Raw genomic sequence first — 113,916 nt, forward strand, 5'->3', positions numbered from 1 at the left:
ACGGGTACTGGTGCGGATCGGCACTGATAATGCGAATGCGGCCCCGGCTGTGGGGACGCAGCTGGCACACCGAGGCGGTGAAGGCGGAAAAGGGATGAACACCTTCACCGGGCTTGTCGGCACTCAGTGGCTGCATGTGGAACTGAATATCCGGTCGTTCCAGATCTTCCCGGGAGCGGGTAAACACACACACCTGGCTGGCGGCCAGGGTCAAAGGGCCAGTGCGGGAAAACGCATACTGCATGCCTACGCCGAGCTTTTTCACCGGATGATTAACTTCATCGTTCAGGGTTTTGCAGCTGGTCCTGAAGACCAGACGGATCTGCAGGTGATCCTGCAGGTTTTCTCCCACGCCGGGCAGGGCATGACGGCATTCCACCCCAACTGAGGCCAGATGTGCGGGATCCCCGATGCCAGAACATTGCAGGATCTGCGGCGAGCCGATAGCGCCGGCGCTCAATATTACCTCTCGGGTTGCACGGGCCAGCAGCCGTTTGCCCTTATGCTCAAACTCAATGCCGGTCGCCTGTTTTCCTTCCAGCAGTATGCGGCGGGTATGGGCATGAGTGAGCAGGGTTAGATTGGGGCGTTTGAGCGCCGGACGCAGAAAGGCCTTGGCACTGCTGCAACGCAACCCCTTGTAGGCGGTCTGCTGAAAATAGCCGACACCTTCCTGTTCAGCACCGTTGAAATCCGGATTGGCCGGAATGCCGGTTTGCCTGGCCGCGGTGACAAAGCGGTCGGCAATTTCCCGGCGCAGGCGTAAATCGGACACCTTAAGCGGGCCATCCACACCGTGATAGTCATTTTTTCCTCTGGACTGACATTCAGATTTTTTGAAATAGGGCAGTACTTCCCGATAACTCCAGCCTTCGTTGCCGAGGGCGGCCCAGTGGTCGTAGTCCTGGTGCTGACCGCGGATATAGAGCAGTCCGTTGAGTGAGCTGGATCCGCCCAGCACCTTGCCTCTGGGCCACTGCAATCGTCGGCCGTCAATGCCTTCATCCGGATCGGTCTGGTAACACCAGTCAGTGGCCGGGTTGTGCATGGTTTTGAAGTAGCCGACCGGAATATGGATCCAGGGGTTGCTGTCCCGGCCACCGGCTTCCAGCAGCAGTACCCGGATACGGGGATCTTCACTGAGCCGGTTGGCCAGCACGCACCCGGCCGAGCCGGCACCCACCACGATATAGTCGAATTCGCCGAACACCTGGTTTTGATACAGAGACATGACTTATCACCTGGCAAGTTGCAGTAGGCACGGTCTCCAACACCTGGTTGAAGGGCCTTTTTACAAGCAATCAGAAAACGTACTGAACCCATGGTAGTTACTTATTTTTAACTTGGTAGTTATTTTTTCGATATTTTTTGTATCGTTTTTATTGGTTTTGTCGTTGACACAAATGTTGATTGGTTAATATAGTCTCAGTTGTTAATTTTTTGTAATGGTGGTTCTAACCAAGGACGAGGTTATCTTATGAAAGCAGTTTCGTTTGTTTTGTCTTCCGTCGTACTGGCCATGTCGGTCAGCTCAGCAGCCATGGCCGATTACTCAGGACCCAAGCTCAAGATGAAGCTGGCGCATACCGCGCCCCCGGGTAATCACATTACTCAGGCCTATGAGAAGTTTGCCGATCTGGTGAAGGAAAAATCGGATGGTAAAATCCGGGTTCAGTTGTTCCCGGGAGCCATTCTTGGCAGCGACCGGGTGCTGGTAGAAGGAGCGCAGCGGGGCACGCTGGAAATTGGCGTAAGCTCGACCCCCAACCTGGCGAGCTTTTCCCCGTTATTTCAGGTGTTCGACCTGCCTTATATCACCAGCCCCGAGCATCAGGAGAAACTCTATCAGTCCCTGGATAAGGGCGGTCCCTTGAATACTTACTTTGAGCAGGTATCTAATGACATTGGCCTGCAGCCGATCATGTATGCCGAGTATGGCTATCGTAATTTTGTGTCCAGCAGCAAGCCGCTTTCAGGACCCGATTCCTTGTCTGGGCTGAAAATGAGGACGACTGACTCACCAGTAGAAGTTGCGGTAGCAAAAGCCTTGGGTGCGAACCCGGCCCCTATTGCCTGGGGTGAGGTGTATACCGCCTTGCAACAGGGCACCATTGATGCGGAGGGCAATACTTTCCCTCACATGTTTGGTGCCAAACATCATGAAAATCTGAAATATGCCGTCACCTCTGCGCACAACTATGGCATGCAAGTGGCCATGGCCAACAAGAAGTGGTGGGACTCCCTGCCGGTGGAGGCCCAGGAGGTCATTGAAGCAGCTGCTCAGGAAGCGGTGACCTATCAACGTACGCAAGCCTATCCTGAAAATGAGGAAAAAGCGCGCCAGGGTATGATTGATGCCGGGATTGCGATTCACCAGACCACGAAGGAAGAGCAGGCAAGGTTCCGCGAGTTGACCAAGCCGGTATTTGAAGAATTTGCAGCCAACCTGCCGGACGATTTGCTTGAACTGGTTCAGGAAACCCAGCAGTAAACGCAGCGTTTCTGCATAAAAGTGCCGGCGTCACGATCACTGACGCCGGCGTTGAGCCTGGGGGGGATGATAAGGTCCGCCCGTTTTATTGGCTGAAGGACTGTGCCGGAGCGGCCTTATGGAACTGTTAAAACCTCGCGTCAGCCAGGCGGAAATAAAAAGCGCATATCCACTGGCAAATATATTTAATAACGTTGAAAAGCCTTTCCTGTTTATTGGTTTGATAGTGATGATTTTCATCATTAATTATCAGACTTTTTTCAGGTATGGCATATCTACCTTACTGGAATTGATTGCTACACCGGGCTTTGAACGTATGTTCGGTCACTGGCTGGATACCGAGGCCTTGCGTGTCCGGGTAAAAAGTGCCGTCGGTTGGGGTGTATGGACCGAAGAGCTGGCCCGCTACATTTTTATCTGGATTTCCTATCTTGCCGTGTCTCTCTCCATCCTGAACCGGGGAGGTATCCGGGTGGATGTATTGCACAACCGGCTATCAGCACACTGGCAAAATATCCTCTGGGTCATGATTGATTTCTGTACTCTGATATTGGTTTGCCTGTTTGCATATATGGGGCTTGACTACGTCAGGATGCAATTAGAAATGCCTCAGACCACGCCGGCGTTGCAAATCGGATACTACATTCCTTATCTGATATTGCCTGTTGGTTTTGGCTTGATGGGCATACGTACCCTGCAGACATTGTGGCGACAAAGCAGGGGCATGACGTTGCCGAGTGTAGCCATGGGGATGGCACTGTCGGTGTTACTGTTTTTACCCGTCATGCTCTCCGATGACTGGAGCGCTTCCCTGTTGTTATTTGGCTACTTTACCCTTTTTCTCGTATTGGGAGTGCCCATTGCCTTTGCTCTGGGACTGGCGGGGCTGACCACGGTATTGGGGGCTGGAACCCTGCCGGTAGATTATCTGGCGCAGGTTGCTTTCTCGTCTATCGACTCCTTTCCTATCATGGCCATTCCCTTCTTTATTGCCGCCGGCGTCTTTATGGGAGCGGGTGGTCTGTCACGGCGATTGCTGGCGTTGGGAGATGAACTGGTGGGGGCGTTGCCCGGGGGTATGGCTCTGGCCAGTATCATGACCTGTATTTTCTTTGCCTCTATCAGCGGTTCGGGTCCGGCTACCGTCGCAGCCATCGGCTCTATCACCATTCCGGCCATGATTGCCCGGGGTTATGACAAGTATTTTGCCGCGACAATTGTGGCCTGTGCCGGTGCCATCGGGGTGATTATTCCCCCCAGCAACCCCTTTGTGGTGTATGGCGTGTCGGCTCAGGTATCCATTGGCAAGCTGTTTATCGCCGGTATTATCCCCGGGTTGATCATGGGGGCAGCATTGATGCTGGTTGCCTATCTGATTTCCAGAAAAAATGGCTGGCATGGTGAAATCCGTGAGCGCTCTCTGAAAACCTTTATGTGCGCAGCCTGGCAGGCCAAGTGGGCACTGATGGTGCCGGTGATTGTGCTGGGCGGGATCTATGGCGGCATCATGACACCGACAGAGGCCGCAGCGGTAGCCGCACTCTACGGGCTGGTTGTGGGACTTTTTGTTCACCGGGAGCTGTCATTGAGCAGCTTGTGGGGGGCGAGTCAGGAAGCGGCGAATATTTCATCCATTATTATTGTGCTGATGGCCATGGCGACTATCTTCGGCAATATCATGACCATAGAGCAGATCCCTGAAATCATTGCCGAGGCTATCCTGGCGCTGACGTCCAGCAAGCTGATCATCCTGATTATGATTAACATCTTCCTGCTGTGGATCGGCATTTTTATGGAAGCGTTGGCCGCCATTGTGATCCTGACTCCCATATTACTGCCGTTGGTGACCGCCGTGGGAGTAAACCCGGTGCACTTCGGGGTCATCATGGTGATGAATCTGGCCATTGGTTTTATTACGCCACCGGTGGGCGTCAACTTGTTTGTGGCCAGTGGCATTGCCAACGTCAGCATTGGTGGCTTGGCCAAAGCCGTCTGGGTATATCTGTTGGTAATGATTGCCGTGTTGCTGATGATTACCTATTTACCGGAAATTTCGCTGTTGCTGCTGTGATTTTTCATTATGCCCAAGCGACGCCTTCTGGCTCCGCTTGGGCTTTGCTGCACACTAAAGAATCAGGATGTATTTTGAATATCAACTTCATGACATGGGCAGGTGTGACTCTGTCTATGGCCGAGCATATTGCCGAAGACGGCGGGCGGCCACTTTGTTTCGCGATTGTGGACAGCAGCGGTTCTCTGGTTCATCTATACCGTATGAATGATGCGCCTCAGCGGCTTGTTACAATTGCCATGGGCAAGGCCTATAGCTCATCAAGGATGGAAATGCCGACGGCTTTATTCCGGCAGCGACTGTTGGAAGAGCAGCTTTCATTGGGTGATTTCAAGGATGATGGTCTGACCTCGCTTCCCGGCGGCCAACCCTTGTTTGATGACGGCAAACTGATTGGTGCCGTGGGAGTCAGTGGCAGGACGTTGGAGGAGGATGAGGTTCTCAGTCTGCAGTTTGCGCAGCGTATTCAAGCGGCGCTGTGATAACATGCGGTCACATTCATCCGGGAGGGATTATGAGCACAGCTGCCAGCACAACCAATTCGACCCTGCTTCGTGCCTTTGCCTTGATCGAAACAATGCTGAAGGAAGACCGGGCCATCACCGCGGCCGAGCTTTGTCAGCGGCTGGATGTGCCCAAGCCGACGGTACACCGTATTATCGGACAGTTGGAGCAGGAAGGATTACTGCAGAGAGAACCGGATGGTCGCTACCTCAGCCCCGGCCCCCGCTTGCGTAAAATAGCATTGGGTGTGCTGGCTCAGAGAGGGGTAGGTGCGGCAAGACGAGCAGTGCTGCAGAAGCTGGCGGATGAGCTGGGTGAAACCTGTAACATTGCATTGCTGGATGGCCATGAGCTTCTGTATTTCGAGCGGATAGAAACCAACTGGCCGGTGCGCATTCAGCTGCATCCGGGCTCGCGAATGCCTTTACACAGCACGGCCGCCGGCAAGCTTCTGCTGGCGTTGATGCCAACACACCGGCGTAAGGCGCTGCTGTCTGCTTTGAATCTGGAGCCTCATACACCTCATACCATTACCGACAGGGAGCGGTTGGAAAGGGAACTGGAACAGATTGCTGAAAATACCCTGAGTATTGATAACGAGGAAATGTTTGAAGGCATGGTCGCTATTGCAGTTCCTGTTTATGACGAGGTTGGGCAGGTGCGGGCAGCGCTGGCGGTGCATGCTCCTACGGCCCGTAAGCCGCTTGCCAGCCTGATGGAATGGGCACCTGCTCTGCGCCGGGCGGCGGTGCAACTGGAAAAGGTACTCGATCTTTAAGATCCGGGCCTTGAGCCTGGACTATATCCCTTCTTTCTCCAGCTTTTTCGCCAGCTCGGCCTTCACTTCCGCCAGCAGCCGGATACCGGGTTCGATGCGATCCAGAGGAATGGCCGAGAAGCCGAGCTTGACCGTGTTGGTCGGCAACCCGGCTCCTATGTGATAGCTGTCGCCACTGATGATCAGCAGGCCATGGTCGGCCGCCCGTTTTTTCAGCTCCGCACCGTCCAGCCCGGCCGGCAGTGTCAGCCAGCAGGAAGATCCTCCGATAGACGATGCCTGGCAGTCAGGCAGGTGTTGCTGTAACGCATCGCTCAGGCAGCGGGCTCGCTGTTCAAATTCCCGGGCCAGTTTTCGAACCAGAGTGTCGTGATAGCCGAGCGACAGAAACAAAGCAACGGCGCGCTGATTGTTAAGTGGCGGGTGACGCAGCATCAGTTGGCGCAGGTTGCGTGCCTCCCGGATCAGCGGAGCCGGGCCCACCAGAAAGCCCAGGCGCAGTCCGGGTGCCAGGGTTTTTGACAGGCTGCCGACATAAAGCACACGCCCACGGCTATCCATGCTTTTCAGGGCTGGGGTCGGGTGGCTGCCGACGTTCATTTCCATTTCATAGTCGTCTTCAATCAGCAGGAAGTCGTGTTGTTCGGCCTGTTCCAGCAAGGCTTGCCGTCGTTCCAGTGGCAGGGTAACCGTGGTCGGACACTGGTGGCTGGGAGTGAGGTAAATAGCACTGCAGCCGGACAGGCGGTCGTTGATGACCAGTCCTTCCTTATCGACCGCCAGGCTTTGTACCCGGGCACCAAACAGGCGGGCGATGTGGGCGGCGCTGGGGTACCCGGGATCTTCAATGCCGAAGCAGGATTTTTCATCCAGTAGCAGCTGGGCCAGCAGATAAAGCGCCTGTTGGGAGCCGACGGTGATCAGGATTTCGTTGGTGTGGGCCTGAATGCCCCGGCCGGGTAGGATGCGTCGTTGCAATTGTTCAAGCAGCAGGGGATCGTCGCTGTCGTAGCGATCCGAGCTCCAGTCCTTGATGGCCTGCACACTCACCGCATCGCGCCAGCATTTGCGCCAGTGGTCAAGAGGGAACAGGCTACTGTCGAGCTGGCTGTAGACAAAGGGATAGCGATAACGCTGCCAGTTGTGGGACAGACTGGCATTGGGCTGCTGGCCTGGGCTGACCTTGAGCCGGTGTGTCCAGTCCAGGGCAGGGAGTGAGCCGTGTCCGGTGCCGGGAGTGGCGGGCTGAGCTGCCGGCAGATCGGGATTAACAAAATAGCCACGGCGTTCGCGGGCAATAAGGTAACCGTCAGAAACCAGATCGTCATAAACCTGGACGATGGTATTACGTGCCACATTCAGGTTTTTTGCCAGGTTTCTGCAGGAGGGCAAAGCCTGATCAGACGCTATAAAGCCGTTGAGAATAGCGTTAACCAGGTGCTCCCGTACCTGCTGCTGCAGGGTTGAAGGGGCGTTTCGGTCCAGCGGAAACAAGGCGGGCATATAAACTGTGCTCCCATTGCAAGGTGTGGTGGGATGGTTCGTCACAGCATAGCCAATAATTTATTAAAATGAGACTTTTTGTTTCATTTTTCTTATAGCAGTTGCCGCCATAGCGCCGCGGTCAGCACGCCGGCGGCGATAGCGGGCAGGGGCTTTTTCAGTACCAGCATCACCAGGCCGGTGGCCAGCAGCGCTGCCCGGGCACCGTCGTCGCCGTTGACCGCCTGAGGGGTAAGAATGGCGATCAGCACGGATCCCGACATGGCGCTGATAAAGTTCTGCACCCGGCGGTTAATGGGAATAACGGACATGATCAGCACACCACCCAGTCGGGTGAACAGGGTAACCACCGCCATAACAGCGATAATAAGCAGGGTGCCGTTGCCGGCGGTTTCCAGCATCATTTCCCTTTCTCCATCCAAATTGCTCCCAGCAGTCCGCCGGCCAGCGCGCCTACCACCACATGACTGTTTTCCGGCAACCACCAGTACGCTGCCATGGAACTCACTCCGGCCACTATCCAGATGAGCAGGGTACGAAGATCCTTGCGGGCACCCAGCGCCATGGCCAGCAGGAAGCAGCCCAGTACCATGTCGAGGCCGATGCTGACCGGATCTTCAATGGCGCTGCCGAAGCGGATTCCGAGCCAGGTGCCGATCATCCAGAAGGCCCAAATTGCCATGCCGCCGCCAAATAAAATGCCAAGAGCCCGTTCACCCTTGTGAAAGTGTTGCATGGCCAGGGCCCAATTGGCATCGGAAGCGAACAGCATCATGCCGTAGCGTTTGGCCGGTGGCAGATGGCGCAACCAGGGGTAGAGGGTGGCTCCCATCAGCAGGTGACGGGCATTGATGGCAAAGGTGGTAATCATTAAGGGTACCAGCGGCACCTGCAATCCCCAGGCGTCAAGGGCGGCAAACTGGGAGGTTCCGGCAAACACGGTGGCACTCATCAGCACGATGCTGCCGTCGCCGAGGCCGGTCTGGTGTGCGGCCAGGCCAAACGCCAGGCCGAAGGCGGCCACAAAAAAGGAAAGGGGCAGCAGCTGCTTAAAGCCCTGCCAGATATCCTGCCGGTCCAGCTGGGCCTGGGCCGCATAGGTGTCCATAAAAGTTCCGTGTGTGAAGACGTAAAACAGACAGCATACCATAGGGGGTAGTAAGGGCGAGGTGAAGGATCACAACAATAAAAAAGGCCCGCTCAATGCGGGCCTTTGGCAGCACAGCTACAAGCCTTACTTGGCGATGCGTTTGTACTTGATACGCTTGGGCTGAATGGACTCGGCGCCGTAGGTCTTCTTCTTCCACTCTTCGTATTCGGTGAAGTTGCCTTCGAAGAATTCCACCTTGCCCTCATCCTTGTAGTCGAGAATGTGGGTGGCGATACGGTCGAGGAACCAGCGGTCGTGGGAGATCACCATGGCGCAGCCGGGGAATTCCAGCAGGGCGTTTTCCAGGGCGCGCAGGGTTTCCACATCCAGGTCGTTGGTCGGTTCGTCGAGCAGCAGCACGTTGCCACCGGTCTGCAGCAGCTTGGCCATGTGCAGACGGCCGCGCTCACCACCGGACAGCTCGCCGACCCGCTTCTGCTGGTCGGTGCCCTTGAAGTTGAACCGGCCCAGGTAGGCGCGGCTGGGGATCTCCAGGTTGCCGATGCGCATCATGTCGAGGCCGCCGGACACTTCTTCCCATACGGTCTTGTTGTTGTCCATGGCGTCGCGGAACTGCTCCACCGAGGCCAGTTGCACGGTATCCCCAAGAGTGATGCTGCCGCTGTCCGGTTGCTCGGCGTTGGTCAGCATGCGGAACAGGGTCGACTTACCGGCACCGTTGGGGCCGATGATGCCGACGATGGCACCCTTGGGAATGCTGAATGACAAGTCGTCAATCAGCACGCGGTCGCCGTAGGACTTGGTCAGGTGCTCCACCTCGATGACCTTGTCACCCAGGCGCGGACCGGGCGGAATGAACAGCTCGTTGGTTTCGTTGCGCTTCTGGAAGTCCTGATTCTGCAGCTCTTCAAAGCGGGCCATACGGGCCTTGGACTTGGCCTGGCGGCCTTTCGGGTTCTGACGCACCCACTCCAGTTCCTTCTGAATGGACTTCTGGCGGGCAGCTTCGGAAGAAGCTTCCTGAGACAGGCGCTGATCCTTTTGTTCCAGCCAGGAAGAGTAGTTGCCTTCCCACGGAATGCCTTCGCCGCGGTCCAGCTCGAGGATCCACCCGGCCACATTGTCGAGGAAGTAACGGTCGTGGGTAATGGCCACTACGGTGCCTTCGTAGTCGTGCAGGAAGCGTTCCAGCCAGGCCACGGACTCGGCGTCCAGGTGGTTGGTGGGTTCGTCCAGCAGCAGCATGTCGGGCTTTTCCAGCAGCAGCTTGCACATGGCCACGCGGCGGCGTTCACCACCGGACAGCTTGCCGATCACGGCATCCCAGGGCGGCAGGCGCAGGGCGTCAGCGGCGCGCTCGAGCTGGTTGTCCAGGTTGTGGCCGTCGTGGGCCTGAATGATGGCTTCCAGCTCACCCTGGCGCTTGGCCAGTTTGTCGAAGTCGGCATCCGGATCGGCGTAGGCAGCGTAAACGGCGTCCAGCTCTTTAAGGGCACCGGCCACTTCGGCCACGCCTTCTTCTACTTCCTGACGTACGGTGTACTCGGGATTGAGCTGGGGCTCCTGAGGCAGGTAGCCAATCTTGATGCCGGGCTGGGCACGGGCTTCGCCTTCAATCTCGGTGTCGATGCCGGCCATGATGCGCAGCAGGGTAGATTTACCGGCGCCGTTCAGGCCCAGAACACCAATTTTGGCGCCGGGGAAAAACGACAGGGAGATATTTTTCAGAATATGACGCTTGGGCGGAACCACCTTGCCCACGCGGTGCATGGTGTAAACAAATTGAGCCATTTCTATATTGTCCTGATAAATCAGTGAGTTGACAGGCCTTTCTGGCAGGCTGTGAGTCAGCCCGCGGCCAACGCAGGGCCATGGTGCTATATGGTACTTGGCTGGGCGGGGAATGCCAGTGCCTCATTCCCCTGCTGTTGTTTAATCTTCCTTCGTGGACTGTTTTAGCAGCTCCGGATCCCGGTTATTACACCAGCGGGTAAGGCAGGCCGAGGCCACTGTATTGCCCAAAAAAGCCCAGTCCATCCAGACGGGATTTTGCGCGTGTTTGTCCATGGCGGCGGCCGAGGCCAGCAGGGGCGTCCACAAAGCAGCCAGAACAATGCAGGAGAGCAAGCCTTTTCTTATTTTGATGGTTTTCATGAGTACACTTCCGGTGATTGGACGCTTTGCTTATAGCATGGTTTATTCTTTTTACACCAGCACGGCATGTCCATCGGGGCTTTGCAGCAGCTGAGCCCGGTAGCCAAAGTGTTTTTCCACCCGCTCGGGAGTGAGTACCTGCTCAGGCTTGCCGCTGCAGTCGATGCGGCCATCGTGCATCAGCACCAATTGATCACCATAGCGGGCCGCCAGATTGAGATCGTGTACGATCACCAGCACGGCGGTACCCTCGGCGGCCAGTTGCCGGGCCTCTCCCAGCAGGCCGTGCTGCTGGCCCAGATCCAACGCCGAGGTAGGCTCGTCCAGCAACAGCAGTTGCTGCCCGGGGCCGCCGGCCAGCTGAGCCAGCACACGGGCAAAGTGTACCCGCTGCTTTTCACCGCCGGACAGCCGGGGGTAGGCGGCCTCCTTCAGGTGCCATACATTGGCCTGCTGCATGCAGGCTTCCACTATGCGTTCGTTTTCCCGGTTCAGGGTATCGTGAGGAATGCGCCCCATGGCCACCACCTCATGGGCCAAAAACGGAAACATCAGGCCGGACTGCTGGGGCAGCACCGCCAGCCGGCGGGCCAGCTCCCGCTGGTGCCATTGCGCCCGCGGGCGGCCAAACAGGCGCAGCTCGCCCTCATGCTTCATTTCACCGGCAATGGCACGAAACAGGGTGCTTTTGCCGGCCCCGTTGGGGCCGATCAGCACGGTAACCCGGCCGGCTTCAAGCTCAAGCTCAATGTCGCTCAGCAACGGGCGGCGGTTGACCGACAACGACAGGCCGTGGATCTGCAGGGGAGGTGTCGTCATGCCAGGCCCACCCCTCGTTTTTGTTTCAGTAGCAGCCACAGGAAGAAAGGCGCGCCCAGCAGGGCGGTGACGATGCCCACGGGCATTTCTGCCGGGGCGGCCACAGTGCGGGCCAGCATATCGGCCAGCAGCAGCAACCAGGCACCTAGCAGTGCCGACAGCGGCAGCAGGCTGCGATGATCCGGACCTGAAATCAGCCGCACCAGGTGAGGCACCACCAGCCCCACAAAGCCGATAATGCCCACGGCGGCCACGCAAATGCCCACCGCCAGCGCGGTGATCAGCACCAGCTGGCGCTTAAGCCGCTGCACCTCAATGCCCAGATGGCGGGCTTCCGCTTCGCCCAGTGCCAGGGCGTTGAGCGCCGTGGCCTGACGGCCCAGCAGCAGCACCAGAATCAGAGCGGTGGCGCACACCAGCACCAGCTGGGGCACACTGCTTTGGGCCAGAGAGCCCATTTGCCATAAAGTGAGATCCCGCAAGGTTTCGTCATCGGCCAGGTAGTTCATCAGCCCCAGAACACCGCCGGCCAGAGCACCAATGGCCACCCCCGCCAGCAGCAGCACACCTACCGAGGTGCCCTGGGAGGTGCGCGACAGGCGGTAAATCACCAGTGTGGTAACAAGGCCGCCGCCAAAGGCCATAAAGGAGGTCAGGCCGGCACCCAGCCAGGCGGGCAGGGTGGCCGACAGCGGTGCCAGCAGCACCATGGACAGGGCCGCCCCCAGCGCAGCACCACTGGATACACCGATAATACCGGGATCTGCCAGCGGGTTGCGAAACAGGCCCTGCATCACGGCACCGCACATGGCCAGGGTGGCCCCCACCGCAAGACATAGCAGGGTGCGCGGCAGGCGAATATGCAGTAATACCAGTTGTTCGGTCTGGCTTAACTGAGTGAGGCTGCCCCAGTTCAGGGCCATGGGGCCGGTGGCCAGCGAGCTGATCCCGGTGGCCACCAGCAGAGCAAGCAGAGCAGGAAACAGGGCAGGGTGGCGCATCATGGTTTGGCGAACCACTCCCGGTGCAGGCGCTCGGCCTCACTCAGAGTAGACAGGCCCAGGCCGCCGATCAGCGCCCGGCCGTTAATGGCCACGATGGCATTTTGTTTGGCGGCCGGGGTTTGAGCCAGCAGCGGAAAACGGCGCAGCAGCTCGGCGGTAGTGCCTTGCTGGTCAAGGTGCCGGCGGCTTACCAGTATGACTTCGGGTTGCATGGTCACCAGGGCTTCCATGGCCACCGGTTTATAGCCTTCAAGCCCGGTGGCCGGGTTTTTTCCGCCGGCAAGGGTGATCAGGCTGTCGGCCAGGCTGTTACGCCCGGCGACCTGAATGTTATTGCCGTCGCCCAGCAGCAAAAATACCGCGCTTTTGCCATTGGCACCCTGCTTGAGTGCCTCGGCCTGTTGCTGCACCTGTTGGTGCAGGGCACCGGCGTCGGCTTGCCTGTCCAGCAGCTCACCCAGGCGAGTAATATTGTGCTGCAGCGCTTCCACTGTCAGGGCCTCTGGCAGTTTTTCCACGGTTACGCCGGCGCGCGCCACCAGCGCCAGGGCATCATCCGGGCCCATTTCCGCACTGCCCACCACCAGGTCCGGTTCGGCAGACAGCATGCCTTCGGCGCTGAGCTGACGATGATAACCCAGCCTGGGCAGGGTCAGCCCATCAGGCAGCACGCTGGTGCTGTCGGTGGCCACCAGCTTGTTCTCGGCATTGAGCGCCAGGATCAGCTCGGTCACGCTGCTGCCGGCGCTGAGTACGCGTTCACTATCGGCCGCCGCCGTGCCGGCCAGTAGTAACAGAGGGGCAAGCAGCAGGGCTTTCATTATTCTTCCTCCATCAGAATTTCAGTGGCCTGAATTTCATGCTCCTGCAAAAAGGCCAGCAGCTTCATCATATTGTCCACGGTCACAGCACCGTCCGAGGCCAGTATCAGATCCGCTTTTTTCAGCGCTTCTACCTGGCTTTCCAGCACCGGCCTGAAGGTGGCCCAGTCTTCATATTTTTCCCCCTGCAGCGCCCAGGCCGGGCTGCCCGCCAGCAGATTGATGGTGATGCTCTTTTCATCCAGCACGGCAGACAGCGCCTCGCTGTCGGTTTTGGGCAAGTCCACTTCCAGAGACTGCAGCGGAATATTGGCGGTGAGCAGCAAAAACACCAGCACGATAAAAATGATATCGAGCAGGGGAGTGATGTCGGGGGTCATGGCGCGCCAGGCCGACTGGCTCGCCTCCGGGCTTTTGATCATGAGCGACCTCCCAGCCCCAGTCCTTCCAGATGCAGGTTGCAGCGGTTCAGCTCGTGGGTCAGGCGGTCAAGCAGACGATCGGCCCAGAGCCCGAACAGCTGGGCACCGGCAATGGCCGGCAGGGCAATCAGCAGGCCGGCGGCGGTGGTGCTCATGGCCAGGCCCAGACCGTCGGCCAGCAGCGCCGGTGTAACGGGGCCGCCGCTCTCACCGATGCTTCTGAACATCTCAATCAGGCCAAGCACGGTACCCAGCAGGCCCAGCAGCGGGCTGATAACCCCCACCAGAGTCAGTACCCGCAAGCCGGCATGCAGACGGCGGCGCTGTTGCTGCAGCCAGACCGCGGCCAGATCTTCCCGAATGGCTTTAGAGCATTCCTGGTGTTGTATCAGCAACCGGCAGCCCTGCAGCATGACGGAGGCAGGGGCTTTTTCATCCTTGCCGGGATAGGTGTTGCCCTGGCTGCGCAGACGGCGTTTTTCCTGCTCGCCGCGCAGGCTTATCCACAGCAGGGTCAGACCCCGCTCCAGCCAGATGGCCAGAGTAATGACAGAGCAGATGATCAGGGGCCAGCTCATCAGGCCCAGTTGTTGATGCAGTTGATTAATAAACGCCATGATTTAGTCCAGTTTGAAACGAATGGGGATCTGTACGCGGTGAGCCAGGGCCCGGCCGTTTTCTATATAAGCAGAAAACCGCCATTTGGCGATGGCTTTAATGGCCGCCTTGTCGAGCACATTCACGCCGGAAGAGCGTGCCAGAACACGTTTGGTTTGCTTGCCCTGCTCGTCCAGCCATACCTCAACCACCACTGTGCCCTCCAGGCCACGCCGGCGCGCCTGCACCGGGTAGGCAATGGGCGAGGGCCGGGTCTTAAAGCTCGGCTTTTCAATGCGCTTGGGCGCACTGTTTTTGGTTTGCTGGGGCTGCTCCCTGGGAGCCTGTTTGACCGGCTCGGGGGCCGGTGCCGGCTTGGGAGCAGGCCCGGGCGCTGGCTCAGGCTTGGGCGCTGGCTCAGGTTTGGGCACAGGTTTTGGCTTGGGTTTGGGCTTAGGCTTGGGCTCGGGTTTCGGTTCCGGCTTTGGCTTGGCCGGCTCAGGCTTGGGTTTTGGCTCTGGTTTCGGTTCCGGCTTGGGTGGCGCGGGCTCAGGGGGAGCTGGCCTGGTCACGGTGGGCATCATTTTAACGCTGATGGGGCCCGGGTTTTCAGCCGGTGCCAGCGCAATTTCCATGGGATTGCGCTCCATTGCCTGAGCCAGCAGCCCATGAAGCAACAGAGAACAAACAACAAAGACGCCATAGCGTTTAAGGCTCACAATCCATCCTCAAAAAAACAGTACAAAAATATCACAGCCACAGCATACGGATTTTTATGGCAATGTCTATTGAAATGATAATTGGTTGCATTTAGAAAACTGTTTCATTAATCTCGCCACCATCTTAAAACCCAATAGGCGGGGAGTGCCAGGTGAAGCATAACGATGTGATAAGTAAGCCGTCGCTGATAGCGCTGGCTCTGGGATTGGCGTTGTCAGCACCGGCAACGGCTGTCGGCAGCAGTGAGCTGGAGGAAGTGCTGGTCCAGGCCAGCCGCGATAATTCTACCCTGAGCAGCAGCAAGTACAGCGCCGCTGTTATCACTCGTCAGCAACTGGAGCAACAGCAACCCGACAGTGTGGCTGACGCACTTAAATACCAGCCCAATATTGATATTGGCGGTGGCCCGCGGGGAAGTAATCAAAAACCGGTTATTCGTGGTCTTGAAGGTACCCGGGTGCTGCAGTTGGTAGACGGTGCCCGGCAGAACTTTGTGGCCGGACACAAAGGCACCTATCAGCTGGATCCCGAGCTGCTCAAGCAGATTGATGTTATTAAAGGTCCGGCCGGCAGCCTGTGGGGCAGTGGTGCCATTGGCGGCGTGGTGGCGCAGACCACTCAGGACGGGCGGGATTTGCTGAACGGTGGCCAGAGTGTGGGTGGCTATATCAGGCAGGGTCATGGCACGGCGGCAGATCAAAACCGTACCAGTGCTGCTATTTATGGTGCCGGTGAGCAGTTTGATCTGCTGCTGAACGGCTATTACCGGGATCAGAACGATGTTCGTCTGGGCGATGATCGCAGCCTTGCCTATTCCGCCGAGCGTGGTCAGGGCGGGCTGATCAAGCTTGGCTGGCAGCCGGACGATACTCAGCGCTTTAGCCTGAGTCACCGCCAGAGTGAAACCATCGGTTCGGTGCCCGGTAATCCTGAAACCAATGTGAATACCAGCAGTCCGCTGGTGGATCGGGAATCGACCGTTCAGAGTACTGTGCTGGATTATCAGCTGAACCCGGCCTCCGGGCTGGTGGATCTGGATCTGACGCTGTACCACAACCGCTCCGAAGTGGATGAGTTTCGTGTGGCACAAAACCAGCGTGATCATACTGACTATCGCACTCTGGGGCTCAGTCTGGTAAACCGCTCCCGGCTGGAGTGGGGTAAACTCACCTACGGACTGGACGGCTATCAGGATAAAAGCCGGGGCTACCGGCAAGGTACTAATCGTCCTATACCAGCAGATGGCCGTTCCGAGGTGGTGGGCAGCTTTGTGCAGGCTGAGCTGCCCTTGTCCGGGGCCTGGACCCTGCTGCCGGCTTTGCGTTACGACCATTTTCAGACCGAGGCCAAGAATCTTGCCGGTTCAAAGCGCAGCGAAAGCGAGCTGTCCAAATCGCTGGCGCTGAGCTGGCAGGCCACCGGCTGGCTGGAACTGATTGCCCGTTATGACGAGGCGTTCAGAGCACCTACCAGCGAAGAGCTGTACACCACAGGAACGCATTTCTCCCTGGGTCCGATGGGAACCAATGTCTTTGTGCCCAACCCTGAGCTGCGCCCGGAAAAAGCGGCCAACAAGGAGCTGATTGTCCGGGCAAGCTTTGATGGTGTGCTGACGGGCGAGGACAGGCTCAGGCTGAACGCCAGCCTGTTCCGGAATGAGGTGAAAGACTTTATTGAACAGCAAATTATCATGGACTTTGCCAACAGGGTGTTTGAAACCCGTTATGACAATGTGCAGGATGCTGAGCTGCAGGGAGGGGAGCTGGCCATTGACTATGACTGGCGGGATCTGGAGCTGGGCCTTTCTTACGGCCGCACCCTCGGCAGAGACAAGGCTACCGGCAAGGCACTGGAAGGCATTCCCGCCGACAAATGGGTGGCTCATGCCGGCTACTGGTTGCTGGATAGCCAGTTAAGGCTGGGTGCCCGGTTAACATATGCCGGCTCGGTACAATTTGAAGACAGAGATTACAGCAACTACACCCTGCTGGATGTGGGTGCCAGCTGGTATGCCCGGGGAGCATTAAGCGGGCTGGAGCTGGCTTTGACCGCAGATAACCTGACCGATCGTTATTACCGCCGTGCTTTCAGTGAGCTGTATGAGCCCGGACGTAATATCAAGCTGAGCGCCCTGTACCGCTTCTAATATTCAAGGAGTTATCCATGTCGGAGCTGAAAGAAAGTGTCAGCGCCCTGCTGGCCGCCGAGCCGGCCCTGCGCCCGGTGGAAATGGCCCGCCGGCTGAACACCAGCGAGTGGCGAGTGATGCAATGTCTGCCGGCGAACATGGTCTGCCCGCTGGCCGGCCGGCATGCTCAAACTGTGCTGGAGCAGGTGGCGGAGTGGGGGCCGGTGACCACCATTATTGAAGTGTCCGGCTCTGTTTTTGAGGTAAAGGCTCCCCTGCCCAGAGGCCGCATTGGCTATGGTTACTACAACCTGTTTGGTGCCCCCAGCGAGCTGCATGGTCACCTTAAACTGGATGCCATTTGTCATATTGCCCTGCAGAGCAAGCCGCACCGGGGCAAAGAGGCTCACGCCATTGTGTTTTACAATGAGGCAGGCCACTGCATTTTTAAAATTTATCTGGGCCGCGATGACAAGGGGACGCTGTTCCCTGAACAGGTGGCCGCTTTTCAGGCACTGAAGGAGTTGCAACATGGTTGATCAGGTGGAAAAACAGGCCCGTCTGCAGGGGCGTCTGGAGCCGGAAATTCGCGAGTTTCGGGATCGAATGAAAACCCTGCTGCTGGCCACCGTGGATGCCGAAGGGCAGCCCAATGTCAGCTATGCGCCGTTTGCCCTGCGTGAAGACGGTTATTACATTCTGATCAGCGAAATGGCCCGCCATGCCCGCAACCTGCTGGCCAATCCGAAAGTGTCGCTGATGATGGTGGAAGACGAGCAGGACAGCCGCACTCTGTTTGCCCGCAAGCGCCTGACCTTTGATGCCACCCCGGAGCGGATAGCGCGCAACACCGACGCCTGGCAGCTGGGGGTTGATGCTCTCACCGAGCGTCATGGCGAGACGGTAACCGGCCTGGCAAACCTGGCAGACTTTCATCTGTTTCGTCTGGTGCCCATCAAAGGTCTGTTTGTAAAAGGTTTTGGCCAGGCCTTTGCGGTAAGCGGAGACGATCTGGTGGATGTACTGCACCTGACTGACGGCCACAAACCCATGGCGGCGAATCAGTAATATAGTTTCGCGCCGTTAACAGCCCGCATGCATTTTGCCTGCGGGCTTTTTGTTTTTGTTGCAAGCGGCGCAGCACTGTGCCAAAACAGGGCTCATACTATGAGTGATGATGATAAATATGAAAAAAGGAAGTTTCTCATGGCTTTAGAATGTGTTGGCGACATCATGACCCGGGAGCTGCTGACTCTGGATCAGACCGCGACCCTGAAAGACGCCCATGATTTAATGCGTGAAAAAAGTATCCGGCATATTCCGGTGGTGGATCCGCTCACCGGCAAATTGCTGGGAGTTCTGACTCAAAAACGCATGATTGCTACCATTATGGGCCTGCTTTCCGACTATGGGGTCAGTGCTCTGGACAGACGGGAGCGCCAGTGCCGGGTCATGGAAATTCTGGATAATGATCTGGAAAGCGTGGATGTGCAGGCGCCGCTTACCGAAGTGGTGGACTTCTTTCTCAGCAACAAGCACGGCTGCCTGACGGTGGTGGATGAAGAAGGCCGGCTGCAGGGCATGGTCACTTCGTCTGACTTTGTGCGCTTGTGTGCCGAGCTGCTTAAAGCGCAGCAGTAATGATTGTTTGTTGAACAAAGCGCAGCCTGGCTGCGCTTTTTTTGGAGTCTTTCATGTTCAGCCTGTCTCACCTTTCCGCCGGCTTTATTGCGGTGCTGGTCGGCTACAGCAGCTCGGCTGCCATTATTTTTCAGGCTGCTGCGTCCGCCGGTGCCAGCCAGGCTCAGACCAGCTCCTGGATGTGGGCGCTGGGGCTGGGCTCGGGGCTGACCACCCTGCTGCTGACCCTGCGTTACCGCCAGCCGGTGCTGACCGCTTGGTCCACCCCCGGTGCGGCCCTGCTGGTGACGGCCCTGGCCGGTTTGCCCATGAGCGAGGCGGTGGGGGTTTTTCTGTTCAGCTCGGCGCTGCTGCTGGTGTGCGGCCTGACCGGCTGGTTTGATCATATTATGCGGTTGCTGCCCGGCGGACTGGCGGCAGCCATGCTGGGCGGCGTGCTGCTTAACTTTGGCCTGGACCTGTTCGTGTCGGTGCAGACGGCACCGGTACTGGTGATTGCCATGCTGGCGGTGTACCTGGCGCTGCGCCGGCGGCTGTCCCGCTATGTGATCCCCTTGTGTCTACTGGCCGGGCTGGCGCTGGCGGCAGGGCAGGGGCTGATGCATCCGGAGCGGCTAGACTGGCAAGTTGCCGGCCCGGTGCTGATGTGGCCCACCTTCAGCTTCGCCAGCCTGATCGGCGTGGGCCTGCCGCTGTTTATGGTGACCATGGCGTCCCAGAATGTGCCCGGGGTGGCGGTGTTGCGCGCCCACGGCTATAACGTGCCGGCCTCGCCGCTGGTGAGTGTGACCGGCCTGGCCGGGGTATTGCTGGCCCCCTTTGGCGGTTTTGCCTTTAACCTGGCGGCGATCAGCGCCGCCATCTGCATGGGGCCGGAGGTGGATGCTGCCCCCGAGCGGCGCTACAGGGCCACGCTCTGGGCCGGCCTGTTTTATATTCTGATGGGGCTGTTTGCCGCTACTGTGGTGTCGCTGTTTGCGGCCCTGCCCAAAGAGCTCATCATGGCCATTGCCGGGCTGGCGCTGCTTGGCACCATTGGCAACAGTTTAACGGTGGCATTGCGGGACGAGCAGGAACGGGACGCGGCCCTGCTCACCTTTATGGTCACGGCGTCGGGCGTGTCTTTGCTGGGCATTGGCAGCGCCTTCTGGGGGCTGGTGATTGGCGGCGGTGTGCACTGGCTGAACAGCCGCAAAAGAAAGCTGGAAGCCGTAAGCTAGAGGCGGGAAGTAAAAAAGCCCGGCGTTAGCCGGGCATTTTCAAATCACTAATCCCCAGTCCCTGTTCACTGACCCGCGGCCTGCGGCCGTGAACGGCGGCGGGGTGCGCCGGTACGCTGGCCGTCGCCATTGCCGCTGCGGTTGCCATCACTGCGCTGACCAGAGCGCTGACCACCATTACGGCCGCCACCGGCACGCTGGCCATTGCGTTGGCCACCGTTGCGCTGGCCGCCAGACCGCTGGCCGCCACCATTGCGGCCGCGGTTGCCACCGCGAGGCTCCAGAGGCGTTTTGGGCGCATTGGGATCCGGTTCAAAGCCGGGCACCTGCTCCAGTTCAGCAGTCTGCTTGATCAGCTTTTCAATGGCCTTCAGCAGCGGTTTTTCCTCGGCACTGACCAGCGACAGGGCTTCGCCGTCGCTGCCGGCCCGGCCGGTGCGGCCAATGCGGTGCACATAGTCTTCCGCCACATGGGGCAGCTCATAGTTGACCACATGGGGCAGCTCGCTGATGTCGATGCCGCGGGCGGCAATATCGGTGGCCACCAGCACGCGAATGCCGCCGCTCTTGAACTCGCTCAGGGCCTTGGTGCGGGCACCCTGGCTCTTGTTGCCGTGAATAGCCATGGCCGGCAGGCCGTCCTTGCCCAGCTGCTCGGCCAGGCGGTTGGCACCGTGCTTGGTGCGGGTAAACACCAGCACCTGACGCCAGTTGTGATGGCCAATGTGGTAGCTGAGCAGGGCGCGCTTGCGGCCCTTGTCCACTTCAAAGAAACGCTGGGAAATGGTTTCGGCGGTGGCGTTGCGGCGGGCCACTTCAATGTGCTCGGGCTGGTGCAGCAGATCTTCCGCCAGCGCCTTGATCTCGTCGGAGAAGGTGGCGGAAAACAGCAGGTTCTGCCGTTGTTTGGGCAGCAGTGCCAGAATGCGGCGAATGTCGCGAATAAAGCCCATGTCGAGCATGCGGTCGGCTTCGTCCAGTACCAGCATTTCCACCCGGGAGAGATCGATGGAACGCTGGGACACATGATCCAGCAGCCGGCCCGGAGTGGCCACCACGATATCAACCTTGCGGCCCAAGGCCTTCATTTGCGGGTTGATGCTGACGCCGCCGAACATTACCAGGGTGCGCAGGCCGGTGTGTTTGGCATAGGCGCGCAGGTTTTCTTCCACCTGAGCGGCCAGCTCACGGGTGGGGGTGAGCACCAGAGCGCGAACCGGTGCCCGGCCGTTGGCCAGGGGGCGGGCCTTGGTTTCACTCAGGCGCTGCAGCATGGGCAGGCCAAAACCGGCGGTTTTGCCGGTGCCGGTCTGAGCGCCGGCGAGAAGGTCACCGCCCTTCAGAACCAGCGGAATGGCCTGTTGCTGAATGGGGGTCGGCTGGGTGTAGCCACATTCGTTAATGGCTTGAACGAGGTTATCGTTCAGACCGAGGGAAGCAAATGACATGAGACTCCGAACTAACAAGGTCCTGGCGGACGATTGAGGGATTGCCGGTGGGCAAAGTGCCGGCATGATAACAGAAAAGCGGCAAAAGCCATAAAAAGCGCACTTGCCGGTCGGCTACGGCCATCCCCACTGCTGCTTCGGGCAACATCGGTGGCGTCTGTCAGCTGTACCCGCGCGGATCATCGGTAAAAATCATATCCACGCCCCAGTCGGCCAGGGTATGCATGCGGGCCACCTCGTTTACGGTGTAGCAGTGCAGAGAAAAACCGGCGGCTTTGATTGTTTTCGCCTGAGACTGAGTCAGGTATTTATGATTGCAGTGCAGGGCGGTGCAGCCAAGCCGCTGTAATTGAGCATGCCAGTCGCGGGGCAGGCGCTCCACCAGCAGGCCGCGGGCAATGGCGGGGGCCAGTAGCTGCAGGTGGGCCAGGCAGGTCGGTTCAAAGCTGGAGAACAGCAGGGTGCCGGCAGGCGTTTGCTGCTCGTTAACCACCTCGCTCACCCGCCGGCTCAGCTGGGCGGCATCATCACCGCCATGAATTTTCAGTTCAATATTTACCTTCATGCCCAAGGTATTTGCCAGCGCCAAGTAGTCCGCCAGCCGGGGAATGGGCTCGCCGGCAAACGCAGGGCCAAACCAGCCACTGGCATCCAGCCGGGCCAGCTCCTGCCATGCCAGCTCGCGTACCTGTCCACGGCCATTGCTGCAGCGGTTAACGGTTTGATCGTGGATTACCACCACTTCGTCGTCCTGGCTGAGCTGTACGTCAATTTCCACCCATTCAAGCCCGAGCCTGTGAGCAGCACGCAGGCCGGCCAGGGTATTTTCCGGTGCCAGCGCTGCCACGCCGCGATGTCCGCATAGTTTCATATTAATGCCCGCCAGTGTCAGACCACAGTTGTATTACCGCTACGCCGGCAATAATCAGCCCCATGCCAAGCACGGCGGCCAGGTCCGGCAGCTGGCGGTAAAATAATATCGCCAGCAGAGTTACCAGTACGATACCGGCCCCGGACCAGATGGCATAGGCCACCCCCACCGGCACGGTTTTCACCACCAGCCCCAGCAGCCAGAACGCCAGACCATAACCCATGACTACCAGCAGGGAGGGACCAGGCCGGGTAAAACCGGCGGCGGCCTTCAGGGCGGTGGTGGCCACCACTTCGGCCACGATGGCCAGGGTCAGCAGCAAATATGCATTCATAGGTTTTGGTTCAGTTACAAAAGAAACGGTTAATATGCCCGAGTTTATCGTAAACTGACCGCGGAGTAAGGTTCGCCTTGCTTTACTGAACCGGTTTCCTACTTTCTGCGTTGTGTTTGTTTATGATAAATCCTCTCGATTACGGCCGATCCCAGTGGCGGCAAATTCTTACAGACTATGCACCAGCGCTGCGTCATGACATATACAAATTGGTGCAGGCTCACAGCCGGGAGCTGGCGCTGAATTTCTATCAGCAAATGATGGTTCTGCCCGATGCCCGCCGTTTTCTTGAGCATGAGCAGGTAAACCGGCAGCTGACCGCCTCCATGACCCGCTGGCTGGAGCAGGTGTTTTCGGTGCAGGAACTTGCCCAGGTAGATGATGCCGTGGAGCGTCAGTTTGAGGTAGGCCGGGTACATGCTCGCATTAATCTGCCTGTTAATTTGGTATCGGCTGGTGCCCGGCTGCATAAAAAACGTTTGCTTGAATACGTTACTCAGCAGTGGCATGAGCCAGAGCAATGGCTGCAGGCAGGCACTTATCTGATAGAAGTGATTGACCTTTCCCTGGAGTTGATGAATCTGGCATTTGCTTCCAAATCGGATATCAAGAGCCGGGCAGCAGAAGCCTACCGGCTGCACAATCTGGGCATGAACCTGTCGGTGGAACGGGAGCGGCAACGGGCTTCCCTGCTTGACTGGAGCCAGGAGCTGATGTTCAGTCTGCACCAGCTTGGCATGCCGTTGCAGCCGCTGCGCCAGTCGGAGTTTGGCCTCTGGTTTTATCATCAGGCGATGTCGGTATTTGAGAGCGCGCCCGAGCTTGAAAAAATAGAGCGCATTCTCAATCAGATAGATGAGCAGCAGTTGCCGGCACTGGAAGGGGGGCTGGAGCAGCGGACACAGCTTGCAGAAAACATGGCGGCACTGCAGCAACAGCTGCGATCCGTGTCTTATCTGCTGAGTACGCTGTTTGATCGTTTTATTGAACTTGAGCATGGCCGCGACACCCTGACCCGGTTGCTGGACCGGCGTTTTTTGCCGGCGGTACTGAACCGGGAAGTGCGCCTAGCCATGCGCGGTGGCGGCACTTTTTCTGTGGTGCTGTTCGATGTGGACCATTTCAAGTCCATTAACGATAATCACGGCCACCAGGGGGGCGATCTGGTGCTGCAGCAGGTAGCGGGGCTGGTGGCCGGCAATATTCGCAGCAGCGACTTCTGTTTTCGTTATGGCGGTGAAGAGCTGCTGGTGGTATTGGTAGAAGCCGATGCCAAAAACGCGTTGAAAGTAGCGGAGAAAATTCGCGAAAAACTGATGAACAGCGAGCTGGAGCTGGAAGAGCAGCAGGTACTGAAGGTGACCATCAGTGGCGGCGTGGCCACCTTTGACGGCCACCCCGACTATGCTCAGCTGATTAACCGGGCCGATGACGCCCTCTATCGTGCCAAGGCCGAAGGCCGCAACCGTTGCATTGCCGCCGATTGATTAACGGCAATCGGGGGGAGCCATGTTAATGGCCGGCAATGGCTCGCCTGCCAGGCGGGGGGCGGGCAGGGCCTGCACTTGTAAAGACCACAAGGGTGCTGCCGGCCGGGCTTCATCGGGAAGTACAGGGTAAATCAGCGCCATTTTCACTCCGGGCATGCGCTGTTGCAGCCGCTGGGCCGTACCCAGGCCATCGGCAATATGAAAGCGGCCCACGGTCAGCATGATTTTGTGCTTGGGGTGCTCGGCCAGATATAACGCCATGCTTTCGGCCATGGTGTCATCCCAGCTGGTTTGTGCCGCAAACTGATTTTCGCTCGGAGCATGACCGTGAAAGCGGGTGGCCATAAAGCGTATTTTGTAGTCATCTTCGTCCAGGGTCAGCTGTTTTGCTACCCAGCCTCGCTCATTATCGGGCAAGCGGTTCAGATAATCCGGCCCCAGTTTGCCAATGCAGCGCACAATATTACGCGGCGCATTGGCGGCAATCACCTCAATGCCGGCTGCTTTTGCCAGCTCCACCAGCGGCCGGTAATCATGGCGGTAGGAAGGCCAGGCGTTGGCTTGTTCAATAAAGGCATCTTCGCCTATCTTGCCGGCAAGATAGGCATTTACCTCAGGCTGGTGATCACGGGTGAATTGCTCCATGGCCAGTGCCATCGGCCGGGGCTGGTTCAGCAGCGCCGCCAGCAGTTCTGCCTGAAAACGGTGTACACCTGTGTGACCGTGCAGCTCGCCCACCATAATCACATCGGCATCGGTCAGCCTTTGCGCCGCTTCTGCCACGCTTAACGGCCGGCCCTTATCGTCCAGCAGTTGATAGTCGTACAGGGTATCGGCCGCCTGAGGCTGAGCCTGGCAGCCGGCCAGCAGCAGAGTGCAGAGCAGCATACTGATATATCGCATAAGCGGGCCTTTTATTTAATACGGATTGGTAACGGAAATTCACTGCTAAAGGCTTTATCATAGCCGTCATGTTGCCCCGACTGAAACCGATATGACGCCTGCGCTCTGGCTATCACTGTTTTTTGCCCTTTATTACTTTGGTTATGGCACTTTTTTACCCTTCTGGGCGCTGTGGCTGGGCAATGCCGGTGCCAGTGCGGGTCTGGTAGGCCTGCTGCTGGGACTGGGTATGGCGGTGCGTTGTGTCGGCATTCTTGGCGTAATGAGCCGGGTGCGCGCCGCGCGCCATCTGTTGCCGGTAATTCAGGGGCTGGCGCTGCTCAGTTGCCTGGGATTTATGGCTTTTTACGGCTGGCAGAGCACGGTGGGGCTGCTGATACTGACGCTGGCGGTCAATCTGGTGTACCCGGCACTGATTCCGCTCAGTGAGGCCATGGCCAGCCGCTATATCGTGCAAATTCAGCTGGACTACGGCAAAGCCCGGTTGTGGGGCTCGGCGGCTTTTATTGCTGCCAATCTGGTGGTGGGCATGCTCAATGAATATGGCGGCAGCCAGTGGATTTTACACAGTATGGTGATGTCGCTGACGTTGATCAGCCTGCTGACGTTAATACCGCCCAGGCCGGCACCGGCGGAGCAGCCCGCCGGACGAAGCGGCGATAGCATTATGGTGGTGTTGCGCCGGCCCGGGGTGGGGCGCTTTTTGCTGATCACCTCGTTACTGCAGGGCAGTCACGCCTTTTATTATGGCTTCAGTGCGCTCTACTGGCAGCAAGAGGGTTACAGCACCACTGTGATTGGTTACCTGTGGGGGCTGGGTGTGCTGGCAGAAATTATGGTGTTTGCGCTGGACCGCAAATGGCTGAGCCATGTCACCGCCCGCACCCTGCTGCTGGCCGGGCTTCTGTGTGCGTTGTTGCGCTGGGGCGTACTGGGGGCGACGACAGAGCTGCTCTGGCTGGTGCTGGCGCAATTACTGCACGCGGGCAGCTTTGGCGTCAGCCACCTGGGGGCGGTCAGGTTTATCAGCCGGGAGCTGGACGAGCGTGCCGTTTTTGGTGCTCAGGCGCTTTATGCCGCCATTGCCCTCGGAGTGGCCTCGGGTATCTTGCTGATGATATCGGGGCAGCTTTACTCCGCCTTTGGCGGACATACTTTCTGGTTTATGGCAGCCCTGGTGCTGCCCGTGGCCTGGCTGCTGGCCGGGCCCTTAAATAAGGAGCAAGCAGCACCATGATGCAGGGCTGGACCGTTATCAATATTGCGCTGGCTTATCTGGGCGTGCTGTTTCTGCTGGCCTGGCTGGGTGACCGGCCACGCATGGGCAACCTGGTGCGGCGCATGCGTCCCATGCTCTACAGTCTGTCGCTGGCGGTTTACTGCACGTCATGGAGCTTTTTTGGCACAGTGGGGCAGGCCAGTACCGACGGTTGGACCTTTTTTACCATCTACCTTGGTCCCATTATTATTTTCACGCTGGGCGGGCGTTTTATTGCCCGCCTGATCGAGGTGGCCAAGCGCGAGCACATTACCTCCATTGCCGACTTTATTGCTGCCCGTTACGGCAAGTCGCAACGGCTGGCGGTGTTTATTACCCTGATCGCCATCGTCGGGGTACTGCCCTATATTGCGTTGCAGCTGAAAGCCATTGTGATGGGGCTGAACCTGATGGCCCCGGATGTGGTGGCCGGGGCCGGGCGCAATGCCGGTGAAGTGGCGCTGATGGTCACTCTGCTTTTTACCCTCTTTATTCTGCTGTTTGGCACTCGCCATATTGACGCCACCGAGCATCAGCGCGGCGTGATGGTGGCCATTGCCGCCGAGTCGGTGGTCAAGCTGATTGCCTTTATTGTGGTGGGGGGCTTTGCGCTCTGGCTGATTCTGGCCTATCCCAATCAGCAGCGGGTGATGATCACCGAAGACTTTATCAGCTCTCTCAGCGTGGTCAGTGGCGGTCATCTGCTTGATATCGGCGTTTATACCCTGCTGTCGATGAGTGCCATTATCTGCCTGCCCCGTCAGTTTCATGTGGCTGTGGTGGAGCATCACAGCGAGGCTGACCTGCGCCTGGCCCGGCGTATTTTTCCGGTTTACCTGCTGCTGTTTGGCCTGCTGGTGCTGCCGCTGTCACTGGCGGGCCAGCAGTGGCTGACCGCGGGCACCTCGCCCGATACCTATGTGATCAGCCTGCCGTTGGATCTGGGGCTGCCCAATCTGGCCATGCTGGCTTTTATCGGCGGAGCTTCGGCGGCCACCGGCATGATGATTATCTCCACCATAGCGCTGGCCATTATGATCAGCAACGATCTGGTGTTGCCCATGATACTGCGCCGCCGCCAGCTGCAGGGCGCGGGCTTTGAGGATGTGGCTCAGTTACTGCTGAATGTGCGCCGCACTGCCATTGTGGTGATTATGGCCACTTCCTGGCTGGTGTTTTTATGGCTGGGAGATATCAGCAGTCTGTCACGCATCGGGTATCTCAGTTTTGCCGCCATTGCCCAGTTTGCGCCGCCGCTGGTGCTGGGGCTGTTGTGGCGGGGCGGTAACCGGCGCGGTGCCTACTGGGGCTTAAGTCTGGGCATGCTGATGTGGCTGCTGAACCTGATGGCGGAAACCGGCCTGTTTGCCGGCGATGCCAGCAGCAACGTGGTGCTCTGGCTGTTAACGCCGCCGGCGCTGGGCTGGCTGGCAGACATGAGTCCGGTCACCTGGGGCATTTTGCTCAGTCTGACCTGTAACCTGGCGGGATATCTGGTGGGCTCCTGGCTGTCAGTGCCGTCGGTAGGGGAACGCTTTCAGGCGGCGGCTTTTGTGGGCCGGCATCATAAGGACGACGGTGATGTCTATCGCGCCAAGGTGACAGTGCGGGATCTGGAACAACTGGCGTCTCGTTTTGTGGGTGAAGCCAGAGTCAAGCGTGCCTTTGCCCGCTATGCCGGTGAACAGGGCACACTGGAAGGCAGCATGCAGGCACCTGCCAGCCTGATCCGTCACACCGAGCGGGTGCTGGCGGGGGTGTTCGGCACTTCGTCGGCACGGCTGGTGCTGGCCTCGGCGGTACAGGGCCGTTCCATGGAGCTGGAAGAGCTGGCCACCATAGTGGACGAGGCCGGCGACGTGTTCCGTTTTAACCGGGGCTTGCTGCAGGGGGCCATTGAGCATATTGGCCTTGGCATTTCAGTGGTAGACAAGGAGCTGCGGCTGGTGGCCTGGAACCGGCGCTATCTTGAGTTGTTTCAGTATCCTGTAGGGCTGGTGCGGGTAGGCCGGCCCATTGCCGACATTATCCGTTATAACGCCGAGCAGGGGTTGTGTGGCCCCGGCGAAGTAGACCGGCAGGTAAGCCGGCGGGTGGCCTTTATGAAGGCGGGCAGCCGCCATGTGTCATCCCGCACCCGGCCTGATGGCCGGGTAATTGAAGTACAGGGCAATCCCATGCCCGGCGGCGGCTTTGTGATGACCTTCAGTGATATTACTACTTTCCGTCAGGCCGAGCAGGTGCTGAAAGACGCCAACGTCATGCTGGAGCAGCGGGTGGCAGAGCGCACGCAGGAGCTGTCGGCAGTGAACGAGCAATTGCTGGAAGCCAACCGTCAGGCAGAGCTGGCCAATGCGTCAAAGAGCCGTTTTCTGGCGGCGGTCAGTCACGATCTGATGCAGCCGCTTAATGCTGCCAAGCTGTTTGCCTCTTCCTGGCTGGAAACCTCCGGCGACGAAGAAAGCCGGCGGCTGGCGGGGCATATCGACCGCTCTCTTACCGCAGCAGAAGAGCTGATTGGCGATCTGCTGGATATGTCCCGGCTGGAGTCGGGCAAGCTGGTGCCCAAATTTCAGGACTTTCCCATCAAGGAGTTGTTCGACACCCTCAAGGCGGAGCTCGGCGTACTGGCAGAGCAGCAGGGCGGCGCCTTTTCCGTGGTCAGCAGCCGGCTTGGGGTATACAGCGATCCCCGTTTATTACGGCGTATACTGCAGAACTTTTTAACCAATGCGCTTCGTTACAGTAATGGCGGTCATATTGTGCTGGGTCTGCGCCGGGCTGGCGACCAGGTTCGCATAGAAGTGTGGGATAATGGTCCCGGCATTCCCGCTGACAAACTGGATGTCATTTTTGATGAGTTTATGCGCCTGGAGCCGGGCCAGCGCCATCAGCAGGGACTGGGGCTGGGGCTGGCCATTTCTCAGGGCCTGGCGGGCATTCTTGGCCACAAGCTGGGCGTGCACTCGGAAGAAGGTAAGGGGTCTGTATTCAGTGTGACCCTGCCGCGCTCACGCCAGCTTCCAGATGCCCTGGCTCCGGTACCTGCGGCAGTGAGCAGTAGTAACAATCGTCTGGCCGGGTTGCGTGTGCTGTGTATTGATAATGAAGCCGATATTCTGACCGCCATGAAAAGCCTGCTGACGCGCTGGGGCTGTGAAGTGGCACTGACCAGCAGTGGCGACGGAGCACGAATGTTGTGCCATGAAGGGTTTATTCCGCAGGTGATACTGTCGGATTATCATCTGGATGACGGTGAAACCGGTGTGTCAGCCATCAATATGCTACGGCTGGAGTTTGGTCGTATTCCCGCTGTGGTGATCAGTGCCGACCGTCAGCCCGAGCTGCAGCAACAACTGCAACAACTCGATTTCAGTTATCTGAGCAAACCGGTCAAGCCATTGAAGTTACGGGCGCTGCTGCAGCATCTGGTGAAACACGGGGACTAGGGACTGGGGAGCAGGCAATGGTGGCTACTACTCCCCACTCCCTATTCACCACTCCCCATTCACTTCTCCCTGCTCTCCGCAGTTCAGAACTCGCCGCCTTCCAGCTGGGACAGCGCAATTACCGCCTGAGTGCGGTTTTTGACATCCAGTTTGCGGAAAATGGCAGTCACATGAGCCTTGATCGTGGCTTCCGATACATCCAGCTCATAGGCAATCTGCTTGTTCAGCTTGCCTTCCGACAACATGGTCAGCACCTTGAACTGCTGCGGCGTCAGGCTGGACAGGCGTTCGGCCATATCGTCTTCGGGGGCGTCTGCGGCATCAATACCTTCCGGAAACCAGTTATCGCCCTCCAGCACCGTATTCAGGGCGTTGACCAGCACCGGCATGGGTGATGACTTGGGAATAAAGCCCACGGCACCCAGGCGCATGGCCTGCTGCACGACCGAGGCGTCTTCACTGGCAGACACCACCACCACCGGCAGTGCCGGATATTGGGCCCGCAGCCGGGTTAAGCCGGAGAAACCACTGGCACCGGGCATTTTCAGATCCAGCAGCAGCAAGTCGGTATCATCGGTGTCCGACAACAGCGTCATCAAGCTGTCGATGCTGTCCACTTCCTGCAGGTGGGCACCCTGCACTGCCAGTTGCACTGCTTGCTGCAGTGCGTTGCGAAACAGGGGGTGATCATCGGCAATGATAATGTGGTAGCCCGAGTCCATGATGCTTTCCTTGTGTCTGTAAAGTATTCAATGGAAGCTCATTCCATCTTTAGTTGTATGATAGGGCTTTGCAGCGTGGCTGAGAACTCTTTGGCCCTATTTTCGTGATCACGCAGATTGAGCCTGACTATGTTTGGAACCAAATCAAAGCAAGATAATAGCTGGCTGGCCGGGCTGACTGCCCCGGACGAAGACGCCCGCATCTGTAAAGATATTCCCGATAACGAGTGCCACCAGGTAGTGGGTAACCGCCGCTGGTTAATCCTGGCCCAGCTTGCCACTGCGCTGGCCGAGCTGATGGTGAATGCCAAAACCGTATTGCCCTGGTTGTTTCAGGCGCTGGGAGCACCCGTCTGGCTGATTGGCTGGCTGGTGCCCATACGGGAAAGCGGCTCCATGCTGCCCCAGTTGTTTCTGGGAGCATATGTACGCAAAATGCCGCTGCGCAAACGAGCCTGGCTGTGGGGGGCCGGTCTGCAGGCCGGCTGTCTGGTATTGATGGCAGTCACGGCCTGGATCTGGTCGGGCTGGCTGGCCGGGGTATTGTTATTGCTGCTGCTGGCACTGATGAGCCTGTCCCGCGGGCTTTGCTCCATCGCTTCCAAAGACGTACTGGGCAAGACGATTCCTAAAAAAGAGCGGGGCAAGGTGACCGGTACCGGGGCCAGCCTGGCCGGCGGTGTGGGGCTGGTGTTTGGTTTGTTACTCAGTGTGGCCGGTGATCTGCCGCTGTGGGGCTATGTGGCTGTTTTGCTGGCGGCGGCCCTGGTATGGGTGCTGGGCATGCTGTGTTACACCCGCATAGCAGAGCAACCCGGTGCCACCGATGGCGGCGTGAACGGCTGGCAGCATGCGCTTGGCAGCCTCAAGCTCATCAGGCAGGATCCGGCCTTTGGCCGTTTTCTGCTGGTGCGTACCCTGCTGATGTCCACCGCTCTGGTCACGCCTTATTATGTGTTGCTGGCTCAGCAATATAACGGCGGCATTCATATTTTGGGCGGCATGGTCATTGCTCAGGGGCTGGCGCAGTTTGCCAGCAGCTGGTTCTGGGGCAAGCTGGCAGATGTGTCGTCGCAGCGGGTGATGCAGCTGGCGGGGCTGATTGCTGCGCTGCTGGGGTTGGGCGTGTGTCTTTATCTGATGCTGGGTGGTCCGGTGCCGGCGGGTTATTTCGCGCTGGTTATTTTTGTGCTCAGTGTGGCCCATGCGGGCGTGCGGGTAGGGCGCAAAACCTTTCTGGTGGATCTGGCCGGGGGGGATAAGCGCACCGATTATGTGGCCGTCAGTAACACCCTGATGGGGTTATTATTACTGCTGGCCGGTGCCCTGAGTATGTTGCTCGGTCTGTTATCGTCACTGGCGGTCGTGCTGGTGTTTTCGTTGTTAACCTTTATTGGTGTATGGTTGGCTCAAGGCCTGCCCAATGTGCAGGACAACTCATAAGAGGATAAAACATGTTGCAAAAATGCCTGCTGGCGCTGACCGGCCTGTTGCTGGCAAGCGCGGCTCATGCCAGTGACATTGACTATATGCGCGCCGAGTTTTCGGTGATGCTGAACGGTGACGCTACCCGGGGCGTCAACACCCTCACCATAGATCGCAACCGGGAGCAGTATCATGTGCATTTTTCTCTGCGCCACTGGCTGCTGGATGTGGATCAAAAAGCCAGCTTTACCTGGAATGACTGCACTGCCCGTCCCGATACCTTCAGTTACAAGGCCAAAGCGCTGGGAGTGACCCGGGAAGAGCGGCTGGTGTTTGATCAGTCTACCGGCATGGTCCTTTATCAGAACAAGGACGGCGACAAGCTGCTGGCGGCGGAAGGGGGCGTGTTCGATCCGGTCAGCTTTTTCTTTGAGGCCCGGTGCGACCTGATGGCCGGCAAAGAAGCCTTTGATTACAAGGTGGTACGTGACGGTGAGATCAAAAAAACACCTTTCAAAGTAGTGGGTACCCAGGCGCTTAAAACGGGAGTGGGCACGCTTGATACTCTGATCGTTGAACGGGACAGGGGCAACAGCAAACGTAAAACCCGCTTTTGGGTAGCACCGGAGCTGGACTATCTGCTGGTGCAGATAAGCCATGAAGAAAACAGCCAGCTGGCAGTGACTGCAACACTCAGCAAGCTGGATCACCGCATGGCGCAAGCCGATTAATCGCGGTATCTGGCAAGTTTGTCATACAGTGTTTTGCGCGGAATACCCAGCTGCTCGGCAGCCAGTGCCACCTGATTCTGTGTTTTGTGCATGGCGTCAGAAATCAGTTGCTGCTCCAGTGCCGCCAGTTGCTCCGGTAATGTCATCAGGTTGTGCGCCGGCTCAACCGGCATCACCCCCAGTACATATTGTTCGGCGGCATGGCGCAGCTCCCGCACATTGCCGGGCCAGTCCCGGCACATCAGTTGCTGCAGCAAGGCATCGGCAGGCGCAAGCACATCACGGTTATAGTGTTGTTGTGCCTGCTCGACAAAATGCAAAAACAGCAGCGGAATATCGGCCCGACGCTGGCGCAGTGGCGGCAGTGCCAGCGTCACCACATTAAGCCGAAAGTACAGATCCGGCCGGAACAGACCGGCTCGTCCCGCTTCCTGCAAGTCAATCTTGGTGGCGGCGACCACCCTGGCATCCACCTGAACCAACTGGTTGCCTCCCAGCCGCTCCAGTACCGACTCCTGCAACACTCTCAGCATTTTTGCCTGCAGGTGCAGGGGCATGCCTTCTATTTCGTCCAGAAACAGAGTGCCGTTATCGGCGTGCTCCACCTTGCCGATGCGCCGTTTGGTGACACCGGTAAAAGCTCCCGGCTCGGCACCGAACATTTCACTTTCAAAAATCGACTCGGGCAGCGCCGTGCAGTTAATGGCCACAAAGTTGCCTTTGCGGCCGCTGCCCTGATGCAGACTGCGGGCTACCAGCTCCTTGCCGGTGCCGGTTTCTCCCAGGATCAGCACACTGGCACTGGTATCTGCAATATTATCAATCTGCCGGCGCAGCTGTTCCATTTCCGGCGTATTGCCCAGCAGCAGCTCCGCCTGTTTGCCGGCGGCCAGACGGCGTCGCAGCTGACGGTTATCCAGTATCAGGGCCCGTTTATCGACAGCCCGGCGCAGGCTGTGCAGCAATTGCTCCGGCTGATAGGGCTTTTCAAAAAAGTCCTGGGCTCCCAGGCGCATGGCTTCCACCGCCATGGGAATATCGCCATGGCCGGTGAGCAATAACACCGGCAAATTCGGATCCTGCTGTTGCAGCTGTCTGAGCAGGGCAAGGCCGTCCATGCCCGGCATGCGTACATCGGAGAGAAACACTACGGCCGCGTCGGGCTTCAGGGCTTTTAACGCCTGTTCGGCGCGGGAAAAGCCACGGGCCGGCATATCAGACAGGTGCAGTGTTTGCAGCAGGGTCTGACGAACATCGTCATCGTCTTCTACCAGCCAGACTTCAATGGGGGCTCTGTTCATTGGCGCTCCAGTCAATATGAAACAGGACTCCGCCGCCGGGCGGATGCTGAATGGTCAGCCGGCCGTCACTGGCCTCTGTCAGATCGCGCACAATAGATAACCCCAGTCCTAGACCCTGACCGGCCTGCTTGGTAGAAAAGAAAGGCTCGGTTACTTTATCCCGAATACCGGCATCCAGGCCCGGACCATTATCCTTCACCTGCAGCCAGTGCTGGCCGGCAGCAAGGGTAATCACACCATGATGATGGCCATTCAGGGCATCCAGGCTGTTGCTCAGCAGATTGGCCAGGATCTGCTCAAGGGCATGCAGCTCTATTGGCAGCAGCACAGTATCAGGCTGGCTCAGCTTGAGCTCAACACCCTGAGTGGCAAAGCGTGATGCAAGCCAGCTCATCACATTGCCAAGCGCTTCATTGAGATCACTTTGTCCTTTGGTGCTGCGCCGGGTAGCCGCAAAGAGCTTCAGTTGTGAAGTGAGTCTGGCAATGCGGTCAATCAGTCGCTCCATGGTTTGCAGGCTGGTTTTCACCTCGGCGTATCGTCCCCGTTCACTCAGCAGCAGGGTGTTGACCGACTGGTTTCTGAGTGCGGTCAGTGGCTGATTGACTTCATGGGCCACACCCGCCGCCATCTGCCCCAGTGCGGCCAGCCGGTTGGTCTGGATCAGCTCATGTTGCATGGCCCTGAGCCTGGCTTCTGCCTGAGTGCGCTCTTTTACCTGTTGCTCCAGCTGGTGGTTGCTGGCGGCCAGCGCCGCAGTGCGGGACATCACCTGTTGCTCCAGTTCACACCGTGCTTTGGCCTGCATACGGTAGTAACGACGCCGTTGCCGCCAGTAAAGCAGTAATAGCAGCAGGGCAATCAGCCCCACACCGGTGAGCGCGGTCAGCAGGGTGGCATTGACGGACAACTGGCGGCTGGGCCACCATAGTTGCATGCGCCACTGCAGGCGCGGCAGTGCCAGTTCGCTGGTGCCGTACAATGCCTTTTGCCACCGTATTTGCGGGCCGTGCCGGGTTATTCTCACAGGAGCCAGCGACATGGGCGCATATTGCCGGTCCTGATCCAGCCGCCGCCTTGCCTCAGGGCTGAGAGGCACAAGGGTTTTAAATTTGAGCTGAGTGTCTGACGCCAGCGCAATCACCTGTTCCTTATCTACCACCAGCACTTTTTCTCCGGCCAGCTGCCAGCTTTGTTCCAGTTTTTTCAGGGTAATTTTGGCGGCCAGCACGCCTTTGGTCTGATCCTGGCCCGCCATATGCAGCCCGAAAAAATAACCGGGCGTGCGGGTCGTGGCACCCACTGCATAGAACTCGCCGACATCGCCGTTCAGCGCATCAGTAAAGTAGGGCCGAAAACGATAGCGTTGCCCGATAAAGCTGAATGGGGTATGCCAGTTGCTGGCCGCCAGGGTCAGACCGTGGGCGTCAATCAGGTAGAGGGCTTCCACTCCGGTGTCTTCTGCCAGCTGTTGTAACAGCCGGTTGGCCCGGTTGATGGTGTCAGGGCTGCCGGGCTGCTCCAGCGCATTCAGCAGCACCGGATGAGACTGTAATGCGCGGGGTATATTTTCAAAGCGGGCTATTTCGGATTCCAGTGCCGCCCGGTAAACCTTGAGCTGTTGCTGAGCCCTGTGCTCCTGCTCTGCGGCCTGATGCTGCCAGCTTTGATGCCACACCAGTGCCAGTATCAGCATAAATACCAGCAACAGCAGCAAGCGGCTGAAATGTTTGAACAAGGCGGAGATTAGCGGGGCTCCTTATGGCAGGATGACAGTGTGACTGAATGGGCACCGGGCAGCCAGTGACTCAGCGGGTGGCAGCGGCCCGGGGCAGAGCACAGCCTATACTCACCGGTAAATTCGGAGCCGGCAAGCACCAGTTGCTCAATTTGCACGCCGGGTCTCCAGTGCCAGCGGCCATCACTGAAGCTGGCATCGGGAGGCGGCTCCATACCGGCCCCCGAACCTGCCACACTGGCGTGAGTAAGCAGTAAATACCGGCCGTCAGACTGGTACTGCTCCTCCCAGCGCACTTTTTCTACCGAATGCTGCCAGCTCAGGGTAATGCTGCCGGTCAGCAGCATTACCAGCGTCTTGGCACCTGATAAACAGATCATGAAGCTGTGTTGAGCTGTAACTGGCGACGTTGCTGCCACCAGTGCCGCGCCAGTATCAGAGCGGCAAGCAGCAGACCCAGCTCATCGGTCATGGGCAGAGAAAACACCAGCAGGGCTGCCGCTGCGATTGCCAGCAGGCGTTCGGCCAGACTAAAGGGCTTCAGCCAGTAACCAATGGCCCCCATGCCCCAGAGCGATACCGCCAGCAGCGCCTTGAAAATAACAAAGACGGTGGCGGCCAGCCCGGCATCGCCCTGCAGCATCAGTGCAGGCGAATAGACGGCCATATAGGGCACCACAAAGCCGGCAATGGCTATTTGCAGGGAGCGAACCCCGATGCGCAGCCCCGAGGCCTTGGCGATGGGAGAGGCGGCAAACGCAGCCAGGGCCACCGGTGGCGTCAGATCGGCCATAATGCCGAAATAAAACACGAACATATGGGACACAATCAGGGGCACACCCAGCTCCAGCAAGGCAGGCGCGGCAATGGAGCTGGTAATGATGTAGTTGGGAATGGTAGGAATGCCCATGCCCAGCACCAGACAGGTCAGCATGGTTAACGCCAGTGACAGCAGCAGGCTGTGCTCTCCCAGCTGAATAATAAACCCGGCCACTATGGTGGCGGCACCGGTCAGTGAAATAACCCCGATAATCACGCCCACCAGCGCACAGGCCACGCCCACCGGCAGGGCATGCAGTGCGCCCTGATAAAGGGCGTTGACCACAGTGCTCAGAATGTTTTGCTCCCGTTTGGCCAGCAGCAACACGGTCAGCACCGCCACAATCACAAAGATGGCAGTAATGCCGTAGTGATTAAAGGTGGCGCAGGCCAGGCCCAGTATAACCCAGAAGCCGTAACGCAAGCCTCTGGCACTGATATGCCGTGCCAGACCATTGCCCATGATCAGCACCACAGTCAGGGCCAGTCCCATCATGCCGGCAAACAGGGGCGTAAAGCCGGAAAACAGCATGACCACCAGCGCCACCAGGGGCAGTAACAGATACCAGCGCGCCTTCAGCGCCTGCAGCGGGTTGGGACATTCGGATTTGGGCAGGCCATTCAGGCCGGCACGGCCCGCTTCCAGATGCACCATTAAAAATACGGTAAAGAAGTAGAGAATAGCCGGCACCAGTGCCGCCTTGGTGATATCAACGTAAGGGACGTTAATGGTTTCAGCCATAATAAAGGCCACGGCCCCCATAACCGGAGGCATGATCTGGCCTCCCATTGAGCTGGTGGCTTCTACCGCGCCGGCAAAGTCGGCCCGGTAGCCAAATTTTTTCATCAGCGGAATGGTAAACTGGCCGGTGCTGACCACGTTGGCCACGCCAGAGCCATTAATGGTGCCCATCATGCCCGATGACAGCACAGAGACTTTGGCCGGCCCGCCGCGGGTATGGCCTACCGAGCCGATGGCAACATCATTAAACAGCTTGAGCATGCCTGCCTGTTCCAGAAAGGCCCCAAACAGAATAAACAGAAAGATATAGCTGGAAGACACATAAGTCGGGGTGCCGTAAATGCCTTCAGTACTGAAAGCCAGCTGGGACACCACCTGATCCAGCCCGTAGCCTCGGTGCATCAGCACATCGGGCAGATATTCACCAAACAGCGCATAGCCGACAAAGGCAAGGCAGATAAGCGGCAGTGCCCAGCCCATCAGACGCCGGGCGGCATCAAAGACCATCAACAGGGTCACGGTGCCAATGACCCAGTCTGTCTGGCTCAGCTCGCCGGCCCGGTAAATCAGATCCGCTTCAAACCACCAGTGATAAAAAGCAAACAACATGGCCACAGTGCCCAGCAGAATCCCCCATACCGAGGGCCGGCTCAGGGCTTGCCCGCGGGCACCGTAAAGCTGATAAACCAAAAAGAGTAAAAAGCCTACGTGTATGGCCCGCACCACAGTGGTGGATAAAGGGCTGAACGCAGCGGTAATAATCTGAAAAACAGAAAAACACAGTGCGCCATAAAAAATAAGCGCGTGTCGGCTCTGATTACTGCTCATCATCGTCTCCCGGGCTGGCCGTGCTGGCGGCCAGCGCTTGTTATTTTGTTATTCGATCAGGCCTTGCTCGCGATAATAGCGTTCTGCACCGGGATGCAGCGGCAGGGGCAGGCCCTTCACGGCACCTTCTGGCTCAATGCCGTTGGCGGCATTGTGGGCATTGCGCAGGGCAGGCAGGTTCTCAAAGACCTGTCTGGCCATCTGGTAGGCGGTGTCATCAGAGACATCTTCATGGGTGATCAGCAGATTGCTGATGGCCACGGTAGGAATATCGCTATCCTGTCCGGTATAGGTTCCGGCCGGGATCAGGCCCGGACGGTAAGCGTCATTTTCAATACCGGCGACCAGCGCTTCAGGAATGGCCACAAAGACCACGGGAGCGTGCGAAGCCAGATCGCGAAAGGCAGCCATGCCCAGACCGGCAGACTGCAGGGTGGCATCGAGCTGGCGGTTTTTCATCAGCTCCACCGATTCACCAAAGGGCAGGTACTCGGTGCGGGAAAAATCATCGTAGCTCAGCCCTGCTGCCTTGAAAATGGTACGGGCATTGAGCTCAGTGCCTGAACGCGGCGCGCCCACAGAAATACGCTTGCCTTTCAGATCTTCCAGGCTGGTGATGCCACTGTCGGCCCGGGCCACAATCTGAATGTAATTTGAATAGGTTGCGCCTACGGCACGCAGTTTTTTCAACGGAGCCGGAAAACCCGCTTCTTTTTCGCCATTCCAGGCATCTGCCACACTATCAGCAAGGGCAAAGCCAATTTCGCCACGGCCTTTTTGTAACAGGCTCAGGTTTTCAACCGAGGCGCGGGTGGCCTGCACCTGAACTTTCGAATCGGGAATATGCTCATCATAAAGCTGGGAAATGGCAACGCCCAGCGGGTAATAAACACCGCTGGTGCCACCGGTCAGTACGTTAATAAACTCAGCCGCCTGAGCAGTGGTAGCCGACAATGCCAGCGAGGCACCGAGCAAACAGTGTTTGAACATCTTCATTTTCTCTTCCTTGGTTGTGAGTTTGCGATGAAGGTGTTGCAGGTTTGGTGCCAGAAGTTAACACTCTGTTTTATTTTGTAAGTTATTGATTTTAATGGTGTGAGTGTGAGAGTGTTTCTGCTATTCCGGAAGTTGGGTAGTATTCATTCTGAATTTTCAGAATGTCTGAGCGGCTCCGTCTGGCTATGGAGCCGGTAAACATCACCGAGCAAAGAGCAAAATCATGATGATATGGATAATGGCGGTCGGGCTGGTGCTGATGGCGGCCTGGCGGGTGAACTGGCCGGCACTGCTGGCAGACAAGCGCCGGCAGCATTTGTGTTTTGGTGGTGCCATCGCCCTGGTGCCGTTGTGGATGTTGCAGGCTGGTATTCGGGACGGACTGGAGATTCATTTTCTGGGCCTGACTACACTGGCGCTGATGCTGGGCTGGCGGCTGGGACTGCTGATGGCCACCCTTGCGCTGCTGCTGGTAACGGGGTTTGGTTTTGAAACCTGGTCCGAGTTTGGGGTAAACCTGCTGCTGGGCGTAATATTGCCGGTGTCATTCAGCTATTTTCTGTTTCTGGTTACTTACAGTTACCTCTACCGGCATTTGTTTGTGTATATCTTTGTGGCAGGTTTTTTTAATGCTGCTCTCACTATTTCCGTAAAAACCGCGGCACTGGCGGCATATATGACGTGGACCGGAGAATACAGCTGGCAGATAGTACAGAACGATTACCTCACCATATTACCGCTGCTGTTGTTTCCCGAGGCGCTGCTGAACGGCATGGCCATTACCCTGCTGGTGGTGTTCCGCCCTCAGTGGATGTGCACCTTTTATGACAGGGACTACCTGATCAATAAATAGCAGGGCTTCTGGTGGCCAGCCGCTCCCAATGGATGTGCATTTTTTATGACAGGGACTACATCATCAACAAGTAACGGGGCTTCTGCCGTGCTGCCGGCTCTGGTAGGCTGTGCTGCACCTATTACGCCAAAACGAGAATAATATGAAACGTCATACACTGAAAATACTGGCCCCGCTGGTGGCCCTCAGCCTGCCTATGATGGCACAGGCAGAAATGAGTCAGGAAGACTTTCAGAAACGCGTGCGGGAAGCCCTGATGGCAGAGCCGGAAATGCTGCGTGATGCCATTATCAAGCTGGAAGAAAATGACCGGGTTGCGCAGCAGGCGGAGTTTTCCAAACAGCTTAAAGAGCAGTCGGCCCAGCTGTTTGCCAACAAAACCGATGGCGTAATGGGTAACCCTGACGGCAAAATAGAAATGGTGTATTTCACCGACTACAACTGTCCTTACTGCCACCGTTTGAACCAGACGCTGCTGGAAGTACTTAAAGGTGAGCCGGAGCTGAAAATTATCGTAAAGGATCTGGGCATTCTGGGGCCGGATTCAGTAAAAGCGGCGCGTCTGGCTCTGGCAGCCGCACAGGAAGCACCCAAGCAATATGAAGAGCTGCATCAGGCCATGATGAGCCAGAAGCGGGTACAGGCAGCTGCCCTTGCCACTATTGCAGAGAAAGCCGGCCTGGATGCTGCCAGCCTGCAAAAAGCGGCCGACAGCAAAGACATTGCCGACAAGCTGAATCAGAACCTGACCCTGTTCCGGGCGCTGGGCCTGAACGGCACGCCGGCACTGGTGTTCCCCGATGGCACCCTGGTGCCCGGTGCCATCGACGAAGCCGGCCTGAAAGACATTCTGAAAAAGCAGAAATCCTGATTAACTGCAGGGATCAGGGAATGGGGATTGGGGACTAGAGAGCGTGAAAGCGTTCCGGTTTTCCCATCTTTCGATAGCCAAAGACCCGGGCCTTGGCCCGGGTCTTTTGGTTTCAGTGGCGTACAGGTTAAATGTTGGGATTCGCTGCGCTCATCGCCAATCTAGCCACTTCCCTAGTCCCTAGTCCCTAATCCCTCAACATCACTTCCAGCTGGCTTCGCGTTTGGCTTTCTGCAGCTTTTGGTAAGTGGCCAGCAGGGCCTGATGAGAGGCAAAATCCTTCAGGCTTTCATCGGCGCGGGTCAGGCCATGGAAGCGGGCGCTGCCATCAATCTGGGCCCAGGCCTCAGTCACGGTATTTTCACCAAACATGCGGCTAAAGGCGGCGCGGTATTGCTCGGGCTCGCGGTCGTCGGACAGATGCAGCTCCAGGGAGGCCTTCAGGCAGCGGTAATAACGGGCACGCTCTTCGCTGAACACGGACGCATTAAAGCTTAAGGTCCAGTCGGCATAGTCCAGCGCGGTTTCCAGCTCGCCGGCGGCCAGGGCCAGCATGCACTTCAGCTCACCCACCCGCAGAGTATGCCAGGCGCTGCCCTTGTCGGAAGCGATGCCAATCAGCTCGCGAATGCGGGTAAAGTCGTCCAGACCGTCCTGCTCCAGCTGATCATAAAGCGCCATCAGTTGTTCGCCGTCGGCGTCGCTGCCGGGCAGGCTGAGCAGAGTGGCACGCAGATGAGCGCCCATATTGTTGTTGGCCAGCTCCAGATCTTCCACCGGATAAATATCCGACATGCCCGGGGCCAGAATGCGGCAGGCATATACGCCCAGGTGCTCGTAGTCGGCAATGTAGACCGGCTGCTTCAGCTCGTTGAAGATGGCCATCAGGTGATTGAACTCTTCTTCCGAGCTGCCGCTGAAGTCCCAGTCGGCAAAGTCATAATCCGCCTTTTCTTGGAACAGATCCCAGCTGATCAGACCCGAGGAGTCGATAAAGTGGGTTTCCAGATTGTGGTGGTCGGCCACTTCGTCATCGTCGAATGACGGCGGCACAAACACATCCAGATCTTTCAGGCTGCGGCCCTGAAGCAGCTCGGTCACGGTACGCTCCAGCGCCACCGCAAAGCGGGGGTGGGCACCGAAAGAGGCAAAACAGGTGCTGTTGGCCGGGTTGAATAACACCACGCAGATAACCGGATAACGGCCACCGAGAGAGGCATCGTAGGCAAAGATGGGAAAGCCTTCCGCTTCCAGGGTAGCAATGGATTCCTGAATATGCGGATAACGGGCCATTACTTCATCGGGAATGGCCGGCAGGCTGATGCGCTCGGCAATAATGCGGTTTTTGACGGAACGCTCAAACACTTCTGACAAGCCCTGAGTGCGGGCTTCGGTTTTGGTGTTGCCGGCGCTCATGCCGTTGGACACATACAGATTGCCGACAATATTCATGGGAATATAAACGGTCTGGTTGTCGCCCTGGCGCTCAAAGGGCAGGGCGCAGATGCCGCGTTCTTCATTGCCGGATTGCAGATCGATCAGCATATCGGCAGTGAGGGCACCGTCGGGATCGTAAAAACCGCGGGTATAGTCATCCAGCAGGCCACCGGGCAGGCTGTTGTCGGCGGGAAGCGGGAACCACTTTTCATTGGGGTAATGCACGAAGTCGCCTTCGGCGATGTCGCGGCCCAGGTAGAAGTCGGCAAAGAAATAGTTGGTAGCCAGACGCTCGAAGTATTCACCCAGGGCCGAGGCCAGCGCCGCCTTTTTGGTGGCACCCTTGCCGTTGGTAAAGCACAGGCCGCATTCTTTATCGCGAATATGCACCGACCACACATGAGGTACCGGGTTCAGCCAGGAGGCTTCTTCAATATTGAAGCCCAGGGCCTGCAGCTTGTGCTGAAAGCGGCTGATGGAGTCTTCCAGCGCGGCGTCTTTGCTGGGAATAAAGGTTTTCATGAATACCTCGGGCGGGTTCGGCAAAAAAGGGGGCTGATCCTAACCCGAGGCGATAAATTGAACAAGCGGAAACAAAATGGCAGGACGCAGCCGTGCATTCGTTGGGCACTAAGCTTGCCAGTCAGTATTCAACAGTCAACGCAGCAGCTTCACGAAGCGGCAGTGGGGATTGCCGTAGCCGACCGTCAAATGCCAAGGATGGCATTTGACGAGCGACACAGGGAGGTGCTTGAAGCGGGTCGGCGAAGCGCAACCGCGCTGCTGCTTCGCACTGGGGTGAATTGGCACCAACAAAAACGCCCGCGCGAGGCGGGCGTTTTCAGCAACAGTGGTGGCTGCTTAGGGCAGCAGGTGCAGCATGCGGCGCAGGGGCTCGGCGGCACCCCACAGCAGCTGGTCGCCCACGGTAAAGGCGGCCAGATATTCCGGACCCATGTTCAGTTTGCGCAGACGGCCTACGGGTACGCTCAGGGTGCCGGTCACGGCGGCCGGCGTCAGCTCGTCCATGGACTGCTGGCGATCGTTGGGGATCACTTTTACCCAGTCGTTGTGGCTGGCCAGCAGCTTTTCCACTTCCGGGATCGAAATGTCTTTCTTCAGCTTGATGGTGAAAGACTGGCTGTGGCAGCGCAGGGCACCCACACGCACACAGAGGCCGTCTACCGGAATGGCAGCACCGGTCTGCAGAATTTTGTTGGTCTCGGCCTGGCCTTTCCACTCTTCGCGGCTCTGGCCGTTTTCCAGCTGGGAGTCGATCCAGGGGATCAGACTGCCGGCCAGAGGCACACCGAAGTTATCGACAGGAAGGTCGCCACTGCGGGTTTTTTCGGTCACCTTGCGCTCCAGCTCCAGAATGGCGGAGGACGGATCGGCCAGCTCACCGGCCACTTCGTCACGCAGCATGCCCATCTGGGTAACCAACTCACGCATATGACGGGCACCGCCACCGGAGGCCGCCTGATAGGTGGAAACAGACACCCACTCCACCAGATCCTGTTCAAACAGACCGCCCAGCGCCATCAGCATCAGGCTCACTGTGCAGTTACCGCCTACAAAGGTTTTGGTGCCCTTGGCCAGCGCATCCTGAATTTGCTTGCCGTTTACCGGATCCAGCACAATCAGAGCGTCGTCGTCCATGCGCAGGGCAGAAGCGGCATCAATCCAGTAGCCATTCCAGCCGGCGGCACGCAAGCGGGGGTAAACGTCTTTGGTATAGTCGCCACCCTGGCAGGTGAGCACCACATCCAGCGCTTTGAGGGCATCGATGTCGTAGGCATCCTGCAGAGTACCGGCGTCTTTGCCAAAGTCCGGGGCAGGCTGCCCGGCCTGGGAGGTAGTGAAAAAGACGGGATCAATACGGGAAAAATCACCTTCTTCCACCATGCGGCTCATCAGAACAGAGCCAACCATACCGCGCCAGCCGACCAGACCTACTTTCTTCATCATTCGTGTCCTTTCTTTGAAAGAGAATAAAAAAACCTGCCCCACACAATACTGATTGCAGCCAAAGGTGCAAGGAAAAACCGAAAAAATCGACTGTTTTTTGTACAGTTAAGGCTGCTGCATATTCCGCCTAAACACCGTGCCGACGGGGGTCAGCCGCTGGTAAAAGACAGAAAGCTCAGTATCAGTACAGGCCCCGCCAAACTCAGCACAAACCCCGACACAATAGCCACCGGCACTATGGTCACGCCGCCGGATCGCTGCAGCACCGGCAGGGTAAAGTCCATGGAAGTGGCACCGCCATAACCGATGGCACAGCTGGGGTGGCGGCGCATCAGTGCCGGAATGATCATGATGGCAATCAGCTCCCGGGCCAGATCGTTAAGAAAGGCGGCGCTGCCCATGATCGGGCCCAGCTTGTCGCCGATTAAGATGCCCGACAGTGAGTACCAGCCGTTGCCTGAGGCAAAGGCCAGCCCCTGGCTCAGGGGCATATTCATCAGCCAGGCCCCCATCAGGCCGCCAATCCAGGAAGTGACCATCACCGTCAAGGCTATGGCCAGGCCCCAGCGGTTCAGCAAAATCTGGCGCAGTCTCATGCCCGAGTTGCGCAGCTGAATGCCAATGAGTAACAGCAGCAGCATCAAGGCCCATTCGCTCAGGGTATCTACCTGAAACCAGCCCGGGTCAAGAAACTGGCCAAGGCCCACACCGGTCAGGATCACCAGACACAGCTTGGCCGAGTCGAGCAGCAGCGCCCATTTACTGATAACCGGTGCGCCGCGCTCGCCACTGAGCCGGCCCCGGCGCAGGTCCAGCAGCCAGAGCCCGGCCAGGTTACAGAGCGTGACACAGGCCAGAAAAACGCCACAAAGAATAAAGATTGTGCCCAGGTGAGTACTAAGATTATCCACAAAGGCTAGGCTGATCCCCATCAGAAACAGGATCAGATATACCATGCGTTCTACAGATACATTAATAAAGTGCAGCAAGGATTGAGAGCGGCAGGGAATGCAATAGCCCAGCGCCAGGGGCAGTAATACGATAAGCATGCCGGAGTACATGGTAATTATCTTCCCGTTGGGTGGTCAGGCACAATTTTTGACCATTAAACTGTGTTGCGACAGCATACGTGAGCAATTCGTTAAAAAAAAGCGGCTGTCTTACGCTTTATGAATTTAAAACGCGAAAACCAAGCCTTTGTTGAGATTTTATTCCGGTTTTATGCATAATTTTATGTGGCCAGATGTGAACTATTGGTATAAAAAACCGACATTACTGGCTCTTGCCGGCGGATTATGTTGTTATTGCGTCAGTCCGGTGATAAGTTTTGCCGCACAGGTTAACAAGCTGTTAACTAACAAGGAAAGCAACAGAAAGGTCTAACGGATGAGCAAACCCGCCCTCGAAGTCTCGGGCCTGCACAAGCACTATGGCTCGCTGGAAGTACTCAAAGGCATTGATCTCACTGCCAACAAGGGAGATGTGATCTCCATTATCGGCTCTTCCGGCTCCGGTAAATCTACTTTTTTGCGTTGTATCAACCTGCTGGAAACGCCTTCTGTCGGTGAGGTTCGCCTGCATGGTGAACTGATCGAAATGCGCACCAACCGGGCCGGCGAGCGTGAGCCGGTCAGCATGCGCCAGGTAGAGCGTATTCGTTCCCGTCTGGCCATGGTGTTTCAGAGCTTTAACCTCTGGTCTCACATGACCATTTTACAGAATATTATTGAAGTGCCGGTGCAGGTGCTGGGGGTGCCCAAAAAAGACGCCATTGCCAGGGGCGAGGCGCTGCTGCAGCGGGTGGGCCTGTATGAGCGACGCGACTATTACCCCGGGCATTTGTCCGGCGGCCAGCAGCAGCGTGCTGCCATTGCCCGGGCGCTGGCGGTAGAGCCGGAAGTCATGCTGTTTGATGAACCCACCTCGGCGCTGGATCCTGAATTGGTGGGCGAGGTGCTGGGCGTGATGCGGGCGCTGGCGGAAGAAGGCCGCACCATGCTGGTGGTCACCCATGAAATGAGCTTTGCCCGTGATGTCTCCAACAAGCTGATGTTTTTGCATCAGGGCGTGGTGGAAGAGCAGGGCAATCCCAAAGAAGTGTTTGCCAATCCGTCGTCGGAACGATTCCGGCAATTTATCTCTTCGGTTTATTAAACAAGTGAATGTACATAAGGAGAATGTCATGAAAAAACTGTGGATTGCTGGTGCCGTCATGGCTGCCCTTGCCACCGGTGCGGTGCAGGCAAAGGAATGGAAAACCGTGCGTTTTGGCATTGAAGGGGCTTATCCGCCCTTTTCCTGGACCGATGAAAATGGCGAGCTGCAGGGCTTTGACGTAGACATGGCCAATGCCCTGTGTGAGCAGATGCAGGTGCAGTGCAAGCTGGTGGCCCAGGACTGGGACGGCATTATTCCGGCGCTGCTGGCGCGTAAATATGATGCCATTATCGCCGCCATGTCCATTACCGAAGAGCGCAAGCGCACCGTGGACTTTACCGGCAAATATGCGCTGGTGCCCAACAAGTTTGTGGCCCCCAAGGGCAGTGATTTTGAGCTGAGCAAGGAAGGCCTGGCGGGCAAGAAAGTGGGCGTACAGATTGCCACCACCCACGACAAGTATCTGACCGACAACTTTGGCAAGGATGTGGAGCTGGTACGTTACGGCAACGCCGACGATGCCTATCTGGATCTCAAGGCCGGCCGGGTGAACTATGTGTTCCTGGATGCCACCGCCATTGAAGAAGGCCTGCTCAACAAGGAAGGCGGTGATGCCTTTGAATTTGTTGGCCCCTCGGTCACCGATGAACAATGGTTTGGTGAAGGCTTTGGTATTGCCGTGCGCAAGCAGGATAAAGATCTGAAAGAGATGCTCAACAAGGCCATTCTCGAGCTGCGTGAAAACGGCAAATATCAGGAAGTGAACAACAAATACTTCGATTACGACGTCTACGGCGAGTAACTTAGTGGTAGCCGGCTCTGGCCGGGGCCGGCTTAACAGGAAGTGGTGATGTTCGATTTAAAAGGCTATGAAAGTGCCTTGCTGGACGGGGCCTGGATTACCCTGCAGGTGGCCTTGCTGTCATTGCTGCTGGCGGTCACACTCGGGCTGCTGGGGGCGCTGGCCAAGCTGTCTGCGGTGCGTCCGCTGCGCTGGCTGGCCACCCTTTACACCACGGTCATACGGGGCATTCCCGATCTGGTGCTGATGATGCTGATCTTCTTTGGCGGCCAGGTATTACTTAATAATTCTTTATATTCCCTTAATGAGTCGCTGAATAACTGGCTGGGCGGGGGCGATCCCAACCATGAATGGACCAGCTATGTGCCCGACTATATTGAAATCAGCCCTTTTATTGCCGGCATTATTACCATCGGCTTTATCTTTGGTGCCTATATGGCGGAAACCTTTCGTGGGGCCATTTTATCCGTAGACAAGGGCGAGCTGGAGGCCGCCAGCGCCTATGGCATGGGGCCCTTGCTGGTGTTTCGCCGGGTGCTGTTTCCGCAAATGATGCGCCATGCCCTGCCGGGGCTGGGCAATAACTGGCTGGTGCTGCTCAAGACCACGGCGCTGGTGTCCATCATCGGCCTCGATGACATGGTGCGCAGTGCCTCGCTGGCGGCAGGGGCCACTCAGCTGCCCTTTACCTTTTATATGGCGGTGGCATTAATCTTTTTGCTGTTTACTACCCTGTCTACCTCTCTGCTGCGCTGGGCCGAGCGCCATTACGCCATTCCGGGAAGGTAAGCCATGGACTTTTCAATCATTCTTAACGAGTGGCCGGTGTACTGGCAGGGATTTTATACCACCGTCTGGCTGGTGGCGCTGGCACTGGTGCTGGGGCTCTTGCTTGCCGTGCCCATGGGCATACTGCGCAACAGTAACAACTGGCTGCTGAAAGGGCCGGCCTGGGCGTATATCTATTTCTTTCGCGGCACGCCGCTGCTGGTGCAGCTGTTTCTGATTTATTACGGTGCCGGCCAGTGGCAGTGGCTGAAAGACTCCGCCGCCTGGGAATGGTTCAGTCAGGCCTGGTTCTGCGCCGTGCTGGCCTTTACCCTCAATACCGGTGCCTACACCGCCGAGATCATTCGCGGCAGCATCAATGCCATGCCCAAAGGGGAAATAGAAGCGGCCTATGCCTTTGGCATGAGCCGCCTGGCCACACTGCGGCGGATTATTCTGCCCAACTCCTTTCGCCGGGCGCTGCCGGCCTACAGCAATGAAGTGATCTTTATGCTGCACGGCTCGGCAGTGGCGGGAGTGATCACCATAGTGGATCTCACTGGTGCGGCGCGCATTGTCAACTCCCGCTACTACTCACCCTTTGAGGCCTTTCTGGCGGCGGGGCTGCTCTATATGTGCCTGACCTTTCTGCTGGTGTGGGGCTTTCGCCGGCTGGAACAGCGCTGGTTCAGACACCTGCGCCCGCGTAAGGGGTAAATGCGGGGAACAGGGACTGGGGAGCAGCATTTAATCCCTGAAGCTGGCCCAGATGGGAGCGTGATCCGAGGGCTTTTCAATGCCGCGCAGCTCATAATCAACGCCGGTGTCTTCAAGCCTTGCCAGCAGCGGCTGCGTGGCCAGCACCAGATCAATGCGCAGGCCGCGGTTATCATTAAAACCCTTGCTGCGATAATCAAACCAGGAATAGGTCTCGGCATTGGTCGGGTTCTGCAGCCGCCAGGTGTCGGTCAGGCCCCAGCTCAGCAGCCGCTCCATCCACTCCCGCTCTTCCGGCAAAAAGGAACACTTGCCTTCCCTCAGCCAGCGTTTGCGGTTGGGCTCGCCAATGCCGATATCCAGATCGGTATGGGAAATATTCACATCCCCCATTACCACCAGATCTTCATCGGGCCGGTGATACTCATTCAGATAATGCTGCAGATCCTGATAAAACCGCTCCTTGGCCGGAAACTTGGTTTCATGCTTGCGGTTCTCACCTTGCGGAAAATAGCCATTCAGCACGGTAAACTGGCTGCCATCGGGGCGTTCAAAACGGCCGATAATCATGCGCCGCTGGGCATCTTCCGCATCAGTAGGAAAGCCTTTCTGTATGCTTACCGCCGGCTGTTTGCTCAGCAAGGCCACTCCATAATGGGCCTTCTGACCATGAAAATAAACGTGATAACCCATGGCCTGCACCGCCTCCAGCGGAAAGGCTTCATCGTGTACCTTGGTTTCCTGCAGGCCGATAATATCCGGATTGTGTTTGTCGACAAGCGCCTGTAACTGATGCAAACGGGCGCGAAGGCCATTGATATTAAAAGAGATAACTTTCATAGAATGCCGAGATTAAAAAATTTGGCCACATGCTAACAGAAAGCGGCAAGCCGGGCAGCCGGGGGCGTGCTTTTTGCCGTAAAGCACCGGTCTGCTGACGTTGCCACATTTTGTAACAACTTTACGGAACATTGACATAGTCTGGCTGTGCCAAACAGGTACACTGACGGTAACTGGTGTTTGGAAAAAATGATGCAAAAAAAATATAAAACTCTGGCGGCAGTCTGCTGCCTGGTATTGTTTTCTGCCACTGTGCCGGCTCAGCAGGGAGCCGTAGTCAGTGCCATTACCGTGACCGAGCAGCGATTGCCGTCCCGGCTGCAGCTGGTGGGCACCCTTAAGGCCAACCGGCAGGTGGCCATAGCGCCCCAGGTGAGCGCCCGGGTAACGGAGGTACACTTTGTGCCCGGGCAGGCAGTAGAAAAAGGTGATCTGCTGCTTAGTCTGGACAACAGAGCCGCCAAAGCGGCGGTCAGTGAAGCGGTGGCTGAGCTGCGCGATGCCAGACGCATTCTGACCAACTTTCAGACCCTGTTCAAACGCAAGGCGGTGACTCAAACCGAGCTGGAAGGGCAACAGGCCGCCGTCGCCATGGCCGAAGCCCGGCTGCAGGCAGCCCGGGTAGAGCTCGACTATCTCAGTCTGACCGCACCCTTTGCCGGTGTAATGGGGCTCAGTGATGTGGCTCCGGGCAGTCTGCTCAGCGCCAATGAACCCGTGGCTGAGCTGTATCAGCTTGAGCAGCTCAAGCTCGACCTAGCGGTGCCGGAAAAATATTTTTCCCGTCTAACAACAGGAGACCAGCTGCAGGGCACTACCGCGGCCTATGGAGAGCGCAGTTTCAGCGGCACCATCAAGGTAGTGGCACCGGCGGTGGACGCCAATACTCTGAATGCCCAGGTACGGCTGGAGTTTGATAACAGCGATGGTGCCCTGGTGCCGGGCATGCTGATGCAAGTGCAGCTGGAACTGGATAATGGCACTACCCTGGCAGTACCGGCCAGCAGCCTGCTCTATGCGGGTAATCAGCGTTTCGTTTATGTGATTGATGAGGCCGGCAAGGTGGATCGGCGCAGTGTCATCACAGGTCGCAATCTGGGAGAGTGGGTGCAGATAAGCGACGGCCTGGCCGCCGGCGAACGGGTGGTCAGTGAAGGCATTGTCAAGCTCAGAGACGGCGCTCAGGTGGAGGTGGCCGATGCGGCTCTCTGATATCGCCATTGCCCGGCCGGTGCTGGCTACCGTGCTCAGCTTGATGCTGTGCGTGTTTGGTCTGATCGCCTTTTTTGAACTGCCCCTGCGGGAAATGCCCGACACCACTTCGCCCATTGTTACGGTGCGCACTGATTATACCGGTGCCAGCGCCAGCGTGATGGAAAGCCAGGTGACCAAGCGGCTGGAAGACGAGTTGTCGGGCATCAGCGGCGTCAAGTTTATCAGCTCATCCACCAGTGACGGCAGCTCGCGCATTACGGTGGAGTTTAATCCGGAGCGGGATCTTGATAATGCCGCCAGTGATGTACGCGAAGCCGTTTCCCGGGCATCCCGGCAGCTGCCTGATGATGCCGATGCCCCTGTGGTCACCAAAGACACCGGGCGTAACGACGTGATCCTATGGGTTACCCTCAGATCCACCGGTATGTCGGCACTGGCGCTGGGGGATTATGCCGAAAATGTGCTGGCAGACAGATTCAGCCTGCTCGATGGCGTCAGCTCCGTGTGGGTGGGCGGACGCAAGGAGCGGGTAATGAATGTGCGTCTTAACACCGCCGCCATGGCGGTGCGGGGCGTGACAGTGGCCGATATTGCCGCCGCTCTGCGCAGCCAGAACGTTGAGCTTCCCGCCGGCACCCTGGAAAACGATCAGCAAAACTTTGCCGCCCGTATTGAGCGGGGTTATAACCTGGCAGCCGACTTTAATAACCTGGCCATTCGTAATCTGGCCGGGGGCGAGCGGATTTATCTGCGTGATGTGGCGGAAATATGGGAAGGAGAAAAGCCCGAAGATACCCTGTTCCGCTCCAATGGTCAGAGTGTGGTAGGACTTGGTATCGTCAAACAAACCCAGGCCAATACTCTGGAAGTGATTGATGAAGTCAAGCGGGCAGTGCTGGCACAGCAGCCTTTTTTGCCTGATAACACCGAGCTGACCTGGACTTATGACAGCTCGGTGTTTATTGAAAGCGCCATCGACGAAGTGTATCAGACCCTGTTCATTACCATGGCGCTGGTAGTGCTGGTGATTTATATCTTTTTGGGGCAGATGCGGGCGACGCTGATTCCGGCGGTGACGGTGCCGGTATCCTTGATCAGTGCCTTTATTGTGGCCATGGTGATGGGCTTTTCGGTCAATCTGATTACCCTGATGGCGTTGATCATGGCCATTGGTCTGGTGGTGGATGATGCCATTGTGGTGCTGGAAAATATTTATCACCATCTGGAGCGGGGGCGCTCACCGCTGGCAGCAGCCTGGCACGGCACCCGAGAAGTGGGCTTTGCGGTAATTGCCACCACACTCACGCTGATTTCGGTGTTTTTACCCATTGTGTTTATGGGCGGCATTATCGGTCGTATCTTTACCGAGTTTGCGGTGCTGCTGGCGGCTGCCGTGGGCTTTTCTTCGCTGGTGGCGTTAACCCTGAGTCCGGTGATGGCAGGTAAGCTGCTGAAACGGGAGCAAGCGCCCGGCCGGCTGACGCAATATTTTGACCGTGCCTTTGCCCGCCTTGAAAAAGGCTATCGCCGGCTGCTGGTGCGGGAGCTGCGCCATGGCTGGTGGGCCCCTGTGGTCATGGTGGCAGCATTGGGTGTTATTGCCCTGTTGTTTCGGGAAATTCCTCAGAGTCTGACACCACAAGAGGACAGAGGCGTGGTGTTCGTCATGGTTAAAGGGGCAGAAGGGGCCAGCTTTGAACGCATGAGCAAGGCCATGGGCGAGGTGGAAAGCAGCCTGATGCCACTGCGGGAAGAAGGCATTATCAGCAGCCTGACGGTGCGCACTCCCGGCTTTGGCGGCGGTGTGAACAGCGGCATCATGTTTGCCAGCCTCAGTAACTGGAATGAGCGCAGCGTGTCGTCGGCAGAGGTGGCCGGGCGCATTCGCGCGCTTACCCGTAATGTGACCGATGTTTTGGTGATCCCCATCTTGCCGTCATCCATTCGCAGCGGCTCCAGTACACCGGTGGAGTTTGTACTGGGCGGGGCCGATTATGATCAGCTGCTGGAGTGGGCCGAGCAGCTGCGTACTCTGGCCCGGGATAATCCCGGCCTGGGCGATCTTGAACTCGACTTTGATCGCACCAAACCAGAGCTGCTGGTACAGGTAGACCAGCAGCGTGCAGCGAGTCTGGGTATATCTGTAACCGAGGTGGCCAACAGCCTGAACGTGATGCTGGGTGGCCAGGCGGTCACCACCTATGCCCGTGAAGGAGAGGAATACGATGTATTCCTCAAGGGTAACGAAGACGACTTCAGTCGCATGGACGATCTGGCATCGCTATATTTACGCACCGATAGCGGCCAGCTGGTGTCTTTGAATAACCTGGTCAGCCTGCAGGAGCAGGGGGCGCCGGGCTCGCTTAATCATTACAACCGTAAAAAAGCCATTACCCTGAGTGCCAACCTGGAAGGCAGCTACAGCCTGGGTGAAGCGCTGGACTATCTGGACGGCCTGGTGCGGGATAACCTGCCCGATGCTGCCACCGTGGATTATAAGGGCGAGTCACTGGAATACCGCTCCAATCAAAGTGATATTGCCTTTGTATTCGGGCTGGCGCTGTTGGTGGTGTTTTTAATACTGGCAGCCCAGTTCGAGAGCTTTGTGCATCCCTTTATTGTGCTGCTGACGGTGCCGCTGGGGCTGGTAGGGGGCTTGCTGGGGCTGTATTTAACCGGCATTACCCTTAACGCCTACAGCCAGATTGCCATGGTGATGCTGATTGGCCTGGTGACCAAAAACGGTATTCTTATCGTGGAGTTTGCCAACCAGTTACGGGACAAGGGGCTGGAGTTTGACGATGCCCTGACTGAAGCGGCGGTACGCCGCCTGCGTCCCATTCTGATGACCGCCTTTACCACGGTGGCCGGGGCCGTGCCGCTGATCCTGGCCAGCGGGGCCGGCGCAGAAAGCCGGCAGGCGGTGGGCATGGTGGTGTTTGGCGGCGTGGCCCTGGCCACCCTGCTGACGCTGTTTATTGTGCCGGCCATGTATCGAATGCTGGCGCGGCATACCCAATCGCCGGAGCATCAGCAGCGCCGGCTGAACGCCGAGCTGAAAGAGAGCGGGGAGTAAATAAAGGAATGCCGCACATCAGTGCGGCAACCTGTATTCAGGCATAAAAAAAGCCGGTGCAGTGCACCGGCTTTTAAAGTAATGGTGGAGGGAGCTGGATTCGAACCAGCGAAGGCTGAGCCGTCAGATTTACAGTCTGATCCCTTTGGCCACTCGGGAACCCCTCCACGAGTAAACTTGCACATTGTGTTGCTCATCGCTTGCGCGCTGAACTGAATAGGTGGTGGAGGGAGCTGGATTCGAACCAGCGAAGGCTGAGCCGTCAGATTTACAGTCTGATCCCTTTGGCCACTCGGGAACCCCTCCACATCAGTGGGGCGCATACTACCAAAACAAACGGCATTGTGAACCCCTGAAGGGCAATTAATTTGCTAAATATCGGAGGTTTCCGGCCGATAAAGGTTTAAACGCTCAACTTTTAAACTTTTCGGGTTTTCATGACCACACAGGTGCAGGCCAATTTGTTGATCAACGACAGCCAGCTGGGAGACAGCCTTAATCAGGCGGTTCACCAGGGGCGGCGTCGTGATTTTGGCTTGCTGCTGGCCATGCTGTCGGAAGATGCCCGGGATCTGCCCCGCATTGATGAGCCGGTTACGCCGGCCGGTGAGCCCGACTGGCGGCAGTATTTTGCATTGCCCGAGCCCACACCGCCCATGTTTGCCGAGCAACGGGATCAGGCCCGCGCCAATACCCTGAGTACGCTTGCCGGCTCACTGCAGCAAGACAGCCTGCGGCTGCTGCTGGCCATGCGCGGTGAGCCCCTTAAACCTTCTCGCGATGAGCTGCCCGCTGAAGTCACTTCCAACCTGGACCCCAGAGCACTGGCGCGTATGCAGGGCAAGCTGAATGCCTATCTGCCCCAGCAGCCCGAGCGTATGCTGGAGGTATTGGAAGCGGTGCACGCCACCGCCTGATCAGCGCTGTTTATTTGCCTGTTGGCAGCCTTCAATGGCAGAAGCCAGCAATGTCAGCGCACTGTGCTCGCAGGGGGGCAGAGCGGCATCGCTTTGCCGCATTGGCGTAACCCGCTCGCCCCAGCGGATCACCCCCGCACCCCAGGTCAGACCGGCACCAAAGGCGGCAGTCAGCAGCAGCGCGCCCGGGCGTATGCGGCCCTGCTCCAGTGCTTCGCACATGGCAATGGGCACAGTGGCCGCCGAGGTATTACCATAGTCGGCAATATTGACCATGACTTTATCGGCAGGCACCGCCATTTTTTTGGCCAGAGTCTCAATAATGCGTATATTGGCCTGATGAGGCAGCATAAGATCAATATGCTCCGGGCTGACCCCGGCCTCATCCAGCACAAAAGCGGCGGCCTCACCCATGCCCCGCACCGCGCGCTTGAAAATCTCCTGACCTTCAAAGTTCACATCAAACAGACCGTCCACATGGGCAAAGCGGGCGCGGCCCGTGCCTGAGTCGGGTACTGCCAGAATATCTCTGGCTTCGGCATCACAACCCAGCTTATCGGCAATCAGGCCACAGGGAGTGTCGCTGGCTTCCAGCACAACCGCGCCGGCACCGTCACCAAACAGCACGGCAGTATCCCGGCGGGTCCAGTCAAGATAGTGGGTCAGGCGCTCGGCACCAATCACCAGCAACCGGTTCATGCTGCCGGCGCGGATCATGGCCGAGCCCACACTCAGGCCATAAATAAAACCGGTGCAGGCAGCATTAAGATCAAATACCGCCGCGGCGGGAATGCCCAGATTGCGCTGCACCGCCGAAGCGGCACTGGGCACCAGAGTGTCGGGGCTGGCGGTGGCCAGAATAATGCCGTCAATCTGAGTTGGTTCAAGGCCGGCGGCGGCCAGCGCCTGCTGGGCTGCCACCGTGGCCATGTCGGAGGTGTTTACATGAGCAATGCGCCGGGCGCGAATGCCGGTGCGGCTTTGAATCCAGTCGTCTGAGGTATCCAGAAAGGTGCTGAGGTCATCATTACTCAGCACGGCCGGCGGCAGACACTTGCCCCAGCCGGTGATATTGGCATAACGCATGAGATTCCCGCTGTTCAGGTGAAAGATTCATCGATTATGCCCAAGGCCCGGGCATAACTCTAGCGCTTACAGGCGGCCGTCCCGCTCCAGCCGCCGGCGCACCCAGGTGCGATATAGCCAGGAAAGAACCGGCCGCACCACCGGAAGGCCGATAAACCAGGCCAGTGGCATTAACCGTGGCACCCGTTTCATCAGCAGAATATAGGCATCCAGCTCGGAATGGATATCCCCTTCGGCAGTCTGCACATGCAGCTCCTGCAAGGCCTGCTGCGGGCTGATACCCATGCCCAGCAGCACCTCTTCCTTGTCGGTAATATCAAACCAGTAAATATCCCGACCCCTGTCGCCGGCCCAGCGCTCGTAGCGGGCTCTGTCCTTGATGCAGCCTTCGCAGGAGCCATCGTAAAACACCACCAGCTGGTGGCGTGGTTTTTTATCATCCAAAGCAGTCCTCCATGGCTTCATCCGTGAAACCTGTATTCAGCATAGACGGTTCAGCCCAGATAGCGCTGCTCCAGATGGCGACGAAAGGGGGCAGACGACAGGCTTTGTCCGCTGGCCTGCTGCAATAACTCTTCGGTAGACAGCAGGCTGGCATGCTGCCAGATATGTTGCTGCAGCCAGTTAAACACAGGGGCAAGATCCCCGCTCAGCAACTGCTCAAAGCGGCCCAGTTGCTGCTGCATGGCCTCGGCCAGCTGAGCGGCATAAATGGCACCCAGGGTATAGCTGGGAAAATAGCCAAAGCTGCCGTCGGTCCAGTGAATATCCTGCATACAGCCGTTTGTATCATTCCCCTTGGTGCTGAGCCCCAGATACTGCTGCATTAACTGATCCCAGCGCTCGGGCACATGGCGAGGCTCAAGGTTGCCTTCAATCAGATCCCGTTCAATCTGGTAACGCAGCATCACATGAGCCGGGTAGGTGACTTCATCGGCATCCACTCGAATAAAGCCGGGCTGCACCCGGGTATAAAGCCTGGCCAGATTGTCGGGGGCAAAAGCGGCCTGTTCGCCCAGGTGCTGGTTCAGCAGCGGAGACAGCTGGCTCAGAAAGGCCGGGTGGCGGCCCAGCTGCATTTCAAAAAACAGGCTCTGGGACTCATGCACTCCCATGGATCTGGCCTGACCCACAGGCAACTTGCGCCATTGTGCCGGCAGGCCCTGCTCATAGCGGGCATGACCGGTTTCATGAATAATGCCCATCAGCGCCTGAGCGGCGTCGTTTTCGTCATAGCGGGTGGTCAGACGTACATCCTCACTGACGCCGCCACAAAAAGGATGAACGCTGACATCCAGCCGGCCCCGGTTAAAGTCAAACCCGAGCCTGGTCATCACGTCCAGCCCCAGGGCTTTTTGCCGCTCGGTGGCAAAGGGGCCTGCCGGCTGCAGCACCGACTCGCTGCGCTGTTTTTCCTGCACTTGCGTAATCAGGTTGGGCAGCCACTGATTCAGATCGTCAAACAAGGCGTCCAGGGTCTGGCTGCGCATGCCCGGCTCATACAGCTCCAGCAGGCTGTCGTAACGGGACAGCCCCAGCGCATCGGCCCGGGCGGCGGCAGCCTCGCGGGAGAGCGCCACCACTTCTTCAAACAAGGGCAAAAAGCCGGCCCAGTCATTGGCCGGACGCAGGCTGCGCCAGGCATGCTCGCAGCGAGAGCCGGCCAGCGAGCGGGCGCGCACCAGATCTTGCGGCAGCAGGGTGGCATCACGCCAGCTGCGCTGCATTTCTGTCAGGCTTTGCTGCTGTTCAGCAGGCAGCGCTTCACTTTTTGCTTCGGCAAACCAGTCGCCGAGGCGCTCATCCTGCAATTGCTGGTGGCACAACACTGCCAGGGTACCCAGAGCCTCGGCTCTGGCTTCGTTACCGCCGGCGGGCATCATGGTGGCCTGATCCCAGCCACAGATGGCACCCAGGTGCTGCAGGTGATGCAGTTGTTCAAAATGCTGTTCCAGTGCGGAATAAGACATGATGCTTCCTTTGATAAGCGGTTACCCCTGCCGGCTTTGCAGCCGTTCCCGAGTATCCTGTTTGGCCTGTTCGCTTTTGCGCAACAATACATAAAGACAGCCGCTGCCGCCATGCTGGTGCAGGGCGCTGTGGCAGGCCAGCACTTCCGGCAACTGGGGCAGCCAGCCGGAAACATAGCTTTTGAGTAGGGCAGGCGGCTGACTGCGCTCGCCCTTGCCATGCACTATCATCACTGCCCGCAGGTTGCGGCGCAGACAGCCCTGCAAAAAGGCCAGCAAGGCGTCCCGGGCCTTTTCCACGCTGTGATGATGCAAATCGAGACGGGCTTCGCAGGGGTATTTGCCAAGGCGCAGCTTTTTGAACACGCCTTCCTGCACGCCGGGCTTTTTGTAGCTCACCATATCGTGAGGGCGCAGCAGCGCTACATGATCCAGCGACAACAGCGGCAGGGCAGCTTCGGCGCTGGTTTCTGCCGCCTTGCGGCGCGTGGCAATGGTGGCTGCGTCGCGTTTGCTGGCGTGGCTGGCGGGCAGGGTGTCCTGCTTCAGGGGCGTCAGTCCGTCCATTTCATCAAGAAAAGAGGACCAGTCGTTATGGCTCATAACACGGCTCCTTGGTGTTCGGAATTAGCCGCAGTATAAGCAATTGGATTGAAAGGGGGAACGACGGGCCTCAGGGGAGGAGGAGAGTGAAGCCCGCCGTTTTTTAACGTGGTTATTTGCTGGCTTCACCATTGGGATCTGCCTTCATTACCTTGTAGATGAAGTAACCCGCATAGAAACTGATCAGCAGGGCGGTGGCAATAATTACCATCATCGACATAAAACCCACATCACTACCAAACATTAAATCGAGCCAGAATGCCATCGCTTGTCTCCTTTCTTGCGCTCCGTTAAAGGCATATTAACGAGACCGTTGCGACGGATTCTGATCCTGATCAATAAAGCGGTGTATCCTCAACTTTATTAAGGGTATAGCCATTATTTTCCAGTAGTTGTATCAGTCCCTGCTCGCCGTAAAGGTGCAGTGCACCTACTACCATCAAGGCCCTGGCGGGGGCCAGCTGCTTCAGGCGTTCCAGCCAGAGGTGATTGCGCCGGGCCAGCAGCTCTTGCTCTATAAAGCCGGTTAATGCCGGGCTTTGCTCTTCCTGCAACAGGGCCAGCAGTGCTTGTTCATCACCTTTCAGCCAGGTGTTGAGCAGATGTTCAAGATGCGGCTGCATTTGCTCCAGCTCGTCCAGGCTGTGAGTGATAAAGTCGCGCTCCAGTCCGCGCTCATGCAGCGAGGCCAGCAATTCCATCACCAGCGCCGGTGATTCCAACCCGGCCACGGGCAGATTTTGCTGCCGGGCCCGCAGCCGCAATTGCATGTCGACTCCTTGCCGAGTGTGAAAGCCGAGCTCCCGGGCTTTTAACTGTGTCAGCTGCAGTGCGGCAAACCAGGGCGGCAGCTGACGCAGCATGGGCTGGCCGCTGGCATTCACTGCCTGTTCAAGCTTTGCGGTAAGCTCAGGTCCCAGACGCTCGGGCCAGTGTGTATTCGGGGTGATTACATGGGAGAAATCGCTGCTTTTAAGGGTGAGCGGATCAATTTCCAGCAACAGCAATTCGCTGTTATCCAGTGCCTTCAACACAGGTGCAGGCAACTGGCTTAACCGCTCATCGGCAATATGCACAGAGCCGAACAGCCACAACTGCTGCTCGCCTTTTTGTGCCTGCCACAGCGCCGGAGCCGCCAGCACAGAGCCACACCACAGCCACAATAGCCATAATCCGGTTTTCATATTTTCTCCTCAGCCGCCGGCTTTTAACATTAGCCGGTCGAGGGCGGCTGTGCTCATAAACCGGCGCAGCCAGCCCAGCATTTTGGTGGGCCGGGTCACCGGATAACGGGCTTTGGGGCTGGCGCTGGTCAGGGCGTGCAGCACAGGGGGCAGGCAGGCTTGTGCCGGCAGGCTGTAGCGAGAGCTGGGGCCGGGCTTCTCCAGCCGGGCCAGCGTTTGTTCATAGTCGGCCCGGTGACGGCTGTCCTTCATATTGATGTGACGGAGAAAAGCGGCGCGGGCATTGGCCCTGAACTGAGTTTCAATGGGGCCTGGCTCCAGCAGACTCACATGCACAGAAGTGCCGGCAAGCTCCAGCCGCAGTGTGTCTGTGTAGCCTTCCAGGGCAAACTTGGAGGCGTTATAGGCACCGCGATACTTCATGGCTACCAGCCCCAGTACCGAGCTGTTCTGAATGATGCGGCCTTCACCAGCCTGCAGCATCAGGGGCAACACTAGCCGAGTGAGGTGATGGGTGCCAAACAAATTGGTATTGAACTGCTCCCGCAGTGCCTCGGTGGGCAGATCTTCAAGGGAACCGGGCTGGCCGTAGGCACCGTTATTAAACAGGCCATAAAGGGTGCCATTGGTGTAAGCCAGAGCCTGCTCCAGGCCCTGCTCTATGCTGGAATCGTCTGCCAGGTCCAGCAATACCGCCTGTAGCCCTTCCTGCTCCAGCTGCAATACATCCTGCGGCCGGCGGGCGGAAGCCACCACATTAAAGCCTTGTTGCTTAAGATAGTGAGCGGCGGCATGGCCAATGCCGGAAGAGCAGCCGGTAATCAGCACGGATTTAGACATTAATGACTCCCAGTTTGAACCGAAGTCGTCAATGTAGCAAAAAGGAAAGCGTCACTGAATGGCGTCCCCGGCAGGAATCGAACCTGCATCTAACCCTTAGGAGGGGCTTGTTTTATCCATTAAACTACGGGGACGAAGCGGGCACAATATTGCAAATTTCCCTTTGCGGCGCAATATATTGCCGCCCGTTTGCCGGTTATATAAGCAGGCTTACCATAGCTGCACCAGTCGGTCTCCGGGAGTGACTGGTGTTATTTTGGCTTCCTGGCCGGCGGGCACCAGAATGCTGTAGCCTGCATGGCTTTGCTGCACCACAAAGGTGGCTCCGGAGGTGCTTTCGCTGTAATAGCCCGGTGTGAGTTGCCGTCTGTGCATCAGAGTAAACTTATCTCCGGTCTGAATGCCTTCGCGCCGGCCCAAATCCATTAAAATGCCGTCGCCTGACTGCTGCATAATATTACCCACCGCCTTGATACAGGCCTGAGCCTTGACCAGATCCCGGCTGACATTTTGCAAAAGCTGATTAACCGCCTGACCATAAGCAGAGTGCCAGAAGCTTTGCTGGTGCACATTTACCTTGTCGTGCTTTTTATAATCCCAGCTGGAGCGGGTCTGATAATCTCGTTGCAGCAGCACATCACCAGTGAGGCTGTCTTCCAGCACAATGCGCATGCGAAACTCCCGGGGAATGTCGGAAAAGGTCCACTTGGTCCAGTGGCCGTCTTCAATACTGATGTCCTCAATGCTGCCGCTCAGCAGCAGTCTGGCTTGCCGGCGTGATGTTAGCATATCACTGCCTTTACGCAGCCCGGCGTCTCTGGGCAGGGCGGTGTCCGTGTCCAGTGGCTGACCGGTAGATGACGTAATATTGACGGCGGGTGTCAGCATCGACGATAACCGGCTGCTGATGGCCGCACCCAGTTCATAAATTTGACCCGTGCTGCCCTGCTCGGGATGACGCAGGGTAATGGCGGTCAGTGCCAGGCCGGGACGATAGCGGCCGGCGCATTGTTCCTGCCGGCGTTCACCGGGCCAGATATCGGCCCGTACTGTCAGCCACAGCCGGCCCTGTTTTTTGCGCTCGTCAATAATCAGGTAATCCATCAGTTCGCCCTGAGCAGAAATATCCAGCTGCTGACCGCCGTAGGTACCATTGGTGGCAGACTGCATGGTATTCAGGGAAGCGCCGGACTGTAGCAGGGCATCGCTCAGGGCCTGTTCCAGTGCCTGCTGACGCGCTGTCTCTGTGCCCAGACTGAGCGGTGCTGAGCCCTCGGCCTGATACCAGTCGGCATGAGTAAAAAAGGGAGACAGCAGCAACAATGAGGCAAAGACATTTTTGAGCACGGCGGTATCCTGTGTAAAAGTAAAGAGCGTCAATTAAACATCGAACACTCAGCAAGAAGATGGCAAGGTTTATGCAATATTCTTGCCGGGTAAAGTTATGCTGTTTTTGGCCGATACTCGATTAGTTTCCTGAACTCAGTTTTTAAACCACGGAGCCTGTTAATGACAAGAGCCCTTATTCTGGTCACTGTGCTGGGGTTATCGGCCTGTAGCGGTGAGCCCAGGTTTGACAGCCGGCATCATTACCTGCCTCATGATCATGCGGCCCATTATGTCAGCCATCAACCCCTGGGCTCCACGCCGGCACCGGCCCGCGCTCCGCGGCATACCCAGGACGGTATTCCCATGCGCATGAGCGCCGGTGCCCGCAGTGTATATTTGCCGGAAGCCGGTCCTTCACTGGTGGGCGGGCAAACTCAGCTGCAGCAGCATATGTCAGCACTGGCCTACCGGCTGGTATCATCGGCTCACCAGATGAACCGGCAGGCAGGCATTGCAGTGAGCGGTTTTGTCAGTCAGGAGGATTACACTACTCAGGACGAGTTTGGTCGTCTGCTGTCAGAAACCATGATGTTTCAGCTTAATCAGTACGGCCTTAAGGTTGTCGATTTTAAGGCTCTGCCGTTTATTCGCATTACTCCTGAAGGTGATATCAGCACCAGCCGGGATTATCGGCAGCTCAGTGGTAAAATTGGTGCCCAGTATCTTCTGCATGGCACCATCAGCGAGACGCAGGGAGGCAGGCTAGTGAATGCTCGGCTGATCACCATGGCGGATCATGCTGTGGTAGCCAGTGCACAGCAGTTTATTCCGAGCTATCTGGTGGCCGCCATGCTCGACACCCGCGGCCCGCAGGTGCCTGACCATATACGGAGACGTTATGCGAAATAAGCTGATAACCCTGTTGACCCTGGTGTTTCTTGGCGGTTGTGTGGGGCAGGGCAGTGGTGCCACACCGGCCAGAAACCATATTTATGCCGTGGGTTATGCCCCTATCAGTTTACAGCGGCCGGCGGATTATCAGCAGAAACTGCTGCATGCCATGCGGGCGTCGCGGCTGGATGCCTATCGTGAACTGAGTGAGCAGCTGAGCGGTGTGATGATCTCCAGCTCCAGTGAAATGAACAGTAACGTATTACAGGACGGACCGGTAAACAGTGCCAGCCGGGGCGTGGTGCGCGGTGCCAGAGTGGTAAACAGCTACCCGGACGGCGACATGTATGTGACCGAGCTGGAGCTGGATCTGGCGTTGTATGAAAAACTGCGCCGGGGCGGGCGCTGACAGACAGTAAACAGACAACTCTGCCCAAGCCCAAAGCAGCAGTGGGGATTGCCGTAGCCGACCATAAAATGCCATGGATGGCATTTTCGAGCGTACATGGGGCGAGCTTGCTCGCCGTGACGAAGTAAAAAGCCTGACCGAACATTTAGTATGTTCGCAGCAGGTATTTTTAGTGAGTGGCCTTCACCGAAGCGTGTCGGTGGAGTGCAACCGCACTGATGCTTCGCTCTGCAGTTTAAACTTTGAAGCCGGAGCCTTTATTAATGCCCTTGGTGTGACCTTTTTGATCATAGGTCATGCTCTGGCGCTCGTGCAGCCGGCTGAGAATATTGGCCAGCTGGCGAGTGCCGGCAAGGGACTGCTCCAGCACCTGTCCGGCAACGTCGTTGCGCTCCTGACAAGTGGTCATTAATGCACGCAATGCATCAACCCTGGGTTTAAACTCAGTGCCCAGCAGAGCTACATCGGGGTGGTTGCACAGGCTGGCATCGGTGGCCTGAATATCGGCCAGCAGTTGCTGTTTCTGCTCGGTAAGAGGAGGGAGTTCCAGCGCCTTGCGCTGAACGATCAGCTCAAGCTCCTGCTCAGTGATCGCCAGCAGGCGCTCAAGTTGAGAATGTTGTTGGGTCAGCAGCGTATCAAGGCTCATTAATACAGAGACTCTATGTCGTTTTCAAGGCTGATAATATTACCGGCAAGACGCTCGGCATTCACCTGATAGCTGCCTTCATTGACTGCTTTTTTAATGGCGTCAAGGCGGGCGCTGTTATCGGTGCCGTCCCCGGCAGACAGACTTTGCTGCATGCGGTTAAGTTGTCTGGCCTCTGCCGTGAGCGTGACTTCATCTCGCCCGGCAACGGCTTTGGGTTCGCCACTGTTGCCGGTAGTAGCGGATGCACTTTTCTGCGGATATTTGTTTCCGCTGACCGGACCGTTATGAAATCCGGGAGGAAGCTTGTCTATGGCCATGGTCTTGTGTCCTGATTTGCTGCTGTCACACCGGTTATCGGCTGGCCCTTGTGCAACTTTAGCAGAATTTACAGACCCACCTTTACTACTCCGGCCTCGCTGATGCGCCCTTGTATCTGGCGGCCCGAACGGCTGTTGCGTACGCGAATGGTCTCATTAAAGGTGCCGTCTTCATCGGCCACGCCCTGAGTCCGGATAGACAGGCCGCCGTTTTCTGCCACTATGGTAACTTTGTCTCCTTTGCATACCACACACAGCTGGCTGGCCAGAATCGGCCTGCCCGGGCGCAGATCCCGCTTGCTGCGGGTGCCCACCAGAGCCTGAATATTATCAAATACGTCCCCTCTTACCAGCACTTCATCCTGGTAGCTTATCTGCAGCTGAGCCGGCTGCAGCAGAGTATTACGAGAGATAGGATCAGCAGCCGTCACCACGGGTTTAAGTACTTTTACCCGCACCGGCACAAACAGTTGCCAGCCGGGTTGCTCATGGCACTGTACAAACACATGAGTATTACGCCGCACTTCACCACTGCCGCGGATCTCTGCGGTAAGCATGCCGGGGCATTCACTCAGCTGCAGCCGGGTATCTATGCTTGAAGCCTCAATGATTACCTTGTCATCAGGGCCTGCCTGGACAAAATCGCTCACATAGTTTTCTGCGTAATGACGGATACTGTCGTGTATGCTGGTCTGAGCCGTTACCAGGGCCGGTAATAACGTGAATACAAGGCTTAAAAAAACAGGTATGCATGGCTTGTTATGGTAGTTAGGCAAAAAACCGTTAAGCATCGTTACTCCGTTGCCGATAGTACATAAATCATGACTGGTCCCATCTTTGCCGCTATGAAGTGGCACTGGCACATGGCCGGTGTTAAGCTAGAACCATCGTATTTTGCTGCATAAAGCATGCCATTGAACTGGCGGGCAGACAGCTAAATCTCATTCCGGAGGCTGAATAATGGCGGGTGTACTCGACTCGGTAAACCAGAGAACACAACTGGTGGGGCAAAACCGGCTGGAACTATTATTGTTCAGGCTTAACGGTCGCCAACGATTTGGCATCAACGTATTTAAGGTCAAGGAAGTGTTGCAATGCCCACGGCTCAGTGGCTTGCCTCAGCGTCATCCGGTTATTCGGGGTGTATCCAATGTTCGTGGCCAGACCATTTCCATTATTGACCTGAGCAAGGCCATGGGGGGGCGGCCGATAGAGCAAACCGAAGACAGCTTTGTCATTATCTCCGAGTACAACCGTTCGGTGCAGGGGTTTCTTGTCAGCTCGGTAGAGCGCATCATCAACGTCAACTGGGAGTCGATCTTGCCACCACCCAAAGGGGCCGGTCGCTTCAACTACATGACGGCCGTCACCGAAATAGACGGTGAGCTGGTGGAAATTCTCGATGTGGAAAAAATTCTTGATGAAATTTCTCCTGCCAGCACAGATGTTGACGCAGCGATTATTGAACGCTCAAAAGAAAATGCTGCCGAGCACAAGCCTGTTCTTATTGCAGATGATTCTTCCGTGGCCCGCCGTCAGGTAGTAAAGGCGGTTGAATCTCTGGGGCTTAAGTGTATTGTGACGGAAAATGGCCGGCAGGCGCTGAACAAGCTCAAAGAACTGGCTGCCAACGGTCCGATTCATGAGCAGTTATCATTGGTGATTTCCGATGTGGAAATGCCAGAAATGGATGGCTACACGCTTACCGCCGAGATTCGAAGCAATCCTGCGCTTAAGGGCTTGCATGTGATTCTGCATACTTCACTCAGTGGCGTATTTAACAAGGCGCTGGTTGAAAAGGTCGGAGCCGATAATTTTATCGCCAAGTTTCAGCCTGATGAGCTGGCCAGTGCAGTCAATGATGCACTCTAATTTTTGAAGGTGTAATAGCACGGATGAAAAATTTCACCGACGAGCAGTATTTGGCGTTTTGCCGGTTTCTTGAAAGCAACACCGGTATCGTCCTTGGAGCCAGCAAGCAATATCTTGTTAAAAGCCGGCTTTCACCGCTGATGTCTCGTTTTGGTATTGAATCCATGGGAGTGCTGATAGAGCGCTCCATGCAGCCTCGGGAGCGTGAACTGAAAACGGCCGTGGTTGATGCCATGACCACCAACGAAACACTTTGGTTCCGTGACAGCTACCCCTTTACTCAGCTGAGTGACCGTTTATTTCCGGAGTTGGCGAAACCCGGTAAATCACTGCGTGTCTGGTCTGCGGCCTGCTCATCGGGGCAGGAGCCTTATTCCATTGCCATGACGGCACAGGAGTACATGAGCCGGCGGCCGGGTGCCTTGCCGGGGCTGCAAATTATTGCCACTGATATTTCAGCCACCATGCTGGAACAGTGCAAACTGGGCATTTATGACAGCCTGTCTCTGGCCAGGGGCCTGTCTCCGGAGCGACGCAGCCGGTTCTTTACCGCGCTTGATAATGGCCGTATGCAGCTGCAGCCTGCCATTCGCAATATGGTCAGCTTTCGGCCCTACAACCTGCTCGACAGCTACAGTTCGCTGGGCAAGTTCGACATTATATTTTGCCGTAACGTACTGATTTACTTCTCTCCCGAGAATAAATCCAAGATCCTTAACCAGTTTGCCGGCTCTCTTAATCCGGGGGGCTATCTGCTGCTGGGTGCGTCTGAGTCACTTACCGGTCTTTCCGACAAGTTTGAAATGATCCGCTGCAGCCCCGGCATTATCTATCGCCTTAAATAATTTCACCTTGCCGTCCTTAAAGCACCTCAGTGTTAACTGAAGGTGCTTTTTATTTATGGCACGACTCTTGCTTTACTTTTTCCTGTGTGAGTACTTCAGATTCCGGTCACTATGACGCAGGAGGGTGGCGGTGACGATTTCTTTCGACAAGGCATTTGGCGTGCATCAGCATGCACTGGTGGCCCGCTCCGACAGAGCCGAGCTGCTGGCCAGCAACCTGGCCAATGCTGACACGCCCGGTTATAAGGCGAAAGACATGGACTTTCAGGCGGCACTGAGCAAGGCACAGGGTTCTCAGAATTTCTCCCTCAGCCGCACCAATAACCGTCACTTTGCCGTGGATCTGGCACCGCCGGGCACAGTGCAATACCGGGTGCCCAATCAGCCCGATACCGGCGACGGCAATACGGTGGATGTACAAACCGAGCGTACCAGTTATATGGAAAATGCCCTGCAATATCAGGCCTCGCTGGAGTTTCTTAACAGCAAGATATCCGGCCTGCTGAAAGCCATAAAAGGAGACTCGATGTGAGCCTTTTTAAAGTCTTTGATATTTCCGGCAGTGCCATGAGCGCTCAGTCGGTTCGTCTTAATACCACCGCCAGTAATCTGGCCAACGCCGACAGTGTCAGCTCCAGCATTGATGAAACCTACCGTGCCCGCAAACCGGTGTTTGCCGCTGATCTCGACCAGGCCCTGTCGGACCGTCAGGAAAGCGTCGGCGTCAAAATCATGGGCATAGTGGAAACCGACAAACCCCTGCAAAAAGAATTCAACCCGGATCATCCCATGGCTGATGCCGAAGGTTTCATTTTCAAGCCCAATGTGAACGTGGTGGAAGAAATGACCGATATGCTCAGCGCCTCACGCAACTACCAGACCAATGTGCAGGTGGCCGACGCCGCCAAGCAGATGCTGCAGCAGACCCTGCGGCTGGGCAAGGGGTAATCATTCATGCAGGTTAATCAAGACTATCTTAACGGCCTTAAGTGGCCCGGTGAGCAAAGTCCGGCGGATAAAGCGGCTGATAACAGCCGTGCCCAGCTGGAGCAGGAAGACTTTTTTGCTCTGCTGACCCAGCAGCTGGCTTATCAGGATCCGTTCAAGCCGGCGGATAACTCCCAGATGATCTCACAAATGACGTCTTTCACCACGGCTGACGGCATTAATAACATGAGTCAGCAGCTTTCCGGGCTGAGTGAGGTCATGACCTCCAGCCAGGCACTGCAGGCCTCCAGCCTGGTGGGGCAGAAGGTGCTGGTGCCCAGCTCCATGACCTACTGGGACAATAATGAACCGGTAGACGGCGTTGTGGTAGCGGGTTCAGGAGCCTCCAATGTGCTGATTCGCATCGAGAATGAAAAGGGCGAGCTGGTGCGCACCATACCGCTGGAAGGCGATCAGCGCGGCAACGTCAACTTCAGCTGGGACGGCATGAATGACGCCGGCGAGCCGGCGGCTACCGGCAAATACAACATCAAGGTCAGCGGCCTGATCGACGGCCAGCGTGAGGAGCTGAATGCGCTGGCTTTTGGCAAAGTGGACAGCGTGACCCTGGGCAGTGCCGACAGCCCCACTCTGGTCAACCTGGCGGGCCTGGGCGGCCTGCCGCTTAATCAAATTCTGGAAATAGCCAGCCGCAAGGCGGCGTAAGGAGTACTTATGTCTTTTAATATTGCACTCAGCGGCGTTAATGCGGCCCAGAAAGATCTGGACGTGACCGCCAATAACATTGCCAACGTCAATACCATTGGCTTTAAAGAGTCCCGGGCCGAGTTTGCCGATGTGTATGCCAACTCCATTTTCGCTAATGCCAAAACACAAACGGGCAGCGGCGTGCAAACCGCTGCCGTGTCACAGCAGTTTCATCAGGGTGCGCTGCAGTTCACCAACAACTCGCTGGATATGGCCATCAACGGCAGTGGCTTTTTTGTGATGTCCAATGAAATTGGTTCACTGGACCGCACCTTTACCCGTGCCGGTGCCTTTCGCCTGAACGACGAAGGTTATGTCACCAACTCACAGGGTAACTTTCTGCAAACCTACAAGGCCAATGCTGACGGCACGCCCGCAGGTCTGGGCCTGAACTCGACCCAAGCGCTGAAAATTCCGGACAAGGCGGGTGAGCCCAAAATGACCGGTGAAGTGAGAACTGGTTTGAATCTACCTGCAAAAGCTAATGTCATTACCGGCGCTTTTGATGCCGCAGACTCTTCTACATATACATCTTCTACTTCAATGACTATCTATGATTCATTGGGAGAAACACATACGCTGACGCAGTATTTTGTAAAAGTTGGCCCTAACCCTGATGCAACCCCCGCTGTTACAGAGAACAAATGGGAAATGCGTGTTCATGTTGACGGTACTGATGTTCTGGCTACCTCACCGCAGGAGCTTGAGTTTAATACATCTGGTGAACTAACACCTGCAACCATAACAGCTCTTGCCAACCTGGAAACTAAAGAGTTGAACTTCACTAATGGCTCACAAACGGATCAGAAGATTAAAATTAAAATCGATTCTGCCACCTTGAACGCCGGTGCCTTTGAAGTAACTTCCAACAGTCAGGACGGCAATACTGTAGGCCGGCTGACCAAGGTGGACGTAGGCCCGGACGGCCTGGTGCGGGCGACCTATAGTAACGGCAGCACCGAAAACTTAGGGATCGTGGCTATGGCGCGCTTCCCGAATGATCAGGGCCTGACCCAGATTGGTGATACGCAGTGGCGGGAATCCCTGTTGTCTGGTGAAGCGGTGACTGGTCAGCCCAATACCGGTATTTTCGGCAAGGTGAGCGTGGCCTCACTGGAGCAGTCCAACACCAACCTGACCACAGAGCTGGTGGATTTGATTACCGCTCAGCGCAACTTCCAGGCCAACTCCCGTGCACTGGAAGTGAACAGCACACTGCAGCAGACCATACTGCAAATCCGTTAATTCAAGCTGAAAGCCGGAAGCTGGAAGCTGGAAGAAAAGCCCGGGATCGAAAACCCGGGTTTTTTATGTTTTTACTTCAAGCTGATAGCTTCTTACTTCTGGCTATAGTGGCATTTTTTTTGCATGTATTTTATACATTACTCAGTCGGCCAACCACGGAGCTGAAATGGATCACCTGCTGTATATCGCCATGTCGGGTGCCAAAGAGAATATGCACAGTGTCTCTTTGCGCGCCAATAACCTGGCCAACGCCAATACCACCGGCTTTCGTGCCGATCTGGAGCAGGCCCGGGCCATGCAGGCCTTTGGCGAGGGGCTGCCTAGCCGGGTATTTGCCATGACGGAAAGCCCGGGGCAAAACTTTGCCGCCGGCCCCATTCAAACCACGGGGCGGGATCTTGACGTGGCAGTGGCCGGTGACGGTTGGCTGGCGGTAGAAGCCGCAGACGGCACCGAAGCCTACACTCGCTTTGGTAACCTGCAGGTCTCGGTAGAAGGCCTGTTGCAAACCAGCACCGGCCTCAATGTGCTGGATGACGGCGGCAATCCCATCGTATTGCCGTTGCCGCTGGAAAAAATGGAAATCAATAAAGACGGTACCATCTTTGCGCGGCTGGAAGGTGAAGCCCCCAACGGCGGTGCCGAGCTGCAGCGCATAAAAACCGTGCTGCCCGCCAATGATGAAATAGAAAAAGGCAATGACGGCCTGTTTCGCCGCAAAGACGGTGAAGCCGAGCCTGCCTCGGCCCAGGTGCAGCTGATTGCCGGCGCGCTGGAAGGCAGCAACGTCAACCCTATTGCCGAAATGACCCATATGATCGATTTGCAACGGCGCTTTGAGACTCAGCTAAAAATGATGAGTCACGCCGAAGAGAACGACAAAGCCCACGCCCAGCTGCTGCGTATTGGTTAAAGGAGAGCAGAATGAACCCCGCCTTGTGGATTAGCAAAACCGGGCTTGATGCCCAGCAGACCAATATCTCGGTGACCTCCAACAACCTGGCCAACGCCAGTACCGTTGGGTTTAAAAAGGGCCGGGCCATCTTTGAAGATCTGCTCTATCAGAATGTACATCAGCCCGGCGGTCGCGCCACCGCCGACAGCAACCTGCCTTCGGGCCTGATGGTAGGGGCGGGCAGCAAGGTGGTCGCTACGCAAAAAACCTTTACTCAAGGGAGCGTTCAGACCACAGACAATGCCCTGGATGTGATGATCGACGGCCGTGGCTTTTTTGAAGTGCTGCTGCCCGACGGCACCACAGGATACACCCGCAACGGTCAGTTTGCCCTGAACGATGAAGGCATTATCGTCACGCCCGGCAATGGCTATCCGCTGCTGCCGGAAATGCAGATCCCGGAAAATGCCCAGAGCATCAGCGTGGGCACCAACGGAGAAGTCTCGGTACAGCTGGCGGGTCAGGCCGAGGGACAAGTCATCGGTCAGATTATTGTCACCGATTTTGCCAACCCCGCCGGTCTGCAGCCCAAGGGGGAAAACCTCTATCTGGAAACCCAGTCCAGCGGTGCGCCGCTGCAGGGCATTGCCGGGGCTGACGGATTTGGCACCCTTAAGCAGGGCATGCTGGAAACCTCCAACGTGAACGTGACCGAAGAGCTGGTCAACCTGATCCAAGCTCAGCGGGTGTATGAAATGAACTCCAAGGTTATTTCTGCCGTGGACGACATGCTGGCCTATGTGAACCAGCAACTGTAATGCGAGGTGGGTAATGAAGCTTGTTCTGATCGTGACTGCCGGTCTGCTGCTGAGCGCCTGCACCTCCACGCCCTATACTCCCAAGCCTGACGATCCGGCCTACGCGCCGGTGATGCCCGGGCCTGGCCATGAGCAGTTGGAGCCCAACGGTGCCATTTTTCAGGACAACTACGCCAACAGCCTCTATTCCGATATAAAAGCCCATCGGGTAGGGGACATTATTACCGTCGATCTGTCCGAGTCGACCCGTGCGCAAAAACGGGCCACGACTCAGCAGGCTAAAGACAGTGGTATTAATATCAATCCGCTCAACATCGGTGGCCAGCCGATTAATATTGCCGGCTATCCGGTGACTGCCAGCATGTCGAGCAGTAATGAATTCGACGGCCAGGCCAATACCAATCAGAGTAACAGCCTGCAGGGCAGCATTACCGTGAGCGTGGCGCAGGTACTGCCCAACGGTAACCTGATGGTGCAGGGTGAAAAATGGCTGATGCTCAATACCGGTGAAGAATATGTGCGCATCAGCGGCATGATACGGCCGCAAGACATCAGCTCCGACAACAGAGTGGAATCCACCCGCGTGGCCAATGCCCGCATTTATTATGGCGGTACCGGCGACTTTGCCAACACCCAGAACCGCGGCTGGCTGGCCAAATTCTTTAACAGCCCCTGGTTTCCGTTTTAATGAGGCTTAATGCATGAAAGGGCTTACCGCAATTTTACTGGGCATGGCACTGCTGGCATTACCGGCACAGGCTGCCCGTATCAAGGACATCAGCTCGGTGGCCGGCGTACGGGCCAACCAGTTGGTGGGCTATGGTCTGGTGGTGGGTCTGCCTGGCACGGGCGAGCGCAACAACGCCTTTGCCCAGCAAACCTTTCGCACCATGCTCACCAACTTCGGCATTACCGTGCCGGATAATATGCGGCCTAAAATGAATGATGTGGCGCCGGTGGCGGTGCATGCGGAGTTGCCGCCTTTTGCCAAGCCCGGGCAGACCATAGACGTGACCGTCTCGGCCATTGGTGAAGCCAAAAGCCTGCGTGGCGGCAGCCTGTTGCAGACCTTTCTGAAAGGGGTAGACGGCCGGGTGTATGCCCTGGCCCAGGGCAGCCTGGTGGTGGGCGGCCTGGGTGCCGAAGGGGCCGATGGCTCTTCCATTATGATCAACACGCCCACGGTAGGCCGTATTCCCGCCGGCGGCATGGTGGAGCGGGAAGTGCCCAGCTCCTTTGCCCGTGGCGACACCATCACCTTTAATCTGCACAGATCCGACTTTACCACCGCCAAACGCATGGCACAGGTGATCAACGATCTGGTGGGCCCGGCCACGGCTCAGGCGCTGGATGCCACTTCCGTGACCGTTTATGCGCCTCGCGATCCCGGTCAGCGCGTCAGTTTTTTGTCAACGCTGGAAAACCTGACGGTGGATGTGGCCGATGAAGCCGCCAAAATTATTGTGAACTCCCGTACCGGCACTGTGGTGATTGGTCAGCAGGTGCAGCTGAAACCGGCAGCCATTACGCACGGCGGCCTGATCATTACCATCAACGAAAACCCGCAGGTATCCCAGCCCAATGCGCTGGCTGGCGGTAATACGGTAGTGGTGCCCAACTCCGGCATTAACGTGGAGCAGCAGGACGGCCGCATGTTCAAGCTGGACACCGGCACCACCCTGGACGATCTGGTGCAGGCAGTGAATCAGGTGGGCGTGGCCCCGGGCGATCTGGTGGCCATTCTTGAAGCCTTGCGTCAGGCCGGGGCCATTCAGGGTGAACTGGTGATTATCTGACGGCATTAACCGGAGGCCGCATGAAAAACCTCGATACAGTGCAAAATAGTCTGCTGGCCAACGACATTCAGAGCCTGGACCGGCTGCGTCAGCAGGGCTTTGAGCAGGACAGAGGCAAGGCGCTGGATGAAGCTGCCCGCCAGTTTGAAAGCCTGTTTACCCAGCAGTTGTTCAAGTCGATGCGCGATGCCAACAAGGTATTTGAATCAGACAGCCCCATGAACAGCCGTTATACCCAGTTCTATCAGGATATGCACGATCAGCAGATGAGCAGTGAGCTCAGCCGGCAGGGCAGTCTGGGGCTGGCTGATCTGATAGTGCGCCAGCTGGGGGGCGGTGAAGACGCCAGTGCGGCCACCGAAGCCCGCCATTTCAGCCTGGATAATGTGCGCCGTATTAATGGCAAGGTAGTGCGGCCGCCGGACGCTGAGCAGACAGACAACGCCAGACCGCCGCTGAAAGCGGCAAAAAATGCTCCCGAGGATGCCGTTACCCTGACGGCAGGTCAAAAATTTGACTCACCGGAAGAGTTTGTGCGTCGCCTGTTACCCGCCGCCACTGCCGCCGGTGAGCGGCTGGGGCTGGATCCCAAAGCCATGCTGGCGCAGGCGGCGCTGGAAACCGGCTGGGGCAAAAAGATCATCGGCAGAAAAAATGGCGAGTCCAGCCATAATCTTTTTGGCATCAAGGCCGATAAAAGCTGGAAAGAGCAAAAAACCTGGGTCAGCACGCTGGAATATGAGCAGGGCGTGGCCGTTAAGGTACAGGCACCGTTCAGATCCTATGCCTCATTCAATGACAGCTTTAACGATTATGTGCAGTTTCTGAATGACAACCCCCGCTACGGCCAGGCACTGGAGCAAACCGGCTCACCGCGGCAATATTTCAAGGCCCTGCAGCAGGCGGGCTATGCGACCGATCCTAACTATGCCAGCAAGCTGAGTGCGGTGCTCGACACCGTGAACCGGCTGGCATCACAAGCATAAGGACACATCATGGCTGTTGATATGTATCAAACCGGAGTAAGCGGCCTGCTGGCGGCACAGGCCCAGCTGGCCACTACCGGTCATAACATTGCCAACGTCAACACCGAAGGCTACAACCGGCAGCGGGCCGAACAGGCCACCACAATGCACATGTTTTCCGGTGGCAACTTTTACGGTACCGGCACCCGGGTAACCGACGTAACCCGCATGTATCAGGAATATGCCTTTCGTGATGTGCTGGTCAACAATACCGAAAAAGCCGGTGCCGAAGCCCTGTATAATCACCTTACCTATCTCGACAAAACCATGACCAGTGTGAACGCCGGTCTGGCCAGCAGTCTGGATGATCTCTACGGCGCCATTAACGCGGTAGCCGATAACCCGGGCAACCTGGGCAACCGTGAGCTGATGCTGGCCAACGCCCAGGACATAGTCGATCACTTCAACGAGTTTTACAGCTCGCTGGAGCAGGAAAAAATGATCAAAAACCGGGATATCGAATCCCGGGCCGATCATATCAGTTCGCTCACCGCCGGCATCGCCGAACTGAACCAGCAGATTATGAACGCCGGCCAGAACGGGACTCCCAATGATCTGCTGGATCAGCGCGATCGGTTGCTGCAGGATCTGGGTAAACAGGTGCAGATCACCACACTGAAAGACAGCAACGGCATGATCTCCGTGATGCTGAACGGCCGGGAACCGCTGGTCTCCGGTAATCAGGCCTATCAAATGGAAGTGCGTGCCGGCTCACCGGATCATCAGCAAACCGAGCTGTATCTGGTGCCCCCCAACAGCAATGGTCAGGCCACCCGCATCAAGGGCAGCCAGGCCCTGGGCGGCGAAATGGGAGCACTGTTTCACTACCGGGATCAGGTGCTTGGGCCCAACCTCAGCGACATGGGCAAAACCGCCATCGCCATTGCCGATGCCTTTAATAAAATTCAGACACAGGGCGTGGATCTGAACGGTGAGCCCGGCAAAAACATGTTTAACGACATCAATGACCCGGAAGCCATGGCCAAGCGTTTTGTGGGCAACAACCCCAATGTGACCGGCGAGGTGGAGATTACCGATACCGGCAAGCTGACCGGCGGGGAATACAGCCTGAAACGTCAGACAGATGGTTCTTTTGTGTTTACTGATGTGGTGACCGGGACCCAGACTATAGTTCCTGCCTCTGATATTGGTGCCGATGGCAAAATCACACCTAAAGGGCTTGGTTTTAGTTTGACGCTTACAGAAACTCCAGCTGGCTCCCTTGCCCCAGGCGATGAAATGCTGGTTCAGCCGACTCGCCAAGGCGCCATCGATCTGGAATTGAAACTGAACACCGGCGATCAGATTGCCGCCTCCGGCTCGCTGATGGTCAGCCCCAATGGGGATAATACGGGAACGGCCAAGGTTTCAGTGAGCATGGTCGATTCAGCGACGGCCAATGCTCTTAGTTATCCGTTGACGCTTAAAGTCACCGATAACGCAGGTACACTGGAATATCATATTCACGAGGGCGTTAATAGTAATCAAGTATTTCCAGATAATGATGGAAAGTTTACCTTCAGTGGTATTGAAATAACCCTAAAAGGCGATCCCAAAGCCTTCGATCAATTTGAAATCCGTCAGGCCGGTGGCTCGGGCAATAACGAAAACGCCCTGGCTTTTGCCGAGCTGCAAAACAAGAAGTGGCTGAACAATGGCAAGTCTACCGTGACTGACAGCCTGAACCAGACTGCCGTGGGCATTGGCAGCCTGACCCGCAACCAGGGCGTTAAAGCCGAGGCGGCAGGGGCGGCCTATCAGCAGTCTTACGATCGCATGTTGTCCACCTCCGGGGTGAACCTGGACGAAGAAGCCGCCAATCTGCTGCGTTTTCAGCAGTCTTATATGGCGGCAGCCCGGGTGGTGTCCACCGCCAGTGAAACCATGAACACCCTGTTGCAGATCCGCTAAGGAGTCATAATGCGTGTTGCCAGTTTTCAGTTTATTCAGCGTAACCTGAATAACATCAGTGCCAGAACGTCTCAGGCCAACGATCAGCTGGGTAAAATGTCTTCCGGCAAGCGGGTAGAGCATGCCAGCGAAGATCCGGTGGCGGCCAACGGCATCCTTAACTACAAGCAGGAGCTGCGCAAGCTGGAGCAATACCAGAACAATATCAATCTGGCAGAAAACCGGCTGCGACGGGAAGAATGGGCCTTAAGCTCTGCCGAAACCACCACTCAGCAGGTAAAGGAAATTATGCTGGGGGCCAACAACCCGGCCATTACTCAGCAGGAACGGGACGCCTATAAAGAAGAGCTGCAAAGCCGCATCGATGAAATGCTGGATCTGGCCAATACCCGTGATGAATTCGGCCAGTATATCTTTGGTGGCTTTCAGACCGACAGCTCCCCTTTTGTGCGTAATCCCGACGGCTCTGTGAGCTATGCCGGAGACGGCGGCCAGCGCGACATGATGGTGGGTGATAACGTAAAGGTGGGCATTAACCACAGCGGGGAACTGGTATTTGGCGGCGTACCAAACCCGGCAGGTGACTTTACCGTGGCTTATGACCTTCAAGGTGACTCGCGGGACGATAACCTGAGGGTGGAAGAGGCTTCTATCAACCCACAAGACAGGGCTAATTTTGCTGACGCTGATAAATACACCATCACATTTGAAGATGATCCCGCTAATCCAGGCGGAATTGCATTCAGAATCAAAGACAGTTTGGGTAACGACTTTCCAGCGCCTGGAGATCCTCCCGAGCCTTACACTCCGGGAGATACCATAAAAGCTCCGGGGTTAAATATCACCATAAAAGGTGAAGCCAAGGCAGGTGATAAAATTACTCTGTCATCTGAGGTGCAGGACGGTACCGGTCAGGACACCCGCGATGTGTTTGACGTGCTGAACCGGGCTAAGGAATGGCTGGAAACCGACGGCCATAATCCCTCGGGCCAGAGTGAAATGATTGAGATTCTGGGAGAGCTGGATGCCATGGGCAGCCATTTTACCCGAGTGCGCGCCGATACCGGTAACCGCATGCAGCGCATCGAAAACCAGCAGGTGACTCATGAAGACATGAGCCTGACCCTGAACAAGCTGCGCGGCGGCATGGAGGATCTCGACTATGCCAAAGCCACCGGCGAGTTCAGCCAGACCATGGTGGCCCTGCAGGCCACGCAAACCATGTTCGGCAAGGTGCAGAGCATGAGTTTGTTTAATTACATTTAATTAATGTGAATTTTAGTAAAACGCGTGGTCATTCCGGCCTTTGAGCCGGCATCCATTCTGAAGGCAACAATGCATTCAGCTGGTGACTGTGCTCCATGCCATGGACTCCGGGTCAGTCATGCTGAGCTTGATTCAGTACCGGAGTGACAGTGTTTGTAGGCCGCGTTTAATTGCGGCCTGCAATACTTACAGCTGATAGCTTATGGCTTACAGCTCCCGAAGGGGTTTACTCGATCACACAATCCACAAAATACTGCGTTTCGCCTTGACGCTCTTCTGCCACCAGACCGTGAATGTAGGTTTCAAAGCCCGGGAAACGCTGGTTAAACTCACGGGCAAAGCGCAGATAGCTGATAATGGTGTCGTTAAACACTTCACCGGGAATAAGCAGCGGAATGCCGGGCGGGTAGGGGGCTACCATTACGGCCGTGGTGCGACCGGCCAGCTCGTCCAGGGGCACCCGTTCAATGTCTTTATGGGCCATTTTGGCAAAGGCCTCTGCCGGTTTCATGGCCGGCACCAGATCCGACAGATACATCTCAGTGGTCAGCCGGGCCACGTCGTTTTCCTTGTATACCGCGTGAATTTGATCGCACAAGTCACGCAGGCCCACTCGCTCATAGCTGGGCTGACTCTGCACAAATTGCGGCAAAATCTTCCATAACGGCACGTTCTTGTCGTAATCGTCCTTGAACTGTTGCAATTCAGTCACCATGGTATTCCAGCGGCCCTTGGTAATGCCGATGGTGAACATAATAAAGAAAGAGTAAAGCCCGGTTTTCTCGATGACGATGCCGTGCTCGGCCAGGTATTTGGTCACCACCACGGCAGGAATGCCCGACTCGGCAAACTGGCCCTTCATGTTAAGGCCGGGAGTAAGGATGGTGGCCTTGATGGGATCCAGCAGGTTAAAGCCGGGCTCAATATCGCCAAAGCCGTGCCAGCTGTCTTCCGAGCGCAGCATCCAGGCGTCTCGTTCATCCAGGCCATGATCGGTCAGATCGTCCGGCCCCCACACCTTGAACCACCAGTCGATGCCGTATTCGTCATCCACCTTGCGCATGGCGCGGCGAAACTCCAGCGCTTCCGATAACGACTCTTCCACCAGGGCGGTACCACCGGGCTCTTCCATCATGGCGGCCGCTACATCACAGGACGCAATAATGGCATACTGCGGGCTGGTGGAAGTGTGCATCAGGTAGGCCTCGTTAAACACATGGCGGTCGAGCCGGGTTTTTTCGCCGTCCTGAATAAGAATTTGCGATGCCTGAGACAGGCCCGCCAGCAGCTTGTGGGTGGACTGGGTGGCGAACACCATGGAGTCTTCACAGCGGGGCCGGCCTTCGCCAATGGCGTGATAATCGCCGTAAAAGTCGTGAAAAGCGGCGTGAGGCAGCCAGGCTTCATCAAAGTGCAGGGTTTCTATTTCTCCGTCGAGCAGATCCTTTATCTCCTCTACGTTATACAGAATGCCGTCGTAGGTAGACTGGGTAATGGTCAGCACCCGCGGCTTGGCATCGGGGTTTTTGGCCAGAATTTCCCGGCAGAAAGGGTTGGCTTCCATTTTTTCACGAATGCGCGCAGGCTCGAATTCGCTGCGGGGAATGGGGCCGATAATGCCGTAATGGTTGCGGGTGGGCATCAGAAACACCGGCACGGCACCTGTCATCATAATGGCGTGCAGAATCGACTTGTGACAGTTGCGGTCTACCACCACGATATCGCCCGGTGCCACCGTGGAGTTCCATACGATTTTGTTGGAGGTAGAGGTGCCATTGGTCACGAAAAACAGGTGATCGGCATTAAAAATGCGGGCGGCGTTACGCTCGGAGGCCGCTACCGGGCCGGTATGATCCAGCAACTGGCCCAGCTCGTCTACCGAGTTGCACACATCGGCACGGAGCATGTTTTCACCAAAAAACTGATGAAACATCTGGCCTACCGGCGATTTCAGAAAGGCCACACCGCCGGAATGCCCCGGGCAGTGCCAGGAATAGGAGCCATCCTGAGCATAGTGGGTAAGGGCACGGAAAAATGGCGGTGCCAGCGAGTCGAGGTAGCTTTTGGCTTCACGAATAATATGCCGGGCCACAAAGTCGGGAGTGTCTTCGTGCATATGAATAAAGCCGTGCAGCTCGCGCAGAATGGCGTTGGGAATATGGCGGGCGGTGCGGGTTTCACCGTAAAGGTAAATGGGAATATCCGGATTGCGGTGGCGGATCTGCTCCACAAAGCGGCGCAACTGCTCCAGTACCGAATGGGCTTCTTCCCGGCTGCCGGCCAGCTCTTCATCGTCGATGGACAGCACAAACCCCGCAGCCCGGCTCTGCTGCTGGGCAAAAGAGGTAAGATCACCATAGCTGGTGTAGCCCACTACATCCATGCCAGCCTTCTCAATGGCCGAGGCCAGCTCGCGAATGCCGGAGCCGCTGGTGTTCTCGGAGCGAAAGTCTTCGTCAATAATGACGATGGGAAAGTAAAAGCGCATTAAAAGTCCCTTGTTGCTTTGAGCAAATGCCACAATCATAGCCTAGCCGCATTCTACTGCCTGACCGAAAGCCTTACAAAAGATAGTTATGCATGTGGAGTGATTAAATAATGTTGAGTGAATAGGAGTGAGCAGCAAGAGATGTGGAAAAGAGACGGCGTCGCAGGCACTATTTGAGGCTGGCTTAACACAGGACATCTTCATGCCCGGAATTCTTCGACTTGCCGGCCTTGGGCTGGCGGCCATTTTGCTGGCGGGTTGCGCCACGGCACCCCCCAAACACCCCGAGAATATTTGCCGTATTTTTGAGCAATATCCCGGCTGGCATGATGCCGCCGAAAACACGCGTGAAAAGTGGGGTGTACCTGCTCATGTAACCATGGCCATGATGTATCAGGAAAGCAGCTTTCGCCACGATGCCCGTCCGCCCATACGCTGGTTTCTGTTTATTCCTTACGGACGGGCATCCAGTGCTTATGGCTACGCTCAGGCCAAGGATGAAACCTGGGCCGACTACCGGCGGGAAACCGGCAACGGCTGGGCCGACCGGGACGACTTTGACGATGCCATGGACTTTATGGGCTGGTATATGAGCAAAACCAGCCGGCTGAACGGCATTTCAAAGTGGGATGCTTACGGTCAGTATCTTAATTATCACGAAGGCTGGACCGGCTACCGCCGTGGCAGCCATCTGAAAAAACGCTGGCTGCTGGGGGTGTCGCGCAAGGTTGAAGCCCGCGCCAAGCGCTATTCCGAGCAATATTGGGGCTGCAAGGACTAACCCCCTTCGGGGAGCGGTAAGCTGTCAGCTGTAAGTTGTTTTGTCAGGGCCTTCCGATATGAGGTGGTGCCTGAAGTTACTGTGTGGTTTATATAATGGATTCTGGCCTTCGCCAGAAAGACAGCATCATTATCGTCGCTCCGGCGTAGGCCGGAGCCCATCAAGCAAACAGCTTGTATCAAACAGACACACCTCAAAAGCCACCAGCCACTCCAGAGCTGCTCGCTTACGGTTTACGGCTTTGTGTTCAGGTATTTGTCCATTTCTTCCGCGGGTACCATGCCGCCGCCGGTGGCCCAGACCAGATGGTGGGCGCGGGCCAGGCGGGCCTCGGTCAGGTTCATGCGGGTTTTGTAGCCGGAGTCGTCGCTTTCTACCCGCCAGGGGCCGGGCATGCCGGCCAGGGCCGAGGGTTCAAGCCGAATGTTCTCTTGCTGCGCCAGCAATCTGAGCAGGCTGAACATCTCTTCATCGGGCAGAGTGTAAAAACCATCCAGCAGCGGAGCCATAACCCGGCCCACAAAGCCGGAGGCCCGGCCCACCGCCAGCCCATCGGCGGCGGTAATATTATCAATGCCCAGGTCCTGCACCGAAATGGCGTCGTGCAAACCGGTATAGACTCCCAGCAGCATGCAGGGAGAGTGAGTGGGCTCGGCAAATACACAGTGCACCGCATCACCAAAGGCCAGTTTCAGGCCAAAGGCCACGCCGCCCGGACCCCCGCCCACACCACAGGGCAGATACACAAACAGCGGGTGTTCTTTATCCACTTTAATGTGTTGCTGATCCAGTTGGGCCTTCAAGCGCAGGCCAGCTACCGCATAACCCAGAAACAGCTGTACCGAGTTTTCATCATCTACAAAATGGCAGTAAGGATCATTTTGTGCCTCGGCTCTGCCCTGAGCCACTGCCACCGAATAATCACTTTGATATTCGACCACATTCACGCCATGGCTGCGCAGCAGCTGTTTCTTCCACGCTCTGGCGTCGGCAGACATGTGCACGCTCACCTTAAAGCCCAGTTTTGCACTGATAATGCCAATAGACAGGCCCAGGTTGCCGGTAGAGCCCACAGCAATGGAATAGCGGCCAAAAAACGCCCGGAATTCGTCGCTGTCGAGTCTGGCATAGTTATCGTTAAGGCTCAGCAGGCCAGCCTTCAGTGCCAGCTTTTCGGCATGATGCAGCACTTCATAAATGCCGCCCCTGGCCTTGATGGAGCCGGATACCGGCAGCAGGTCATCCCGCTTCAGCAGCAGGGTGCCGGCAAGCTCATGGCCCAGCCGGGCATTCATGGCATCTTGCATGGCGGTAATGGGCTGCAGCGGTGACTCCAGAATGCCATTCAGTGGCCGGGTATCGGCAAACACCGCTTCAAAAAAAGGCGCAAAGCGGCTCAGGCGAGCCGCTGCATCGGCCACATCGTCGGCGGTCAGGCCCACACCGGCAAGAGCCTGATCCAGTGGCTGGCGTTCGGGGTTGAACCAGCTGACCGGCGTCAGTGCCATTAGTGAATGCAGCAGCGGAAAATCAGCGCACAGAGCCTGAATGTCGCTGAGGGAATAATGGGGATGTGAGTGCATAAAACGAGTCCTGAAAACGAGCTGCGGCCAGTATAGCAAAACAAACGCCGCGATAATCCGCGGCGTTTGTTTGTTATTTGCCGCGCGTAAAGCACGGCCTACAGGTGCATTCCTGCTGGTTAGTTACCTTTCTGCCGGGCAAAGTACTCTTTGGTCAGTTTGAACACCACCGGGCTCAGTAGCGCCAGGGCAATCAGGTTGGGAATGGCCATCATGGCGTTCATGGTATCGGCCATCAGCCAAATAAACTCCAGTGACTGAGTGGCACCAATGGGCAGTGCCAGAATCCAGGCAATGCGGAAGGGCACTATGGCTTTAACACCAAACAGGAACTGCACGCACTTCTCGCCGTAAAAACTCCAGCCCAGAATGGTGGTAAAAGCAAATATCGCCAATGCTACCGAGACGATGTACTCACCGCCAGGAATGGCCAGCGAGAAGGCCAGGGTAGTCAGCGAGGCACCGGCTTCACCACTGGTCCAGCTGCCGGTCACAATAATGGCAAGGCCGGTTACCGAACACACAATAATGGTATCGATAAAGGTGCCCAGCATGGCAATCAGGCCCTGACGCACCGGGTTATCGGTTTTGGCAGCCGCATGAGCAATGGGTGCACTGCCCAGGCCGGCTTCGTTAGAGAACACACCCCGGGCCACACCAAAGCGAATGGCTGCCCACACAGCCGCACCGGCAAAACCGCCCTGAGCGGCAATGGGGGTAAAGGCATGCTCAACAATCATGCTAAAGGCGGCAGGAATTTCGCCAATGTTCATGCCCAGCACCACAATACCGGCGGCAAAGTAAGCTACCGTCATCAGTGGTACCAGCTTGCCGGCTACTTCCGAAATCCAGCGAATACCGCCAATCAGCACCAGACCCACCAGCACCATCAGCACCACGCCTGTCATGGTGTGAGAAATACCAAAAGAGGCATCCAGCGCATCGGCTACCGAGTTGGCCTGCACCGTATTGCCAATGCCAAAGCCGGCAATGCCGCCAAAGATGGCAAAGGCCACACCCAGCCATGCCCACTTGGCTCCCAGACCGTTACGAATGTAATACATGGGGCCACCCACATGGTTGCCCAGTCTGTCGGTCTCCCGGTATTTCACCGCACACACCGCCTCGGCGTATTTGGTGGCCATGCCTACCAGCGCAGTCATCCACATCCAGAACAGGGCACCCGGGCCGCCAAAGAAGATAGCAGTGGCTACCCCGGCAATATTACCGGTGCCTATGGTGGCAGAAAGTGCCGTCATCAGCGCATTAAAGGGCGAAATTTCCCCGGCGCCGGTGTCGGTTTTGCTGAATAGCAGTTTAAAGCCGGTGCCCAGCTTGCGAATGGGCATCAGCCCCAGGCCCAGTTGCAAATAAAGGCCCAGACCGAGAATACCCACCAGCATGGGCACGCCCCATACTACGCCGTTAATGGAGGTAAGCAGTGAGGTGATCCATTCCATCGGTGTCACTCCTGAAGGTTAACAATGTAATTATTGAAATGATGCCGCCTAAGACTAGACCCATTCAGAACATTAAAGCCAGTTAAAAATAACACTGCATAATGCGTCTTAATGCAGAGATCACACTTTTTTGTCCGGCGTAGCCAAAACGGCTGGCCAGTTTGGCGGGTTCGGCACCGGGCTGCAGGGCGGCCTGCAGCAGTTGTTGCTGAAATCCGGTTAATGGCGTCCGGGGAAGGGTATGAGTAACAAAGCGGCGCAGGGCAGGGCAGTCGGCATGCCAGTCTCTGTGATAAAAAGCCAGGTCATGGGCCCGTTGCCCATCCTGTGGCAACACTGTGTCTGTACTTTTTGGCTGGTGGTCGGCCATAAACTGCTGCTGCCATATTGGCAGCATGGCCCGGGCCTGTGAGCTTGCCGGCCAGAGCATCATGGCTGCCTTCAGGCCGCTGACGCCATCAGTATTCAGCCCCATGCGTACCAGCGAAAACTGATTTTGCTGCCAAAATGCCATCAACTCCGGGCTGGCACCAAAGCTGGTACCCAGAAAATCGCAGCTGGCATGCTGTTTCAGCCAGTCAAGCAGTTGTGAACCAACGCCCATGCCCTGGCAGGCCGGATGTACCACAATGCGCATAATACGGTCATAGCGGAATCGACAGGCGTCATAATGGCCACCATGAAATGCCAGTGACTGTGGCAGCAAATGTCCGCGCGGGCGGCGCTGGCCGCGCCAGATGGCGGTGGCCAGCTGCGGCTCCAGCTCACCTTCCCGTATTACCAACACCGCTGCCACCGGTATTTCACCGCGAAATGCAGCGACTACCGTCACGCCGGGTGCATCCAGCAGCTGGCGCAGATCACTGGGGCGAGTCTGATAATGAGCCAGAGTAAGCAGACCAAACAGCTGCTCCAGCGGGGCATCATGTTGCAGCAGATCAGTCCGGCTCAGGGCGCGAATGGCCAGCGCGCCTGTGGTGGGGGGCATTGGCGGCTCCGCATTCAGTGCCAGCAGGGTAAACAGCAGCGGCTCCAGCGGATCCGAGACGCTCCAGCGGGCAGGAATATCAAGGTGCAGCTTGCGCCAGCGCGGAAACAAAGCTGCCAGTGCCGGCTGAAATTTAAGCGTAAAGCCAAGGCCGGTGCCTTCATAGCCGTGCTCTGTGCTGGCAAACACACAGGTATATTGCCGTGCCAGGGCCAGCAGCATGGGCACCGGAATGGCGGCCGCTTCATCCACCAGCACCAGATCAGCATCGGGCTTTGTTTGCAGCAGCGCATCCGGTGCTGTAAAGGGCAGGAGCCGGCTGCAATGGGTTTGCGCCTGAACGGCCGCGCCCGGGCTTGGAGCGGTTAACACCACTTCTTTACCCGCCTGCAACCAGCGTTCAGCAACGCGCCCCAGCAGGCTGGACTTGCCCCGGCCCCGGTCGGCGGTCAGCACCACGGGAATTTGCTGGCGCGCACAGTGCAGCATCACTGCCAGGGCATGGCGCTGTTGCGGGTTCAGACAGCCGTTTCTGTCTGGTCGGCATTGCCAGCGAGCACCCTGACGGAGTGCGGGCAGACTGAACGTCTGCCCCTGACGGTGAATTAACACATCGGTATTTGCCTGCAACAGGCGTACAAAACGGGCAATAAAATGACTGTAAAGATGGTCTGCCTGCTCGGGCAGGGCCACATAGCGGCGCAGATCCGGACAGCCAGACTCAGGCCAGTGTTCCAGCGGCGGACACAACAACAGCAAAATACCGCCGGCAGCCAGGGCACCACCAGCTGCGCCAAGGGCATCTGGATGCAGACCGCTGAAGGCATTAAATACCAGCAGAGAATATTCACGGCCAAGGGCGCTGTGATATTTGCCCATGGGACTGTGGGGTTGATCAGCAGGGGCTGCCCCCAGCCAGAGGTGAGAGTGCTCACCGCAGTGAGCAAGCAGGTATTGTGCCTGTGCTTGTGCCCAGTGAACATTGCCGCTCAGCACCAGCAGCCTGCGCTCTCCCAGCCTGTTCAGTTGCCGGCAGAAGCCGGACCAGTCAGTCAAACAGCTGTTCACCGTTCTCGTCTATCAGCCGCTGAGCTTTGGCAACCATCAGCTCGGCAGCCAGCTCGGCACCGGGCAGCAGATCGGCCCTGATCAGCCGGTATTCCCGGGTTTCGCCATTATGCTGCTGCACAATGCGGCCCTGCAGACGATATTGGCCGCCCTCGGCACCGGGTTCAGGAATAATGGTAAATCCCTTGTACTCCACCGGCTCAAAGCGAGTGCCGGCGGGTGCGTGTGAACGAAACAGGTTTTTCAGCCAGGCAAACACGGGTTACTTCCACACATGTAAAATAACGTCGTCGGCCACGGTGACAATGCCACTTTTCTTTTCAAGATTTTTGACTTCATCCATATTGGAAATAATGACAGGCGTCAGTGTTGATTTAGCCTTTTGCTCCAGCAGGGCCAAATCAAATTCCAGAATGGTATCCCCTTTTTTCACCTGCTGGCCTTCCTGAGCCACCCGGGTAAATCCTTCGCCTTTCAGCTCTACCGTGTCGATACCAAAGTGTACAAACAGCTCCAGTCCCGACTCCGACTCAATGGAAAAAGCGTGGTTGGTTTCAAAAATTTTGCCAATGGTGCCGTTACAGGGGGCCACCATTTTGTTGCCGCTGGGTTTAATGGCGAGGCCATCACCGACAATTTTCTCGGCAAATACTACATCCGGTACTTCCTCAAGGGGGACAATTTCACCGGAGAGCGGGGCAAATACCTCAATGGCATCGGCAACATTGGTATCGTCAGACACCATTTTTTTCAGTTTATCGAACAGACCCATTGTCTCAGCTCCTGAAGGATTCACACGATGATGATAGCACGGGCATAAAGTGAATAAACAGCGATCAAAAAAGGCACCTTGCGGTGCCTTTGAATGCCGGCAGTTAATTACTGCTGCAGTTCCTGATCAGTAAAAATACCCTGGAACAGAGCCGTGCTCAGATAGCGCTCGCCGGAGCTGGGCAGAATCACCACAATGTTCTTGTCGGCAAACTCGGGCAGGGCGGCAATGCGGTTGGCGGCTACCACGGCGGCACCGGAGCTGATGCCGGCCAGAATGCCTTCGTCTTTCATCAGCCGGCGCGCCATGTCGATGGCTTCTTCACTGGTAATCTGCTCTACCCGATCAATCAGAGACAGGTCCAGGTTACCGGGAATAAAGCCGGCACCAATGCCCTGAATTTTATGCGGGCCCGGTTTAATTTCTTCACCGGCCAGTGCCTGCGTGATAACCGGCGACTCTACCGGCTCTACTGCAACCGTGGTAATGGCCTTGCCCTGAGTGTGCTTGATATAGCGGGACACGCCGGTCAGGGTGCCACCGGTACCCACGCCGGCCACAAACACATCCACTTCGCCGTCTGTATCTTCCCAGATTTCGGGACCGGTGGTTTTTTCATGAATTTCCGGGTTGGCCGGGTTGTTGAACTGCTGCAGCAGCACATATTTCTCAGGTTGTGACTCTTTCAGCTCCATGGCCTTTTCAATGGCACCCTTCATGCCTTTGGCACCGTCAGTAAGCACCAGGTTGGCACCCAGGGCTTTCAGCAGCTGGCGGCGCTCCAGACTCATGGTGTTGGGCATGGTCAGGGTAATGGCATAGCCGCGGGACGCCGCCACAAAGGCCAGAGCAATACCGGTATTACCACTGGTGGGTTCAATCAGCTCTTTTCCGGCCACCAGCTCACCACGTTTTTCAGCATCCCAGATCATGTTGGCACCAATACGGCACTTAATGCTGAAGCTGGGGTTGCGGCTTTCTACCTTGGCGAATACACGGCCCTGGCTGACCCGGTTCAGTTTAACCAGTGGTGTATGGCCAATAGTAAGGGAGTTGTCTTCAAAAATTTTGCTCATGGTGGCTGTCCCTGATGTAAATAATGAAAAAGTGAAGTACCGTCTCAGCTTAACCCTTCCGCCGAGAATGAGAAGTGACGATTTGTTATAACAATATGTTATTAAATGATAAAATCATATTCCATTCAGCCTGAAGAAAGCCAGGGGCACCATCACTGTGATCACCATCACACCGTTTTTTAAGTAGTAAGCGGAATTATTTGATTAAATGTCAGTATGCAGAGCGTTTGCCGGTTTTGAGCAATAGCGCCAAAGACGGGATTTATTAATGAAAAAACATCTGATTTTTAGCTGGTTATGCAGTTTATGCATATTCAGTCTGGCGCCACAGGCCGCTACCTGGCAGCAGGAGCCCGACGCTCGCCTGCAACTGCATCAGCTGGGGTTGGAGCTGTCTCTTGCGGATGTGCACAGTGGCATTACCGAGCGCTGGCAAAAAGCGGTCACTGCTGACACTGCCTCGGAAGCCGCCGATGATGAGCTCTGGCTGTCCCTGGCTGCCTTTTGGCGCGAATGGGCAGCGCTGGAATTTGAAGACCGGCAATATCTGCGCACGCAAAAACTCATACTTTCCACAAATCAGGGTGAAATGGAGCAGCTGCATCAGGCGGCAGCCAGCCCCGCTGAAGCCGGCGGTCGCCGGCAACTGATCCAGCAGATTATGCCGGCGTTCAATGATTATGAGCAGTTACAGCTGCAACTGGCCCGGCTGCTGGCCATGGCTGACGAACCCTGGCCAGCACTGGCCGGAGCCACCTTGCGGCCCGGTGATCAGGGCTCGCGGGTGGCGCAGCTGCGCCAGCGGCTGCAACGGCTGGGTGACATGGCCGAAGCCCCGTCGCTGCAGCCTGCGCTGTTTGACAGTAGTCTTGAGCAGTCCATCAAGGCGTTTCAGGCGCGCCATGGCCTGACCACAGACGGCGTAGTGGGGCCGCGCACATACCACTGGCTCGATACCAGCCCTCGCCACCGGGCTCAGCTGTTAATGCGCAGCATGCTGCGCACCCTGATAGGCGACAGTCTGCCCGGCTCTTATATGCTGGTAAATATTCCCGAATACCGGCTGCGGTTATATCAGGATCAGGTCATGGTGCTGGAAAGCGATGTAATAGTGGGCCGCAACAGCCGTAAAACGCCCATTATGCACAGCAGCATTACCAACGTGGTGGTCAATCCGCCCTGGAATGTGCCCAACTCCATTATGACCAAAGACATAGTGCCCAGGCTGTATCGCGATCCGGGTTATATCTCCCGCATGGGTTTTGAGGTGATCGACAGTGCCGGCAGGGTGGTGCCCGGTGAAGAGTGGCAATATGTGCTCTATATGGAAAACCGTTTTCCGTTTCGCCTGCGGCAAAAGCCCGGTGCCAGCAATGCGCTGGGTGCCTGGAAATTTCACCTGCCCAATAACGATGCCATTTATCTGCACGACACCCCGTCTCGCGGCTTGTTCTCCCGCGACAGCCGGGCGCTCAGCTCCGGGTGTGTGCGGGTAGAAAATGCCGAGCAGCTGGCGCACTGGCTGCTTGATGCCACCATCTCCCGTGAGCGGCTGGCGCAGCTTAAAGCCGCCAAGCGCACCCGCTGGTTAAAAGTGAAAGAGCCGTTACCGGTATTTATGGTGTATTGGCGCGGCTGGCTGGCCAACGGAGACTTGCCTCAGTTCAGGGATGATATCTACGAGTTTGACCGCCGACTGGCCAACCCCTTTAAAAGCAGCCTGCAGCAAGAACAAATGAGTCTGATGGGGCTAACATCCATGCCCTTATAACTAATGGTAATTGATCCCTGCTGTTAATGGGGGTAATTTTTATCCGCGAAAATTAATCCTGCCGGACCGGCCGGTGAAGAGTTTACATTGCTCTTTACGGCCGGTCCGGCTTTCTTTGTGCGCTTATAGGAGGTTATATGCTGTCGCGCTCTGTGGATCGTCGTCGTTTTTTACTGGGGTTGGGAGGCTTGGGAGCTGCCGCCATGATGGCCAGCCCGGCACAGGCCAGCCTGTCGGCTCCGGTACGCACGCTGAGCCTGCATAACCTTCATACCGGCGAAAAAATAAGCGCCAGCTTCTGGGAAAAAGGTCATTACATAGGCGACAGCCTGGCATCATTCAACAAGGTTATGCGCGACTTTCGCAGCAACGAGGTGCACCGCATTGATCCCAGACTGTTTGATCAGCTGTTTTTGCTGCAGCACCGTCTGGGCAAGCAGGGCGAGATTCAGATCATCTCCGGTTACCGTTCTCCCGCCACCAACGCCATGCTGCGCAGCAAAAGCTCGGGCGTGGCCAAAAAAAGCTACCACATGAAAGGTCAGGCCATTGATCTGCGCCTGCCCGGCATAGAGCTGGCGCATGTGCGCAACGCCGCTAAACAGCTGGCCGTGGGAGGGGTGGGTTATTATCCCGGCTCCAACTTTGTTCACCTGGATACCGGCCCGGTACGCAGCTGGTAAAAATGATCTACCCATAACGCAGTAGCACCGCACACTGCCACCGGCATCACCAGCAGGTTGATAAAGGGCAGGCTGGAGCACAGTGTGACGCTGGCACCAAACCCCCAGGTAAGCCGGCGCTTGCTGCCCAGCTCCCGCTGCATCAAGGTAAAGTCGATTTTGTGGTTATCAAAGGGGTAATCACAGTACTGAATGGCCATCATCCAGGCGCTGAAGGCAAACCATACCAGTGGTGCCAGCGTCTGGCCCACAACGGGTACCAGAAATAATAACAGGCAGCCCAGCGCCCGGGGCAGGTAGTAGGTCATTTTGCGCCACTCTCTGCCCAGCATGCGGGGTGTGTCTTTAATCAGGTCCAGCCAGCCGCTGTCGGGCACCGGATTGCCGGTGAGTTTCAGCTCTACCCGCTCTGCCAGCAGGCCGTTGAACGGAGCGGCCAGCATATTGGCAAAGCCGGTAAACACAAACGAAAAGCCCACCGCTATGGTGACCAGTGCCAGCGGCCACAGCACATAGCCCAGCCAGTGCAGATAATCCGGGGTCTGCTCTTCCAGCCAGGTGAACATCACTTCCAGCTGAGTAAACAGATAATAGAAAGCGCCGCCAAACAGCAGCAGATTAACCAGCAGCGGAATTAATACAAAAGGACGTAAATCCCGCTCACTGATAAGGGAGAGCCCCTTCATCAGATATTGTGGCCCGCTGGCGCTGTGATAACTGACCGACATAACAATCCTCACCATAAAATGAAGCGCTTATTCTAAAGAAGGGAGGTGCTGGCTGCCAGCGTGCCACATCAGCAAAAACAGACGCGCGAAAGTGGCTGTCGCAGCGTATTTTTCATGCCAATGGCGGCATCACGGGCAAAAACGTCAATATTTTGTGGACTCTGGGCCAGTCAGGCACTTGTCAAATTGTAATGGTAAACATACCCTTGTCGCAGTATTGGGAACCCCCTATTAGAGACACGATAATGCAGGACTTGCGAGTTATCTTGATTATTCTGGGCGCCATGGCGATTGCCGCCCTGCTGATCCATGGATTATGGAGCAGTAAAAAAGACCGTCAGCCATCCATGCGCAACAAACCCATGGGGAAGGTAGCTTCAGAGCCCGGTTCGGAAGACAGTTTCGATCAGGACGGCATTGGTCAGGTGCGGGTAGTTGCCGGCCAGAAGAATGCCACGGCGGCAAAGCAAGAGTCGGCACCCAAGCGGGAAGAGCCACACTTTTCTGCGCTGGACGATGAAGATGACGAACAGCCGGTGGTAACTGCGGAGCCCAAGCCTGTGGTACAAAACCGACAGCCCGAACCCGAGCCGGAAGATGAGTTTGATCCCCTGTTTGATGAGCCGGTTGCCAAACGTGAGCCCGCAGCGGAAGAAGCACAGGCTGATGCCGGGCCGCAAGAGCCTGAACAAACGATGGAGCAAGCGCCGCCGGCCGAGCCGGAAGTGCTGCCCGAGCCAGAGCCACAGGCCCCGTTGCGGGAAGTGCCCCGCACCTGGCAGGACGTTTACGTCATCAACCTGATGGCTCGGCCGAATCAGCAGATTGACGGCAATGCCCTGATGCGCGCACTGACCAACAACGGCTTTCACTTTGGTGACATGGATATTTTCCATCATCACCAGACGCCGGCAGGGCAGGGCCAGGTGCTGTTCAGCTTGATCAACATGGTAAAACCCGGCACCTTTAATCCCAAGGAAATGACCGGCTTCAGCACCCCCGGTGTATCCATCTTTATGCAGCTGCCCCGCCCGGGCATGGCCAAAAACCAGTTCAACCTGATGGTGCAGACTGCCGAGAACTTGGCCGAAGAGCTGGACGCCCTGCTGTTTGATGTGGAGCGCTCACCGGTAAGCCCGGATTATCTGGCCCACTGTCGCGAACAGCTGCGCGACTACGACAGCCAGGCACAATAACTTACTACCTTGAAAGTCAAAGTGCGGCATCAGCCGCACTTTTTGTTTAAGCGGAACCCATTGATGAACAACGCCCACGCCCGCCTGCTCGCCCTGCGCGAACAACTCAACACCTGGAACTATCAATATTACGTGGAAGACGCCCCCAGCGTGCCCGATGCGGAATATGACCGCTGCATGCGCGAACTGCTGGCGCTTGAAAGCGAGCACCCCGAGTGGCTGGACGCTTCTTCTCCCAGCCAGCGGGTGGGTGGCGCGCCGGTATCGGCCTTTCCCGAGGTGCAGCATGCCATGCCCATGCTCTCGCTGGATAACGTATTCAGCGAAGACGAGCTGGCCGCCTTTGAAAAACGCCTGCTTGACCGCCTGGGTCGCAGCGAGGCGCTGACCTTCTGCTGCGAGCCCAAGCTGGACGGCCTGGCAGTGAGCCTGGTGTATGAGCGAGGCCGGCTGGTGCAGGCCGCCACCCGGGGCGATGGCACCACCGGTGAGGGTATTACCGAAAATGTGCGCACCATTCGTGCTGTGCCGCTGAATTTGCGCGGTGAAGGCTGGCCCGAGCGGCTGGAAGTGCGCGGCGAAGTCTATATGCCCAAAGCCGGTTTTGAACAAATGAACCAGCGCGCCCTGGCGGAAGGGGGCAAGGTGTTTGCCAACCCCCGCAATGCCGCCGCCGGCAGTCTGCGCCAGCTCGACTCCAAAATTACCGCCAGCCGGCCGCTGGCCTTTTACTGCTACGGCACCGGCCTTGTGGACGGCGAGCCCCTGGGTGAGCGCCACTTTGATATTCTGCAAACCCTGAAAGGCTGGGGCCTGCCGGTAAGCCCGGAAGTAAAACGGGTGAGCGGCCGGGGAGGCTGCCAGGCTTATCACGACGATATTCTGGCGCGGCGGGATCAGCTGCCCTACGAAATAGACGGCGTGGTCTACAAGGTAGACGAGCTGGCGCTGCAGGCAGAGCTGGGCTTTGTAGCCCGGGCACCGCGCTGGGCCACCGCCCATAAATTTCCGGCACAGGAAGAGCTGACCGAGCTGCTGAACGTGGAGTTTCAGGTGGGCCGCACCGGTGCCATTACTCCCGTGGCCAAGCTCAAGCCCGTCTCGGTGGCCGGCGTCACCGTCTCCAACGCTACCCTGCACAATGCCGATGAAATTGCCCGTCTGGGAGTAAAAATTGGCGACACCGTGACTATTCGCCGCGCCGGTGACGTGATCCCTCAGGTGGTGGGCGTGGTGCTTGAGCGCCGCCCCGACACGGCGCGAGAGATAACCTTTCCCGCTCAGTGCCCTGTGTGTGACTCCGACATAGAACGCATAGAAGGCGAAGCCGTGGCCCGCTGCACCGGCGGGCTTATTTGCGCCGCTCAGCGCAAAGAGGCGTTACGTCATTTTGCTTCTCGTAAGGCACTGGATATAGAAGGCCTGGGCACCAAACTGGTGGAGCAGCTGGTAGACCATGAGCTGGTAAAGACCCCGGCGGATTTGTTTCACCTCGATCAGCACACCCTGATGGGGCTGGAGCGCATGGGCGAGAAGTCGGCGGTAAAACTGCTGGCCGCCTTTGACAAGGCGCGCACCACCACGCTGCCACGCTTTCTCTATGCCCTGGGCATTCGTGAAGTGGGTGAGGCCACCGCCAACAACCTGGCCCGGCACTTTCTGGAGCTTGAATCTGTGATGAACGCCGAGGTGGACAAGCTCATTGAAGTGCCGGACGTGGGTGAGATCGTGGCCAAGCACATCTACTACTTCTTTCGCCAGCCTCATAACCGGGAAGTGGTGGACGCTTTGGTTGCGCCCCAAGAGCAGGGCGGCTGCGGCCTGACCTGGCCGAAAATGGAAGCCCCCCAAGCCGATACCCAGCCTCTGGCAGGCCAGACCTTTGTGCTGACCGGCACCTTAAGCCGCATGCCCCGCAACGAGGCCAAAGCCGCGCTGCAGGCACTGGGTGCCAAGGTGGCCGGCTCCGTCTCCGCCAAAACCAGCGTGCTGGTGGCCGGTGAAGCCGCCGGCTCCAAACTCACCAAGGCCCAGGAGCTGGGCGTGACCATAATGGATGAAGACGGGCTTATTGAACTGCTGGAGCAGCACGAGTAATGGAGCGCGGGCGGCCCGCCCGCAATTTGCCGCAAAGCGGCAACCCTGGTTCTCTCTCTCGTTCCCACACTCTGCTGTTTTTCTGTGCTTGTGTTATGCAAGATTAACTCGCACAATAAGCATTAAAGTACGCCATTGACGTAGCTGATGATTTTGATGATTTTTATCAAAACTCCGATTTTTACTGCTGATGTAAAAGAGCTGTTGCTGGATGACGAGTACCGTGCTCTGCAGGAACATTTGGCCAATCATCCTCAGGCCGGCCCGGTGATTCAGGACACTGGCGGGCTCAGGAAAGTGCGCTGGAGCGCTCAGGGAAAGGGTAAGCGAGGTGGAGTAAGGGTGATCTACTACCACGTTAGTGCCGACAGCCAGATCAGGATGATACTAATCTACAAAAAAGGCATACAAGACGATTTAACACCAGAGCAGAAGAAGGTTCTGCGTACTATCAACGAGGGGTGGAGTCATGGATAACGAATTGTTTGGCCGCCTGGTCGAGAGCATGACCCAGATGGGTGAAATTGTTAAAGGGGAGCGTCAGCCTTCCCGTGAAAGGGTGGTAGATGCCGTCAAGGTCAAGGCTATTCGCAAGAATACCGGCCTGACCCAGCAGCGCTTTGCCAAACTGATTGATGTAAATGTGGGTACATTGCGTAACTGGGAGCAGGGCCGGCGTGAGCCCACCGGGCCCGCCAAGGCTTTGCTACGGGCCATTGAGCGCGACCCCAAGCATGTGCTTAAGGCTTTGTCCTGAATTTCACCTCAATCGTTTCTTGCTTAAAGGCCACCACCTGTCGCTGCTCGCGGTAGAACTACGGGCAACCTGTAGGCCCCAATTTATTGGGGCAGGATATGAAGAGTTCGCCACCATTGCTGAATAAATCAGGGGGGGGCATCACCCCGTCATTCCGGCCTTCGAGCCGGAATCCATGCCACATGCACCGCTAAAATTATTTAAAGTAAAGATAACCTTCGGCAAACTTCTCTGCGCTTTCCAGAATATTCAACAGTTGCTTTGCCATATCAAAGGCTTTGGTCAGCAGGTTGGCCTGTATTTCACTGTCCTGCGGATAGTCATGGGCGAACTGATTACGCATTTCTCTTAATGCCAGCCAGCACTGAACGCTTTCGATAGCGCCTATTTTTTCCAGCCGGTTAAGCTTGTCGATAAAGGTGTTCAGCGCGCCTTGCTCCTTGGTCAGCTCCAGTATGCCCGGCAGCAGCTTCGCTCCCATGGCATCCTGCAGCTTGGAGAAACGCACAATAAACTGATCCATAACCGCCAGATCCACGGCGCTCAGGCTACCAAGTTTTTCGGTAGTAAAAGGATACAAAGGTGCCAGAGTTTGCATGGCCCAGCGCAATCGTTCTGCGTGAGTATGGCAGATGTCTAAACAGCCTTTAAATGCTTCCTGAGTATTCACTTAAGCTCCACTCCATTCTCTTTGGCCACATCATAAATCGCCAGCTGAGGGCCGGCGAACCGGTTGATCACCAAATCGATTTTTTGCTCACCCAACTGCCGGTAAATGTCCACCATGGCAGCAATGCGGGCATCCACAATGCCGGCCGGGCTTTGCACTTCCGGCTCGATATAAAGGTCGATATCGCCACCCCTGGCGTTATCATCCACGCGTGAGCCAAACAGCCAGATCCGGCTTTGCTCACCGAAGTGTTTTTTCAGTGCTCGGCATATCAGCACTTGATGCTGTTCAGATAAACGCATAACTACCCCACTCGTTCATGCTCAAAGGCCATCATCTCTGCCGGTCAGACTTAGCATGAGTGTACCATGGCAGGCCGAAACTCGTCTTTTTGCCCTAAAGCATACCAAGCCCCTGGAGTGCAGGCGGCTTGCCCTGCCACTTGCCGCAAAGCGGCAACCCCAGTTTGCTGTAGCCGCCGCTGCTTCAGATTACAGGTACTGCTGGCCCATTTTTTGCATTCTATAAACACCATTTTGGCACCGAATTCAAAGGACACTTCATGAACATCACTGTATTTGGCTCGGGTTATGTGGGGCTGGTGGCGGCGGCCTGCCTGGCCGATGTGGGGCATTCAGTGATGTGCATGGACACCAACCCCGATCGCATTCATCGCCTTAACAACGGCCATATGCCCATTTATGAGCCGGGCCTTAAAGAGCTGGTAGCCGCCAACACAGCCGCGGGCAGGCTCATTTTCACCAGTGACACTCAGGCTGCGGTTAATGCCGGAGACATGCTATTTATTGCCGTGGGCACGCCCCCCGATGAAGACGGCAGCGCCGACCTGCAATATGTGCTGCAGGTGGCAGACAGCATAGGCCGGCATATGCAAACGCCCAAAATCATTGTTAACAAGTCGACCGTGCCGGTGGGTACAGCCGATAAAGTAACCGCAGTGGTATATGAGCAACTGAAAAAACGAGGCTCAAACCTGCACCTTGAAGTGTGCTCCAACCCTGAGTTTATGAAAGAAGGCTGCGCCATAGAAGACTTTACCCGGGGGCCGCGCATTATAGTGGGCACCGAATCGGAATGGGTAAAAAGCGCCATGCAGGAATGCTACGGTCCCTATAACCGCAACCGCGACAAACTGATGTTTATGGGCGTGCGGGCCGCGGAGCTCACCAAATATGCCGCCAATGCCATGCTGGCCACTAAAATCAGCTTTATGAATGAAATGGCCAACCTGGCCGAACACCTGCAGGTAGATATAGAAGAAGTGCGTCAGGGTATTGGCAGTGATCCGCGTATTGGTTACCACTTTATCTACCCGGGTTGTGGCTATGGCGGTTCCTGCTTTCCCAAGGATGTGCGCGCACTTTGCCACACCGCCGAGCAGGTAGATCAGCCCAGCCAGCTGCTGCGTGCCGTTGAAGCGGTTAATGAACGCCAAAAAACCGTCTTGTTTGAAAAGCTGAGTAACGCCTTTAACGGAGCGCTTGCCGGCAAAACCATCGCCGTCTGGGGCCTGGCATTCAAACCGGGCACAGACGATATGCGCGAGGCCCCCAGCCGGGTGCTGATGGAAGCACTCTGGCAGGCCGGTGCAAACATTCAGGCTTATGATCCCAAGGCTATGGACGAATGCCGGCGGCTATATTCAACACAACTAAAAACAACCCATAGCCAAGGCTTGCTCAGCCTGAGTGAAGATAAAGAAGATGCGGTAAAAAATGCTGACGCCTTAGTGATCTGCACCGAATGGAAAGAGTTCAGGGCGGTGGACTTTGGTTGGCTAAAACAGCAGCTGGGCTTTCCCGTCGTAGTGGATGGACGGAATCTGTATGAACCCGAAACGGCTCACAGGGCTGGGGTGATGTATCTTGGAGTGGGTAGAAAATAACATATTACGCTACCTTTACAGTTGTAAAGGTAGCGATTTTTATTAAGCAGGATTTACTGCGTATTCATGCCAGACCTTTCTGACGTCAATTAGCTCTACGCTTGTTTTAACTTTAAACACGCCAGCACTGTCAGTTCTTTCTACTACATCCAGAAAATCGAGCACACAATGGTATTGTGGTCGGTTCCAGAAGTCATGAATGAAAATAAGTGATTTATCCTGACTCTTGTTTTTTACGATATGTTCAATTGCCGTCATAACACAAGCTACTCTGAAGCGGCCATCTATCAGGATAAGGTCGAAAGATTGAGCATGCTCCAATATGGATTGGCTGTAAAGAGGGAACTTATCGTTTTGTTCTGTAAGTGGATATCCCCAGTCGCCAGTAGGTCCGATATCAACAACTTTTACCTGGCATTGTTGGCCGACTTTATCATGTAGTGCATTAACCCAGTTTGGATCGCTCTCCACACCCTCTACTCTTAATCCTTGCTCTGCCGCCCATACAGTAGAGCCGCCTGAGCCAAACTCAAAATAATGAGTTGCTCTTTTTAAATATGTTTTAAATAATTTTCGTTCATTTTCAGTCATGGCCGGGGAGTTGGGTATAGAAAGCCCTGCCACATTTTTATTTTCTCTGTGGTCACTATCTTCTTTCTTGGTTAATACTTTACTTTCTAAGTAAAGTTCAGCCTGATTTTTATTTAGTTTGTTCAGGAGTTGAAATGCGACGCCTTTTAAATCATAAAGTGCATCCAGAAGAAATGATAGTTTTTCTATTTGGTTGTCAGTGTAAGAACTCAGCTTTTTATTGTTAGGTATAAAAATTGCCTTTGCAGAGGCCAGCTCACTTTCTTCTGGCCTGTACTCAGCGTTTTTAAGAAGATTATGGTATCTTAGCTCATTGACTTTTAAAAGCCTAAAACCAAGGGTGGCTAGTTTTAAAATAAGTTTACCAAAATCAATCTGTGTTGAACTCTCAGGTGAAAAGTTTACTCCTATCTCAATCAGTAATGCATTAGCCAGCTTCTTCTTTCCGTGCTCAAGAATGGTCAGGTTATGATGCTGTCCATCAAGGATTAACCAATCGATATGATCCAGGCCTTCAATATCATCGATGCGGTTGCTGGTAACTGTGGTGGTGCTTACCAGTGCAGGCGGTTCTTGCTCCGGAATGATGGCATTCGGATCTGGTGTGTTTATCGGCAAGGTGGTAGAGCGCTCAGCTTCTACTGCCAGGGCCAGTTTCATCTCACTGCCGTCTCCCAGCACGGTAAGGGGGAAGTGCTGGAAATAGCCAGTATGCAGCAGCTGTTGCGCATTGCGTATTGCACCACCCGGATCCAGGCAAATGTAGTTTACACCACCTTTTCTTAAAAAATCTCTGAAATAAGGCCGACCGGCGAGTGTGGTGCCATGTTCAAGGGCAATAATCTGGCCGGTAAAGTTAAAGCTAAAACCAGCGTCTTTTGCCTGAATTGTTTCTTGCTCAGGTGCGGTTGGCAACTGAAGGGTTGCAGGTTGGTTCTCGTCTTCAAACTGGCAATTACCCTCCGCATCCAGTGTAAGTGCAGCGGGCGCTTTGCCTTCACAATGTCGCTGCCAGATGGCGCGCATGGCGTTGGAGAAATGGCGGGCAAAGCTCTTGGCATCACATAAAGGGGATTCCAGCAGAGCATTGCGCAGGTGTTTGCGAATATTGGCCAGGTTTTCCGGGTCATTAGCCAGGTTTACAACCAGATCGCAGTATTCTTCCCAGCTATTGGCTACCAGCTGACCAAGCCCTACATGGGTTAAGTGGGTAGCAGAGTGGCGACCGGCGAAGGTGGGACCCGGGTATGTAACAACAGGCACACCCATAAACATGGCTTCACAGGTAGTCAGCCCGCCGGAGTAAGGCCAGGGATCCAGCGCAATATCTACCTTGTTGTAGGCCTTTAGTAACTCCTGATGGTTGGATGGTCCTTCTATAATAAGACGCTCGGTGCTAATACCAAAGCCAGACATAGTGGCTGTGATATTATCGACCAGGGTCGGGCTATTAAACTGGTAGCTTTTTAAAAACAAGCGGGAGTTGGGTAAGCGATGCATAATGTTCGCCCACTGCTCCAGCACCACGGCATTGATTTTTTGCGGATTATTAAAGCACCCTAGAGTTACGTAGCCATTGTGCAGCACAGGAGGAGAAAAGACATCGTGACTGTATGCGGGAGCTTCGTAGCACACATAACCATGGGGCATGCGGATGAGTTTTTCAGTATACCACTCATCTACACTTTCTGGAGTCTCTACTGAATCGGACAGTAGATAATCCATGGTGCTGAGGCCGGTTGTGTTGATCAGTCCGCCAACCCATTTTATTAAAATTGGTGCTGGTTTCATGACCATGGTAGGTAATCTGCTACCTCCCATATGACCACTTAAATCAAATAGAATGTCGATCTTGTCGCTGGCTATTTTTTCAGCCAGTTGTGTATTGCCCAGATGATCAATGGTATCCCACTGGGTAACACACTTTTTTATCCGACGGGTAATGGTATCCTCTTTAAGATTGGTGCTATAGGCGAACAGTTCAAGCTCTTGATTTGTAAGGTGCTCTAAAATTCGAGTGATCATTTGCCCTACTGGATGGGTGCGAAAACCATCCGACACCATACCAATCCGCAGTTTCCTATTGTATTTTCTGTCGCGTTCGCCCAACTCAACAGCTTTTAGCGCTCGGGCATACTTTTGCTCCCAGCGTGTTACCAGGTTGAATATTTTTTGTGGTGTTGAATACGGAATATAGTGTTGAAGTAAAATTAGATTGTTATAAGCTGAGTCATCTTTTTTTTCTGACATTTCTGCTGCTTTTAGATAATACGCCTCTGCCTGCTCAAACAGTCCTAGGCTTTGATGCAGCATTCCCAGGTTACTCCATATATAAGCACTAGCTTGACCAAGTGTAATCACCTTTTGCAGCGTTTCTATGGCCTCATTATAACGGAATAATTCATTCAGTATCAGGCTTTTATGATTAAGCACTTGTACGTCTGTGGGGGCCAGTTTTTCGGCTTGCTCAATGTAGCCGAGGGCATTTTTGTTTTGCTTGCGCCGATAATAGAGGTTGGCGAGCTGAACCAAGGCTTGAATATCTTCAGGGAACTGATGATGAATATCCTTAAGTTGTGTTTGTAAATGCTCTAAATCGTTAATTTCCTGATACAGTCTGGCCAGTATCCACGCTACTTCCTGTGAACCTGGATATTGTTGCAGTATGGTTTCAGCCATGTTGATAGCTGCTTGCTGTTGTCCCTCTGTTAGCAGGGCCCTGAGCTGGGTGAGTTGTTGGTCTAATGTGTGCATTTTGATAGCCATATGAACGTTTCCAATACCATGGTGGCATGGTAGAGGCTTATTGTCTGGTTGCAAACCAAAAAGCTCAAGGTTCTGGTCAGTGAGTCGATACGTAAGAGACGCGTAAGACAGGTGTCATGAGTAAGGGTGGCAGTAGCGAGGAGCCGTAGACGCTTTGGCGCAAGAAGAAAAATCGAAAAAATTCTAAAGGTTTTCAGAGGCTGCCGATAACCTAAGCAACAACACTACACCGGGTGACCGGACTCAATAGACCAGGAGTTTATTATGGCGATAACAGTCAACACCAACGTAACCGGCATGGTTGCCCAGCGTAACCTCACCAAGTCCAGTAACCATCTGGCCACCTCCATGGAGCGTCTGGCCACCGGCAGCCGCATCAACTCCGCCAAGGACGATGCCGCCGGCCTGCAGATCTCTAACCGGCTGAACTCTCAGGCTCGAGGTCTGGGTGTGGCGATGAAAAACGCCCAGGATGGTAACTCTATTATTCAGACCGCCGAAGGCGCCTTGGGTGAAACCACCGAGATTCTGCAACGTATGCGCGATCTGGTGGTTCAGGGAGCCAATGATACCAACTCAGATGCAGACCGAGAGGCTATTCAAGAAGAGCTCAAAGAGTTGGTGGCTGAAATTGATAATATCGCTTGTACTACCAAGTTTGGTGGACAAAAAGTCTTAAATGGTGACTTTTCCAGCAAAACACTGCAGATCGGTGCAGATATGGGAGAAACCCTTGAAATTAAAATATCAAAAGCGGATGCATCTTCACTGAGTGTAAGTGCTGGTGACCTAACTAATATCATAGGAACTGCTGCTACAGGCTCTTATGCTGACTTCTGTGCTGCCATTTCAAAACTGGATTCAGCGATTAAGACCGTCGATGGAGAGCGTGCCAAAATGGGTGCTACCCAGAATCGTCTGGAAAGCACCATCAATAACCTGGCGAATACCCGTGAAAACGTTACTGCCGGTATGTCGCGTATCAAGGACGTGGACTTTGCTCAGGAAACCGTGAACCTGACCAAGCAGCAAATTCTGCAGCAGGCCGGTACTTCCATTTTGGCCCAGGCCAAGCAAATTCCGCAGGCGGCGCTGTCGCTGCTGGGCTAACATAGTCACTAAGTTCCGGAGGGCCAGGCCCTCCGGTTTTTCGTTATTTAGCTTAGGGTGTTGCTGCAGTATCACGTTAAGCTAAGTGGCGCTGCTATCAGGCCAGATTTGAGGAAAAAATAATGGATACCACTCCGCTCACTCAAAAGACAGCATACAGTACAGACACCTCTATCCGGCCGGTGGCTTCCCAGTCTTCAGCAGGCAATGTAAGCACGCAAACCGCCGGAGCGGTGCAGGCGCTGGAGAAATCTGCCGCCGGTCAGAGCCGGGCACAGAGCGAGCAGAAGGAAACTCAGCTTAGCGCCGAACAGTTGACGGAAATGGCTGAGCAGATGGATGAGTTTGTGGGCACCTTTAACCGGGGCCTCAAGTTCAGGGTGGATGAAGACTCCGGCCGCAATGTGGTGTCGGTGGTGGATACCAGCAACGGTGAAGTGGTGCGGCAGATCCCCACAGAAGAGTTGCTGCAGGTTATCAGCCGGCTGGCAGAAGCCAGTGGTGGTCTGATAGACGTAAAAGCATAGGAGGTTAGTATGGCGGGTATTCAGCTGCCGGGCGTAGGTTCTGGTTTTCCCATTCAAAGCTTTGTTGATGCCACAGTGCAGGCCGAGCGTGCGCCCAAAGAGAACGCGCTTAACCGCAAGCAAGAGAGTCTGGACGTTAGAATTTCTTCTTATGCATCCCTTAAAAAAGAGCTGGATGCGTTTCAGAAGTCACTGAAAGATCTCACCTCCAAAGAAGCGTTTCAAAAGCGCTCTGTCACTCTTTCCAATGAAGGTTTTTTTACCGCCAAAGCCGATAAAAACGCGGTTGCCGGTAGCTATACCCTCAAGGTTGAGCAATTGGCTCAGGCCCATAAAGTGGGTTCCGGCTATGTAAGTGGTGATATTAAAGACAACCTGGGCGCGGGCAGCATCACTCTTGGTATGGGAGCTGAGTCTTTTACTGTCGATGTGACGGCGGATAAAAGCTCATTGGCTGATATTGCAAAGGCTATCAACCAGTCTGATGACAACACCGGCGTAAGCGCGACAGTGGTCACTGACGATAACGGCCCCCGTCTTGTACTGTTTGGTGACAAAACCGGTCAGGAAAATCAAATCAGCGTGAGTGCCAGCGGTGATGCCGGCCTTACCGATATTTTTTCTTCCGCCAATATGAAGCCGGTGCAAGCCGCGCAAGATGCCATCGTCAATATCGACGGCGCAACGGTTACTCGCAGTTCCAACGAAATTAAGGACGCCATTGCAGGCGTTACCCTCAATCTGGACAAGCTTAATAATACCGACGACCCCACCACCAAACTTACCATTGGGTACGATAAAGAGTCGGTCACCGAGAACCTCAAAAAGTTTGTTGAGTCTTACAACAAAATTATCAGTACCACCAAAAAACTGACCAGTTTCGATCCGGAGAGCAAGGCCGCGGGTCCGCTTAACGGCGACACCCTAGTGCGCAATATTACCTCTGAGTTGCGAAATGCATTGGGGGCAGAAGTAGAGGGAGCCAGCAGCTCGCTGAAGTCTTTGTCGGATTTGGGGATCACTACCAAGCGGGACGGTACGCTGGAAATTGATAACGATGTACTGGATGAGCATATCGCCAACAATTTCGACGGCATCGGCCGTTTGTTCGACGGCGACAGCGGCCTGGCCAGCAAGCTGGATGAGATGCTGGAAGGGTTTACCGGTCGTGAAGGCATACTCACCACCAAGGACGAATCGCTGAACAGTCAGCTCAGTAAACTGAACAAGCAACGGGCCGACTTTGAAGACCGTATGCTGAAGTTTGAAGACCGGGTATTTCGCCAATACAATGCCATGGATCAGATGATCGCCGACATGAATAATCAGATGAACAGCATGATGTCGATGCTTGGCACTGGTGGCATGTTGTAACCTGGGGAGCCTTTATGTCTCAGCCACTATTACAGCGGCTTGCAGAGCTGGATGACGAATTACAGGCCGGCTTGCAGGTGAAAGCCGATGAATTCGACGATGTGGCGTTTACCCGCAAGTTAAGCGAGCGTGCAGCGCTGCTGCAGCAGATCCAGACCGAGGGCAACGTCACTGAACAGCAGGTTCAGGAGATTATTCAGCGCTCCAGAGTGCTGACCAGCTCGGCCGAAGCGGTTAAACACAAGCTGGGTGAGCAGCTTAAAGTCATTCAAAAGGGGCGCCGCTCTCAGCAGGCGTACCAAAGCGTAAAATATCAGGAGTAATCAGCATGGCAGGCTCTATGCGTGGCTCAATGAAAGCCTACAAATCCGTGGCCTTGGACAGCCAGAAAACCGTGGCGCCACCTTACCGTATTGTACAAATGCTGCTGGCCGGTGCCCTGGAGCGCCTGGCCAAGGCGCGCACCGCCATTGAGCATAAAGACTACGCCCAGCGTGGTGACCTTATCAGCTCTACCATGATGATCATTGATGAGCTGCGTATGTCACTGAATTATGAAGAGGGCGGTGAAATAGCCACCAACCTTGGCAACCTCTACGACTTTATTATGTCTGAGCTGATTAACGTAAACATGAACAACGACATAGAAAAGCTCGAGTCCATCAGCACGCTGCTGCGTGAAATAAAAGAAGCCTGGGACGCCATTCCGGCGGATCAGCAACAGGTTCCTGCCTGATCATCATTTTTGCCGGGGCTAGCCCCGGCTTGTCTAAGCAAGTCACATCGTCAAAAAAATATCCTTTCCTGTACTAAACTTGATCCAAGTCAACATAACTGGCTTTTTAGCGACTATCTTTGTCGAGTTGTTTTGACGCTTGTGTCAGAATTACGACTTCTTTGGTTTCAAATCTGAGCCGCTTCAATGTTATGCTGGTGTCGAGCCAAGGATAAGCTCAGAAACTAATTCAATAAATCACTGAATGTAAAGGATATTTACCTTATGGGTTTTAATGGCTGTGTCTTGATCATGGATCATAACCAGGAACGGCGGTCAAGACTTGAGGCTATCCTTTCCTTTATGCAGGTTGAATGGCGAAGCGGCAGTCGCGCTAATGATCTGGCATGGTTGCGGGAGCAGTCCCAAACCATGACGGTACTGCTGGGGGAAACGGACTTTCCACTCCAACCTCTTCTCGATGAACATTCTCATCATGTGTTTATCAGCCTGCGCTCAACCCAGTGCAGGGCCAATAACCTGCTGGGCACCTTGAGTGATCTGACCTACGACGAGCTGACCCGATTGCTGCATCAGGCTGCCCAGTGGCGGCCCGTAATGGTGAGTGATGAGCAGAATGAGCAGCTCAATCATTTGCTGGTGGGTAACAGCGCCGGCATGCAACAGGTTAAAAGCCTTATTCGCCAGGTGGCCGACAAGCAGGCCAATGTGCTGCTGCTGGGTGAGTCGGGCACCGGTAAGGAAGTGATTGCTCAGGCCATTCATTTATTATCGCAACAGTCTCGTGGTCCTTTTGTGCCCATTAACTGTGGTGCCATTCCGGCTGAACTGCTGGAAAGCGAGTTGTTCGGCCATGAAAAAGGGGCTTTTACTGGTGCCGTGGCGGCCCGCAAGGGACGGTTTGAACTGGCAGACGGCGGCACTCTGTTTCTGGATGAAATCGGCGATATGCCCCTGCCCATGCAGGTGAAGTTGTTGCGAGTGCTGCAGGAGCGCACTTTTGAGCGGGTAGGGGGCACCCGGCCGATTAAAGCTAATGTGCGTATTATTGCCGCCACCCATCGTGATCTGGAACAGATGATTGCCGAGCAGCGCTTTCGGGAAGATCTCTATTACCGGCTGAATGTATTTCCCATTACCGCTCCGCCCCTGCGCCAGCGCAAAGACGACTTGCCCCTGCTGCTGAATGAGCTGATTGAACGCCATAAAGATACCCATCAGGTTACGCTTTCTTTCTCTGCGCCGGCGGTGAACACTCTGCAAGGCTATCACTGGCCCGGCAATGTTCGGGAGCTGTCCAACCTGGTGGAGCGGATGATGATACTGTGCCCGGGGCAACGGGTGGAGCCGGCAGATCTGCCGGAAAAGTACCGCGGCGATTATGTGCCCGAAAGCTTTGATGAAATGGATGAGCAGGCAGCCCTGGCCTCTATTTTTTCAAGTAATGGTGATGATTTTGAAGACGATGGCGCTTTCTTTGATTTCAGTCCCGAAGAGGAAGCGCCGGCGGCGGTAAACGGGGATTTGCATATTCCCGATTTAACTTCCGAGTGTTACAACCTGAAGGATGTACTGGCCAGCATAGAAATCGAAGTGATTGGAAAAGCGCTGGATGCCAACGACGGCATTGTGGCCAGAGCCGCCGAGCACCTGGGCATGCGCCGCACCACCCTGGTAGAGAAAATGAAAAAATACGGCATAGCACGGGATTGATCCACCTGCGGGGAGCTTCTAGCTTCCCGCTTCCAGCTCGCCCTTCGGGCGGTCTGGCACGTATTTTGAATATTACCTGCCATGATGCCTGCAAATTCTTCTTATTCCGCGCCCGATGCGCCCTGGCTGGATGTGCTGGGGCCGGAGCAGCTGGAGCAAATTCTGCACACTTTACCCGGTGGTTTGCTGTGGGTGAACGGTCAGGGCGTGGTCAGTTGCGCCAATGCTGTTGCCCGCCAGCTGCTGGGCGAGCCTTTGCTTAACACGCCCTGGCTGGAGGTGATTACCCGTGACTTTGCGCCCCGGCCCGATGACGGCCTGCAGGTGTCGTTAAAGAGCGGTCGCCGGGTGCAGCTGGCCATTTCTCACCTGGAAGGGCAGCCTGGTCAGCTGGTGCAACTGACCGATCTTACTCCTACCCGCGCCTGGGCGGAGCAGCAGGGCCATGCCGAGCGGCTGGCGGCGCTGGGGCGTATGGCGGCAACCCTTGCCCATCAAATACGCACGCCGTTGTCGGCGGCGACCTTATACGGTGCCAACCTGGCCAATCCGGCGCTGAATGCATCCCAGCGGGAGCGGTTTCAGGGCCGGCTGATGGAAAGGCTGACGGATATCGAGCGTCAAATAAGCGACATTCTGCTGTTTGCCCGGCCTGATCAGGCCGCGCTGGCCGAGCCGCTGTGTGTGTCTGCCTTGCTTACCAATATTACCCAAACCGCCAATACCCTGTTTGCAGGCAAGGCCAGTCTGGTTTGCAATACCGAGCCCGGATTAAGCGTGCTGGGTAATGCCAACAGCCTTAAAGGCATAATACTCAACCTGCTGGAAAACGCCGTAGAAGCGGGAGCTGGTGTCGTCACAATCCATGCCGCCGGCAACCAGGGGCAACTGTTGATTGAAGTGGCAGATAACGGTGCCGGCATCAGCCCTGAACTGCAGCAGCAGATTTTTACGCCTTTTTTTACCACCCGCAGCCAGGGTACCGGCCTTGGGCTGGCGGCAGTGGCGTCGGTCATGCGTGCTCATAACGGCGGCGTAAGCGTCAGCTCCGAGCCGGGGCAGGGCACTTGTTTCAGCTTGTGGCTGCCTTTGCTGCAGCATAAGGATACAAAATGAACGCCGATATTTTGCTGGTGGAAGACGATGCCGGCCTGCAGCAGGCGCTGCAAGACACCCTGGAGCTGGCCGGACTGGAAAGCCGCTGTGTCACCAGCGCGGAAGATGCCATTGTGTATTTGCAGCAAACCCCGGTGCGCATGGTGATCACGGATGTGCAAATGGCGGGCATGAACGGCCTTGAGCTGCTGGAATGGATTAACGAGCGCCTGCCCGGCCTGCCGGTGCTGGTGATCACGGCGCACGCTCAGGTATCGGGCGCGGTGACCGCCATGCGCGCCGGTGCCGTGGATTATCTGGCCAAACCCTTTACGCCCGAGGTCCTGCTGGAGCGGGTGCGCCGCTATGTGCAGCCCGAGTCAAATCACAATAACGACCTTATTGCTGAAGATGCCGCCAGTCGCCAGTTGCTGCAACTGGCAGCCCGGGTAGCGGCTACTGATGCCAGCGTGATGATCTCCGGCCCCAGCGGCACCGGCAAGGAAGTGCTGGCGCGCTTTATTCATGCCCGCTCCAACCGGGCCAATCAGCCTTTTGTGGCCATCAACTGCGCTGCCATTCCCGACAATATGCTGGAAGCCACTTTGTTCGGGTATGAAAAAGGGGCCTTTACCGGTGCCGTGCAGGCCAGCCCCGGCAAGTTTGAACAGGCCCATGAAGGCACCCTTTTGCTGGATGAAATTACCGAAATGGACGTGAACCTGCAGGCCAAGCTGTTGCGGGTGCTGCAGGAGCAGGAAGTGGAGCGTCTGGGCAGCCGTAAAACCTTAAAACTGAATGTGCGCGTACTGGCCACCAGCAACCGGGATCTGCGTCAGGCGGTAACCGAGGGCCGTTTTCGGGAAGATCTCTATTACCGGCTGAATGTGTTTCCGCTGGTCTGGCCGGCCCTGATGGATCGCCCCGGCGATATTCTGCCGCTGGCGCGTTTTCTGTTAAGCCGGCATGCCGGCATGCAGGGGCGGCATGGCGTCACTCTGTCGGAAGATGCCGAAATACGGCTAAGACACTGGCATTGGCCGGGCAATGTGCGCGAGCTCGACAACGTGATGCAGCGGGCCCTTATTCTGGCCGCCGGCAGCCAGATTGCCGCCACCGATATTTTGCTGGACGATGCCGGCCCCTTCAGTACGGCCCCGGCACCGGTCACAGCAGAGCTGGGCGACAAGCTGGAAAGTCAGGAGCACCGCATTATTCTGCAGGCCCTGCAAAGCAGCGGTGGCAGCCGGCGTGAGGTGGCTGAACAGTTAGGCATCAGCCCCCGGACTTTGCGTTATAAGCTTGCCCGCATGCGCGAGGCAGGTATAGAAGTACCGGTTTAATTCGCACAAAAGATGAACTGGCCCGAGCTTTGCATTAAGATGCGTGGGTTGTATGAAATTCACTGATTGAGGAGCCAAACCATGGATATTAAAGCCGCTGCTTTGCTGGCAGAAATGCAGTCAATGCAGGGAGAAGCCCAAAGCATGGCACCGGTGCAGGGTGCGGCCCCTCGTCAGGATTTTGCCGAGCTGCTGGGTCAGGCCGTGAACAAGGTAAATGCACTGCAGCAAACCACCGGTGATCTGCGCACCCGTTTTGAGCTGGGGGATCCTTCGGTGGGGCTGGAGCAGGTAATGATCTCCGCCCAAAAATCCAGCATTGCTTTTGAGGCTACCGTGCAGGTGCGTAACAAGCTGGTGGAATCGTATAAAACCATCATGAACATGCCGGTGTAAGGAGCTGACGGGTGGCAGACAATCCGCTGGCGGAAACCGACCAACGCGCGCTGACGGCCAGCAGCGATGGCACCGATATGGAAGCCCAGGAACGCAAAAGCACGCCTTTTGCCCTGCTGGGTAATGCCGATGTATTGCGTCAGATTGTTATTGTACTGGCGCTGGCCATTTGTCTGGCCATGGCCATTTTTGTGCTGCTGTGGGGCAAGGAGCCGGAAATGCGGCCCTTGGGGGTGTATAACAATCAGGAGTTGATTGAAACCCTCGATTATCTTGATGCCCAGAAGGTCGAATACAAAATAGACGGTAATAGCGTGCTGGTGCGTGCCGATCAATATGCCGATATTCAGCTGGGGCTGCGTCGTTCAGGTCTTACTCAGGCACCGCCGGAAGGCGACAGCATACTGCTGTCCGATCCCGGTTTTGGCATCAGCCAGCGGCTGGAGCGGGAACGTCTTAATCTTAGCCGGGAGCGTCAGCTGGCCCGGGTCATAGAGCAATATAACAGTGTGGCCGGCGCTCAGGTGCTGCTGGCTATTCCCCGGGAAAACGTCTTTGTGCGCGACAAGCGCAAACCCAGTGCTACCGTGGTGCTTAATCTGCGCCGGGGAGGCAGCCTGCGCCAGGAAGAAGTAGACGCCATTGTGGACACAGTGGCCTCTGCGGTACCCGATCTCACTCCCGGCCGGGTAACGGTGACGGATCAGAACGGCCGTCTGCTGAACTCCGGCTCTCAGGATCCGCTGGCTGCCCGCAACCGGCGGGAATTTGAACTGCAGCAACAGCAGGAAGAAGAATATCGTCAGAAGATTGACGCCATTCTCAGTCCGGTGCTGGGGCTGGGTAATTACACCGCTGAAGTGGATCTGAATCTCGACTTTCGTCGTCGTCAGCAAACGGTCAAAACCTATAATCCCGACATGCCGGCAGTACGCTCCGAAATGGTGATGGAAGACAATACCTCCGGCACCGGCCCCATCGGCATTCCCGGTGCGCTGACCAATCAGCCGCCCATGGAGTCGGATATTCCCGAGCAGGCCGGGCAGGCTACGGAAAAATCCGGTACCGAACGCAGCCGGCGGGAAGCCACCCGCAACTTTGAGCTGGATACCACCATCAGCCATACCGAAAGCGCCGTGGGTGATATTCGCCGGTTAACGGTGTCGGTAGCGGTAGATTACAAAAACGTGACTCAAGCCGATGGCACCACTGAAAGAGTGCCGCTGGAGAGTGCCGAGCTGGCCCGCATCGAGCGTTTGCTGAAGGGGGGGCTGGGCTTTGATGTAAGCCGGGGTGATGCCATTGAAGTGGTCAGCATGTCGTTTAACCGGCCCGACCTTGATGCCGTGGCGGACATTCCTTTTTATGAGCAGACCTGGTTCTGGCGGCTGGCGCGCATTCTCGGTGCCGTGCTGGTACTGGTGGTGCTGCTGCTGGCACTGGTGCGTCCCATGGTGAAACGTCTGCTGAACATAGACGACAAAACGGATGAACTGGATCTGGACGGTCAGAGTGCGCTGTCGGGCAATAATGATCTCGATATGCTGGCACAGCAGGCCGAACTGGAAGACGGTATGTTTGGCATTAAGGACGGCCAGCTGCGGCTGCCGGATCTGAACAAGGATGAAGACTTGCTGTCGGCAGTACGGGCGCTGGTATCCAACGAGCCGGATCTGGCGGCACAGGTAATTAAAGACTGGGTACAAAGCGATGAGTGATGAGCAGGAGCTGGTAATTACCGATGCACAGCGGCAACTGCTGTCGCGCATGACAGGCACCGAGAAGGCGGCATTGCTGATGCTGAGCCTGCGGGAAGATGATGCAGCGCAGATTTTTCGTCACCTCGACCCCAAGCAGGTGCAGCGTCTGGGGATGAAAATGGCGGCCATGGGCGATTTCAGTCCGGACAGGGTAGGGGCCGTACATCGGTTGTTTATCGAAGATATTCAGCGCTTCACCAAAATTGGCGTAGGCAGCCAGGACTTTGTGCGCAATGCTCTGGTGGCCGCTTTGGGTGAAGACAAGGCAGGCCGGCTGGTAAACCAGATTGCTGCCGGTGCCGGCTCCCGGGGGCTCGACTCACTCAAATGGATGGATGCCCGTCAGGTCGCCGGCATCATTCACAACGAGCATCCGCAAATTCAGACAATCGTGCTGTCCTACCTCGATGCCGATCAGGCCGCGGCCATTTTGCAGCAGTTCCCCGAGCCCATGCGTCTGGATCTGATTATGCGTATCGCCGAGCTGGAAGAAGTGCAGCCGGCGGCGTTGCAGGAACTGAACGACATTATGGAAAAACAGTTTGTCGGCAAGAGTAATGCCAAAGCCGCCAAAATGGGCGGCCTGAAAACCGCTGCCGACATCATGAACTACCTCGATACCTCGGTAGAGGGAGCCCTGATGGATTCCATCAGGGATCAGGATGAAGAAATGAGCATGAAGATCCAGGATCTGATGTTTGTGTTTGAAAACCTGATTGACGTAGATGACAGAGGCGTTCAGGTATTGCTGCGGGAAGTAAATGCTGAGCTGCTGCAACGGGCGCTGAAAGGGGCAGATGATCAGCTGAAAGAAAAATTCTTCAATAATATGTCACGCCGGGCGGCCGAAATGCTGCAGGACGATTTGGAAGCCATGGGACCGGTGCGGGTCAGTGATGTGGAAGAAGCCCAGCGCGAAATTCTGGCGGTGGCTCGTCGTCTGGCCGACAGTGGCGAGCTGATGCTGGCCAAGGGCGGCGGAGATGATTATCTGTGAGTGATCAGGGCTACCAGCGAAAAGGGCGGGTTCCTGCCGGATTGGGGGCCTGGCAATGGCCCGATCTGGAGTTGCCCGAGCCTGAGCGCCCGGAGCAGGCGGCACTCAGGCTGCGTAATGAGCCTGAGCCGGTGGCCGATGAGCCGGAACCGGACACAGAAGCCACTCCCGAACCCCTTACCGCAGAAGCCCTTGACGCCATTCGTCAGGCCGCCTTTGAGGAAGGCCATGCCGAGGGCAAGGAACAGGGCCTGGCAGAAGGCCGTGAAGAAGGCCGCCTGCAGGGCATGCAGGAAGGTCATGAAGCCGGACTGCAACAGGGTCTTGAGCAGGGGCTGGCCGACGGTCAGGCACAAATGCAGGTGTTGCTGGAGCGCTGGAATACCCTTACCGAACAACTGCAGGCTCCGTTGGCTACCATTGACCACACCGTTGAGCAAAGTCTGGTGATCATGGCCATGGAGCTTGCCCGCAACCTGTTAAAAGCCGAGGCGACTGCCTCGCCCAAACTGCTGCTGGCTACCATACAGGAAGCCTTGCAGGCGCTGCCCCATCATGAAGGCACCCTTACCTTTTATCTGAACGCCGAAGACATGGCCATGCTGCAGGCACAATACAGTGAGGAAGCCTGTGCCAAGCGCGGCTGGGAGCTGGTGCCCGAGCCCGGGCTGGCGCGAGGTGAGCTGCGGCTGCAAACCGCCATGTCTCAGCTGGATGTCAGCCTGGCCAGCCGCATTGATGAGCTGATGGCTAATTTCATTAAGGCCAACTGGAGCCGTTTTCATGACACAGACGCTGGCTGAGCGGCTGGGTGCCTATCAGTGTGCCGGTCTGGCTCCGGCCATGGCTGCCAGTGGCAAACTCACCCGGGTGGTGGGATTGACACTGGAAGCGGTGGGCTGCACCGCTGCCGTGGGCAGTCAGTGCAAGGTGCAAACCCAGTTTGGTGAAATGGACGCCGAGGTGGTGGGTTTTGCTGATGACAAACTCTATCTTATGCCCAGCGAATCCCTGAAAGGAGTGATTCCCGGTGCCAGAGTCACACCGGCAGGCGACGGTAACGGCGTGCCCGTGGGCATGGCACTGCTGGGCAGGGTGATTAATGGCATCGGTGAACCGCTGGACGGCCTGGGTCCCATCAATACCGGCACCACTGCTGATTTCTTATCCCGGCCCATTAACCCCATGTCCCGTAAACCGATCAAAACTCCCATGGATGTGGGCGTGCGAGCCATTAACTCAGTGCTGACGGTAGGACAAGGCCAGCGTATGGGGCTGTTTGCCGGCTCTGGTGTGGGCAAAAGTGTGTTGCTGGGCATGATGACCCGGGGAGCAAAAGCCGATGTGGTGATTGTGGGCCTGATTGGTGAACGGGGCCGGGAAGTCAAAGAGTTTATTGATGAAATTCTGGGAGAAGAAGGCCGGGCCCGGGCTGTGGTGGTGGCAGCGCCGGCAGATGCCTCACCCTTGATGCGCCTGAAAGGCTGCGAAACCGCGCTTACCCTGGCGGAATATTACCGGGACCAGGGCCTGAACGTCTTGCTACTGATGGACTCCCTTACCCGCTATGCCCAGGCCCAGCGGGAAATTGCCCTGGCAGTAGGAGAGCCGCCGGCCAGCAAGGGCTATCCGCCGTCAGTGTTTGCCAGACTGCCGGCACTGGTGGAGCGGGCCGGCAACGGTGCCGAAGGGCAGGGAGGCATTACCGCCTTTTTTACCGTGCTCACCGAAGGGGACGATCTGCAGGATCCGATTGCCGATGCTGCCCGCGCCATTCTCGATGGTCATATTGTGTTATCACGGCAACTGGCCGACAGCGGCCACTATCCCGCCATCGATATTGAAAAGTCCATCAGCCGGGTAATGACGGCAGTGACCACACCAGAGCATCAGCAGCAGGCGCGGGCAGTCAAGCAGGCTTATGCGCTTTATCAGCAAAATCATGATCTGATTAACCTGGGTGCCTACAAGAGCGGGGCTGATCCACGCTTGGATATGGCCATTACCATACGGCCCCGGCTGGAGCGTTTTTTAACTCAGAGCATGACAGACGTATTTGACTATGAGGCCTGTCTCAAAGAGCTTGAAGTGGTCGCCATGCCGCTGCTGAGGGCAGGCTGATGAGCCGGGCTTTGAATTTGCTGCTGGAGCAGCTGGACGGCGAAGAGCGCAAGG

The 113,916-nt window shown here is 56.4% G+C and carries 108 protein-coding genes and 3 tRNA genes (2 of these 111 running past the window's edge); 60 read left to right on the plus strand and 51 right to left on the minus strand.

Features of this window, described 5'->3' with window-relative positions; translation table 11 throughout:
- Positions 1-1,231 carry the 5' portion of a choline dehydrogenase gene (locus R0I78_RS00600; RefSeq protein ID WP_317073922.1) on the minus strand. 392 nt of this gene lie to the left of the window's left edge, so the window shows 1,231 of its 1,623 coding nt (coding positions 1-1,231); its start codon is at positions 1,229-1,231; the stop codon falls past the left edge of the window.
- 198 nt (positions 1,232-1,429) lie between these two features.
- Here R0I78_RS00600 and R0I78_RS00605 point away from each other — a divergent pair, with 198 nt between their 5' ends.
- The 4 genes from R0I78_RS00605 to R0I78_RS00620 all read left to right on the plus strand — a co-directional run bounded on the left by R0I78_RS00605 (position 1,430) and on the right by R0I78_RS00620 (position 5,844).
- Positions 1,430-2,491 carry a TRAP transporter substrate-binding protein gene (locus R0I78_RS00605; RefSeq protein WP_317073923.1) on the plus strand — a complete coding sequence of 354 codons (1,062 nt, stop codon included), beginning with the start codon at positions 1,430-1,432 and terminating at the stop codon, positions 2,489-2,491.
- Between the two features lie 118 nt (positions 2,492-2,609).
- Positions 2,610-4,562: a TRAP transporter large permease subunit gene (locus R0I78_RS00610; RefSeq protein WP_317073924.1), complete on the plus strand. Its 1,953-nt coding sequence runs from the start codon at positions 2,610-2,612 to the stop codon at positions 4,560-4,562.
- Between the two features lie 74 nt (positions 4,563-4,636).
- Complete coding sequence (locus tag R0I78_RS00615; protein WP_228211441.1) at positions 4,637-5,044, plus strand: GlcG/HbpS family heme-binding protein; 408 nt, start codon at positions 4,637-4,639, stop codon at positions 5,042-5,044.
- A 32-nt stretch (positions 5,045-5,076) separates the two neighbouring features.
- Positions 5,077-5,844 (plus strand): IclR family transcriptional regulator, encoded by a 768-nt coding sequence (locus tag R0I78_RS00620; protein ID WP_094277001.1) that lies wholly within the window; start codon positions 5,077-5,079, stop codon positions 5,842-5,844.
- Positions 5,845-5,865: 21 nt separating this feature from the next.
- On the opposite strand, the gene R0I78_RS00625 is transcribed toward R0I78_RS00620, so the two are convergent.
- The 11 genes from R0I78_RS00625 to R0I78_RS00675 form a co-directional block, all read right to left on the minus strand.
- Positions 5,866-7,347 carry a PLP-dependent aminotransferase family protein gene (locus tag R0I78_RS00625; RefSeq protein ID WP_317073925.1) on the minus strand — a complete coding sequence of 494 codons (1,482 nt, stop codon included), beginning with the start codon at positions 7,345-7,347 and terminating at the stop codon, positions 5,866-5,868.
- Between the two features lie 92 nt (positions 7,348-7,439).
- The gene (locus R0I78_RS00630; protein WP_228211439.1) at positions 7,440-7,751 is read right to left on the minus strand and encodes an AzlD family protein; all 312 of its coding nucleotides are present in this window, start codon (positions 7,749-7,751) and stop codon (positions 7,440-7,442) included.
- Entirely contained in the window at positions 7,748-8,455 is a 708-nt protein-coding gene (locus R0I78_RS00635; RefSeq protein WP_317073926.1) for an AzlC family ABC transporter permease, read from the minus strand. The genes R0I78_RS00630 and R0I78_RS00635 overlap by 4 nt, the downstream gene beginning before the upstream one ends.
- 126 nt (positions 8,456-8,581) lie before the next feature.
- Positions 8,582-10,249, minus strand: coding sequence for an energy-dependent translational throttle protein EttA (gene ettA / locus R0I78_RS00640; RefSeq protein WP_317073927.1), 1,668 nt, complete (start codon positions 10,247-10,249; stop codon positions 8,582-8,584).
- A gap of 141 nt (positions 10,250-10,390) precedes the next feature.
- Positions 10,391-10,612, minus strand: a complete 222-nt coding sequence (locus R0I78_RS00645) for a hypothetical protein (protein ID WP_317073928.1) — start codon at positions 10,610-10,612, stop codon at positions 10,391-10,393.
- A gap of 51 nt (positions 10,613-10,663) precedes the next feature.
- On the minus strand, positions 10,664-11,431 hold the full coding sequence (locus tag R0I78_RS00650; RefSeq protein ID WP_317073929.1) for a heme ABC transporter ATP-binding protein: 768 nt from the start codon (positions 11,429-11,431) through the stop codon (positions 10,664-10,666).
- The gene (locus R0I78_RS00655; protein WP_317073930.1) at positions 11,428-12,435 is read right to left on the minus strand and encodes an iron ABC transporter permease; all 1,008 of its coding nucleotides are present in this window, start codon (positions 12,433-12,435) and stop codon (positions 11,428-11,430) included. The genes R0I78_RS00650 and R0I78_RS00655 overlap by 4 nt, the downstream gene beginning before the upstream one ends.
- Positions 12,432-13,256, minus strand: coding sequence for a hemin ABC transporter substrate-binding protein (locus R0I78_RS00660; RefSeq protein ID WP_317073931.1), 825 nt, complete (start codon positions 13,254-13,256; stop codon positions 12,432-12,434). Before R0I78_RS00660 ends, R0I78_RS00655 begins: the two co-directional genes overlap by 4 nt.
- A complete protein-coding gene (locus R0I78_RS00665; RefSeq protein ID WP_019933466.1) occupies positions 13,256-13,678 on the minus strand; it encodes an ExbD/TolR family protein in 423 nt (140 codons plus the stop codon). The genes R0I78_RS00660 and R0I78_RS00665 overlap by 1 nt, the downstream gene beginning before the upstream one ends.
- A complete protein-coding gene (locus tag R0I78_RS00670; RefSeq protein WP_019933467.1) occupies positions 13,675-14,295 on the minus strand; it encodes a MotA/TolQ/ExbB proton channel family protein in 621 nt (206 codons plus the stop codon). The genes R0I78_RS00665 and R0I78_RS00670 overlap by 4 nt, the downstream gene beginning before the upstream one ends.
- 3 nt (positions 14,296-14,298) lie before the next feature.
- A complete protein-coding gene (locus R0I78_RS00675) occupies positions 14,299-14,994 on the minus strand; it encodes an energy transducer TonB (RefSeq protein ID WP_317073932.1) in 696 nt (231 codons plus the stop codon).
- Positions 14,995-15,146: 152 nt separating this feature from the next.
- Here R0I78_RS00675 and R0I78_RS00680 point away from each other — a divergent pair, with 152 nt between their 5' ends.
- The 5 genes from R0I78_RS00680 to R0I78_RS00700 all read left to right on the plus strand — a co-directional run bounded on the left by R0I78_RS00680 (position 15,147) and on the right by R0I78_RS00700 (position 19,984).
- Complete coding sequence (locus R0I78_RS00680) at positions 15,147-17,141, plus strand: TonB-dependent hemoglobin/transferrin/lactoferrin family receptor (protein ID WP_317073933.1); 1,995 nt, start codon at positions 15,147-15,149, stop codon at positions 17,139-17,141.
- A gap of 17 nt (positions 17,142-17,158) precedes the next feature.
- On the plus strand, positions 17,159-17,662 hold the full coding sequence (gene hutX / locus R0I78_RS00685) for a heme utilization cystosolic carrier protein HutX (protein ID WP_317073934.1): 504 nt from the start codon (positions 17,159-17,161) through the stop codon (positions 17,660-17,662).
- Positions 17,655-18,191, plus strand: a complete 537-nt coding sequence (gene hutZ, locus R0I78_RS00690; RefSeq protein WP_317073935.1) for a heme utilization protein HutZ — start codon at positions 17,655-17,657, stop codon at positions 18,189-18,191. The genes hutX and hutZ overlap by 8 nt, the downstream gene beginning before the upstream one ends.
- Positions 18,192-18,329: 138 nt before the next feature.
- A complete protein-coding gene (locus tag R0I78_RS00695; RefSeq protein WP_019933473.1) occupies positions 18,330-18,764 on the plus strand; it encodes an HPP family protein in 435 nt (144 codons plus the stop codon).
- Positions 18,765-18,817: 53 nt separating this feature from the next.
- Positions 18,818-19,984, plus strand: coding sequence for a benzoate/H(+) symporter BenE family transporter (locus tag R0I78_RS00700; protein WP_317073936.1), 1,167 nt, complete (start codon positions 18,818-18,820; stop codon positions 19,982-19,984).
- A 65-nt stretch (positions 19,985-20,049) separates the two neighbouring features.
- On the opposite strand, the gene R0I78_RS00705 is transcribed toward R0I78_RS00700, so the two are convergent.
- The 3 genes from R0I78_RS00705 to R0I78_RS00715 form a co-directional block, all read right to left on the minus strand.
- Positions 20,050-21,432 (minus strand): DEAD/DEAH box helicase, encoded by a 1,383-nt coding sequence (locus tag R0I78_RS00705; protein WP_317073937.1) that lies wholly within the window; start codon positions 21,430-21,432, stop codon positions 20,050-20,052.
- Between the two features lie 160 nt (positions 21,433-21,592).
- Positions 21,593-22,303, minus strand: coding sequence for a glycerophosphoryl diester phosphodiesterase (locus R0I78_RS00710; RefSeq protein ID WP_317073938.1), 711 nt, complete (start codon positions 22,301-22,303; stop codon positions 21,593-21,595).
- 1 nt (position 22,304) lies between these two features.
- Positions 22,305-22,637 carry a DMT family transporter gene (locus tag R0I78_RS00715; RefSeq protein ID WP_019933478.1) on the minus strand — a complete coding sequence of 111 codons (333 nt, stop codon included), beginning with the start codon at positions 22,635-22,637 and terminating at the stop codon, positions 22,305-22,307.
- A gap of 122 nt (positions 22,638-22,759) precedes the next feature.
- Here R0I78_RS00715 and R0I78_RS00720 point away from each other — a divergent pair, with 122 nt between their 5' ends.
- Entirely contained in the window at positions 22,760-24,124 is a 1,365-nt protein-coding gene (locus R0I78_RS00720; RefSeq protein ID WP_317073939.1) for a GGDEF domain-containing protein, read from the plus strand.
- On the opposite strand, the gene R0I78_RS00725 is transcribed toward R0I78_RS00720, so the two are convergent.
- On the minus strand, positions 24,125-25,030 hold the full coding sequence (locus tag R0I78_RS00725; RefSeq protein WP_317073940.1) for a ChaN family lipoprotein: 906 nt from the start codon (positions 25,028-25,030) through the stop codon (positions 24,125-24,127).
- Between the two features lie 91 nt (positions 25,031-25,121).
- Between R0I78_RS00725 and R0I78_RS00730 the strand changes: the two genes are divergently transcribed.
- Entirely contained in the window at positions 25,122-26,267 is a 1,146-nt protein-coding gene (locus R0I78_RS00730; protein ID WP_317073941.1) for a 3-phenylpropionate MFS transporter, read from the plus strand.
- The gene (locus tag R0I78_RS00735; protein ID WP_317073942.1) at positions 26,264-29,737 is read left to right on the plus strand and encodes a PAS domain-containing hybrid sensor histidine kinase/response regulator; all 3,474 of its coding nucleotides are present in this window, start codon (positions 26,264-26,266) and stop codon (positions 29,735-29,737) included. Before R0I78_RS00730 ends, R0I78_RS00735 begins: the two co-directional genes overlap by 4 nt.
- 83 nt (positions 29,738-29,820) lie before the next feature.
- On the opposite strand, the gene R0I78_RS00740 is transcribed toward R0I78_RS00735, so the two are convergent.
- On the minus strand, positions 29,821-30,459 hold the full coding sequence (locus R0I78_RS00740; RefSeq protein WP_317073943.1) for a response regulator transcription factor: 639 nt from the start codon (positions 30,457-30,459) through the stop codon (positions 29,821-29,823).
- 129 nt (positions 30,460-30,588) lie between these two features.
- Here R0I78_RS00740 and R0I78_RS00745 point away from each other — a divergent pair, with 129 nt between their 5' ends.
- On the plus strand, positions 30,589-31,902 hold the full coding sequence (locus R0I78_RS00745; RefSeq protein ID WP_317073944.1) for an MFS transporter: 1,314 nt from the start codon (positions 30,589-30,591) through the stop codon (positions 31,900-31,902).
- A gap of 11 nt (positions 31,903-31,913) precedes the next feature.
- On the plus strand, positions 31,914-32,615 hold the full coding sequence (locus R0I78_RS00750; RefSeq protein WP_317073945.1) for a DUF3108 domain-containing protein: 702 nt from the start codon (positions 31,914-31,916) through the stop codon (positions 32,613-32,615).
- Here the strand turns inward: R0I78_RS00750 and R0I78_RS00755 are convergent.
- Genes R0I78_RS00755 through R0I78_RS00775 form a run of 5 tightly spaced genes read right to left on the minus strand, consistent with a single transcriptional unit; the run spans position 32,612 to position 39,039 of the window.
- Positions 32,612-33,916: a sigma-54 dependent transcriptional regulator gene (locus tag R0I78_RS00755; protein WP_317073946.1), complete on the minus strand. Its 1,305-nt coding sequence runs from the start codon at positions 33,914-33,916 to the stop codon at positions 32,612-32,614. The genes R0I78_RS00750 and R0I78_RS00755 overlap by 4 nt on opposite strands.
- Positions 33,897-35,654, minus strand: a complete 1,758-nt coding sequence (locus R0I78_RS00760) for an ATP-binding protein (RefSeq protein ID WP_317073947.1) — start codon at positions 35,652-35,654, stop codon at positions 33,897-33,899. The genes R0I78_RS00755 and R0I78_RS00760 overlap by 20 nt, the downstream gene beginning before the upstream one ends.
- Before the next feature lie 8 nt (positions 35,655-35,662).
- On the minus strand, positions 35,663-36,034 hold the full coding sequence (locus R0I78_RS00765) for a DUF1850 domain-containing protein (RefSeq protein WP_019933488.1): 372 nt from the start codon (positions 36,032-36,034) through the stop codon (positions 35,663-35,665).
- On the minus strand, positions 36,031-38,043 hold the full coding sequence (locus R0I78_RS00770; protein ID WP_019933489.1) for a TRAP transporter permease: 2,013 nt from the start codon (positions 38,041-38,043) through the stop codon (positions 36,031-36,033). Before R0I78_RS00770 ends, R0I78_RS00765 begins: the two co-directional genes overlap by 4 nt.
- A gap of 48 nt (positions 38,044-38,091) precedes the next feature.
- Positions 38,092-39,039 carry a TAXI family TRAP transporter solute-binding subunit gene (locus R0I78_RS00775; protein ID WP_019933490.1) on the minus strand — a complete coding sequence of 316 codons (948 nt, stop codon included), beginning with the start codon at positions 39,037-39,039 and terminating at the stop codon, positions 38,092-38,094.
- Between the two features lie 223 nt (positions 39,040-39,262).
- Between R0I78_RS00775 and R0I78_RS00780 the strand changes: the two genes are divergently transcribed.
- Together R0I78_RS00780 and R0I78_RS00785 are read left to right on the plus strand one after the other, a co-directional pair.
- Positions 39,263-39,892 (plus strand): energy-coupling factor ABC transporter permease, encoded by a 630-nt coding sequence (locus tag R0I78_RS00780; protein ID WP_317073948.1) that lies wholly within the window; start codon positions 39,263-39,265, stop codon positions 39,890-39,892.
- A 142-nt stretch (positions 39,893-40,034) separates the two neighbouring features.
- Positions 40,035-40,763 carry a DsbA family protein gene (locus R0I78_RS00785; RefSeq protein WP_317073949.1) on the plus strand — a complete coding sequence of 243 codons (729 nt, stop codon included), beginning with the start codon at positions 40,035-40,037 and terminating at the stop codon, positions 40,761-40,763.
- A 201-nt stretch (positions 40,764-40,964) separates the two neighbouring features.
- Here R0I78_RS00785 and ycaO read toward each other — a convergent pair whose 3' ends face one another.
- From ycaO to R0I78_RS00800, 3 genes are all read right to left on the minus strand, one after another.
- Positions 40,965-42,722, minus strand: coding sequence for a 30S ribosomal protein S12 methylthiotransferase accessory factor YcaO (ycaO, locus tag R0I78_RS00790; RefSeq protein WP_317073950.1), 1,758 nt, complete (start codon positions 42,720-42,722; stop codon positions 40,965-40,967).
- A gap of 339 nt (positions 42,723-43,061) precedes the next feature.
- Complete coding sequence (asd, locus tag R0I78_RS00795) at positions 43,062-44,165, minus strand: aspartate-semialdehyde dehydrogenase (RefSeq protein ID WP_317074047.1); 1,104 nt, start codon at positions 44,163-44,165, stop codon at positions 43,062-43,064.
- A 152-nt stretch (positions 44,166-44,317) separates the two neighbouring features.
- Positions 44,318-45,229 carry a lysine exporter LysO family protein gene (locus tag R0I78_RS00800; protein WP_317073951.1) on the minus strand — a complete coding sequence of 304 codons (912 nt, stop codon included), beginning with the start codon at positions 45,227-45,229 and terminating at the stop codon, positions 44,318-44,320.
- 325 nt (positions 45,230-45,554) lie between these two features.
- On the opposite strand from R0I78_RS00800, the gene R0I78_RS00805 reads away from it, so the two are divergent.
- The 4 genes from R0I78_RS00805 to R0I78_RS00820 are packed head-to-tail and all read left to right on the plus strand — an operon-like array spanning position 45,555 to position 48,612.
- Positions 45,555-46,322: an ABC transporter ATP-binding protein gene (locus R0I78_RS00805; protein ID WP_317073952.1), complete on the plus strand. Its 768-nt coding sequence runs from the start codon at positions 45,555-45,557 to the stop codon at positions 46,320-46,322.
- A gap of 28 nt (positions 46,323-46,350) precedes the next feature.
- The gene (locus tag R0I78_RS00810) at positions 46,351-47,127 is read left to right on the plus strand and encodes an ABC transporter substrate-binding protein (RefSeq protein WP_317073953.1); all 777 of its coding nucleotides are present in this window, start codon (positions 46,351-46,353) and stop codon (positions 47,125-47,127) included.
- A gap of 48 nt (positions 47,128-47,175) precedes the next feature.
- On the plus strand, positions 47,176-47,916 hold the full coding sequence (locus tag R0I78_RS00815; RefSeq protein ID WP_317073954.1) for an ABC transporter permease: 741 nt from the start codon (positions 47,176-47,178) through the stop codon (positions 47,914-47,916).
- Positions 47,917-47,919: 3 nt separating this feature from the next.
- On the plus strand, positions 47,920-48,612 hold the full coding sequence (locus R0I78_RS00820) for an ABC transporter permease (RefSeq protein ID WP_317073955.1): 693 nt from the start codon (positions 47,920-47,922) through the stop codon (positions 48,610-48,612).
- A 30-nt stretch (positions 48,613-48,642) separates the two neighbouring features.
- Here R0I78_RS00820 and xthA read toward each other — a convergent pair whose 3' ends face one another.
- Positions 48,643-49,452 (minus strand): exodeoxyribonuclease III, encoded by an 810-nt coding sequence (xthA, locus tag R0I78_RS00825; RefSeq protein WP_317073956.1) that lies wholly within the window; start codon positions 49,450-49,452, stop codon positions 48,643-48,645.
- A gap of 189 nt (positions 49,453-49,641) precedes the next feature.
- Between xthA and R0I78_RS00830 the strand changes: the two genes are divergently transcribed.
- Positions 49,642-50,664, plus strand: coding sequence for an efflux RND transporter periplasmic adaptor subunit (locus R0I78_RS00830; RefSeq protein WP_317073957.1), 1,023 nt, complete (start codon positions 49,642-49,644; stop codon positions 50,662-50,664).
- Positions 50,651-53,743 carry an efflux RND transporter permease subunit gene (locus tag R0I78_RS00835; protein WP_317073958.1) on the plus strand — a complete coding sequence of 1,031 codons (3,093 nt, stop codon included), beginning with the start codon at positions 50,651-50,653 and terminating at the stop codon, positions 53,741-53,743. The genes R0I78_RS00830 and R0I78_RS00835 overlap by 14 nt, the downstream gene beginning before the upstream one ends.
- A gap of 82 nt (positions 53,744-53,825) precedes the next feature.
- On the opposite strand, the gene R0I78_RS00840 is transcribed toward R0I78_RS00835, so the two are convergent.
- Positions 53,826-53,910, minus strand: a tRNA-Tyr gene (locus tag R0I78_RS00840).
- A gap of 54 nt (positions 53,911-53,964) precedes the next feature.
- Positions 53,965-54,049 (minus strand) — tRNA-Tyr (locus R0I78_RS00845).
- A gap of 131 nt (positions 54,050-54,180) precedes the next feature.
- On the opposite strand from R0I78_RS00845, the gene R0I78_RS00850 reads away from it, so the two are divergent.
- Positions 54,181-54,660 (plus strand): VC2046/SO_2500 family protein, encoded by a 480-nt coding sequence (locus tag R0I78_RS00850; protein ID WP_317073959.1) that lies wholly within the window; start codon positions 54,181-54,183, stop codon positions 54,658-54,660.
- On the opposite strand, the gene R0I78_RS00855 is transcribed toward R0I78_RS00850, so the two are convergent.
- From R0I78_RS00855 to R0I78_RS00895, 9 genes are all read right to left on the minus strand, one after another.
- Positions 54,661-55,746, minus strand: coding sequence for a ketoacyl-ACP synthase III (locus R0I78_RS00855; protein ID WP_317073960.1), 1,086 nt, complete (start codon positions 55,744-55,746; stop codon positions 54,661-54,663). It lies immediately after the preceding gene.
- Between the two features lie 66 nt (positions 55,747-55,812).
- Positions 55,813-56,190 (minus strand): DUF393 domain-containing protein, encoded by a 378-nt coding sequence (locus R0I78_RS00860; protein ID WP_317073961.1) that lies wholly within the window; start codon positions 56,188-56,190, stop codon positions 55,813-55,815.
- Between the two features lie 50 nt (positions 56,191-56,240).
- Positions 56,241-57,716, minus strand: coding sequence for a carboxypeptidase M32 (locus R0I78_RS00865; protein WP_317073962.1), 1,476 nt, complete (start codon positions 57,714-57,716; stop codon positions 56,241-56,243).
- 21 nt (positions 57,717-57,737) lie between these two features.
- Positions 57,738-58,319 (minus strand): DNA endonuclease SmrA, encoded by a 582-nt coding sequence (gene smrA / locus R0I78_RS00870; RefSeq protein ID WP_317073963.1) that lies wholly within the window; start codon positions 58,317-58,319, stop codon positions 57,738-57,740.
- Positions 58,320-58,431: 112 nt separating this feature from the next.
- Complete coding sequence (locus R0I78_RS00875) at positions 58,432-58,584, minus strand: DUF3149 domain-containing protein (RefSeq protein ID WP_019933508.1); 153 nt, start codon at positions 58,582-58,584, stop codon at positions 58,432-58,434.
- A 70-nt stretch (positions 58,585-58,654) separates the two neighbouring features.
- Entirely contained in the window at positions 58,655-59,503 is an 849-nt protein-coding gene (locus tag R0I78_RS00880; protein WP_317073964.1) for a TraB/GumN family protein, read from the minus strand.
- A gap of 9 nt (positions 59,504-59,512) precedes the next feature.
- Positions 59,513-60,343 (minus strand): SDR family oxidoreductase, encoded by an 831-nt coding sequence (locus R0I78_RS00885; RefSeq protein ID WP_317073965.1) that lies wholly within the window; start codon positions 60,341-60,343, stop codon positions 59,513-59,515.
- Between the two features lie 59 nt (positions 60,344-60,402).
- Positions 60,403-60,477 (minus strand) — tRNA-Arg (locus tag R0I78_RS00890).
- A gap of 76 nt (positions 60,478-60,553) precedes the next feature.
- Positions 60,554-61,690, minus strand: a complete 1,137-nt coding sequence (locus tag R0I78_RS00895; protein WP_317073966.1) for a flagellar assembly protein T N-terminal domain-containing protein — start codon at positions 61,688-61,690, stop codon at positions 60,554-60,556.
- A 162-nt stretch (positions 61,691-61,852) separates the two neighbouring features.
- Between R0I78_RS00895 and R0I78_RS00900 the strand changes: the two genes are divergently transcribed.
- Together R0I78_RS00900 and R0I78_RS00905 are read left to right on the plus strand one after the other, a co-directional pair.
- A complete protein-coding gene (locus R0I78_RS00900; protein ID WP_317073967.1) occupies positions 61,853-62,581 on the plus strand; it encodes a FlgO family outer membrane protein in 729 nt (242 codons plus the stop codon).
- Positions 62,571-62,972, plus strand: a complete 402-nt coding sequence (locus R0I78_RS00905; RefSeq protein WP_019933513.1) for an LPP20 family lipoprotein — start codon at positions 62,571-62,573, stop codon at positions 62,970-62,972. Before R0I78_RS00900 ends, R0I78_RS00905 begins: the two co-directional genes overlap by 11 nt.
- Before the next feature lie 235 nt (positions 62,973-63,207).
- Here R0I78_RS00905 and R0I78_RS00910 read toward each other — a convergent pair whose 3' ends face one another.
- The 3 genes from R0I78_RS00910 to flgA form a co-directional block, all read right to left on the minus strand.
- Positions 63,208-63,621: a flagella synthesis protein FlgN gene (locus R0I78_RS00910; RefSeq protein WP_019933514.1), complete on the minus strand. Its 414-nt coding sequence runs from the start codon at positions 63,619-63,621 to the stop codon at positions 63,208-63,210.
- Positions 63,621-63,941 carry a flagellar biosynthesis anti-sigma factor FlgM gene (gene flgM / locus R0I78_RS00915; RefSeq protein WP_019933515.1) on the minus strand — a complete coding sequence of 107 codons (321 nt, stop codon included), beginning with the start codon at positions 63,939-63,941 and terminating at the stop codon, positions 63,621-63,623. Before flgM ends, R0I78_RS00910 begins: the two co-directional genes overlap by 1 nt.
- 68 nt (positions 63,942-64,009) lie before the next feature.
- Positions 64,010-64,732: a flagellar basal body P-ring formation chaperone FlgA gene (gene flgA / locus R0I78_RS00920; protein WP_317073968.1), complete on the minus strand. Its 723-nt coding sequence runs from the start codon at positions 64,730-64,732 to the stop codon at positions 64,010-64,012.
- 169 nt (positions 64,733-64,901) lie between these two features.
- Between flgA and R0I78_RS00925 the strand changes: the two genes are divergently transcribed.
- The 13 genes from R0I78_RS00925 (at position 64,902) to flgL (ending at position 77,309) form a co-directional block, all read left to right on the plus strand.
- Positions 64,902-65,813 carry a chemotaxis protein CheV gene (locus R0I78_RS00925; RefSeq protein ID WP_317073969.1) on the plus strand — a complete coding sequence of 304 codons (912 nt, stop codon included), beginning with the start codon at positions 64,902-64,904 and terminating at the stop codon, positions 65,811-65,813.
- A 23-nt stretch (positions 65,814-65,836) separates the two neighbouring features.
- The gene (locus tag R0I78_RS00930; RefSeq protein ID WP_019933518.1) at positions 65,837-66,658 is read left to right on the plus strand and encodes a CheR family methyltransferase; all 822 of its coding nucleotides are present in this window, start codon (positions 65,837-65,839) and stop codon (positions 66,656-66,658) included.
- Positions 66,659-66,788: 130 nt separating this feature from the next.
- Entirely contained in the window at positions 66,789-67,190 is a 402-nt protein-coding gene (flgB, locus tag R0I78_RS00935; protein ID WP_019933519.1) for a flagellar basal body rod protein FlgB, read from the plus strand.
- Positions 67,187-67,606: a flagellar basal body rod protein FlgC gene (flgC, locus tag R0I78_RS00940; protein ID WP_019933520.1), complete on the plus strand. Its 420-nt coding sequence runs from the start codon at positions 67,187-67,189 to the stop codon at positions 67,604-67,606. The genes flgB and flgC overlap by 4 nt, the downstream gene beginning before the upstream one ends.
- 6 nt (positions 67,607-67,612) lie before the next feature.
- Positions 67,613-68,311, plus strand: a complete 699-nt coding sequence (locus R0I78_RS00945) for a flagellar hook assembly protein FlgD (RefSeq protein WP_317073970.1) — start codon at positions 67,613-67,615, stop codon at positions 68,309-68,311.
- A gap of 9 nt (positions 68,312-68,320) precedes the next feature.
- Positions 68,321-69,598, plus strand: a complete 1,278-nt coding sequence (gene flgE, locus R0I78_RS00950; protein WP_317073971.1) for a flagellar hook protein FlgE — start codon at positions 68,321-68,323, stop codon at positions 69,596-69,598.
- Between the two features lie 166 nt (positions 69,599-69,764).
- Positions 69,765-70,511, plus strand: a complete 747-nt coding sequence (gene flgF / locus R0I78_RS00955; protein ID WP_317073972.1) for a flagellar basal-body rod protein FlgF — start codon at positions 69,765-69,767, stop codon at positions 70,509-70,511.
- A gap of 11 nt (positions 70,512-70,522) precedes the next feature.
- Positions 70,523-71,311: a flagellar basal-body rod protein FlgG gene (gene flgG / locus R0I78_RS00960; RefSeq protein ID WP_019933524.1), complete on the plus strand. Its 789-nt coding sequence runs from the start codon at positions 70,523-70,525 to the stop codon at positions 71,309-71,311.
- A gap of 13 nt (positions 71,312-71,324) precedes the next feature.
- Positions 71,325-71,999 (plus strand): flagellar basal body L-ring protein FlgH, encoded by a 675-nt coding sequence (gene flgH / locus R0I78_RS00965; protein WP_317073973.1) that lies wholly within the window; start codon positions 71,325-71,327, stop codon positions 71,997-71,999.
- A 13-nt stretch (positions 72,000-72,012) separates the two neighbouring features.
- Complete coding sequence (locus R0I78_RS00970; protein ID WP_317073974.1) at positions 72,013-73,107, plus strand: flagellar basal body P-ring protein FlgI; 1,095 nt, start codon at positions 72,013-72,015, stop codon at positions 73,105-73,107.
- A gap of 20 nt (positions 73,108-73,127) precedes the next feature.
- Positions 73,128-74,093 carry a flagellar assembly peptidoglycan hydrolase FlgJ gene (flgJ, locus tag R0I78_RS00975; protein ID WP_317073975.1) on the plus strand — a complete coding sequence of 322 codons (966 nt, stop codon included), beginning with the start codon at positions 73,128-73,130 and terminating at the stop codon, positions 74,091-74,093.
- A 9-nt stretch (positions 74,094-74,102) separates the two neighbouring features.
- Complete coding sequence (gene flgK / locus R0I78_RS00980; RefSeq protein WP_317073976.1) at positions 74,103-76,043, plus strand: flagellar hook-associated protein FlgK; 1,941 nt, start codon at positions 74,103-74,105, stop codon at positions 76,041-76,043.
- 9 nt (positions 76,044-76,052) lie between these two features.
- The gene (gene flgL / locus R0I78_RS00985; protein ID WP_317073977.1) at positions 76,053-77,309 is read left to right on the plus strand and encodes a flagellar hook-associated protein FlgL; all 1,257 of its coding nucleotides are present in this window, start codon (positions 76,053-76,055) and stop codon (positions 77,307-77,309) included.
- A gap of 226 nt (positions 77,310-77,535) precedes the next feature.
- Here the strand turns inward: flgL and R0I78_RS00990 are convergent, their stop codons facing one another.
- Complete coding sequence (locus R0I78_RS00990) at positions 77,536-79,797, minus strand: arginine/lysine/ornithine decarboxylase (RefSeq protein ID WP_317073978.1); 2,262 nt, start codon at positions 79,795-79,797, stop codon at positions 77,536-77,538.
- Positions 79,798-79,999: 202 nt separating this feature from the next.
- Between R0I78_RS00990 and R0I78_RS00995 the strand changes: the two genes are divergently transcribed.
- Entirely contained in the window at positions 80,000-80,578 is a 579-nt protein-coding gene (locus R0I78_RS00995) for a hypothetical protein (RefSeq protein ID WP_317073980.1), read from the plus strand.
- 233 nt (positions 80,579-80,811) lie between these two features.
- Here R0I78_RS00995 and R0I78_RS01000 read toward each other — a convergent pair whose 3' ends face one another.
- The 6 genes from R0I78_RS01000 to cysK all read right to left on the minus strand — a co-directional run bounded on the left by R0I78_RS01000 (position 80,812) and on the right by cysK (position 87,525).
- A complete protein-coding gene (locus tag R0I78_RS01000) occupies positions 80,812-82,161 on the minus strand; it encodes a D-serine ammonia-lyase (RefSeq protein ID WP_317073981.1) in 1,350 nt (449 codons plus the stop codon).
- Between the two features lie 119 nt (positions 82,162-82,280).
- Positions 82,281-83,621, minus strand: a complete 1,341-nt coding sequence (locus tag R0I78_RS01005; protein WP_317073982.1) for a sodium:alanine symporter family protein — start codon at positions 83,619-83,621, stop codon at positions 82,281-82,283.
- Between the two features lie 82 nt (positions 83,622-83,703).
- Positions 83,704-85,665: a tRNA(Met) cytidine acetyltransferase TmcA gene (locus R0I78_RS01010; RefSeq protein ID WP_317073984.1), complete on the minus strand. Its 1,962-nt coding sequence runs from the start codon at positions 85,663-85,665 to the stop codon at positions 83,704-83,706.
- Entirely contained in the window at positions 85,658-85,936 is a 279-nt protein-coding gene (locus R0I78_RS01015; protein WP_317073985.1) for an HlyU family transcriptional regulator, read from the minus strand. Before R0I78_RS01015 ends, R0I78_RS01010 begins: the two co-directional genes overlap by 8 nt.
- A 3-nt stretch (positions 85,937-85,939) precedes the next feature.
- On the minus strand, positions 85,940-86,449 hold the full coding sequence (gene crr / locus R0I78_RS01020; RefSeq protein WP_317073986.1) for a PTS glucose transporter subunit IIA: 510 nt from the start codon (positions 86,447-86,449) through the stop codon (positions 85,940-85,942).
- Positions 86,450-86,556: 107 nt separating this feature from the next.
- Positions 86,557-87,525 (minus strand): cysteine synthase A, encoded by a 969-nt coding sequence (cysK, locus tag R0I78_RS01025; RefSeq protein ID WP_317073987.1) that lies wholly within the window; start codon positions 87,523-87,525, stop codon positions 86,557-86,559.
- A 268-nt stretch (positions 87,526-87,793) separates the two neighbouring features.
- Here cysK and R0I78_RS01030 point away from each other — a divergent pair, with 268 nt between their 5' ends.
- Positions 87,794-89,296: a murein L,D-transpeptidase gene (locus R0I78_RS01030; RefSeq protein ID WP_317073988.1), complete on the plus strand. Its 1,503-nt coding sequence runs from the start codon at positions 87,794-87,796 to the stop codon at positions 89,294-89,296.
- A gap of 137 nt (positions 89,297-89,433) precedes the next feature.
- Positions 89,434-89,979, plus strand: coding sequence for a DUF882 domain-containing protein (locus R0I78_RS01035; RefSeq protein WP_019933539.1), 546 nt, complete (start codon positions 89,434-89,436; stop codon positions 89,977-89,979).
- On the opposite strand, the gene cysZ is transcribed toward R0I78_RS01035, so the two are convergent.
- Positions 89,946-90,707, minus strand: coding sequence for a sulfate transporter CysZ (cysZ, locus tag R0I78_RS01040; protein WP_317073989.1), 762 nt, complete (start codon positions 90,705-90,707; stop codon positions 89,946-89,948). The genes R0I78_RS01035 and cysZ overlap by 34 nt on opposite strands.
- Before the next feature lie 245 nt (positions 90,708-90,952).
- Between cysZ and zipA the strand changes: the two genes are divergently transcribed.
- The 4 genes from zipA (at position 90,953) to R0I78_RS01060 (ending at position 94,757) form a co-directional block, all read left to right on the plus strand.
- Positions 90,953-91,903, plus strand: a complete 951-nt coding sequence (gene zipA / locus R0I78_RS01045) for a cell division protein ZipA (protein WP_317073990.1) — start codon at positions 90,953-90,955, stop codon at positions 91,901-91,903.
- Positions 91,904-91,966: 63 nt separating this feature from the next.
- Positions 91,967-94,000, plus strand: coding sequence for an NAD-dependent DNA ligase LigA (gene ligA, locus R0I78_RS01050; protein ID WP_317073991.1), 2,034 nt, complete (start codon positions 91,967-91,969; stop codon positions 93,998-94,000).
- 147 nt (positions 94,001-94,147) lie between these two features.
- Positions 94,148-94,477 carry a type II toxin-antitoxin system RelE/ParE family toxin gene (locus R0I78_RS01055; protein ID WP_317073992.1) on the plus strand — a complete coding sequence of 110 codons (330 nt, stop codon included), beginning with the start codon at positions 94,148-94,150 and terminating at the stop codon, positions 94,475-94,477.
- Positions 94,470-94,757 carry a helix-turn-helix domain-containing protein gene (locus R0I78_RS01060; RefSeq protein WP_317073993.1) on the plus strand — a complete coding sequence of 96 codons (288 nt, stop codon included), beginning with the start codon at positions 94,470-94,472 and terminating at the stop codon, positions 94,755-94,757. The genes R0I78_RS01055 and R0I78_RS01060 overlap by 8 nt, the downstream gene beginning before the upstream one ends.
- A gap of 196 nt (positions 94,758-94,953) precedes the next feature.
- Here R0I78_RS01060 and R0I78_RS01065 read toward each other — a convergent pair whose 3' ends face one another.
- Both R0I78_RS01065 and R0I78_RS01070 read right to left on the minus strand, forming a co-directional pair.
- A complete protein-coding gene (locus R0I78_RS01065) occupies positions 94,954-95,427 on the minus strand; it encodes a hypothetical protein (RefSeq protein WP_317073994.1) in 474 nt (157 codons plus the stop codon).
- Entirely contained in the window at positions 95,424-95,729 is a 306-nt protein-coding gene (locus tag R0I78_RS01070) for a nucleotidyltransferase domain-containing protein (protein ID WP_317073995.1), read from the minus strand. The genes R0I78_RS01065 and R0I78_RS01070 overlap by 4 nt, the downstream gene beginning before the upstream one ends.
- 260 nt (positions 95,730-95,989) lie before the next feature.
- On the opposite strand from R0I78_RS01070, the gene R0I78_RS01075 reads away from it, so the two are divergent.
- Positions 95,990-97,333: a UDP-glucose/GDP-mannose dehydrogenase family protein gene (locus R0I78_RS01075; RefSeq protein WP_317073996.1), complete on the plus strand. Its 1,344-nt coding sequence runs from the start codon at positions 95,990-95,992 to the stop codon at positions 97,331-97,333.
- Positions 97,334-97,375: 42 nt separating this feature from the next.
- On the opposite strand, the gene R0I78_RS01080 is transcribed toward R0I78_RS01075, so the two are convergent.
- Complete coding sequence (locus R0I78_RS01080; protein WP_317073997.1) at positions 97,376-100,603, minus strand: tetratricopeptide repeat protein; 3,228 nt, start codon at positions 100,601-100,603, stop codon at positions 97,376-97,378.
- 351 nt (positions 100,604-100,954) lie between these two features.
- Between R0I78_RS01080 and R0I78_RS01085 the strand changes: the two genes are divergently transcribed.
- The 14 genes from R0I78_RS01085 to fliJ form a co-directional block, all read left to right on the plus strand.
- On the plus strand, positions 100,955-101,800 hold the full coding sequence (locus R0I78_RS01085) for a flagellin (protein WP_317073998.1): 846 nt from the start codon (positions 100,955-100,957) through the stop codon (positions 101,798-101,800).
- 122 nt (positions 101,801-101,922) lie between these two features.
- Positions 101,923-102,327 (plus strand): flagellar protein FlaG, encoded by a 405-nt coding sequence (locus R0I78_RS01090; RefSeq protein ID WP_317073999.1) that lies wholly within the window; start codon positions 101,923-101,925, stop codon positions 102,325-102,327.
- A 9-nt stretch (positions 102,328-102,336) separates the two neighbouring features.
- Positions 102,337-103,701, plus strand: coding sequence for a flagellar filament capping protein FliD (gene fliD / locus R0I78_RS01095; protein WP_317074000.1), 1,365 nt, complete (start codon positions 102,337-102,339; stop codon positions 103,699-103,701).
- Positions 103,702-103,715: 14 nt separating this feature from the next.
- Positions 103,716-104,024: a hypothetical protein gene (locus tag R0I78_RS01100; RefSeq protein WP_317074001.1), complete on the plus strand. Its 309-nt coding sequence runs from the start codon at positions 103,716-103,718 to the stop codon at positions 104,022-104,024.
- 5 nt (positions 104,025-104,029) lie between these two features.
- Positions 104,030-104,437 carry a flagellar export chaperone FliS gene (gene fliS / locus R0I78_RS01105; protein ID WP_317074002.1) on the plus strand — a complete coding sequence of 136 codons (408 nt, stop codon included), beginning with the start codon at positions 104,030-104,032 and terminating at the stop codon, positions 104,435-104,437.
- 264 nt (positions 104,438-104,701) lie between these two features.
- Positions 104,702-106,150 (plus strand): sigma-54-dependent Fis family transcriptional regulator, encoded by a 1,449-nt coding sequence (locus R0I78_RS01110; RefSeq protein WP_317074003.1) that lies wholly within the window; start codon positions 104,702-104,704, stop codon positions 106,148-106,150.
- A gap of 81 nt (positions 106,151-106,231) precedes the next feature.
- Complete coding sequence (locus tag R0I78_RS01115; RefSeq protein WP_317074004.1) at positions 106,232-107,266, plus strand: sensor histidine kinase; 1,035 nt, start codon at positions 106,232-106,234, stop codon at positions 107,264-107,266.
- Entirely contained in the window at positions 107,263-108,588 is a 1,326-nt protein-coding gene (locus R0I78_RS01120; protein WP_317074005.1) for a sigma-54 dependent transcriptional regulator, read from the plus strand. Before R0I78_RS01115 ends, R0I78_RS01120 begins: the two co-directional genes overlap by 4 nt.
- Before the next feature lie 81 nt (positions 108,589-108,669).
- Positions 108,670-108,984 carry a flagellar hook-basal body complex protein FliE gene (fliE, locus tag R0I78_RS01125; protein WP_019933553.1) on the plus strand — a complete coding sequence of 105 codons (315 nt, stop codon included), beginning with the start codon at positions 108,670-108,672 and terminating at the stop codon, positions 108,982-108,984.
- Between the two features lie 11 nt (positions 108,985-108,995).
- A complete protein-coding gene (gene fliF, locus R0I78_RS01130; protein ID WP_019933554.1) occupies positions 108,996-110,702 on the plus strand; it encodes a flagellar basal-body MS-ring/collar protein FliF in 1,707 nt (568 codons plus the stop codon).
- Positions 110,695-111,741, plus strand: coding sequence for a flagellar motor switch protein FliG (gene fliG / locus R0I78_RS01135; protein WP_019933555.1), 1,047 nt, complete (start codon positions 110,695-110,697; stop codon positions 111,739-111,741). The genes fliF and fliG overlap by 8 nt, the downstream gene beginning before the upstream one ends.
- Positions 111,738-112,544, plus strand: coding sequence for a flagellar assembly protein FliH (gene fliH, locus R0I78_RS01140; RefSeq protein WP_019933556.1), 807 nt, complete (start codon positions 111,738-111,740; stop codon positions 112,542-112,544). The genes fliG and fliH overlap by 4 nt, the downstream gene beginning before the upstream one ends.
- A 40-nt stretch (positions 112,545-112,584) precedes the next feature.
- A complete protein-coding gene (gene fliI, locus R0I78_RS01145; protein ID WP_410506561.1) occupies positions 112,585-113,862 on the plus strand; it encodes a flagellar protein export ATPase FliI in 1,278 nt (425 codons plus the stop codon).
- Positions 113,862-113,916, plus strand: partial view of a flagellar export protein FliJ gene (fliJ, locus tag R0I78_RS01150; RefSeq protein WP_019933558.1) — the beginning only. 383 nt of this gene lie beyond the right edge of the window; the window shows 55 of its 438 coding nt (coding positions 1-55); the start codon lies at positions 113,862-113,864; its stop codon lies off the right edge, out of view. The genes fliI and fliJ overlap by 1 nt, the downstream gene beginning before the upstream one ends.

Source organism: Oceanimonas sp. CAM02 (assembly GCF_032842915.1).
GTDB lineage: Bacteria > Pseudomonadota > Gammaproteobacteria > Enterobacterales > Aeromonadaceae > Oceanimonas > Oceanimonas smirnovii.

Excerpts from the sequence above, each read along its gene's own strand:
- R0I78_RS00770 (WP_019933489.1), bottom strand. The coding sequence starts at position 38,043 with ATGAGCAGTAATCAGAGCCGACACGCGCTTATTTTTTATGGCGCACTG.
- R0I78_RS00735 (WP_317073942.1), top strand. The coding sequence starts at position 26,264 with ATGATGCAGGGCTGGACCGTTATCAATATTGCGCTGGCTTATCTGGGC.
- R0I78_RS00810 (WP_317073953.1), top strand. The coding sequence starts at position 46,351 with ATGAAAAAACTGTGGATTGCTGGTGCCGTCATGGCTGCCCTTGCCACC.
- ycaO (WP_317073950.1), bottom strand. The coding sequence starts at position 42,722 with ATGAAAACCTTTATTCCCAGCAAAGACGCCGCGCTGGAAGACTCCATC.
- R0I78_RS01070 (WP_317073995.1), bottom strand. The coding sequence starts at position 95,729 with ATGCGTTTATCTGAACAGCATCAAGTGCTGATATGCCGAGCACTGAAA.
- R0I78_RS00780 (WP_317073948.1), top strand. The coding sequence starts at position 39,263 with ATGATGATATGGATAATGGCGGTCGGGCTGGTGCTGATGGCGGCCTGG.
- R0I78_RS00730 (WP_317073941.1), top strand. The coding sequence starts at position 25,122 with ATGACGCCTGCGCTCTGGCTATCACTGTTTTTTGCCCTTTATTACTTT.
- R0I78_RS00865 (WP_317073962.1), bottom strand. The coding sequence starts at position 57,716 with ATGTCTTATTCCGCACTGGAACAGCATTTTGAACAACTGCATCACCTG.
- R0I78_RS00630 (WP_228211439.1), bottom strand. The coding sequence starts at position 7,751 with ATGATGCTGGAAACCGCCGGCAACGGCACCCTGCTTATTATCGCTGTT.
- ettA (WP_317073927.1), bottom strand. The coding sequence starts at position 10,249 with ATGGCTCAATTTGTTTACACCATGCACCGCGTGGGCAAGGTGGTTCCG.
- R0I78_RS00900 (WP_317073967.1), top strand. The coding sequence starts at position 61,853 with ATGACAAGAGCCCTTATTCTGGTCACTGTGCTGGGGTTATCGGCCTGT.
- R0I78_RS01115 (WP_317074004.1), top strand. The coding sequence starts at position 106,232 with ATGATGCCTGCAAATTCTTCTTATTCCGCGCCCGATGCGCCCTGGCTG.
- R0I78_RS00610 (WP_317073924.1), top strand. The coding sequence starts at position 2,610 with ATGGAACTGTTAAAACCTCGCGTCAGCCAGGCGGAAATAAAAAGCGCA.
- R0I78_RS00660 (WP_317073931.1), bottom strand. The coding sequence starts at position 13,256 with ATGAAAGCCCTGCTGCTTGCCCCTCTGTTACTACTGGCCGGCACGGCG.
- flgK (WP_317073976.1), top strand. The coding sequence starts at position 74,103 with ATGGCTGTTGATATGTATCAAACCGGAGTAAGCGGCCTGCTGGCGGCA.
- R0I78_RS00725 (WP_317073940.1), bottom strand. The coding sequence starts at position 25,030 with ATGCGATATATCAGTATGCTGCTCTGCACTCTGCTGCTGGCCGGCTGC.
- R0I78_RS01000 (WP_317073981.1), bottom strand. The coding sequence starts at position 82,161 with ATGCACTCACATCCCCATTATTCCCTCAGCGACATTCAGGCTCTGTGC.
- flgM (WP_019933515.1), bottom strand. The coding sequence starts at position 63,941 with ATGGCCATAGACAAGCTTCCTCCCGGATTTCATAACGGTCCGGTCAGC.
- R0I78_RS01075 (WP_317073996.1), top strand. The coding sequence starts at position 95,990 with ATGAACATCACTGTATTTGGCTCGGGTTATGTGGGGCTGGTGGCGGCG.
- R0I78_RS00875 (WP_019933508.1), bottom strand. The coding sequence starts at position 58,584 with ATGGCATTCTGGCTCGATTTAATGTTTGGTAGTGATGTGGGTTTTATG.
- R0I78_RS00885 (WP_317073965.1), bottom strand. The coding sequence starts at position 60,343 with ATGTCTAAATCCGTGCTGATTACCGGCTGCTCTTCCGGCATTGGCCAT.
- flgE (WP_317073971.1), top strand. The coding sequence starts at position 68,321 with ATGTCTTTTAATATTGCACTCAGCGGCGTTAATGCGGCCCAGAAAGAT.
- cysK (WP_317073987.1), bottom strand. The coding sequence starts at position 87,525 with ATGAGCAAAATTTTTGAAGACAACTCCCTTACTATTGGCCATACACCA.
- R0I78_RS00695 (WP_019933473.1), top strand. The coding sequence starts at position 18,330 with ATGGCTTTAGAATGTGTTGGCGACATCATGACCCGGGAGCTGCTGACT.
- R0I78_RS00635 (WP_317073926.1), bottom strand. The coding sequence starts at position 8,455 with ATGGACACCTATGCGGCCCAGGCCCAGCTGGACCGGCAGGATATCTGG.
- R0I78_RS00830 (WP_317073957.1), top strand. The coding sequence starts at position 49,642 with ATGATGCAAAAAAAATATAAAACTCTGGCGGCAGTCTGCTGCCTGGTA.
- crr (WP_317073986.1), bottom strand. The coding sequence starts at position 86,449 with ATGGGTCTGTTCGATAAACTGAAAAAAATGGTGTCTGACGATACCAAT.
- R0I78_RS00665 (WP_019933466.1), bottom strand. The coding sequence starts at position 13,678 with ATGATCAAAAGCCCGGAGGCGAGCCAGTCGGCCTGGCGCGCCATGACC.
- R0I78_RS01100 (WP_317074001.1), top strand. The coding sequence starts at position 103,716 with ATGTCTCAGCCACTATTACAGCGGCTTGCAGAGCTGGATGACGAATTA.
- R0I78_RS00815 (WP_317073954.1), top strand. The coding sequence starts at position 47,176 with ATGTTCGATTTAAAAGGCTATGAAAGTGCCTTGCTGGACGGGGCCTGG.
- R0I78_RS00850 (WP_317073959.1), top strand. The coding sequence starts at position 54,181 with ATGACCACACAGGTGCAGGCCAATTTGTTGATCAACGACAGCCAGCTG.
- R0I78_RS00800 (WP_317073951.1), bottom strand. The coding sequence starts at position 45,229 with ATGTACTCCGGCATGCTTATCGTATTACTGCCCCTGGCGCTGGGCTAT.
- R0I78_RS01035 (WP_019933539.1), top strand. The coding sequence starts at position 89,434 with ATGCTGTCGCGCTCTGTGGATCGTCGTCGTTTTTTACTGGGGTTGGGA.
- fliS (WP_317074002.1), top strand. The coding sequence starts at position 104,030 with ATGGCAGGCTCTATGCGTGGCTCAATGAAAGCCTACAAATCCGTGGCC.
- R0I78_RS00945 (WP_317073970.1), top strand. The coding sequence starts at position 67,613 with ATGCAGGTTAATCAAGACTATCTTAACGGCCTTAAGTGGCCCGGTGAG.
- R0I78_RS00745 (WP_317073944.1), top strand. The coding sequence starts at position 30,589 with ATGTTTGGAACCAAATCAAAGCAAGATAATAGCTGGCTGGCCGGGCTG.
- R0I78_RS00740 (WP_317073943.1), bottom strand. The coding sequence starts at position 30,459 with ATGGACTCGGGCTACCACATTATCATTGCCGATGATCACCCCCTGTTT.
- R0I78_RS00670 (WP_019933467.1), bottom strand. The coding sequence starts at position 14,295 with ATGGCGTTTATTAATCAACTGCATCAACAACTGGGCCTGATGAGCTGG.
- R0I78_RS00775 (WP_019933490.1), bottom strand. The coding sequence starts at position 39,039 with ATGAAGATGTTCAAACACTGTTTGCTCGGTGCCTCGCTGGCATTGTCG.
- flgF (WP_317073972.1), top strand. The coding sequence starts at position 69,765 with ATGGATCACCTGCTGTATATCGCCATGTCGGGTGCCAAAGAGAATATG.
- R0I78_RS01055 (WP_317073992.1), top strand. The coding sequence starts at position 94,148 with ATGATTTTGATGATTTTTATCAAAACTCCGATTTTTACTGCTGATGTA.
- R0I78_RS01110 (WP_317074003.1), top strand. The coding sequence starts at position 104,702 with ATGGGTTTTAATGGCTGTGTCTTGATCATGGATCATAACCAGGAACGG.
- fliG (WP_019933555.1), top strand. The coding sequence starts at position 110,695 with ATGAGTGATGAGCAGGAGCTGGTAATTACCGATGCACAGCGGCAACTG.
- R0I78_RS00650 (WP_317073929.1), bottom strand. The coding sequence starts at position 11,431 with ATGACGACACCTCCCCTGCAGATCCACGGCCTGTCGTTGTCGGTCAAC.
- flgH (WP_317073973.1), top strand. The coding sequence starts at position 71,325 with ATGAAGCTTGTTCTGATCGTGACTGCCGGTCTGCTGCTGAGCGCCTGC.
- R0I78_RS00655 (WP_317073930.1), bottom strand. The coding sequence starts at position 12,435 with ATGATGCGCCACCCTGCCCTGTTTCCTGCTCTGCTTGCTCTGCTGGTG.
- R0I78_RS00855 (WP_317073960.1), bottom strand. The coding sequence starts at position 55,746 with ATGCGTTATGCCAATATCACCGGCTGGGGCAAGTGTCTGCCGCCGGCC.
- flgJ (WP_317073975.1), top strand. The coding sequence starts at position 73,128 with ATGAAAAACCTCGATACAGTGCAAAATAGTCTGCTGGCCAACGACATT.
- ligA (WP_317073991.1), top strand. The coding sequence starts at position 91,967 with ATGAACAACGCCCACGCCCGCCTGCTCGCCCTGCGCGAACAACTCAAC.
- R0I78_RS00715 (WP_019933478.1), bottom strand. The coding sequence starts at position 22,637 with ATGAATGCATATTTGCTGCTGACCCTGGCCATCGTGGCCGAAGTGGTG.
- R0I78_RS00910 (WP_019933514.1), bottom strand. The coding sequence starts at position 63,621 with ATGAGCCTTGATACGCTGCTGACCCAACAACATTCTCAACTTGAGCGC.
- smrA (WP_317073963.1), bottom strand. The coding sequence starts at position 58,319 with ATGAGCCATAACGACTGGTCCTCTTTTCTTGATGAAATGGACGGACTG.
- R0I78_RS00705 (WP_317073937.1), bottom strand. The coding sequence starts at position 21,432 with ATGTCATTTGCTTCCCTCGGTCTGAACGATAACCTCGTTCAAGCCATT.
- R0I78_RS00930 (WP_019933518.1), top strand. The coding sequence starts at position 65,837 with ATGAAAAATTTCACCGACGAGCAGTATTTGGCGTTTTGCCGGTTTCTT.
- R0I78_RS01090 (WP_317073999.1), top strand. The coding sequence starts at position 101,923 with ATGGATACCACTCCGCTCACTCAAAAGACAGCATACAGTACAGACACC.
- fliD (WP_317074000.1), top strand. The coding sequence starts at position 102,337 with ATGGCGGGTATTCAGCTGCCGGGCGTAGGTTCTGGTTTTCCCATTCAA.
- zipA (WP_317073990.1), top strand. The coding sequence starts at position 90,953 with ATGCAGGACTTGCGAGTTATCTTGATTATTCTGGGCGCCATGGCGATT.
- hutX (WP_317073934.1), top strand. The coding sequence starts at position 17,159 with ATGTCGGAGCTGAAAGAAAGTGTCAGCGCCCTGCTGGCCGCCGAGCCG.
- flgL (WP_317073977.1), top strand. The coding sequence starts at position 76,053 with ATGCGTGTTGCCAGTTTTCAGTTTATTCAGCGTAACCTGAATAACATC.
- R0I78_RS00990 (WP_317073978.1), bottom strand. The coding sequence starts at position 79,797 with ATGCGCTTTTACTTTCCCATCGTCATTATTGACGAAGACTTTCGCTCC.
- cysZ (WP_317073989.1), bottom strand. The coding sequence starts at position 90,707 with ATGTCGGTCAGTTATCACAGCGCCAGCGGGCCACAATATCTGATGAAG.
- R0I78_RS01120 (WP_317074005.1), top strand. The coding sequence starts at position 107,263 with ATGAACGCCGATATTTTGCTGGTGGAAGACGATGCCGGCCTGCAGCAG.
- R0I78_RS00620 (WP_094277001.1), top strand. The coding sequence starts at position 5,077 with ATGAGCACAGCTGCCAGCACAACCAATTCGACCCTGCTTCGTGCCTTT.
- R0I78_RS01005 (WP_317073982.1), bottom strand. The coding sequence starts at position 83,621 with ATGGAATGGATCACCTCACTGCTTACCTCCATTAACGGCGTAGTATGG.
- R0I78_RS01060 (WP_317073993.1), top strand. The coding sequence starts at position 94,470 with ATGGATAACGAATTGTTTGGCCGCCTGGTCGAGAGCATGACCCAGATG.
- R0I78_RS00625 (WP_317073925.1), bottom strand. The coding sequence starts at position 7,347 with ATGCCCGCCTTGTTTCCGCTGGACCGAAACGCCCCTTCAACCCTGCAG.
- R0I78_RS00970 (WP_317073974.1), top strand. The coding sequence starts at position 72,013 with ATGAAAGGGCTTACCGCAATTTTACTGGGCATGGCACTGCTGGCATTA.
- fliI (WP_410506561.1), top strand. The coding sequence starts at position 112,585 with ATGGCTGCCAGTGGCAAACTCACCCGGGTGGTGGGATTGACACTGGAA.
- R0I78_RS00720 (WP_317073939.1), top strand. The coding sequence starts at position 22,760 with ATGATAAATCCTCTCGATTACGGCCGATCCCAGTGGCGGCAAATTCTT.
- flgA (WP_317073968.1), bottom strand. The coding sequence starts at position 64,732 with ATGCTTAACGGTTTTTTGCCTAACTACCATAACAAGCCATGCATACCT.
- R0I78_RS00835 (WP_317073958.1), top strand. The coding sequence starts at position 50,651 with ATGCGGCTCTCTGATATCGCCATTGCCCGGCCGGTGCTGGCTACCGTG.
- R0I78_RS00750 (WP_317073945.1), top strand. The coding sequence starts at position 31,914 with ATGTTGCAAAAATGCCTGCTGGCGCTGACCGGCCTGTTGCTGGCAAGC.
- fliE (WP_019933553.1), top strand. The coding sequence starts at position 108,670 with ATGGATATTAAAGCCGCTGCTTTGCTGGCAGAAATGCAGTCAATGCAG.
- R0I78_RS00880 (WP_317073964.1), bottom strand. The coding sequence starts at position 59,503 with ATGAAAACCGGATTATGGCTATTGTGGCTGTGGTGTGGCTCTGTGCTG.
- R0I78_RS01030 (WP_317073988.1), top strand. The coding sequence starts at position 87,794 with ATGAAAAAACATCTGATTTTTAGCTGGTTATGCAGTTTATGCATATTC.
- R0I78_RS00700 (WP_317073936.1), top strand. The coding sequence starts at position 18,818 with ATGTTCAGCCTGTCTCACCTTTCCGCCGGCTTTATTGCGGTGCTGGTC.
- R0I78_RS00995 (WP_317073980.1), top strand. The coding sequence starts at position 80,000 with ATGCCCGGAATTCTTCGACTTGCCGGCCTTGGGCTGGCGGCCATTTTG.
- flgG (WP_019933524.1), top strand. The coding sequence starts at position 70,523 with ATGAACCCCGCCTTGTGGATTAGCAAAACCGGGCTTGATGCCCAGCAG.
- R0I78_RS01080 (WP_317073997.1), bottom strand. The coding sequence starts at position 100,603 with ATGGCTGAAACCATACTGCAACAATATCCAGGTTCACAGGAAGTAGCG.
- R0I78_RS00645 (WP_317073928.1), bottom strand. The coding sequence starts at position 10,612 with ATGAAAACCATCAAAATAAGAAAAGGCTTGCTCTCCTGCATTGTTCTG.
- R0I78_RS00785 (WP_317073949.1), top strand. The coding sequence starts at position 40,035 with ATGAAACGTCATACACTGAAAATACTGGCCCCGCTGGTGGCCCTCAGC.
- R0I78_RS01085 (WP_317073998.1), top strand. The coding sequence starts at position 100,955 with ATGGCGATAACAGTCAACACCAACGTAACCGGCATGGTTGCCCAGCGT.
- R0I78_RS00905 (WP_019933513.1), top strand. The coding sequence starts at position 62,571 with ATGCGAAATAAGCTGATAACCCTGTTGACCCTGGTGTTTCTTGGCGGT.
- R0I78_RS00710 (WP_317073938.1), bottom strand. The coding sequence starts at position 22,303 with ATGAAACTATGCGGACATCGCGGCGTGGCAGCGCTGGCACCGGAAAAT.
- xthA (WP_317073956.1), bottom strand. The coding sequence starts at position 49,452 with ATGAAAGTTATCTCTTTTAATATCAATGGCCTTCGCGCCCGTTTGCAT.
- asd (WP_317074047.1), bottom strand. The coding sequence starts at position 44,165 with ATGAAGAAAGTAGGTCTGGTCGGCTGGCGCGGTATGGTTGGCTCTGTT.
- R0I78_RS00925 (WP_317073969.1), top strand. The coding sequence starts at position 64,902 with ATGGCGGGTGTACTCGACTCGGTAAACCAGAGAACACAACTGGTGGGG.
- R0I78_RS00765 (WP_019933488.1), bottom strand. The coding sequence starts at position 36,034 with ATGATCTGTTTATCAGGTGCCAAGACGCTGGTAATGCTGCTGACCGGC.
- hutZ (WP_317073935.1), top strand. The coding sequence starts at position 17,655 with ATGGTTGATCAGGTGGAAAAACAGGCCCGTCTGCAGGGGCGTCTGGAG.
- R0I78_RS00755 (WP_317073946.1), bottom strand. The coding sequence starts at position 33,916 with ATGAACAGAGCCCCCATTGAAGTCTGGCTGGTAGAAGACGATGACGAT.
- R0I78_RS00820 (WP_317073955.1), top strand. The coding sequence starts at position 47,920 with ATGGACTTTTCAATCATTCTTAACGAGTGGCCGGTGTACTGGCAGGGA.
- R0I78_RS00805 (WP_317073952.1), top strand. The coding sequence starts at position 45,555 with ATGAGCAAACCCGCCCTCGAAGTCTCGGGCCTGCACAAGCACTATGGC.